Genomic DNA, 115343 nt, shown 5'->3' on the forward strand with positions numbered 1-115343 from the left:
TAAGTCACGGATTCAGGTTAATATTAACCGCGCTTAGAGCGTCGTCATTATTTCTGGTTGCTCAGCAATTCGCCAGTTACGGCTTGTTAAGCGGCCTGAGTAACGGCCCGGTTAAATGGCTTCTGGCTTTCGCTTTTTTCGACTTGGCCATTTTCATTTGGCATTACGCCAGCCACAAGTATGAATATTTATGGCGATTCCACAAAGTGCATCATAGCGATAAATGCTTTAGTGTCTCCACCGGATTTCGCTTCCATGTTTTCGATTTATTCCTGGAAATAATATACAAATGCGTATTTGTTGTGGTGATTGGCGTGGACGCCTACTTGGTACTTTCCATCGAAATTATCGAGTTATTTTTCATATTTTTCCATCACGCTAATATCCGGGTTCCAAACGAAGCCGCTATTTCCCAAATTATTATCACCCCTTCTCTGCACCGCACTCACCATTCAACCTTGCGCTCGGAACATGACAGCAATTACGGCATAGTGTTGGCTATTTGGGATCGGATGTTTGGTACCCGAAAAGAGCTGGTGCCCGCCAATATAGGATTGGATTTGATTGAAGCGGAGAATTTTATTCAACTGTTTTCTCTGGCATTTATTACCGAGCGGAAAATCCGGCAGTTAATGGGCTGGATTCCGAAAGGGAAAAAGTAAGTAATGGAACTTCTTTTATAAGCTACCGGTAATCAAGCCATGATTATAAAAACAATAAAAAATATTCCCGGCAGTGAAATTACCGATCCCTTGGTTTTTCAGCAACGCCGCACTCTGATCAAAGCGATGGCGGCGATGATGCTGACCGGCACCAGCATCCGAACCGGCTGGGCCGACAGTTCAAAACCGATATGGAGCGCAGTGCCCAAAAGCCGGTTATCGGCGCATGAGTTAGTGGTTACGCCGGCGGACGCCACAGAAAATTACAATAACTACTACGAATTTGCCTTCAACAAAGAAGACCCCAGAAGCCTGGCCCAAAGCCTGCGCGTAGATCCCTGGTCTGTCGAGATCGGCGGTGAAGTGGAAAAACCCGGCACATATCAATTGGAAGATATTCTCAGCCAGCACCCGCTACAAGAATATATCTATCGTTTCCGGTGCGTCGAAGCCTGGTCTATGGTGGTGCCCTGGGTGGGCTTTTCGCTGGGCGATTTGCTGAAAACCGCAAAGCCTCTATCAAGTGCCAAGTTCGTAAAACTCACTTCGGTTCATCAGCCTGACAGCATGCCCAAGCAACGCAATAACGGGATGCTGGACTGGCCCTATGTCGAGGGTTTACGTATCGACGAAGCCATGCATCCCTTGACCATACTAGCGGCCGGTATGTACGGCAACATTTTGCCTAAGCAAAACGGTGCGCCCTTGCGTTTGGTAGTACCCTGGAAATACGGCTTTAAAAGCATCAAGGCCGTCGTCAAAATAGAACTGCTGAAAAGGCCGCCGATTAGCAGTTGGAACAAGTTTGCGCCCAACGAATACGGCTTTTACGCCAACGTCAATCCGGACGTGCCGCATCCGCGCTGGAGCCAAAATAGCGAGCGGCTATTGGGCAGCGGCTTTTTTACCCCCCGCCGGCAAACCGAGTTATTTAACGGTTATGGCGAGCAGGTCGCTCACCTGTATCGTGATATGGATTTGAGGCATTTTTTCTAATGATTATGCAAATTAATAATTTGCGGTCTTTAACCATCGCGGTGTGTTTTATCCCGCTGCTTTGGGTAGTTTTCGATATTGCCTTTGATAATCTGGGTTCAAATCAAATGCAAGCCCTACATATTCGTTTAGGTGATTGGGCCTTGCGGTTTTTATGGATAACCCTGGCGATTACTCCCGTACAAACCGTCACAAAATGGCGCGGCATGACCGAGTATCGGCAATTATTCGGTTTATATGCTTTTTTTTACGCCAGCCTGCACGTCCTGGTTTATTTAGCGGTTGACCAGGTTTTTGCCTGGCGAATAATTGGTATCGATATTCTCGAAAGCTCGTATATCTGGTTCGGATTGATTGCCTACATTATTGTTTTTTCGTTGGGCATTACCTCCTCTAAAGCGTCCAAAAAGCTCTTGGGCAAAAGTTGGAAAAAACTGCATCGATTTATTTACATAGCAGCCGGCGCGGCAATGATTCATTATTTCTGGCAACTTAAAGGGAATCTGGCAGAGCCTTTATTTTATTTGCTGCTGATATTTATGCTGTTGGGTTTTCGCGCTGTAATCTGGTTTAAAAATAAGCAGTTAAGTCAAATGATGATTCCGAAAGGCCGCGCATCCACCGATACAGAATCCGATTAACCCACCAAGCCCTGAATCGACGGTAGGGTTTAGTCCTAGTAGTTTCCGGAGCAGAATTTATGAACACTAACTCGATTTTAATTAGCGGCGGCACCGGCTTTCTGGGCAGCGCGCTTACTAAACAACTAATCCAAAAAAACTATTCGGTGACGGTGCTGAGCCGTAGTGCCGAAAAAGTGGTCGCCACATTCGGCAACAGCGTTCAAGCGGTTAGCTCGATCACCGACTTACCGGATGCCGGCAGCTTTAAAGCGGTGGTCAACCTGGCCGGCGCAGGCATTTTCGATCAACGCTGGACCGAGCCACGCAAACAGCTATTGCATGATAGCCGCATCAAACTGACCGAACAATTGGTGGCCTGGATAGCATCAACCACCCAGCCCGCACCAGTACTGGTAAGCGGCTCGGCTATCGGCGTTTACGGCGATCAAGGCGACAAGTTTCTCACTGAAAGTAGCGCGAGCATTGCCGATTTCTCCCAACAGCTGTGCGCCGATTGGGAATCAGCCGCCTTGCAAGCGGAAAAATTCGGCAGCCGGGTCTGCCTGATACGCACCGGCTTGGTGCTGGGTGATAATGGTGGCATACTGAAACGCATGTTGCTGCCGTTTCGTTTAGGGTTAGGCGGACGCCTGGGGAATGGCAAGCAATGGATGTCCTGGATACATTTGCACGACTGGCTGGCTATCGTCGAAGCGATGATAGAAACTCCGGACATGCGCGGCGCATACAACGCCACGGCGCCCGACCCGGTCAACAACCAGCAATTCAGCGCCAGTCTGGCCGGCGTGCTGAATAGGCCGCTGCTGCTGCCCATGCCGGAAATAGCCCTTAAATTATTGCTGGGCGAGATGGCGGCGCTGGTCTTGGGCAGCCAACGCGTGCTGCCGGAGCGTTTATTGGCACAGGGCTTTGCATTTAAATATTCACAGTTGGATACCGCATTGCGCGATATTCTGAATAAACCCTAGGGGAACCTCTAAAAAAATCCCCTCTCCCTCTGGGAGAGGGCTAGGGTGAGGGGGATTTAAACAATTGATTTTAATTCCCTCATCCCAACCTTCTCCCTTTACCCCCTGTGGGCTAAGGGGGAAGGAGATTTTTTATTTTTAGAGGTCCCTTAGATAAACTACGGTCACATTTATGTTAATCGACAGTCTTTCCTTGCTATTTGCCTTTACCTCGTTCGTCACCTGGTACGAAACGCTGTTGATAGCCCTGGCCCTGGGCGTACTGGTATTTTATCTGACCCCCTCCCCCGCCCAGGAATGGGAAGAACGTACACCGGCCACGCTGTATTTTTACCTGCAATGGAGCTGGCTAGGTTATCTGCGGTTGAAAGACGCGTTCTATCCGTTTTTCATCCTGTACAACGCTGTACTGTTTTTCGCCGACTACCGGATCAACGAAGGCAACTTCACCGTAGCCAGCTGGGTGACTATCCATATCATCATGGCGATGCCCTTAATCTATTGGACCGGTGCGGTTTGGCGCTGCTCCGACAAGGGCACCAGCAGAATCTGGGCCGCCGTTGCCCGCCTGCTGACGGTGGCGGCATATTTCGACTTACTGCTGCGCTGGGTGATTTATCAGTACTACCCCAACATCATGTTCAGTTGTCAGCAAATGATCATTCATTGGGGCGACTGCTGAGCCGATGGCAAAAAAACGCTACAAAACCTCGCTGTTTATTTTCCGCCGCGATTTACGGCTGGAAGATAACACCGCACTCAACGCCGCCCTAAGCGATTCCGAGCATGTCATCGCCTGTTTTATCTTCGATCCTCGGCAAATCGAAACTCATCCTTACCAAAGTACGCCGGGCCTGCAATTCATGCTGGAATCACTGAGCGATTTGCAGCAGCAACTGCAACAGCAAGGTGCCGTGCTGTATATTTTCAACGATCAGCCCACTCACCTCATCGAGCCGCTGAAGCAGGAATTAGGCATCGAAGCGGTATTTGTCAATCGCGACTACAGCCCGTTCAGCCGGCAACGAGACAACGAACTGCGCAAACAGTGCGAAAAACTGCATCTGGCTTTTCACAGCCAAGCCGATTTGCTGCTGACCGAACCGGAGCAAGGTTTAAAAAGTAACGGCAAACCGTATCAAGTATTCACCGCGTTTCATCGGCAAGCCAGGCTCCAGCCGGTGTCGGCTCCTCAGCGCTTGGCGCCGGGTAAACTATCGGCAAAAGCCTATGCCGGCCACAAACCCGAGCTGCTACACCAACTGCAACAGCCGCACCACAACGCGCTGCCCGGTGGCCGGCAAGCGGCGCTGGAGCGCTTAGCCATCATCGGCAACTGCAAAAACTACCTTGCAGTCCGCGATTTTCCGGCCATGGCCGCCACCAGCCAACTGTCGGCCTATTTAAAATTCGGCTGCGTCTCGGTGCGCGAAGCTTTTTACAGCATCCAAGCCGAACTCGACCCCGACCATCCCTTGCTCCGCCAACTGTATTGGCGCGACTTTTTCACCCATATCGGCTTTCATTTTCCGCATGTGTTCGGTCATACCTTTGATAGACGTTACGACGGCTTGCTGTGGCGCAACGGCCAGGAGGACTTTTGGGCCTGGGCCAACGGCCAAACCGGCTTCCCGATTGTGGACGCCGCCATGCGCGAATTGAACCAAACCGGCTGGATGCATAACCGCTTACGGATGATCGTTGCCTCGTTTTTGGTCAAAGATTTACACGTCTCCTGGCGCTGGGGCGAACGTTATTTTGCGCAACGCTTGTTGGATTACGACCCGTGCGTCAACAACGGCAACTGGCAATGGGCAGCCTCCACCGGCTGCGATGCGCAACCGTATTTCCGGATCTTCAATCCGTGGTTACAACAGAAAAAATTCGATCCGCAATGCCTGTATATCAAGACCTGGATTCCGGAATTACAACGCTATCCGGCTGAGGTGATTCACAAGTGGGAAAAGCACCCGCTAGCCGGCGACTACCCTGCACCGCGCGTCGATCACGCGGTACAAAGCCATGCTATCAAAGCCCAATTCAAAGCCCTAGCCAATACAGCGGCTACACCGGAGTAAACCATGCGTTATGTATCGATAGTCTTATTAAGCTTGCTGTGCGCCTGTACCGGTATCCCGGAAGGCGTAAAAGTGATAGACGGCTTTGAGCTGGAACGCTATCTGGGCACCTGGTACGAAATCGCCCGCCTGGATCACAGCTTCGAGCGCGGCCTGACCGACATCAGCGCCGAATACAGCCTGCGCGATGACGGCGGCGTGAAGGTGTTAAACAGCGGCTACGATGCCGAACAAGGCCAACGAAAAATCGCCGAAGGCAAAGCATACTTTATCGACAAACCGGACATCGGCCGCCTGAAAGTGTCTTTCTTCGGGCCGTTTTACGGCGCCTATAACATTATTGCGCTGGATAAAACCGGCTACCGTTATGTGATGATTGCCGGCCCGGATCGAGACTATTTGTGGATACTGGCGCGCAGCCCGGAATTGGATCCGAACATCCGCCAGGAGCTGATTCAGCAGGCAAAAGCGCTCGGTTTTGCCACCGAGAAACTGATTTTTGACCAACACCCCAAGCAGTAAGCAGGATTAAGCATGCAGAAAATTTCGGTTGGCATCAGTGCCTGCCTATTAGGCCAGGAAGTGCGTTACGACGGCGCGCATAAGTATCACAGCTATATAGAGCGCACGCTGGGACAATATTTAGAATTTAGAGCCTTCTGCCCGGAAGTCGAAGCTGGCTTGGGCATCCCGCGTCCCTGCGTACAATTGCGGGAAACCGCCGACGGCATCCGTTGCGTCGGCGTCAAGGATCATAGTCTGGACGTGACTGAACGCTTGGAAGACGCTTCCGCCCGGCAACACGACTGGCTGGGCGGCTTATGCGGCTACATCCTTAAAAAGGACTCGCCCAGCTGCGGCATGACCCGCGTGAAAGTCTATAAAAACGACATTCCCGCCCGCCAAGGCACCGGCATATTCGCCGACTATTTACAGCGCACCTTCCCTAGTCTGCCGGTGGAAGAAGAAGGCCGGCTGGGCGATCCCGGCCTGCGGGAAAATTTTATCCAACGGGTGTTTGTGATGCGCCGCTGGCAGGATCTATGCGAACAAGGTTTGACCGCGCACGGTTTGATCACCTTTCACAGCCGGCATAAATTGATCGCGATGAGCCACGAGCAAAACCAGGCCCGCGAGCTGGGACGGATTATTGCCGGCGTCACAAACGCGGATATTGAAAGCATCGCCGGTGCTTACATCGCTGCGTTGATGACCTGCCTAAAAATCGTCGCCAACCGCGGCAACCATGTCAACGTGTTGCAACATATCCAAGGTTATCTGAAACACAAACTGGACAGCGACGACAAACAGGAACTGGTGGAAACCATCGAAAATTATCGCATCGGTTTATTGCCGCTGATCGTGCCGCTCACCCTGCTCCGCCATCATTTCCGTAGAGAGCCGGATGACTTTATCGACAACTCTTTTTATATGTTGCCGCATCCGGCGGAATTGTCCTTGTTGAACAGTATTTAACCGCTATTGCATCTGCTCACGTTCGCGCTGATAAGCATCGTAACTCTGCCGCCGTTCGCAATCGTTAGACATGGCTTTTTGACACTGCAATTGCCCGGCGTTCTGTAACGCATGATAGCCCAGGCGTTGCGGCCAATCCGCGCTGCAAGCAGCCATCCCCAGCGCAGCGGATACGGCCAAAATACTATTTAATCCTCGCATCCCAAATCTCCTAAAAAATGTCCGAACCGCTAATGGCTGCAATATACAACATGCGGCAGGCTGGGCCGGCAATAAATCAAGCCCGGATTATTCGGAAAATCGCTACAATGCAGCCCTATTCCGCAAGTTGACTGGCTGAAAATATGGACATGGAAATCGCTGAAAAATCCGAAAAATACGCCGCTTTTCTAAGCCTACTAAAACGCAAAGGCAAGCTCTCGGACAGCGACCTGGGCAAGGTGCGACGTATGCAAAAGTCGTCTTTGGACGATTCCTTACCGCAAATGCTGATCAAATTGGGTTTGTGTTCCGACAGCGACATCGCCGGCAGCTTCGCCGAAGCCAGCGGCATTACCCGCGTCACACCGGCACAGTATCCGCCGCAATCGCCGCTACCGGACAGTGTTTCCCAGCGTTTTTTAAAGCAATATCACGCGGTGGGCCTGGCGGCCGACGATGAACAAGTCCAAGTCGCGGTGATGGACCCAGAAGACGACTACGTCATGCAAGCCTTGCAACTGGCTCTCGGCAAGCCTGTTAAACTGCACATCGGCCAGCTCTCGGAAATCGACGCCGCGCTGGAATTGCAATACGGCGAAGGCAAGTCGCAAATGGACAAGCTGATGGACAACCTCAATGTCGAGGAGGAAGGCAGCGAAGACCTGGAACATTTAAAAGACCTGGCCAGCGAAGCGCCCATCATCAAAATGGTGAACTTCATTCTGCAAAAAGCCGTGGAAAGTCGGGCGTCCGACGTGCATATTGAGCCATTCGAGCAAAGCCTGAAAGTGCGCCTGCGCATCGACGGGGTGCTACAAGACATCGACTCGCCCCCCGTCGCCTCCACCGCTGCGGTGCTATCGCGGATCAAGATCATGGCCAAGCTGAACATCGCCGAGCGCCGCCTGCCGCAGGACGGCCGCATCAAATTGCAAATGATAGGCAAGGAGCTGGATTTGCGGGTTTCGACCATCCCTACCCTACACGGCGAAAGCGTGGTGATTCGCTTGCTCGACAAGGAAAACGCCGTATTGGACTTCGAAACCCTGGGCTTCGTCGGCAAACAAGCCGAGCGCTTCATGGAAGTGCTGGCGCAACCGCACGGTATCTTGCTCATTACCGGCCCGACCGGTAGCGGTAAATCGACATCGCTTTACGCCGCGTTAAAAACCCTGAACACTTCCGAACGCAAAATCATCACCGTCGAAGATCCGGTGGAATATCAGCTGGAAGGCATCAACCAGATCCAAGCCAAACCGCAAATCGGCCTGACTTTCGCCTCTGCCTTACGCTCCATTGTTCGGCAAGACCCGGACGTGATTATGATCGGCGAGATGCGCGACCTTGAAACCGCCAAGATCGCGGTGCAATCCGCGTTAACCGGCCACTTGGTATTGTCCACCCTGCATACCAACGATGCCGCCGCCGGCGTCACCCGCTTGCAGGACATGGGCCTGGAAGAATACCTGCTCAGCTCGACGATCAACGGCATCCTGGCCCAGCGTCTGGTGCGCCGCCTGTGTCCGCATTGCAAACAAGCCCATCCGGCTTCGGAGACACTGATCGAGGAAATGAAACTACGGAACTGGCAACCCACCGGCGAAATTCTGCTGCACAAACCGGTCGGTTGCCCCACCTGCAACGGCATTGGCTACAAAGGCCGACTGGCGATCATCGAATTTCTGACGATGACCGACACCATCCGCAAACAAATCATGAAACACGAAGAAGCTTTCGTGATCCAGCAAACCGCTATCCAGGAAGGCATGCAAACCATGTACGAAGACGGCGTGGGCAAGGCCTTGCAAGGCATTACCACGCTGGAAGAAGTGTTGCGGGTGACGACCGAGGCTTAACGGAAATAGCGATGCCGGTAATCTCGCGGTTTTATGGGATCATGATCAGAATGTACCTGATTGACCGGGAACATCCGCCCCGCCACATCCATATAAAATACGCCGAATACGAAGCAGTGATGGAACTGGATAATTTGAACATTATTGATGGCCGGATACCCAAAACTTTCATCCCATAGCACCTTTGGAGTAAGTGATATGAAACTGCAACAGTTCGAACAATTGGATGGCTACCGTTTTAAACTGGTTTTTGAAAACGGCGAAACTAGACAAACCGACCTGAAAGAATTGGTAGGCGACCATGTAGCTATCGATGCACTCTGCTCCGCCCGATTGGACCCTGAGTGGGGTTGTCTGGAATTCAACGGCGGATTGGTCGATATCGAACCAAAAACCCTCTACAAATTTGCCTGCACGGAACAATTTGAGCGGGCTGCTTAACTTAAAGGCTTAGTGGAATTAGCGAAGAAATGTAGGGTGGGCAACGCTTTTTTGCCCACCGTTTGATACCGCGTGGGCACAAAAACCGTGCCCACCCTACGTGGCTGACCGTTATGCGCTTGCTTGACCAACAAGATAGTTATAACATTGTTATTATCATCTTTGTCAGGAGCGTCCCATGCGCACCAATATTAGAAAAGTAGGCAACTCACGCGGCGTCATCATTCCCGCTGCCCTGCTGGCGGCTTGTGAGCTGGGCGAAGAAGTGGAACTAACGGTGCAAGGCAAAACCCTGGTCATCGAAGCGCTGAAAACCCCGCGCCAAAACTGGTTTACCGCCTTCAAGCCCGAGCGAGCGGACGACGATGTTTGGTCCGAACTGCCCTCAGACGAAGGTGATGAAGAATGGAGCTGGTAAAGCGCGGCGAAGTGTATTGGGTCAATCTTGACCCCACCATTGGTACTGAGATTAAGAAAACTCGCCCGGGCTTAATCGTTTCGCCTGACGACATGAATGCCGCCCTGCCGCGAGTGATCATCGCCCCCTTGACCAGTAAGGGCCAAGCGCTGGGATGCCGGCCGAAAGTGGTATTTGACGGCAAACCCGGAAAAATCCTGCTGGATCAAATCCGTAGCGTCGACAAGCGGCGCTTGGGCGCCAAAATGGGCGAAATACAAACTCAGGTATGGCATGCATGCTTGTTGGAAATGCTGTCGTAATATTTATCAAAAATCGTAGCTTGGGATAGCCGACGTGTTGGGTTACGCCTATCTGCTACCCCAACCTACAATGGATTGCAGCAAACTTAACTACCGAACGCCATGACCGCCACCCACCACAGCGACCTGCTGTCGCAGCTCAACGGATTGAACGAACAACAATTGCGCCGCTTGCTGGTCGAGCATCTCACCAAACAAAAACTCGGGCTGTACTGGGAAGCCAACGCCATCGAGCGCGATGCGGCGCTGAATGCCAATCTGGTGTTGCCGCGCCTGGTGCCTGCACATTCTCTGTGGCCGGAAAACCAAATCACCTGCCCCAACCTGATCATCGAAGGCGACAACTTTGACGCGCTGCGCCTGCTCAACGCCACCCATCGCGGCAAGATTCGAGTGATTTACATCGACCCGCCCTACAACACCGGCAACAAAGACTGGGTGTACAACGACCACTATGTCGGCGCCAACGACCGTTGGCGGCATTCGCAATGGCTGGAGTTTTTATACCGGCGGCTGACGCTGGCCCGCGACCTGTTGACCGCCGACGGTGTGATATTGGTATCGATCAACGACGAAAACCGGGCTCGGCTGGAATTGTTGCTGGATGAGGTGTTTCCGGGGAGGCGAGTAGGGAGTTTTGTATGGAAAACTCGGTCGGGATCGAATGATCAGTCTGGACATCGTTTCTCTGTTGACCACGAATACGTTCTTGTCTATGCCAACGGCAATTTCAAATTTTCTGGCGAAGTTAAAGATTTCTCGCAGTACAAAAATCCAGACGGTGATCCAAGAGGACCTTGGAAAACCGGCGATTTATCCAAGTCTCATACTTACCTTGATCGCCCAAATGGCTATTACCCCATTCAAAATCCGCTAACTGGCGTTTGGTATCCTTGTAACCCAAGCCGGGTATGGGCTTTCGCCAGTGAAAACATCGTTGACGATGTTGAGAAGTTACAAGCGAAAACTATGGAGCAGTATATCCGGGAAGGGAAAGTTATCTTTCCATCACAAGAAAACGAACGCGTTGAAATTTGGGAGACAAAAGAAGCTCTGCTAAATGCAATTGCATTAAGTGATGTGCCGGTACGCCCAAAAAACAAGACTCCGCTTATCACTCCTGAATTACCTGATATCGATTTTTGGATTGGCAAGCCTGTCGGTTTTGGAAGACCCTGGTTCAAGCGGCATCAAATAGATTTACAAAGTGAAGTTAGACCGATTTCAAGCTGGATAAGGGGGGCATCAGAGGAAGATTCTCTCGATGAATTTATAGTAGGCATCGTTGCGCAGCGTAGTGGTACAGGTGAGCATTCAGTAAACGAGATATTGGGGTTCAACGCATTCCCGTTCCCTAAGCCATTGTCACTTATAAAAGGATTGCTACGCCAAGCCACTCAGCCCGGCGACATTGTCCTGGATTTCTTCGCCGGCTCCGGCACCACCGGGCAAGCGGTATTGGAACTGAATGCCGAAGACGATGGGCAGCGCCGCTTCATTCTGTGTTCCAGCAGCGAAGCCACCCATAAGGAACCGGACAAGAACCTGTGCCGCGACGTCTGCGCCGAACGTATCAAGCGAGTGATGCAAGGTTACGGCGACAAGCCCGGCCTGGGCGGCGGCTTTGCCTATCTGCAACTGGATTTGCTGGAAGCCGCCGATGTCGGGTTCGAAGCCACTGCCGATCATGCCCAGCAGTTGTTGGCTTTGCGTGAGCAGCAGGCGACGGTTAAACCGTTCGTTTCGACTCCGCTCAGCGGGCAGACCTATGCTATAGGGACTACTTTTCCGGCTGGAAAAGAAAAGCCCCTTCTCCCTCAGCACTCTCAAGGGCATAAAGGAGAAGGCTGGGATGAGGGGATTAAAACCAGCCATCTTTTAAATTCCCCTCACCCTCACCCTAACCCTGGGCACCCAAATGGGCATAAAGGAGAGGGGATAAACCCGGCAGCTCCGGGACAGATAGCGCATGAAGGAGCTACTGTTGCTGGAGCAATCCGCTGGATAGCCGGCGACAATCAGCTGGCGGTATTGCTGTGCAGCGAAGTTACTCCCGATACCTTGGCGCAATTGGCGGCGTGGCCGGCCGAGCGGCTGGCGGTGTATTCACCAAGGCCCGACAGCGTGCGCGATTATTTGCTGAGCCTAGGCCGCGACATCAACAGTTATAGCCTGCTGGATGCCTTGCTGCGCGGGCAAACCAGCTGGCAAGGACGATGAACATGGATGTCAATATCAATTTAATGGCCACCACCGGCCAAGGCCCTCTGCTGGAACCCGAAGCCTTTCAAGCACGCTTGATCGACAGCCTGACCACCACCCTGCTGCGCGCCAATCAGCCGCCCTGTTTGCTGCGCGCCCCCACCGGCGCCGGCAAGACCTTTATATTGGCGCGGGTGCTGGCTAACGTCAGCGCCGAAACCGGCGTGGCGTGGTTCTGGTTCGTGCCCTTTGTCAATCTGGTGGCACAAACCCTGGACGCCTTAGCCTGCAATGCGGCGGATTTGACGCCGCTATTACTCAATCACGGCCGCAATCAGGACACTGCCGCCGGCCAGGTGTTGGTTTCCACGGTGCAGGCAGTAGCCAGGGCCCAGTGGCGCAATCAAGGCTATAACGCCGATGGCGACGACGACACCCGCACCATCGCCGAATGGGTGGCGCGCGCCAGAGCCAAGGGTTTGCGGATTGGTCTGGTGGTGGACGAGGCGCATATTGCCTTGAAATCAACTACGGAATTTGGCAAGTTTGCCCAGTGGATGCAGCCGGACTTTTTGATCATGGCCACCGCCACACCCAAAGATCAGCATTTACTGGGGTTTCTGGCTAGTGCGGGCAGATCGGAATTCGAGGCCTTCGCGGTCAGTCGCGATGATGTGGTGCAAGCGCGTCTGAACAAAAAATATATCGAGGCGGTGGTCTACGACTTGCGGCAAAGCGTGCAAACGGTTGCCGACTTGAAAAGCACGGTTTTGCGCCAGGCCTGGAAACGCAATCAAAAACTGAAACGCGACTTAGCGGCAGCCGGCATCGCCTTGACGCCCTTGCTGTTGGTGCAAGTTGCCAACGGCGACCAGGCGGTGGACGACGCCGAGCATGATTTGCTGCACTTGTGCAAAGTGCCGCCGCAGGCGATTGGCAAGCATTCCGCGAATGAACCCGACCCGGTATTGATGGCGGCGATTGCTAACGATGCCAGCAAAGAGGTGCTGATCTTCAAGCAGTCGGCCGGCACGGGTTTCGATGCACCCAGGGCGTTTATATTAGCCTCCACCAAACTGGTCAACGATCCGGATTTTGCGATGCAGTTTATCGGCCGGGTGATGCGGGTATCGCAAGCCATTCGTGCCGCTTATCCGCGCAGCCAGCCGATTCCGGAGGACTTCGATACGGCCTATGTGTATCTGGCAAATGCCGAAGCGCAAAAAGGTTTTGAGCAGGCGGTGCAGGCCACCAGCCAGGTAAAAAGCCAACTGGAAGGGCAAACCGAGAAAATGACGCTGCGGCAAACGGTATCCGGCGCGACGGTGATTACCAATAAAACCAGTCAGCAAACGCCGCTGGTTTACGACACACCGCTGCCATTAAAGGACGGACCCGAAACCATCAAAGAACCGGAGAGCATCCAAAAACCGCCAGCGGGACCACAGACCGACTTGTTTAGCGGTGATGGTGATAACGACCTGGACCAGTTGGTTCCGACGAGTAAGGGCCAGCCCAAAACACCTCCAAGTTTGCCGAAAGACCTGCCGAGTTTGCATGAACAACTGGCCGAACGAGAGATTCGCTGTTATGCGCTACGGGCCGATCTAGCTAATCTGCCCAAGGCCTTGAAACGCGAGCAGCGGCCACAGTTTCTGGGTATGACAGCGCTGTCCAAATCGGTAGCGGCGAAGCTGGATATTCCGGATAAATTAGCTGGCGATGCCATCAAGGTCGCGCAAAACCGGATGCGCGAAATTGAACGGCACACCGAATTGACCACCCACCACAGCCATGACGAAAACGTCTTGATCGTTACTGACCGGAGCGAGTTGGCGAAACAAGCCATGCAAGCGCTGCGGGCGCTGCCGCAAGCCGAGGAAGAAGACATCCGCACCATTTTGGCGGTGTTGGCGCAACGGTTACTGCCATTGCTGCAAGCCGCGCTGGACGAATGGGATGACGAGCAACGCCCGGACGCCAAGGCCGAACAACGCATGGCCCGCGACGCCGCCCACTGGATCGCCAAACAGCAAGCCGATAAACTGGCGGAAGCCATGCACGAAGCGATAGCTCAACAGGCCGAAACCCTGGATGCCGCGCCGTTGCCGGATGCGCTGCTGTTTCCGGCGGCCCTGCCGCTGAGCCCGTCGCGGAAAAATATCTATGGGGTATTTCCCCCCAACAGCGACGAGCTGGCGCAAGTGGAGCAAAGTATATTTCTGGATGATAGAGTCTGGTTAAAAGATCGCGACTGGCCGTTTGGTTTTTTCACCGGCCAATTTGACGCCGGCACGGCGTTGAACGGCGAGGAACTGGCTTTTGCCAAGGCTTTGGATCGCAGTGAGTTTGTGGTCTGGTGGCATCGCAACCCGGATCGCAAACCGTATTCGGTGAGGCTGGTGCGCGGCGAGCATCGCAATTTTTTCTATCCGGATTTTATTGTTTGCCTGGAGCATTTTCCAGGCGACGAACCCTTGCTGCGCTTGATCGAAACCAAAGAAAACGTCAAAGACGCCGCCCGCAAAGCCAAGCATATCCCCCATTTTTATGGCAAAGTGCTGTTCCTGACCAAGGATCAAAAACGCCTGAAATGGGTCAAGGAAGACGGCAGCTTGGGCGATGATGTGGATTTGGACGATTTAGGCGAGATTAGGGAATGGTTGCGGCGGACCAGACCGGATTGAGAAACCAGCTATTCGCAAGTCTTCATCGCTGCCGCTCCCGCACAAAAAAACAGACAATCGTGCAAAAGTATTTACAGGAGGAAACCATGCAAGCCATCGAATTTGATGCTCACATCGAAAATGGGCTAATTCATTTGCCGAAAAAATTGCAGAGTTGGCAGGCCGGTAAGCACGTCAAGGTTATTTTGCTGGCCGACGACGGCGCCGACGAAAAACAGATTCATCCAGATATAAAATCGATTAATAGTCACGCCGGAAAATTGAAATTATCTAAGGAGCCTTTGAGTTTCCAAGACGCCATCAGAAACGAATGGTCATGAACATTGTTCTGGACACCAACGCCGTACTATATTTGCTGGGTGGACGCCTAGCCGATGATTTTAACGAGCCGCTTGATGAACTTAAGGATTACATGTGGTGAGTTACCTTATCGACACACAGATTTTAATCTGGACATTGGTGACGCCGAACAAATTAGCTCAACAAGCAAAAGATACCTTAGACAAGGAAACAATTTTTGTCAGCCAGATTAGCTTCTTCGAGATCGCCATTAAACAAAAGCTTGGGAAATTAACTGAACTAATTTTCACAATCAGTCAGCTAACGAACTTTGTCGAACGAGATGGCTTTAATCTTCTTGGTATTGAAAACAGACATATCGATGCCTACGCCGAAATACCATTGTTAGCGAACCACTGTGATCCCTTCGACAGATTATTGCTCGCCACGGCTTTTAGCGAAAACATGCCAATTATTTCCGCCGACGAAAACTTTGCTTAATATCAACCGCAAATCCAGCTAATCGCCAACCGTTAATCATTCCATGCCATTATTTTCCTACAAAGCCGTCAACAATCAGGGTGTCGCCGAAGACGGGGTGCGTAATGCGGCCGACGAGCAGGCTTTGCTGCTGGAACTGCAAAGTCAGGGGCTGATTCCAATCCGCATCGAGCTGGCTAAAGATAAAACTTTCCTGGGTTTCAAACTGAAGTCAGCCACTGTCAAACTGTCGCAAAAGGAAATCGGTATGCTGACCGGTGAATTGGCGACTTTGCTGGAGTCCGGCTTGCCACTTGACCGCTCGTTGACGATTCTGATGCAGTTGACCGAAGAAAACCCGAAACTGAATAAGCTGGTCGGCGAAGTGCTGGAAAAGGTCAAAGGCGGCAAGGCGCTGGCCGATGCCTTGGAAAGCCAGAGCGGGGTGTTTTCCAAGTTTTACCTGAACATGATCCGCGCCGGGGAAATGGGCGGCAATCTCGGCGGCGTATTGATGCGTTTATCCGAGTATATGGAGCGGTCGCAAGAACTGAAAGATACGGTCAGCACCGCGCTGATTTATCCGGCGATTTTGTTGGTGATGTCGCTGGCATCGCTGTTCGTGATGCTGACCTTCGTGGTACCGCAATTTAAGGAAATGTTCGATAGCGCCGGCCAAGCCTTGCCGGTGCCGACTCAGATCGTAATCGGCCTGGCCGAGTTTCTGCAAAGTTATTGGTGGGTGCTGCTGATTGTTATTCTTGGCAGCGTGCAAACTATAAAATCGCAGTTGGCCGATCCGGCCGGCAAGAAAGCCTGGGACGGCCGGCTTTTGAAATTTCCGCTGTTCGGCGACATCATCCTGACCATGGAAATAGCAAATTTCAGCCGCACCTTCGGCACTTTATTAGGCAACGGCGTGTCGATTTTAAAATCGCTGGGCATAGTCCGGGAAACCGTCGGCAACATGGTTTTGGCGGATCTGTTGGAAAATGCCGAAGCGCAGCTCAAGCAAGGCCGGACGATGTCGGACGCATTGGCCCAGCAAAACCTGTTTCCCAAACTGGCGGTGCAAATGATTAAAATGGGCGAGGAAACCGGCAAGTTGGAGGAAATGCTGATGCGGGTAGCCACCATTTACGACAAGCAACTAAAGACCACCATCCAGCGGATGCTGGCGCTGCTGGAACCGGCTTTGATTATTTCGTTGGGCTTGATGATAGGCGGGATTATCGTCTCGATTTTACTGGCGATTTTGAGCGTGAACGATCTGGCCATGTAAGTAAAATCACCAATTGATTCTAGGACTGTAAAAGCAAAGCATTTGCCCGCTAGATATTTAATTTAAAAAGGAAGGAGTGAATAACATGAAACACGCATTACGCGGCCACCGCGGTTTTACCTTACTGGAACTGTTGGTGGTGTTGGGCATTATCGCCATGCTGGCCGGGATTGTCGGCCCGCAGGTGATGAAACACATGGGCGCCTCCAAAACCAAGGCCGCCAGGGTGCAAATCGAGGATCTGGCGGCATCGCTGGACATGTACAAACTCGACGAAGGCCGTTATCCCACGGCACAACAAGGTTTGGCGGCCTTAGTGGAAAGACCCGCCGAGGCCAAACGCTGGAACGGCCCTTACTTGCGCAAGGATAAGATTCCGCAAGACCCTTGGAATCAGGATTATCACTACGTCTTCCCCGGACAGCACGGCAAGTTCGATTTGTTCAGCTATGGCGCCGATGAAAAAGAAGGCGGCGAAGGCGAAGATCAGGACATCAACAGCTGGGAATAAATGACTTCCCTGCCCGCCTCCAAACCTGTCCGTGGCTTTACCCTGATCGAGCTAATCATCGTGCTGCTGATTAGCGTGCTGGCTTTTGCGGTAATCGGCAGCAATATCGGCTCCGGCAATCGCAGTACCAAGCTGCACGCGCTGGCCAGGGATATGGCCTCGGCCCTGCGTTACGCCCACGGCCAGGCCCTGATGACGCAAAAGCCGGTCAGCGTGGCAATCGATTTGCAAGACAATAGCTACAGCATCAGCAACCGCGACAAAACGTACCCGTTTGCCGAAGACATCGACGTGTCGCTAGTGGTTGCGGAGGAAGAGTTTAGCGAAGGCGAACAAGGGCATATTCGTTTCTTTGGCGACGGTTCCTCCACCGGCGGCAGAATCACGTTGGAATGGGGCAATCAACTGCGTCGCATCGACGTGAACTGGATTACCGGCCAGGTCAGTATTTCCGATGCAGCGGCATAAAGGCTTTTCCCTGCTGGAAATTCTGGTCGCCTTTTCCATTATGGCGATTGCGCTGACCGTGCTGCTGCGCATCTTCGGCACCGGCGTTAACAATGCGGTTATTTCCGAGGAATACACTATCGCGGTACAAATCGCCGAATCGCTGATGGCTCGCACCGGTGTGGAATCCGAGCTGACAGCCGGCGAAAGCCAGGGTACGGAAGGCGATAAATACGACTGGCAAATCATCGTCAGCCCTTCGGCGCAATCGCTGGCGCGTCCCAGCCTGAGAGACACGAACCCGGATCTGCAACAGTCAGCGCCGGAACTGATGTCCGTGCGCGTAATAGTTGCCTGGGGCGAGGCAGAACAACCGCGTTCCGTGGAATTGCATACGTTAAAGCTACAGCAAAAAGGTCCGGGCTAGTGCTGAACCGTTCGCCCGTAAAAGGATTTACGCTGATCGAAATGCTGATAGCCATCAGCCTGCTGGGCATCATGGTGGTCTTGCTATTCGCCAGTTTGCGGATTGCCGCGGAAAGCTGGAACAGCGGCGAAGCCAAAATCAGCGAAGTGAATAAAAAAGCTGTGGTTTACCAATTCTTCAAACGGCATTTGAGCAATACCAAACCCTTCCCCGTCATCCAGGACAACCAACAACAGAACGATCAACAACTGGGATCGCAAGAAGTGCCGAAACTGGCTTTTACAGGCTTGCCGCAAAGCATCAGTTTTGTCTCTGCGCTGCCGGCCGCGTCAGCACGCAAGGGCTTACAGGTGTTTCATGTCGGCTTGGACCCGCAGCAGCCGTCTACCCTTAAAGTAGCATTGACCCCTTACCGGCAAACCGAAACGATACCCGCCGACGCCGAACCGGTCGTGTTATTGGAAAATTTACGGCATCTCAAAATCAGCTACTTCGGCTCCTCAACTGACAACGGTGACGGCACTAGCGGCTGGCTGGACGAATGGCAGGGACAAGCAACCGGTCAGTTACCCAAACTGGTAAAAATCAGCATCGCGCTAAACGACGACAGTTTTTGGCCGGACATGATATTTGCATTAAAAATCAACGGTCAACCGAATGCAGAAGCGCTGCTCGGCGAGCAATCCCAGCCCGGCATTGCCAATGAATAGTATGCCTCGTGCACAGACAGTCACTCGGCAACGCGGTCTGGCGCTGGTGATCGTGATTTGGATATTAACGTTGCTGAGCCTGATGGCCGGCAGTTTTGCGCTGAGTATGCGCCGGGAAAGCAGCGTCGCCGGCGCGCTGAAAAACAATGCCCAAGCGCAGGCCCTGGCGGAAACCGGTTTAAGCATTGCCCAATTCATGCTGCAACAGGCCGATCCCGACCAGCGCTGGCACGCGGATGGCAGCATCTATCGGATACCGGGCAACGATAGCGAAATTCGTATCAGAATTCTCGCCGAATCCGGCAAAGTCGATATCAACGCCGCCGAGGAACCGTTGCTAAAGGCCTTGATTCATTCGGTAAGCGACGATGAAAAACTACAGCTGAACTTACTGGACGCCCTGCTGGATTGGCGGGATGCCGACGATGAACCACGACCGCAAGGCGCCGAGAAAAAACAATATCGGCAGGCCGGACTGGCTTATCAGCCCAGCAATCAACCTTTTCAATCCCTGGAAGAGTTACAACTAGTACTGGGTTTCAACAGCGATATTTTCGAGCAGTTGCAACCGTGGATTACCATTTATTCCGGACAAGCGGAATTAAATTTGCGACTCGCGCCGCCGGAGTTGCTGCAAATGGTTGGCGACAGCCTCAAGGAACAGAATATCCATGATGTATACTTGGATAAACGTTTGTCTGAATCGGCTACGGCGGATGATAACAATACCGAGCAGACCGATCCGGCATTGGCGGATGAAGAGCAAACGTATACTATTATGGTGCAAACCCTGTTGGAAGATCAGGCGACGGCCGCTATCGAAGCAGTGGTAAGAATCCAGAACCAAGACCCCAGCCAAGCGCCCTACCAAATCCTGGATTGGAAGCAAGGTCAGCAAGTGTTGGCCTTATTCGACTCGGCAATGGAATCCCAGCTAATTACCGTTCAAGATGAATTTACAAACGAGCATTGATTTCGATCTGAAACGTTTCTTCCAGTGGTGGGGGCGAGAATTAGCGTTTTTGGTACCGAATCGTCTTAGATCCTTGCTCACAGACCGCAGTGGCGCACTCGTATTCAGCGCCGCCGATGCGGATTTTCAAATCAATTTTTATCGCGACACCGAACAGCAAACCCCCATGACCTGGCGGCTGGACAGCAACATCGCGGACAGTTATCAAAGCTTAAAAGCCCAAAATCCGGACTTTGAAAAAGCCGAATGTATCTTGCGCCTGGACCATACACAGGCACTAAAAAAGATCGTCTATTTACCCGCTGCCGCGCAAGAAAATCTGCAACAAGTCGTCGGCTTTGAATTAGACCGTTATACGCCGTTCAAGGCCGAGCAGGTCTATTTTGCCGCAATCCCGCTCGGCAAAACCGAGCATGGTCAAATTGAAGTATTGCTGGTATTTACGCCCAAATCCTTGCTGGATGAACAACTAGGCAAACTCCAGGCTTTAGGGATACAACCGCTACGGGTGGATTATGGCCATGCCAGCACCGTCTGCCCTGCCGATGCGCCTGCCTACAATTTACTCCCGGAACGCTACCGGCCGCGCGGCAACGCCTTAGCCCAAGCCATGCACTGGCTGCTGAACGGCTTGCTGTTGCTGTTGTTTTTGGCGGTATTGATCTGGCCGGTGTGGCAGGAAGGCCAAGCGGTCGATGTATTGAAGAATCACATCAAAACGCTGGAAAAAGAAACTCGGGTGATAGAAGAACAACAGCATGAAATCGATGCCTTACGCCAGCAAACCCAGCGTTTGATAGACATCAAAACCCAGTCTCCCGCTCTGGTTGCGGTATTGAACGAGCTAAGCACCCTATTAAAAGATGACAGCTGGTTGACGCATTTTCAATTTGCGGACAAACGTCTGCAAATCCAGGGGCAATCACCAGCTGCGTCTTCCTTGATCGGTTTGCTGGAAAGTTCCGGATTTTTCAGTAATGTCAGTTTCGTCTCGCCATTGACCCAGGATAAAGCCACCGGGCGAGAGCGCTTTCAAATTAGTATGGATGTTAGCCCGCCACCGGCTGAGCCCGGTTCGGATACCGATGCGACGACCGCTAGCGATCCAGACCCATCTGAACCTGAGGCAAACGGAGAATCCGAGCAATGAATGACGCGCGTTATCAACGCTGGCTGGCGCTATCACTGCTGGGATTGGTGTTATTTACCGTAATATTTCTGGTATTGTTGCCTTTATTCAGCAGTTGGCTGGATTATCGCGAGCAAAAAAACGACCTACTGTTTCGTTTGCAACGTCAACAAGCTATTGTCGCCCGCCGCGACAGCGTTGCACAAAACCTGGAATCATTAAATCAGCAATACCAGCAGCAAGGCTATCTGAGCGATAGCGATACTGAAGCGCTAGCCTCGGCCGAGCTGCAAAACATCGTCAAAACCGCGGTAACGGAAGCCGGCGGCCAACTGACCAGCACGCAGGGTTTACCGGGTAAGGCCGAAGAGGACTTTGTCCGGATCGCCGTCAAAGTGCGGATGAGCGGCAGCATCGAAGCCTTGCGCGCGGTATTGCACAGCCTGGATACCAATATGCCCTTGTTGCTGGTGGATCAATTGGACATTTCGCCGGTACGCGGCGCGCGCAACCGCAGCACTAACAAAATGGATCCCAGTTCGCAGTTGAATGTGAGTTTTGAAGTAATCAGTTTTATGCGAGCCAAAACCTCATGAATCAAAAGCTGATCAGATTGCAATTAGTGAGTTGCGGCGCGCTTAGCCTGCTGCTGGCGGCGGAATGGACTTATAGTCAATTTACCTTAAAACAATTGCAAACGCTGCTTGAGCCGCGCCCGCAAACCGACTCCCCGGCCGAGCAACTGCCCAATATCGCCGATAGTAGCGGCTCTGCGGAAACGTACAGCGATATTGTCGATAGACCTTTGTTTGTCGAAGGCCGAAAGCCTATCGCCGAAACCAGTCCAACCGATAACTTGCAAACCCAAGATTCCGGACAAATCGACGATTGGGAATTAATCGGCGTTTACGACAAAGACAACAAGCCGACCGCCTTGTTCAGAAAACGCAACGAAGCCAAGAAGTTTTTAAAAATTACCGCAGAACAAAGCATATCCGGTTGGCTGTTGAAGCAAATACAGGCCGACCGTGTTCTGCTTCAGCAAGCCGGCCAGGAAAAATCGGTGGTATTGAGAAAGCCGCGTGCGCAAGTCAAGCCTCCCGTGCCCGGCAAGCCGCCAGTACCACCCAGACTGCCGCAGCCCAACGCCGTTGCCAAACCTATAGAACCAGTACCCAATGAAAATCCCGAGAACATCAATGACAACTAAAAAAATCAACATTCCTCCAATGTTGGCGTTGGCGCTGTCCATGACCGGCTGTGAATTTATCGGCCCGCAATTGCATGAAAAACTGGCCCTTGTCGATAACAAACCGGCTCAAGAAGACACATTGTTGATTCCGGAGCTGGCTAACGATGTCAATAAAAACGCCGAAAATAGAATCACCAAAGTCGAAATGTACCCTAGCGGCGAAGCGAGTATCGCCCCACAAGCCAGCCACCATAGCGGCGGCAAAAGTAGCGGCAAGGGCGAATACAGTTTGAACTTCGATGACGCCGATCTGGGCGAAGTGGCTAAAGTGATACTCAGCGACATTCTGGGCCGGAACTACACCATCAGTCCGCAAGTGGTCGGCAAGGTCACCTTGCAAACCTCCAAACCGTTAAACAAGGACGAACTGATCCCAACGCTGGATATGCTGCTGAGCTTGAATAATGCCGCGCTCACAGAGCAAGCCGGCATGTATTTAATCAAGCCTTCCAACGAAGCCTTGTACAGCAGCTCAATCAGCTCTCTGTCCGGCGCCAAAATGCCCAACGGTTATCAAGTGCGGGTAATTCCGGTAAAAAATGTCGCGGCCTCGGAACTGGCGGACATATTGAAACCGCTATTGCCGGAAAAGTCGTTGCTACACGTCGATCCGAACCGCAATCTGATATTGATCGCCGGTTCCGGCGCGGATATCTCCAGGGCACTGGATGTTGTCAATACCTTTGACGTCGATATATTGAAAGGCCGTTCCTTTGCGTTGTTCACCCCGGCAAACGTCAGCGCCGGCAAAATCATTGAAGAGCTGGAACAAATCTTCAACACTAAAAAATCCAAAGACGACGAAGCCAGCTTTTTCCGGTTTATCGAGATAGAAAGACTCAACGCGGTATTAGCCGTCACTCATCAAGCCAGCTACTTGAAGGATATTGAAAACTGGGTATTTCGGCTGGACCGCATCAACACAGCGGCAGCCGGCGGCGTGAATGTCTACCGAGCGCAACATGTCAGCGCTACGGATTTGGCCGATACCTTAAGCAATATTTTCGGTAGCGGCGGTTCCGGTAAATCCAGCAAGGCTTCCATCGCTTCCGGCCGCAAATCATTATCGGCCACCAATAAAAAGTCCGACAGTTCATCGAGTAGCAGTGCGGGCGGCGCGAATCGGCAGCAGGATTCGATGAGCGATAGAACGCTTAGCGACCGAACTAAAGACAAAAACAGCAGCGGTAGCGGCGCACTCGGCGGCAGCTTAAGCAGCAGTTCGGGCAGCAACAATAACAACGACATGCCGAATGTGAAAATCATCGCCGATGAAGGCAATAACGCCCTAATCGTTGTGGCGACCGCCCAGGAGTACGCTGTGATCGAACGCGTACTAAAACAACTGGATGTGCTGCCTTTACAGGTTTTGATTGATGCAACTATTGTTGAAGTATCACTAGTCGATGAGCTTAAGTATGGTATTCAGTGGTATTTTAGTCATAACAACGCAGGAATAAACCAAATAAACGGTGGCGGGGCAAATCAAGGCCTGAACCTGATTGATTTCACTAAAGACGCCGCATCAGCGGTATCAACTGGCGGATTTTCGTATGCGTTTAGCAGTGGCTCAAAAGATATCCAGGCCATACTAAATGCCAGTGCCACAAATAATAACTTCAACGTAATTTCTTCACCTTCTTTAATGGTGCTTAACAATCAAGAAGCCACTATCAAGATCGGCGACTCAGTGCCGATTCGATCTTCAGTCTCAAGTAATTTAAGCGGCAATACCAATAATGGAATTGTGCAAACAAGCTCAATTCAAATGATCGATACCGGCGTAAATCTTTCTGTAAGGCCAAGAGTGAATTCGGGTGGATTGGTATTAATGGACATTCTTCAAAGTGTAAATGAGGCAAAAACTACTGACACTAGTAAAGATATTGACTCACCCACAATTCAGAAAAGGGAGATAGAAACCAGCGTTGCCGTTCAAAGCGGAGAAACAATAGTACTGGGAGGCCTAATAGATGACAAAAATACTTACAATCGAGGAGGTGTGCCTTTGCTCCATGAGTTACCGTTGATCGGCCCACTATTCGGAAGCACTACGCGTAACAACAATAAAAAAGAACTAGTGGTTTTAATCACTCCTCGTGTTATGAAAAGTCGCCAGGATGCCAAAGAGATCACAGAAGAATTCAAACGGAAACTATCGGGCATCTATTATCAAAAGCCTATCGAAATCAATGTTGATGTGGAAACGGTGCAATAGGCTCAAGTCTGTAGCCCTTATCCGCCAAAAAACCGGACGGTAAAACATGAATCCAATCTCGCCGGACAGGCTGATTTCGTTTTGGTCGATTGCCCAATTGGAAGCCAGCGTAGTGATTCTGATGAATATCGTCGGTGCGCTGTTTTTGGGCATGGTGGTGGGCTACGAACGTTCCTATCACGGCCGGGCCGCCGGCATGCGTACCTATGGACTGGTGTGCATGGCTTCCGCGGCGGTAACGGTTATCGTCGGTTATCCGCAGTTCTGGTTTGGCGGCTTATTGCCGCTCACGGCTACCGCCGACCCCACTCGTGTCATTCAGGGCATCGTGACGGGTATCGGTTTCTTGGGTGCCGGCGTGATCATGAAGGAAGGTCTGAACATCAGCGGCCTGACCACCGCCGCATCGATTTGGGCGTCTTCGGCCATCGGTATTTTATGCGGCGCCGGGTTTTATTTTGCGGCCATTGTGTTGGCTTTAATCGCGTCGGCAACCATGATATGGGGCGGACAAATTGAAGCAGCCTTGCCTTCTCGTCACGCAGTGTCGGTGGTTTTGCGCTTTCATAAGGGTTATAGATCCAACCAGACCGATATAGACGATTTGGCTAAAGCTTCAGGCTATCGCTTGGCCGAAGGATCGATCAGCGTAATCAGCGAGAATGGGCAAGAAGAATGGCACTTGGTTTTTATTGCGACTGGCAATCATAAAATATCGATACCTGCCATTGCTGATAGCCTGGAACGCTGCGAATTTATTAGCGGCTACCAAGTCGCTTTTGCGAGAAACTAGCCTTAGTGAAACTGTTAGGAAGCAGGGAATTAATAACATGCCCCTACTTCCAAAGCCGTTTAATTGATTCAATTGCCCGGAACAATTACATAACGTTTTTGACGCATTGCCTGGCAAAAGTATTAATCGATAGGGTATCGCTTAAATATTCGTTGAATAATCCATTGATATCAACCGGGTTAAGATAGACATAAACTCCACAACCGGTTAGCGCAATAAACTGCTGACTCAGCGTTTCAAAGAACAGGGTACGTGTTTGACTAAGTTGTGTGTTTTCATTGCTTGACGTGTTCATGACATCCACCTAATTTGTTGGTTAAACCCAACTTTTAAGCAGCATAATCCAAGCCAACGATTACTGTGCCTGATGTGCATTAGCCTGAATACGCCCGGTAAACAGGCCAAAGACCTCGAAAGCCCGTTATCACTGTGTCGCAGGAAAAGCAGACCTTATCTTTTCCTGGGTTAACGCTTTCGCGGGGAACTCGAAACAACTTCCCCCAGTTATGACTGTCTTTGAATTGCGAACCGACATGGCAAATTTGTCGCAAAAACTGTCAGAGTTGTCACAAAACTGGCATTTCAGCTAAACCCGCCAGAGTTTTATGCAGGGGATTACTCAACGGCCATACAAGCTTCCACCAATCTCACCCAATACGTCGCCCCCAAGGGCAAAATATCATCGTTAAAATCGTAACTGGTGTTATGCAGGGTACAAGGACCGGCGCCATGACCTTTACTGCGATGATCGCCGGAGCCGTTGCCGATGAAGCAATAGCTGCCGGGTAATTTTTGCAGCATAAACGCAAAATCTTCGGCACCCATCGTGGGCTTTTGCTCCAGAACACGCCGCTCGCCGACCATACGGGTCATTACGCTGCGGGACACGGCAACAGCCTGACCATGATTAACCGTCGGCGGATAGCTACGCTTAAATTCAAAATCACATTCCATCCCGTGTGCCAGGCAAATATGCCGGGCTACCTCCCGCATACGGGTTTCGATCAAATCCAGCAGTTGATTGGAGAATGTGCGTACCGTGCCCGCCAGTTTGCAGGTATCGGCGATGATATTGGTTGCCTCACCCGCGTGCACCATGGTTACTGAAATCAAGCCGTTATCCAGAGGATTGGCGCTGCGAGTCAAGATTGTTTGAAACGCCATAATCATTTGCGCCGCCACCGGCACCGGGTCCAATCCTAAATGCGGCAATGCCGCATGACAGCCCTTGCCGCGGATGACGATGCTAAAGGTATTCAAGGATGCCATCACCGGTCCAGGACTGACGGCAAATTGTCCGGCCGGCAATTCAGGCCAATTATGCATGCCGTAAACCGCCTGCATCGGAAACAATTCGAACAGGCCGTCCTTGATCATCTCATCGGCGCCGCCACCGCCCTCTTCCGCCGGTTGAAATATCAGATAGACGGTACCGTCAAAATGACGCTGGATTGCCAAATATTGCGCCGCAGCCAAGAGCATGGCGGTATGACCGTCATGCCCACAGCCATGCATTTTGCCTGGGTACCGTGATGCATGCGCAAAGCTGTTGGTCTCGTGCATAGGTAAGGCGTCCATATCAGCACGCAAGCCGATAGCCTTATCGGAACTCCCTGCTTTGATAATTCCCACTACGCCGGTTTTACCCAAGCCGCGATGAATAGGAATCCCCCATTCAGTCAACTTTGCCGCGACCAGCTCGGCGGTACGCACTTCTTCGAAGCACAACTCCGGGTGGGCGTGTATATCGCGGCGCAATTCGCGGATACCGGCAATATTGGCGACAATTTCCGGTATCAGAACGGCTGGCGACGATTCAGCATCGATTGTATTCATTGTGGAGTCATTAGGCGGTCTAAGCCGCATCGGTTTTGCGCAGCTTTTCCACAAGAGTGGTTCTGCGCATATTCAGCAGTTTGGCAGCATGAGCGACAACACCATTGCATTCTTCCAGAGCCTGACGTATCAATTCGTTTTCGAGATCGGTCAAATATTCCTTAAGATCGATACCTTGTTCCGGTAAATGTACTGCCGCACCAGGTGTCGGCATCGCCAGAGCCTCCCTCTCGGCCGGACGCACGATGTGAATATCTTGCTCCGGCAGTGAAATCTGCACGCCTTCCGGCACCTCATAAGCCTGAAATTTTTCCGGCAAATCGCCGACATCGACACTAGCATCCGGACTAATGATAGCTAAACGCTCGATCAAATTAGACAGCTCTCGGACGTTACCGGGCCAACTATGCTGCATCAAGGTGGCGATTGCACGTGGCAATAAACTGACGGTTCCCCTGTTGGCGGCTTCCATGCGCGCCACCAAATCGTTGATTAAATAAGGAATGTCTTCCGCTCTTTCCCGCAAGGCAGGCACTTCGATCGGAAACACGTTCAGACGGTAAAATAAATCTTCACGAAAGCGCTTTTCGGCGATTTCCTGTTCCAAGTGACGATGCGTCGCAGCAATAATACGCACATCGCAATGGATGGTTTTATTGCTACCGACCCGCTCGAAGGTGCGTTCCTGCAACACTCTTAACAACTTAACCTGCATCGGCATCGGCATGTCGCCAATTTCATCCAAAAACAGCGTACCGCCTTCCGCCATTTCAAAACGACCTTGCCGCGAAGTCAAGGCGCCGGTGAATGCGCCCTTCTCGTGACCGAATAATTCGCTTTCCAGCAGTTCGCCCGGAATGGCGCCGCAATTGACCGGCACGAACGGCCTGTCTCTGCGCGAGGAAGCACGATGTAGCGCTTGCGCCACCACTTCCTTACCCGTACCGGATTCACCCAATATCAACACTGTGGCGTCGGATTTGGCGACTTGATCAATTTGGGCGCGGGTTTTTTGAATGGCTTTGCTTTTACCCGCCAGACCCTTATCCGGTAGCGATTTTTTAGTTGCTTGAGCGGGCTGCGGCAAGCTGTCCAGTAATTGAATCAATTGTGGGTAAACAGTCGGCCACTCCAAGGTTTTGTTGGCCATTTGTTGAATGGCGCTAACCACTTGCGGCCCACCCGCGTCCACCAGCAACACCACCGGTATATCGCCAACACTTTCGGTGACCGTTTTGATCAAGCTGGCTTGCTTGTCGCCGCCGCAGCCGACAAATACCGCATCGAAACCGCCGTGCTCTCTGAGCAGCGCTTCGAAATCGCTACTGGCAACCGTCTCCACCCGATATTCCAGAAACCGGAGTATACCTTCCACTTGCTGACTGCGGTGGGTGTTGTCATCAATGAGCAAAATTTCTGGCAAAGCCATGCGTATAATCTCTGCAAACTACGTTATTTTAAGGCGGAAGGGTGTTGCTGATTTTAAGTTAAGCATCGAATCCGGTTATTGTCAAAATGGCCCCATTTCAATCTATTGCATAGTTTAGTTCATGTTGTTTACATCGATTGACTAATCAGCAATCCAATTTTGCGGCTTGACAAATTTTCCACAACATAGAAACTAGCTCAATGTTTAACAGCCAAGAGCCCTGTTGCCTTGAACGAAATATCCTTGAGTATACTGTTCGGTATACTGGCAGCCCTACTGATCATTTCAGCTTTTTTTTCCGGCTCTGAAACCGCCCTGATGACGCTGAACCGTTATCGGTTGCAGCATTTGGTGAAAAAAAATCATAAGGGCGCTATTAAAGCCCATCAACTCCTGAAAAGGCCGGACCGTTTGCTAGGCCTTATTCTGCTGGGCAACAATTTTGTCAATATCCTGGCATCGTCCTTAACAACTTTGATCGCCATCCGCGTTAGCGGAGACAACGCTATAGCCCCAGCTATTGGCCTGCTGACTTTCGGCATGCTGGTATTTTCCGAAGTGACTCCAAAAACCTTGGGCGCACTCAAGCCTGAGTTACTGGCGCTACTGTCCTCCTGGATTTACATTCCATTATTAAAAATATTTTATCCCTTGGTATGGGTGATTAACTCTATATCCAGCCTGTTATTATGGCCATTCGGCATTAAAAGCACGAGTAATACGGCTATCGAATCGCTTAATAAAGACGAGTTAAAAAGTATCGTTTCGGATGCCAATCATTTGCCGACGCGCTATCAAAATATGCTGTTGAGTATTTTAGATCTGGAATCTGCCAGCGTTACCGACATCATGACCCATCGCAACGAAATTGTCGGCATTGATCTGGAAGAATCGGTTGAAGATATTATCGAACAACTACAAAATAGTCCGCATACTCGCCTACCGGTATACAAAAAAAATATAGACCGGGTGATAGGTTTTCTACATTTACGTACGATTTTGGCACAAATTAGTGACCCTGATTTTGACAAACACAATATCACCAATAGCCTATCCAAGCCTTTCTTCATACCGGCCAGCACCTCGATTCATAAACAAATGCAAATCTTTAAGGCCGAAAAATTACGCATCGGCTTAGTTGTGGACGAATATGGCGACGTGCAAGGATTGGTGACACTCGACGACTTATTGCAAGAGATTGTCGGTGAATTGGTCTCGGAAGAACCCGATATAAAAATGCAAAAAGACGGTAGTTATCTGGTGGATGCCGGCGTAACCATCCGCGAACTCAACCGCATCACGCATTGGGATTTACCCACCGAAGGGCCGAAAACCTTGAATGGCCTGGTGATCGAATATATGGAAACCATTCCGGAACCGGGCACCAGCGTCAAGTTACATGGGCACATCATTGAAATAATTAAGCGCGATGAAAACGCAATCAAGCTGATTAAATTCAATCCCAAACGCTAATCAAAATTTATTTTAGGCAAAAAAAAGGCGGTTATTTTAATAACCGCCTTGGAAGCAATAGGAAGAAATATAACGCAACTTTTAACTATCAAACCGAACGAAAAAGCTAGGCTAATGATAGTTGCGAAAATTTCAAATTCAAATGTGGCATATTGTCGCAGGCTGCATTTGAGCTTTAAATAGGCCAGAGGTATTGCCAATCGCTCATCTCAACCAACCCTTCCTTTTAAAGAAAATAAACGGCAGCAATACCGAGACAGTCATCAATCCGAGCGCAAAAGGATAGCCAAGCATCCACTGCAATTCCGGCATATTCTCAAAATTCATACCGTAAATACTGGCAATCAAAGTGGGCGGCAACATAGCCACCGAAGCCACCGAGAAAATTTTGATCACTTTATTCTGATTGATATTGATAAAACCGACCGTGGCATCCATCAGGAAGTTGATCTTGTCGAACAAAAACGCAGTGTGACTATTAAGCGATTCTATATCCCGCAGAATTTGCTGCGCATCCTCCAGCTGCGTGGTATTCAGCAGTTTGCGGCGAATCAGAAACGACACGGCGCGCTGAGTATCGAGCATATTTCGGCGGATTCGGCCATTCAAATCCTCTTCTTCGGCAATATCGGTCAAAATATCCGCAGCTTCTTCGTCGCTAATATCCTGGCTTAATACTTTTTTACTGACAATTTCCAGCTGTTCGTAAATATTCTCCAGCGCATCCGCGGAATACTCGGCTTCGGCACCGTATAAATCCAGCAACATATCCTTGCAATCCGAGACAAAGCCCGGCTGCGTGCGTGCGCGTAAGCGCTGTAAGCGAAATACGGGCAATTCTTCACTACGTACCGAAAACAGCATATCGCCGCGCAATATGAATGCGACCGGTACACTACGTGACTTACCTTCGCGATCCAGTAAAAAGTCCGAATGGATATGAATCTCGTGCTGATCCTCGACGTAAAACCGGGCGCTGGCTTCCAGATCGGTCAAATCCAGGGGGTCGGGTAACTCCAGGCCATAATGTTGCCCGATAAGCAGCCTTTGCGCCTTGCTAGGCGCCAACAAATCGATCCAGATCGGTTTGATGGCGTACAAATCGTGTCGGCAGGTAATCGCCACCTTGGCCAGGCGACCTTCGACCAACTCGAATGCGCTCATCTGCCCCACGCCACAATGCGGTTCTCGGTCGCCGACCAAATCCTCGCGCAAGCTATCCGACAATTCCCAAAGCACATCGTCCTGTCTGGATTCCTCGACCTGCTGCCAGACCAAGTTCGCATCCTCCAGGTCCAGAGCATGCAGAATTTGACCTATTTCGATAGCAGACAGTCGCCCCAACAGACTACGCAGTTCCACCATGTGCTGCTTTTGTACCAAAGCGGTGATCAGCTTGCGGCGCGGCATGGGCTGATTGTTCAGCATGCCTTCGACAAGCTTATGTTTTTTCAACAAATCGTTGATTGTTTGTAACGACAAGAGCAACTCCGGAATAAAGCAAGCACCAAATTTTTTATTCGGCGGGTATAAAACGGCTAACTTTAAACCAAAACGCTGACAAAAAATCCGTCGCCGCTCTTCGGTGAACGGCGAACTTCAGTAAATTTAGACAAAAGCACTTAATTTTGATGACAGATCAAACGATGGATTGATGCAAACCATCTGCTTAAAGTAGTCGCTGACAGATAATTTACACAATATGCAAGTCACCACGCCGGGCAAACAGACACGGCGATAGCAAGCAATTCCGAGTTAAATGCGGCCGTATTGATCTTCGTAACGGACGATGTCGTCTTCGCCGAGATAGCTGCCGGATTGGACTTCCACCATTTCCAAAGGAATCACTCCTGGGTTCTCCAGACTGTGAATAACACCCAAGGGGATATAAATCGATTCATTTTCGGTGACCAAAATTTTCTCACCGTTTTTATCGACCCAGGCAGTGCCTTTGACGACAACCCAATGCTCGGCGCGGTGATGATGCTTTTGGACCGATAATTTTGCACCGGGCTTCACCACGATACGCTTGGTTTGATGGCGCTCACCGGCATCGACCAAATCATAATGCCCCCATGGCCTATAAACTTTACGATGCACGCTGGCCTCGCTACGTTTCAATTTTTTCAGTTGATCGACCACTTCCTTGACGTCTTGCACCCTATCTTTAGCCGCAATCATTACCGCATCGTCAGTTTCAACCACCACCAAATTCTCTACACCGATCACCGCTACCAATTTGTTAGCCGAGTGAATATAGGAGTTACAAGTATCCACCGTTAACACATCGCCTTTGATGGCGTTGCCGGCAGCGTCTTTCTCGGTTACATCCCATAGTGCGGACCAGGAACCGACATCGTTCCATTCCGCATCCAACGGGATCACCACTGCCCGGTCGGTTTTTTCCATCACTGCGTAATCGATGGAGTCGGACGGGCAAGTCGAAAAAATCTGCTTATCCAATCGCACAAAATCCAGATCCGGTTTTGCCGCCCGCAAGGCTTCCCTGCAAACCTCCAGCATTTCCGGATTATATTTTTCCAACTCACGCAAAAAACAACCGGCTTTAAAAGCGAACATACCGCTGTTCCAAAAATATTCGCCACTTTCCAGATAGCGCTGCGCGGTTTGCAAATCGGGCTTTTCAACAAACGCGGCAACTTTATAAGCCTCGCCATAACGGGTATCGCCGCGTTTGATGTAGCCGTAACCGGTTTCCGGCTCGGTCGCAACGATTCCAAAAGTCACCAATAGATCCTGTTTCGCCAACAGTTCGGCTTGGACCACCGCGCGATGGAAAGCAGGGCGATTGCCGACCACATGGTCAGCTGGCAAAATCAACAATACATCGTCTTCTGAGCGTGCACTCAATGCGGCCATCGCCACGGCAGGAGCGGTATTTTTGCCGACCGGCTCCAAAATAATAGCGGCAGGTTTGATCCCAATTTCCCGCATTTGCTCTGCTAGCATAAACCGATGATCTTCATTACAAACCGCTATCGGCGCTTGTAAGCCGGCGATGCCATCAAGCCTTAAAATGGTTTCCTGAAGCATGGTGTTGCCGGACACCAAGGGTAAAAATTGCTTGGGATACTGACCACGAGACAAAGGCCATAGCCGTGTTCCTGAACCACCTGATAAAACTACCGGGATCATAATGTCGTTTTCCTTACGGGCTGAATGAAAATGGGTTGGGCTAGTCTAACATTTAGACGACTGCTGGGGTCAAGCCTTGGTTTACGCGATTTAAGCCCAAAATGTGCACCTTCGTTTTCATCAAATTGCCACAATAACGTCGGCCTAAGCTTCTAATTGCAACAAGCTACCGCGAGCTGTTTCAATTTTTGCCTGGCCAGCTCGTAATCGCCATCCGGCGTTTCGGTATACAACACCACAAGCAACTCAGCGGATGCGTCACCCGACAAACGTTTCAGCAATTGCCACCATTTAGCCTGATAGGCGTTGGCGGTATTTTTGTCACCAACCCGATACCAACGCTCAACCAACAAACTCCGATGCGTACTGTTTAGTACCGCTTCTTCAATATCGCCGTTTTTATCGGCTGCCCACTGCATGGCAATAACGTCATCATGCAGTATCCGCCATACCGGATGTTTTTGCGGCACCAGATAATTTTGCGAATTGACCAATTCACCGCCTTGGGTTTCATCGCCGAAATTGGCAAAATACATACCGGCTATCGTTTGACCATCGCTTAAATACACTTTGGCATCCGCCACCACGCCCTTAAAACTAGGTTCCCAACCCCAATCGGGCGCTACAACCGGCTGCCAATTAGGCAAAGCGGGCCGACTAAAACGCTCGGGCACCTCTACGTGCGCGGCTTGTAGCGCCGATAAGCCTTGCGAAGCAACGGGCCAAATGAAAATGCATAAAGCAGTTATCGTTAGGGCCGGCCAATAATATTTGTAAATCGTTGCGGAATCAGTAAGGGTGGAGTCGCTCGCCGAATCAATGGCAGATGAGGCCGGCCCACCAGCATCCTTGTCGTGCCAAAAAGAGCCAAAATAAAACAACGCAAACATGACAATCCCAAAAAACACCCAGCCATAAACGATATGATCAACGCCGGCAGCGAGTTTCATATCGCTGAAATGGCCTATCATCACAATCAGATAGGCTCGCAATCCGTTAGCCAGAATCGGGACCAAGAAAGAGAGCGCGATGAAGATGCTGCGCTTCTTATAACTGCTGTAATTGAGGTAAGCGTATACCGACCCTAGTGTTAGCGATGAAATCAAATAACGTAAACCGCTGCACCCTTCTACTACCGACCAGTTACCCGATGTTAGCGTAAAAAACAAGCCTTCCCGGTAAACACTCATTCCCGTCAGCCGTATCAGCGTAACGACAAAGGTGGCGGTGTATTCCATTAGCGGCGGAATAAAAGCTTCCCCGAATGGCACCATCAAAAATAAAAACACCATCGGAAATAACATTTGCGCGATGACATGACTGCCAAGCGCGGCCCAAAAGCCACCCACTAAAATCCCGACCACGGCCCATTGCTGAATCACCGCCACATGCACCAAATCGGCAATTAACCAGCCAAATCCGCTCACCACAATAAACAGCAAACCTAATGTACTAAAAGCGGGCCGTAAATCTCGATAGTGATCCCGACGCAACCAAATCAACCAAAGACTAACGGGCGCCACTAAATAGCCATGCGTGAAAGTTTCCGACCGTGACCAAATAGCAACAATTGACTGCCAAGTCTCAAAAAAAACCGCTAGCGAAACCAGTGTGACCAACATGACGCCCAATAACGGTTTACGCCAGTGATCAGGTAGTGCCAACACTTTTAACATTCTATTTCCTCTGCTGCTTAGAGTTTTATACGGGTACTCGAGTATGAAGACCCGCGTGGTCTGGATGCTATTGAGCCTAGACTCATTCCAAATTTTAGCGAATTGCTATTTACCGCTGCTATCATAAGCCTGCTGATATATCGACCACGTCTAAAGTTTGCGGCGTGGTTTTCAGCTAGTTCGCTAATCTCTGCTACGATGAAAGTTCACTGCGTTGGTCGACACAATATTCAGGCTTTTTAATTATTAAACAAAATCTATGGCAATTCTGTTTTTTTTGGGTTTCTGGTTGGCGTGCCTCGCGGGGTTATGGCTATGGAAGAAATCCTTATTTATCGCCACATGGCGTGAACCGTATTTTGCCGATACGCCGGTTTTAATCGAAAGCGACGACTGGGGGCCTGGCGGCGACTTTCACGCGGAGCGCTTGACGCAACTGCTCTCCATGCTCGCTCAACACAAAGACTCTGAGAACCGATCTGCGATACTCACTGCGGATATGGTCTTAGCCGTACCGGATGTCGCGAAGATCGAGGCCACGGGCCAGTATCACAGACGGATGCTGGACAAAGACTTCCCAGCCATTTTTCAAGCTCTACAACAAGGCATACAGCAAGACACTTTGGTACCGCAGCTGCACGGCATGGAACATCTAAACGGCAAGGCTTTCGCCGAATTATGCCAGCAGCGAGACCCCCGGCTCGCAATAGCCCGTGCGAGCGAGAATTGGTGGGACTGGGAAAAACTCGATTCGCCGCTACAAGGTCATTACGTTGACGGACGCAACTTACCCACCCAAGCCATTAGCGCGGCAGATGCCAGGTCATTGGTGGCAGATGCTATGCACTACTTCACCAACATGTTCGGCTATCCCAGCCTCAGCACGGTTGCCCCTTGCTATCTATGGAACGATGAGATCGAACAAAGTTGGCAACAGCAAAATATCATCGCCATTCAAACTGCCGGATACCGCTGTACTAGGCGCGATGAAACCGGGCATTATTTTCAGGATCCGCCGTTGATTCGGGTTGGAAATACCAATCGTTTTGCACAACTGTATCTGGTCCGCAACGTGATGTACGAGCCTGTCGACGGCAAAAACACCCCGGCTAGCGCATTTTCCGAAGCCGAAATTGCTTATCGCCAAGCCCTGCCTGTCAGTATTTCCACGCATCGCTACAATTACACCCGCTCTCAAGAAGAATGCCAACAGGCAATTGCCGGACTCGATCAACTTTTACGGCAAATCAGAGAAAAATTGCCCAATATTCGCTTCTTGGCGTCCCCAGAACTTGGCGAATGTTTGCAAAATAAAACCGACAACATCGTCAATCGCTTCAACCAGCATCAATGGCCAAAAATTAAGTTAGCCGCCACTTATCGTAAAACCGGCGCTTTTCTATACCGTCTATACTATCGACATAGAAAATTAGCGCTGATCGGTTACTGCACCGGTTTGATTATTCCGGCCTGGCTGATTTGCAAAACCAGTGTATAAAAACATTGAAAGTATCGAAAACTTTACGCAGCCAAATATGAAAATCAGCGCCGTCATTCCAGCGTATAACAGTGCGAAATTCATTCGCGCCGCAATCAACAGCATTCAGGCGCAAACCAGTAAAGTAGATGAAATTATAGTGGTGGACGATGGTTCGACCGACGACACCGAACAAGTCGTCAAGGAGATTTCCAGTGCCATCATTTATCACAGGCAAAGCAATCAAGGCCCGTCCGCCGCACGGAATAAAGGCATAGAGTTGGCGAATGGCGACTGGATTGCATTTCTGGATGCGGATGATCAATGGACAACGGACAAAATCGCCAAGCAAATACAGACCCTGCAAGCTAACCCGGAACTCCACCTGATTGCCGGAGACATGACCGAAATCGACAATGACGACCACCTAATAACCCAGTCGGTATTAGCCAAACATCAAATGCTGGAAAATTTCCAACATCTGGCTGGCAAACCAATTCCCAACGCCCTTGCAGCGCTGGTTAAGAAAAACTTCATTCCCACCGGTACGGTTTTGGTGAAACGCCAAACGCTGCTTGAAGCAGGCATGTTCAATGCCGAGATTCGTTTCGGCGAGGATTTGGAACTGTGGGCAAAAATCGCTACTCATCATCCAATCACTTGCCTACCTGACATTTTGATGTTTCGCCGCCAACACGGCAATAATGCTACTCAAGCAAACGAGCGAATCTTGATCGATCTGGTCAAAGTCATGGATTCTATTCGCTGCTACGCAAAACAACAATTGGTAGAACAAAGCGTAAACCCCGATCAATTGGTTGCCGAAGCATATTGGACTTTGGGATATTGGCATTTTAATTTTGGCAAACGCCGTGAAGCCGCACAAGCTTTTGCCGCCAGCCTAAATCAGAAATTCACACTAAATAGCTTGGTGTTTTTTTTAAGTAGTTTCTTACCCAATACTTTGATCTCGACCATTAGAGCAATTAAGCAACAATTGGCAAAGTCCTTATGATTTAGAGAGCATTCTTAAAATGTTTCCCTATAAACTTCACGAACCTGATTCGCATGACTAACAACAGTAAAATAAAAAAAATAATTTTTGTGGAAAATGGTATCGGTTACGGTGGAGCAATAATATGCTTGCGGCACCTAGTCAGAAATATTGATCGCAGCCGCTTTTTGCCTATGGTGGTGACAGGCCGAACCGGCCCGCAATACCAAGAGATAGCCCACGAATCACTGTGGAAACACATACCGGACCGGCACATCGACATTGTGTCGTTAAAAACGAAAGCAGCGTCTATTCAATGGTTAAAAAACCTAACCCCGCTGAGCTTTTTCGTAAATCAACTACTCGCAAGGGCAGACGACATTTTTAATTTTGTACCTTTTTTCGTTCAGCTACTCTGGACTGCTTGGCGTTTCGATGCTGACTTGATCCACGCTAACAATGAACCAGTTTGCAATCGAGCAGCGCTTTTGGTCGCCAAAATTCTAAGAATTCCAAGCATATGCCATGTCCGCGGAGATCCGGTTGATTCCAGAATAGGCCGGTGGACCTACGCCCTACCCGACCATTTCGTTTCCGTATCCAATTGGGTTGCTGAAGCGATGCAAAAAAATCTGGACGTTCCTCAGCAAAAAATCAGTGTTGTTTACGATGGCATTGCACTAGAAAATCTGGACATCAACATCAACGGAAATGCATTTAGACAGCAATACAATATCCCGCAAAACGCTTTCGTTGTAGGCTTAGTAGGATTGCTCATTCCCTGGAAAGGACAGGAAATATTTTTGACCGCAGCCTCAAAATTAATCGGCAAAATTCCAAACCTGAAGATGTTAATAATTGGCGGAACACCAAACGATTACGTTAATTACGAAACTGATTTGAAGAAACGAGTAATAGAAGAAAGTTTGACTGAGATAGTAATATTTACAGGCCATATTTCCAATATGGAAACCGTTTATAATGGCCTCGATATTGTGGTCTCTGCTTCGACAAGTCCGGAGCCGTTAGGTACCGTTGTAATTGAATCGATGGCGATGGGGCGGCCTTTAATCGGCCCATCTCATGGCGGAGCTGCCGAGATGATCAGTACAGGAGAATCCGGACTATTGTTCAGCCCCGGTAACGCCGACTCACTAGCCGAGGCAATACTCACTTTTTATGAGTCACCCGAAATGAGAAAAAAGCTTGGCACCACCGCCAGGGTAATAGCGTTGCAGAATTTTTCGGTTGAGACCCACACCAACAAAATACAAGCGCTTTATGAAAATCTATGGACTGATAGGCGCCAAATAAACTAATAAAACCACAATCCAATATACTTTGAAATTAACTTCAAGGACCTTATTGGTATTTGCGAAAAACAAAAATTTATTTATTTAGCATTGACAAAATAGAACAATATGCAACTCAAGAGCCATATTTTATGGTAAAAATTATTTTAATCATCACTTAATATAATGAGCCACATTAAGTTTATACTAACTCTCACATTAGTCTTAGCAATGGATTCATCCTTCGCAAAAGAACGATGGCAAGACGCCCTTGCCAAGCCGTCTGATCCGATGCTGGCCGCAACTCTTGTACCTCCCTTTTGCCAAGGTTTTGTTGGCATACCTAAGCTACCACCTTACCAGAATAAAGACTGGCGAAAAGAGTACGGTGACGACTACGTATTTGTTAATCACTATTGCGAAGCAAAACCAAAGCAATTTATTTGTTATAGTTATTCTGGAACAGAAAAGAATGACTGCTTGGCGAGTATGATACAACACATCGATTATGCTTTAAAAAGAGATAACACATCTTACGCACTCTATCCTTTCTTGACTAAAGAGCGAGGGGATGTTTTTTTAGCAATTGGAAAATATTCCGATGCAATCTCCAACTATCAAAAAGCTATTAAGGTAAACAGCAAATTCGTTCCGGCCTACATTGGGCTGGCAAATACTTATATAAAACAAAACAAATATGATGAAGCTGAAGACGCGATAAATGAAGGATTAACACAAAATCCGCAAAAAAAATCACTATTAAAAAAACTTGAAAAAATTCAGAAGTTGAAAGCCAAAAAATAAATTTTCAATCCGGAATATGCATAATATATTTATAAATCTCTACAAATACCGCGAATTAATTGCCGCGCTTACCTGGAAAAATATTGTAATCCGTTACAAACAAGCTTACCTAGGTATCTTGTGGGCAGTGTTAAAACCGATCATGCTGATGCTGGTATTTACCTTGGTCAAAAGCTTCGTCGGCATAGAAACAGGTGGCTTACCATATCCGCTTATTACTTTTGCAGCACTGATACCGTGGGTGTTCTTTCAAGAATCGGTGTCAGAGGGTGTTAACAGCGTGACATCCAATGCAAGTTTAATTAAGAAAATCTATTTCCCTCGCGAAGTATTTCCATTAACGGCAATGGTGACCAAACTGGTGGAGTTACTTATCAGCTTTGCGATTTTGGCGGGGATGATGATTTATTACCAAGTTATGCCAACAGTTCAGGCTGTGTGGATACCTGCTTTCGTGCTGTACACCATGATAGTTGCGTTAACAATCAGTTTTTTTGGTGCAGCCATGAATGTTTACTACCGCGACATCGGGCAAGCGATACCCATAGCGTTGTCTTTATTAATGTACGGCTCCCCAGTCATCTACCCGCTAAGCTTGGTACAAAAGAAATTAGTTATCGAACAGGCTGCGGGCGCATGGTCAAATGACCTTTATTTTCTATACACCCTTAACCCATTAGTAGGAATTATAGACGGGTTTCAAAGCGCCTTAATTAGGGCCACCCAACCCGATTTCGATGTAATTTATCCCGGGCTGATTTTGATTCTGACGATACTACCGTTCAGCTACTGGTTTTTTAAACGTGCTGAGAATTGGTTCGCCGATGTCATATAGTCTTCAGCAAAAATTTTCAAAATTACATCTTAGTTAAAATATATGGCCATCATAGAAGTCAACCATCTCACCAAGGAATACCAGCTCGGCCACCTCACCAGTTTGAAGGAAACGGCTTTAAACACCTTAAGAAGACTGGCCTTTCAACCGGTTCACGAACGTGAACTTTTCAAAGCACTTGACGACGTCAATTTTCATATTGACGAAGGAGAAGTCGTTGGCATTATCGGCCACAACGGTGCCGGCAAAAGCACTTTGCTCAAACACTTGGCCAATATTAGTAAACCCACTAAAGGCGAGGTCATTGTGCGTGGCAGTGTCGCCCCTCTAATCGAAGTTGGCGCCGGCGTCAATCCGGAACTGACAGGAAGGGAAAATATTTATCTTAACGGTGCGATTCTGGGTATCCCCAAAAAAATCATTCAACGGAAACTGGATGAAATTATCGATTTCTCGGAATTAGAGCAGTTTATCGATACACCAGTAAAACGTTATAGTTCAGGGATGACGGTAAAGCTTGGATTTTCCATTGCCACTACAATGGATGCAGATGTATTAATTGTTGACGAAGTGCTGGCAGTTGGCGATTTGGCTTTTCAGCGAAAATGCTTTGACAGAATGGAAGAACTGATAAAAAGACAAGGTAAAACGGTCCTTTTAGTAAGTCACAATATACGCCAGATTCAGCGGATATGTAATCGTGTTATTTTGCTTGATCATGGAAAAGTTAATATGGATGATGACCCTCAAATGGTCTGTAATGCCTATTATGAGCAGAGCGATAAAAAAATTAATGCTAATGCCTCTAAATCACAGACTGTATTTGAGGGAAGCGGTGAACTAGAATTAATAGAAATATATTTTAAAAATCATGACGGGCAAAAAGTAGACAGCATTTCATACTCCGGAGACTGTTCACTTCATTTCAAAATTCATTCCCTTAGAGAGCTAGAAGACGTTACATTTGGTTTTGGCTTTCATACAACTGACTTTTTATATCTAACCACGCACAATAGCGAAGAACAACTAAATATAAACTTACTGCCTATCGGCAATCATGAAATATGTTGCGACATTAAAAATCTACCTCTTCTTCCTGGAATATATTCGCTACGCTTTGGTATAACAGCCGGCCAAACTGCTCGAACAGTATTATATGGCGAAAACTTAAAACACTTTCAGATAGTTGGAGACATTCCAATTACCATTCGAGAGGGTTTCTTCGCATTGGATGCAATGTGGACCCAACAAACTTCAAAACAAGCCCCCGTAACCTCAACTAGTAAAGCCTAAGCCCATGACTGTATCTAGATACACTTGTCGTATTTGTAACTCGGATGATAATCATCCCACTTTCATTGCGCGTGAAATGATGTTTGGAACTCGTGAAACATTTGAATATTTTCAATGCAATACTTGCGGGTGCCTTCAAATTTCTGAAATTCCAAAAGATCTCGCTAAATACTACCCATCAGACTATGCACCACATACTCAACCAGAGACCTATAAAGTTCACACAAACTGGTTTATAGGCGCGATGCAGAAACAACGCTGTAGAACCGCTCTTTTTGATAAACATCATAAATTGAATAGCTTTTTGAAACGGTTTGTTGACCTTCCTAAAGCTATTCATGAAAAGCCTAGTTCTATTTCTTCTGTTGGAGAGATAATACGTACCGCTGGCATTAGTAGCTTTGGACAACCTATTCTTGATGTCGGATGTGGAATTTACCCCTATTGGCTATCTTGTTTGGAAAAACTCGGCTTTACCGAGCTTTCAGGGGTTGACCCCCTGATTTCCTGTGATCAAGCGTATGATCGAATCAAGGTTTTTAAGTCTGAATTGCGTGATATACCTGGTAAATTTTCTTTAATTACGTTACACCATTCATTGGAGCATATTTTTGATCAAAACGAAATGTTTACTGAGATAGAGAAACATTTATTACCTGATGGCGTTTGCTTAGTTCGTATTCCCATTTTTCCATCAAAAGTATGGGAAGAATATGGAACCAATTGGGTTGAATTGGACGCCCCTAGACATTTTTATCTTCATTCCCTGAAAAGCATTAAGATGCTAGCAAACAAAGCAGGATTAGAAATATTCGATACGCAATACGACACCACTGCTTTTGAGTTTTATGGAAGCGAAATGTATACTAGAGACATTCCTTTGACCGAAAAGTGCTCGCCATTTTTCAATGAAAACAGCTCACTATTTACTGAAGAACAAATGAATAAGTTTAAAGCTAGAGCAAATGAAGTCAACGAATCAAAACAAGCCGGAAGAGCAGCATTTTTTATACGAAAAAAAAACTAAAATATGTGCAAGGATAATCAGCTTCTATTATCCGTAAAATAATAGATAATATATATTTATACAGGATCAACGAGAAGAACCCTAAAAAGTTAATGGCGCGACCATCCATCGAATGAGACAGTCAAACCATGAGTGAAATATTTTAGCCAATTTTTAATATATTTTACGCCAGTTATTCAGTTTAAGGCAGGTATTAAATATCATTCTTGCCATTTTTGACATATTACATATATTGAAATTAATGACAAACATCCGCGCCATTGCCTTCTATCTTCCTCAATTCCACCCAATTCCCGAAAACGATGACTGGTGGGGCAAAGGTTTTACCGAGTGGACTAATGCCGCAAAGGCAAAACCGCTTTTTCCAGGACATTACCAACCGCATGTCCCCGCTGATTTAGGTTTTTATGACTTACGTGTTCCGGAAACCCGTAATGCTCAGGCAGAAATGGCGAGAGAATACGGCATAGAAGCTTTTTGTTATTATCATTACTGGTTTGGCGGCAAACGTTTGATTGAGCGCCCTTTTAACGAAGTTCTGGAATCCGGGCAGCCAGACTTCCCATTCTGCTTATGTTGGGCCAACCAAACCTGGACAGGTATTTGGCATGGCGAGCCAAATCGAATTTTGATAGAACAGACATATCCCGGAATGGATGATCACTCTAACCATTTTGATTATCTACAGTCGGCTTTCAAGGATAAACGCTACCTGTGCGTGGACGGCAAACCAGTATTTGTGGTGTATGACCCAGAAGCCCTGCCTGATTCGATTAATGTCACCAATTTCTGGCGAGAGAGAGCCATCCAAATAGGCTTACCCGGCCTTTTCCTCATGGCAGTTCATAATTCTCCAGATTGGGACCCCAAATCAGCTGGATTTGATGCGGTGGTAATTTCACGCTTACCCCCAAGAAGAAAATATTTGAAAGAATGGACCACCTGGAAAAATCCGCTTCGCAAGCTAAAATATTGGCACGCTGATTGGCGCAAACTACCTACAATCCATCAACATTTATTTATCAGCGACAACTTAGTACCTGACCCAGTCTCAGGTATTGAGAGTTATCCATGTGTCATTCCGAATTGGGACAATACTCCCCGAAGCGGACAGAACGGGTTAGTCTTAACCGGATCGACACCTGAATTGTTTGGTTCAAATTTACGAAAAGCATGCGAAAGAGTGAAAAACCTACCTGCTGAAAGACGTTTTGTATTTATAAAATCATGGAATGAATGGGCGGAAGGCAATCATTTGGAACCAGATTTACGTTTTGGCCATCAATACCTTGAATCTATGCAAGAGGTACTTAAGGATTACTAATCTTTAGCTCAGTTTGTTCTAAAGAATCCCTATACCCAAAAATATTAAAATTCAGATTTCTCGTTTACCTTACTATAGTTTGAGTTTAATCAATTGGTTTTTTGTTAAAAATTTATAGTTTCAGCGCATAAACACTGAGACTAGATACTGATAATGATAATAGACAAAATAAACCCAGCATCTGTCAGTGTCATCATGACCGTTTATAATAGCGACAGATTCATAAAGGAAGCAATAGTAAGCATACTGAAACAGACATTTAGAAATCTTGAATTAATCATTGTCAATGATGGAAGTGCCGATAACAGCTTAGAGTTAGCTCGTGATTTTGCCACACACGATAATCGGATAAAACTAATTACTCAAACCAATCAAGGAATCGGTTCTGCAACTCAACGAGGAATTAACGAAAGCCGAGGCGAATATATCGCCATTATGGACTCGGACGATATTTCCCTCCCTGAACGACTGGCGCTGCAAAAACAGTTTCTGGATCTGCACCCGGATATCGACGCGGTCGGCAGTCAATGGCGTATGCTGCATGCAGACGGGCGGGATATGGGCATAGACACACATCCGCTCAACCCGGCTACGGTATCGGTATTAATGTATGCGTTTTTTTCGCTGCATCATCCAACCACGATGATTCGACGGCGCGCATTGGAAAAAGTGGGCGGATATTCTCTTGATCGTAGTTGCCTGGTTCCCGACTACGACGTATTTATGCGCATGCAACTGGCTGGATGCAAGTTTGCCAATCTGCCGGAGATTTTGTTTATCTGGCGTTTAAACCCGGCCAGCACCACGCACCACAAGGCGCGCGCCCAAGCAGCCTCGGTTGCCGATGTTCGTGATACAGGGTTTAAACAACTGCTATTGAAAGATCCTCAGCGGGCTGAGGCCATAGCAAAATCGATTGTTCACTCTTTTCCCACCGGCACATGGCAAGACGAGAGAATCAGACAACTACTGCCCGAGCGGGAACCGTCTTTGTTGTATCGCACTTGGCTAGCTCTGCCTGACGATACACCCGAAGATCGTTTCAACAAGGCACTGGTCTTGTGGTTGAAAATGCCTGATCAATATTGCGAAACCTTGCGGGAACAACTGATCACCAATAATCAGCAGTGGCTGGCGGCATTGATCGATGGGTATCGAGGCATTGGAACGCTAGACCCCACCCTGTATAGCGATGTGCTTACCATCAATCCCAACAATCAGATTGGAGTAAGTATTTTTGTCACTTATAGCGGCGCTAGCGAAGATTTTAGTCAACGCCTACAACAAGCGTTCGCTTTAAAAGCTCAAGCCGCGTTTTCGATAGAAATTATTGTTGTTTCGATCAAGCCCGATCTTAGCCTGAAGCCCTTTTCTCAGTTACTTTCAACGCATGCTTGTATTTTCGACGAAGAAGATGGGCTTGCTTGGAATACAGCATTTCATAAGGCTAGCGGTCAGTACTTTGCGTACTTGGAAGATAACTTTAGATTCAATACCGATGTAATACTGGAAATCCTGGAGAGCCAAATTCAGCATAAAACCCGTATCTCATTTATGCCGGATACCCGCTATTTTGCCGACGCATTGGATGAAAATGGCCGGCCGGCCTTGGATAATTCAGTTGATCCGGTTTGGACACGAAGCACTCTGTTGGGAAAAGATCGTGTACACCTTAGTAACTTTATTCATCAACGCGCTCTACTACGCGACTTCAAAGGTAATATACCGGAATTGGGTATAGCGGCCAGTAGATACCTAGGCAGATATTTGGCGATTAAAAACGACTTTAATATTATCGAAGCAGGTGTTAATTATTTTATCCCGGCAATAGGTTTAAATGAAAACCCCTTGCCTTTGTTTCAGAAAACCATAGGCGACTGGTATCTGGATTATGGTATGACTAATTTTCCCGCTCCTGTATTCCATGAAAACTTGCCTGTACCGCAAATAGAATATTATGCTAAGGCCCTCTCAACAGCCTGGTTAAACAATACTTTATATGTTCACCCCGGCAATGTATCAGTTCTGGAAAATTTCTATATTAATCGTGTCAATCTAGTCATCAGGATGCCATTGTTTAGATACTTACTGACCCACAACAAGAAGAACTATTTAATCATCTTTTGGCGTAACAAAGCTTATCTAAACGCAGCGACATCTTTGCTTTATTGCATTTATCAGACTGTAACTGTTCGCTTGTTCACCCCGCTCAAAAAATGAAGACATTACATATTTTCCATAATAGCGATTTGAAAAACGGGGTTGACAAAACCACCTGTACTTTGATGGTTGCTTTGAAAAAACTAGGCGTCGAACCAATCGCGGTGGTACCTAAAAGCGGTGATGTTACCGACTATTTGCAATCTCAAGCGATTCGTTACTGGCTGATCCCGTATTCCTGCTGCGCCAGCCGAACAGAACGCGCGCAATTTAAGTTTTACGGAGATTCTTTCGCGCAATTGGACAGTTTAATTACGCTGATCCACCAAGAATCGCCGGACATTATTCACATCAACACGGGCCACTTGTTACACGCCGGGATTGCTGCCGCACGCCAAAAAGTACCGGCCATTTGGCATATTCATGCACCGTTTGCGGAAGATTTGTGCCGCTATGAACCTACCGTTGGCGCTGGTGGTTACATCCATCTTTTAAAACAATTGAGCAGCCAAATCATCGGCGTATCCGCAGACGTCAGTAAATCGCTATCGAAGTATTTACCGCCGGACCGCATAAAAACCCTCTATAACGGCATCGACACCGAAGAGTTGGTTCAATCCGCCAAGTCGTCTTCAACCGATATTCGTGCCGAATTGGGTCTTTCCGCGGATGCCAATCTGGTGATCGGTGTCGGCCGCGTCTCAGCTCAAAAAGATTTTGCAGCTTTTGCCAGGATTGCCGCCAAGGTCAGCAAGCTTAAGCCCGATTGCTATTTCATTATCGCCGGCCCCAGGCAAGAGCCGGAGGCTATCCGCTTGTTGGAAGATGAAATCGCGCGAGGCCAATTAAGTAACAGATTATTTGTACTCGGACCGCGAGATGACATTGCCGCCTTGGCGGCACAAAGCACTATTTTTCTCTCCACGGCAATTTTCGAAGGTCAAGGCATTGCCGCGTTGGAGGCAATGGCTTTGGATACGCCTCCTGTGGCAATGGCGTGTTCCGGACTGCGCGAGTGCATCGTTCACGAACATGACGGAATTCTGGTCGATCCGGGCGATGAAGATTCTGCCGCCATTGCTATAGTACGTCTGCTGGAGGATTCGGAGTTGGCGCGAAAACTCACTACTAACGCTCGCATATCGGTGGCTGAAAAGTTTTCCAGCCGCGAATATGCCAAGCAGTTTTTGAAAATTGCCGACGCAGCAATAGCATACGGTCCGGCTGCAATGTCGGATCAAGAGCTCGATTTACTGTCAGGATTATTAGGCCAAATTAACAACGCCCATCTGCGTTTATTAAATTTTGAACAACAAACCTTAGGTCAGCGTATAAAACGGATACTCTGGGAATTGCGTCAAAAGTTAAAAGTAAGAATCTGACAAAATCTCTAATTGCCGTCATTACATTTAAGAAAACTCTGCACAAGTTAATTCATCTCATACCAGTTTTGATGAAAAGTGGTATGACGAGCTCACTGCGAACGAAATCAATAACATATCGTTCGTCTTTATGCCCTTGTGGGTACTGAGCCGGTCAAAGGAATTAATCAGAACGTCCTTAAAATAAATTCCACGCAATTAATTGTTTAATTTATGCGAGCATAGCGTGCAACAAGATACTGATATATCTCAATCAAAACCGCTTATTTCCGTGATCATGCCTTGTTATAACTCGGCACATGTCATTGAAACAACCATCGGTAATCTATATCAGCAAACTTTCATGAGTTTTGAATTGATAGTGGTCGACGATGGTTCATCGGATAACTCTCTCGATATTTTGCAGAAATTAGCCACGCAATATCAAAACCTGCAAATTATTTCCCAACAGAATAAGGGTCCCGGTCCGGCCCGTAATAGCGGATTAAAAGCTGCAACTGCGGAATTTATAGCGTTCCTGGATTCTGACGATAGCTGGCATCCTGAGTTTTTAGCAAAGCTTTATCAAAAACTTACGAAAAACCCTGATTGTGTAATAGCCTACTGCGGCTGGCAAAATCTGGGCTTGAGCGCCGAACAATGTCAGCCTTATATTCCGCCCGATTATCAGGAAAATGATAAATTTGCGGTCTTATTGCGCAGCTGCCCTTGGCCGATTCATGCTGCGTTGACGCGAAAATCCGCCATCGATCAAGTTATGGGTTTTAACGAAAACTGGCTAACCGCAGAAGATTTCGATATGTGGGCTAGGATTGCAATGTTCGCCAATATTGTTCGCGTTCCTGAAGTATTGGCTTATTATCATCATCAACAAGGCGAACAAATTTCCGGAAACAGGCTTAGGGCAATACTCAATCATTGGGGCGTGCAAAATGGCTTGCTGCGAGACTTTCCCGTAATAACAAAAACGCTGGGTAAAGCTAAAACTGATCTTTTGACAAAAGGCCAGTTATTGCAAAGAGCTTATGAGTTTTATTGGAAAAACGATTTACCTAGCGCCCATCATTTATTCAGAAAATCCTTGGGGATAGGCTATTTTGGCCTAAAAGATTTAAAATATATTCTACCCAGTTTACTGCCGCTAACGCTTTACCAGACTCTGGTCAAACATATGCGGGGCTAATTTCCCTTCCATCACCCATTCACACCTTCCCAGCCGAACAAGTCAAGACCGTCTTGAGCCAAAGCCATCAACTCTTATTTCGCATCCCATTCCACGCCATGGGCACCCAATGCGAGATCCAGTTGTTTGTCGCCGAAAACGAGCAGGCCAAAGGCATTGCCGAACTAGTAATCGCCGATGTTCAACGCCTGGAAGGCTTATATTCACGGTATAGGTGCGACAGTTTACTATCGAGGATTAATAAGGTTGCAGCCAAAGGCGGCCGTATTACAGTCGATGAGGAAACAGCTGGATTACTGGATTATGCGGCGACTTGCTATCAACAAAGCGACGGCCTGTTCGATATAACTTCCGGAATTTTGCGGCAGGCTTGGCGTTTCGAATCCGGCCAGTTGCCTGATGACCAACTAATTAAAGCGTTATTGAAAAAAGTCGGGTGGCACAAGCTGCACTGGCGAGCGCCGGTATTGGAGTTTCGGCTGGCCGGCATGGAGCTGGATTTTGGCGGCATCGTCAAAGAATATGCCGTAGACCGAGCTGCGGCGATTGCGTGGAATGCCGGAGCTCGCCACGGCTTTATCAATCTTGGCGGCGACCTCCGGCTGATAGGTCCACGACCGGACGGCACCCCTTGGCAAGTGGGCATCCATCATCCCCGCCAAAAACAGGCATTGGCAACTACTTTGGCACTGCATAACGGTGCAGTCGCCAGCAGCGGCGACTACGAACGCTGCATTATCGTCAACGGCCAGCGCTACGGACACATCCTTAATCCTAAAACCGGCTGGCCGGTTCGGCATTTGGCATCCGTCAGCGTCGTCGGCGAATTCTGCGTAGTGGCCGGCAGCGCGTCAACAATCGCCATGCTCAAGGAAGAACAAGGCCCGGACTGGCTGGAGCAGTTGGCATTACCCTATTTGTGGATAGACGTGCACGGCAATTCCGGAGGCTCCCTAGCCGTTTCAGACTCAACAACACGCTAAGCTTTTATCCATTCCCGATGCGGCACAAACTCAATGCGCCTAAACATACGGCATATCCCCTAGCACTACGGCATAAGCCTTAAAACCGGCATATCAGCATAACTCATACCCTCGGCAGGCCCCGTCGAATGCGAATTTATAATTGGCACATCTATTGCTATATCTACACAAAATAATAAAACACTATTTTGTTGCCCGCCTCGCCCAAGCGATCTCCGGCGTATCCACTAAAGACCCCGACCGATTCAAGATTTTAATGAGCTACTCTAACCCTTTCTGGAAGAGAGGCTAGAGTGCTTTTTACCAGTCGTTAACAAGCTGCCACGGATGGCGGCGCCTTATTAATCGGCCGGCCGCAATGCGGTCCGGCGACTCAAGAGCAGGAAAACATCAGAAAAAGATAATGGCGCGGTAGTTGTTAAGCTATACCGCAAGATGGGGGATGTACGATACGCCCAGCCGTGCTGAATAGCCGCCGAGCTTCGCCACTCGGGCAATTAGAGCAAATGCTTGATCGCTTGCCGCTCTTCTTTTAACTCTACTTCGTTTTGACGCAATCTTGCCAAACCGAATTCGTTAAGGTCCAAGCCCTTAACAATATTGATCTGCCCATCGACGACGGTAACCGGGAAAGAGTAGACCAATCCTTCCTCAATCCCGTAGCTGCCGTCGGATGCTACCGCCATACTCACCCAGTCACCAGGGTCGGTGCCGAACACCCATACCCGCATATGTTCAATTGCCGCATGCGCAGCAGACGCCGCGCTGGACTGGCCACGTACTTTGATAATTTCCGTACCGCGGTACTGCACGGTGGGAATAAATTCATCGACAAACCACGATTGCTCGACCAAGGACAACACATCCATACCCTTGACTTTGGCATGATGTAAATCAGGATATTGTGTACAGGAATGGTTACCCCAAATTGCAACGTTTTTCACGTCTCTACTCAAAACGCCACATTTCTCGGCAACTTGGCTAATCGCGCGTTTATGATCCAGCATGGTCATCGCCGTAAAACATTCCGGCGCCAAATCCGGTGCGTTATTAATCGCGATTAGGGCGTTGGTGTTAGCCGGATTGCCAGTCACCAATACCTTGACATTGCGGCTGGCTACTTCATTCAGCGCCCGGCCTTGGGTGATAAAAATCTGCGCGTTATCCAATAACAAATCGCTGCGCAACATCCCCGGTCCGCGCGGCTTAGCGCCCACCAAAAAAGCATAATCGACGTTATCGAATGCCACTTTCGGATCATCGGTAATGATGATTTTGTTGATCAGCGGAAACGCGCAATCATTCAACTCCATCACCACGCCTTGTAACTGCTTCATAGCTGGCGGAATTTCCAATAGACGCAACACGATAGGCTGATCTAGCCCCAGCAGCTCGCCGGACGCCAAATGGAATAACAAGGAATAACTAATCTGACCAGCTGCACCTGTTACAGCAATATCGACGGGCGTTTTCATCTGCGTTCCTCTTTAATAATTGGATTCATCCACACCCGACTCAACGGCAGGCTTTTCCAATATGACATAAAGTTTTTGAGCAAACAATCTCTAATTCCAGCTTTCCAAAACCGGTTTGGATTCTGCGGCGAGGTAAATATTATTCTGTATAATGCCCGCGGCTAACCTTCTCCCACCGGGCCACCATTTTTTATATCAGGTAGCTTAATGAAAAAATTGTTATTCCAGTTCGACACCGACACCCACCCTTCGGCTTTCGACACCGTAGTCGCTTACGACGGCGGGGCGGACCATGTCATCGGTTACGGCAACATCACCCCCGACAACGTTGGCAGCTTGGTAGACGGTACGATCTTCACCCGCGCCCCCAAAGACAAAAAAAACACCGCGATTTTTATCGGCGGCAGCAATATCGAAGCCGGGCAGAGTTTACTTATTGCGGTGCAGAAGCATTTTTTTCCCGGCTTCCAAGTCTCGGTGATGCTGGACAGTAACGGCAGCAATACTACAGCCGCCGCCGCCGTTGCCAAATTGGGCAGCAGCGCTAACCTGGCCGGCAAAAAGGCCGTGGTGTTGGCCGGCACCGGTCCGGTCGGACAACGCGCAGCAGCGATGATGGCACTGGAGGGCGCGCAAGTCAGCATCACTTCTCGGCATATTTTTAACGCGGAGAAGGCTTGTTACGCGATGAAAAAGCGTTTTGGTGTTGACCTGACGCCCATGGAAGCAGCGGACTATGACAGTCGCGCCGCCGCGATTCAAGACGCCAATATCGTTTTAGCTACCGGCGCCGCCGGCGTCGAACTCTTAAAACCGGAACACTGGCAAAACAATCCGCACCTGCAATTGTTGGCAGATGCCAACGCCACTCCGCCGGTGGGGATTGGCGGTACCGACGTGCTGGATCGTGGCGAAGAACGACACGGCAAAATAGTGTGGGGAGCTATCGGCTTTGGTGCGTTAAAGCTGGCATTGCACCGCGCCTGCATCGCCAAACTGTTCGAAAGCAACAAGCAGGTGTTCGACGCGGAAATTATCTTCGCACTCGCTAAAGCCATGGCCTAAGGCGCTGCAGAATCGTTATGTCCGCCGTCCAGCCAAGTGCGCGCGAACATGCAGCCGCCATTTTTCAAGCGGGTGTCGCTGCCGCAGATCCGCATCTTGCCGTCAGGCACTTTCTTAAAGCCGATAGCGAACTTTTACATATTGGTTCTCCGCAAACCGGCTATCGCAGCGGCGATTGGCGGCGCATTCATCTGATCGCCTTCGGTAAGGCGGCCTGCGCCATGGCCGATGCAGCGCAAGCCAGCATCCCGGAGGCTTGGTTTGCCGGCAAAGGCATGGTCGTGACCAACTACGACAACATTGATGTCGTCGAGAATTGCCAAGTGTTCGGCGCCGGCCATCCGCTGCCGGACGCGGCCGGCTTGCACGCGGCAAAAACCCTTGCCACCCGCTTGAGCGACGCCAACCCCGGCGAACTGGTGTTGGTACTGATTTCCGGCGGCGGCTCGGCACTGCTGCCCTACCCGGCCGCAGGCATCAATCTGGCGGAAAAAATCCTCACCACCCAGTTATTGCTGGCCTCGGGCGCTACCATCAATCAAATCAATTGCGTCCGTAAGCATCTATCGCAACTTAAAGGCGGTGGCCTGGCCCGATTTGCCGCACCCGCCGACTTGCATGCACTGATTCTATCGGACGTCCTTGATAACGATTTGAGCGCTATCGCCAGCGGTCCCACCGTCGCCGACGACACCACCTTCGCTGACGCTGTCGCCGTTCTGGAATCATTCGGTATCTGGCAGAAAACACCGCCCAGCGTGCAAAACCATCTTCAACAAGGTGTCCAAGGCTTACACATCGAAACGCCGAAAAGCGGTGACCCGATCTTCCACCACACCAGCCACACCTTGGTGGGCAGCAATGCCACCAGCGTTGATGCCGCAATGGATAAGGCAATCAACTTGGGTTATCAAACCCGGCTTTACAGCAAACAATTATGCGGCGAAGCGCGTTTGGTAGCCGAGCAACTGGCTCTTCATGCACTTACATTGGCAACCGACACAACACAACCCTTAGCCCTGATCGCCGGCGGCGAAACCACCGTCACCTTAACAGGCACAGGCAAAGGTGGCCGCAATCAGGAAATGGCGCTAGCCTTCGCGCTGGCTGCGGAAAAATATGGCCTGAATAACGCGTGGACGTTTTTAAGCGGCGGCACTGACGGCCGCGACGGCCCTACCGATGCTGCCGGCGGCATCGTGGATAACGACACTTTGCAGCGCATGCGCGACGCGGCTCTCGACCCGGACGCCATGCTGAACGATAATAACGCCTATCCGGCCCTCAAAGCCGCCAACGATTTACTACGCTGCGGCGCAACCGGCACCAATGTCGCCGATCTGCAAATTCTGCTGCTGCACCCCGACGCATAACCCGACCCCTATTGAGGAGACCACATGTTTAGCACATCGATGACCATTGAAGGTTTTGATAACGAATTATTCCAGGCCATGGAACAGGAACGGCAACGTCAGGAAGACCATATCGAACTAATCGCCTCTGAAAACTACGCCAGCCCCCGCGTTTTGGAAGCACAAGGATCGCTGTTGACCAACAAATACGCGGAAGGTTATCCGGAAAAGCGCTATTACGGCGGCTGCGAATATGTGGACATCGTCGAACAGTTGGCGATCGATCGCGCCAAAGAACTGTTCGGCGCCGACTATGCCAATGTGCAGCCACACTCCGGTTCGCAAGCGAATATGGCCGTGTTCATGTCGCTAATCCAACCCGGCGACACCATTCTGGGTTTGAGCCTGGCAGATGGCGGCCATTTAACCCACGGCGCCAAACCCAATTTCTCCGGCAAAATCTACAACGCCATCCAATACGGCTTAAATAAAGACACCGGCGAAATCGATTACGAGCAAGTCGAAGCGCTGGCTTTGGAACACAAACCTAAACTCATCATCGCGGGCTTCTCAGCGTATTCGCGCATTTGGGACTGGCAACGCTTCCGCGACATCGCCGATAAAGTCGGCGCTTATCTGGTGGTGGACATGGCCCATGTCGCCGGCTTGGTTGCGGCCGGTTTGTACCCCAATCCCGTGCCTATCGCCGACGTGGTCACCAGCACCACCCACAAATCCCTGCGCGGCCCGCGCGGCGGCTTGATTTTGTGCAAGAGCAATCCGGATCTGGAAAAAAAGATCAACTCCAACATCTTCCCTGGCATACAGGGCGGCCCGCTGATGCACGTTATCGCCGCCAAAGCCGTAGCCTTTAAAGAGGCCATGACCCCGGAATTTAAAACCTACCAACAACAAGTAGTCAAAAACGCCCAAGCTATGGCGGAAGTGTTTATTCAACGCGGTTTTGACGTGGTCTCCGGCGGCACCGACAACCATTTGATGTTGGTGTCTTTAATCCCCAAAGGCATCACCGGCAAAGCCGCCGACGCCGCCTTGGGCCGCGCGCACATCACCGTCAACAAAAACGCCGTCCCCAACGACCCGCAATCGCCATTCGTCACCAGCGGCATTCGCGTCGGCACACCGGCCCCTACCTCTCGCGGCTTCAAGGAAGATGAAGTTCGCCAAGTCGCGCATTTAATGTGCGATGTGATGGATAACATTGAAGATGAGAGCGTGATTGATGCGGTTAGGGAAAAAGTGCATTTGTTGTGCGCGCGGTTTCCGGTTTATGCAGCGGCTTAGCATTCCGACATAGACTCAAGGTATCCATTTATTCATCCCATAGCCAGATGTCGTTTTTTGGAATTTTGACTATTCTTTGCCCGTTGGCTTAAAAGAACCCATACCTTAGTCTAAAACCTAGCCTTTCAGATCATAGTAATCATGTTTTATTCAATTAAAGATAAGTTAAACAGATACCGGTTTTCTTACACGTGTAGACAGGTGTTCAATACGGCCCCGGTTACTGCCGGCACAGACCAACCGGTAGCAGTATTGACCCAGTTACAGCACAAAGATCTGACTATGTTTCTGGTGGCTATTAAAACTTTCGCAAACAAAGTGCCGTTAGCCAAAATATTTATCATCAACGATGGTAGCCTGACAGCGGCCGATCAGGCATTGCTTCGCAGTCACTTGCCGATAGCTGACATTCACGACCGTACGCAATTTTCCGCAGCCGGTTGCCCATCGGGTGGCTGCTGGGAAAGGCTATTGGCCATTGCTGATTTTGTTAAAGACTATTTTGTCATCCAACTCGACAGCGACACTCTGACATTGGCGGATATGCCCGAAGTAAACGAGTGCATAGCCACAAATACCGGCTTCGTAATTGGCACTTGGGACAATCAAGAAATAGAAAGCATGACGGTTTCCTCCGAAAGAGTACAAAAAAATAACGCGCCGACTATGGATTCGCACGTGCAGATGCTTGCGGAGTCGCGATTTATAAACCTTGATGATTGTGAAAACTTACGGTACGTCAGAGGCTGTGCTGGTTTTTCAGGCTTTCCGAAGGCATCTTTCGATAAACAATTTATCGTCGACTTCTCGCAGAAAATTGAAAAAGAAATTGGCGCCAAATGGCACCAATGGGGTAGCGAGCAAGTAATGTCCAATGTGGTGGTGGCAAATCTTGATAAATCCATAGTTTTACCGCACCCCAAATATACTGACTGCGGCAAAATGAAAATCCCCGGAACTTGCTTTGTACACTTTATCGGCGAATGCCGGTTTAAAACATCTCGCTACGCCGATTTGGCAAAAAATGCGATCCAGGCGTTATTGGGATGAGGTTGTCCGATTGAATGCCAGATCAAAAGTTTACGCTAGAGCGAGTAAAAAATGCACCAGTAACTGACGAAGAGTTAATAAGTGATTTGAAGCGAGTCGCTAATCAAACAAATTCTTCCAAAGTCACCCAGAAGCTCTACCAAGAACACGGACAATATGACACCTCAAATGTTGGACGTAGGTTTGGCTCTTGGAACAAAGCGTTAGAAGCGGCAGGGTTGTCTATATCTAACCAATGCTATATTTCTGACGAAGCACTATTTGAGAATATTCTGTTACTGTGGAAACACTACGGAAGACAGCCACGCCGATCAGAATTAGCAAATCCCCCATCAAAAATTTCACAAAGCGCATATAACCGAAGATTCAAATCTTGGGTTACTTCGCTTGAGCATTTCATAGAATACGCAAACTCAGCTGACGTGACGGTCCCTGCGAAACAAGAAGCAAAATCCAATTTCCGCACAACTGGCCGTGATCCTTCTTTGAGGCTGCGATTCAAAGTCTTAGTTAGAGACAACTTTACTTGCCAACATTGCGGTGCTAGCCCAGCAAAAACTGCGGGAGTGGAATTACATTTAGATCACATCCTTGCTTGGAGCAAAGGCGGCGAAACCACTCTGGATAACCTCAAGACCCTTTGCTCAAAATGTAACCTGGGAAAAAGCAATCTCGAATTCTAAGGTGGTGTGCTGGCCCCTCCCGTATGCCGGCCCGAACACCGGAGCTTTTATCGAGAATAAGACCATAAGTTGAAATTCGTAGGGCGTCAATAGGCGTAGCCGTATTGCGCCGTATGTTGGCCTTAAGTCATTCGGCGCATTACGCTATCGCTAATGCGCCCTACCAAGCTTCGTAAATAATAAGCTGTCGGATTTGGCATGGGGTTTCTCCCGTATGCCGCGCAGAGCACCGGGGCTTTTATCGAGAATAGTCCGAAGGGGCGCCGCATGGATGCGGCGCGTCGGCGGAGGGGCTGGGAAGCCCCTTCTGCCGACCCTCGATAAAAGCTTCGACGCGCAGGAACCAAGCGGCATCCGGGTTGCCTTTTCTTTGGATACTTTCTTTTGGCCACGCAAAAGAAAGTATCGCGCTTGTCGGTCCGCGAACCGACATTTAAACCAGCCGTCGCGATAGCGACACATAATCAATCCCGACGACTTGCATTATCAAGAATGATGAACCCGTTCCGGCACAATCACCCCATCCTCCATATACAACACCCTATCCATCCTTGCCGCCAGATCCGGATCATGCGTCACCACCAAAAAACTCACCTGCAATTCCTGGTTTAGCTCCAGCATCAGTTGATAAATCTGCTCGGCAGTTTTGCTGTCCAGATTACCGGTCGGCTCGTCGGCCAGGACGCATTTGGGCTGATTGATCAAAGCCCTGGCCACAGCAGCACGCTGCCTTTCGCCGCCGGACAATTCGCCGGGTTTATGCAGCATGCGGTGCCCCAAACCGACGCGCTTGAGCAATTCGGCGGCTTGTTGTTGGGCTTGCTTGATGGATCGGTTGCCGATCAACAACGGCATCGCCACGTTTTCCAGGATGGTAAATTCACCCAGCAAGTGATGGAACTGGTAGATAAAGCCGAGCGAACGGTTACGCAATTGACTGAGTTTGCCAGCGCTAATCTTATTCAAATCGGCGCCATCCAGCATCACCGAGCCGGAGCTGGGCTTTTCCAGGCCGCCCAATAAATGCAGCAAGGTACTTTTGCCGGAACCGGATGCGCCCATAATGGCGACGCGTTGACCGGCTTCAATCGCCAAATCGACACCACGCAACACTGCGACGTTCAGATCGCCCTGTTCGTAACGCTTGGTTAACTGCTGGCATTGCAACACGATGGTATTATTCATAACGTAACACCTCGGCCGGATTGATACGCGCCGCCTGCCAAGCTGGGTACAACGTCGCCAGCAAAGACAGTAAAAACGCCACGCAGGCTATCCAGTACACATCGGTCCAGATCAGTTTTGACGGCACTTCGCTGATGTAATACACGTCGGCAGCCATGAACTGCACACCAAAGGCTTTTTCGATAGCCGGCACGATGGTTTCCACGTTTAGAGCCAGCAAAACACCGCCGACGGTTCCCAGTAAGGTGCCTATGCTGCCGATGATGCAACCCAAGACGATAAAAATACCCATCACCGAACCGTTGGATAAACCCTGGGTTTTCAGAATGGCAATGTCGCCGCGTTTATCTGTGACCACCATCACCAGCGTGGAGACGATGTTAAACGCCGCGACCGCGACGATCAGCAACAAGATGATGAACATCGCCCGCTTTTCGGTTTGTACGGCGCGGAAAAAATTGCTGTGGGCCTTGGTCCAATCGCTGACCCGAAACTCGTCGCCTAAGGTATCGGCCAGGCCTTGCGTGATGCGTGGCGCGTTGAATAAGTCGTCCAGTTTCAAACGCAAACCGGATACGGCCTGCTCCAAGCGGAACAATTTGCCGGCATCGTCGAGATGCATCAGCGCCATGTTGCGGTCGTATTCGTACATGCCCACTTTGAACACGCCCACCACGGTGAAGCGTTTCATACGAGGCAGAATACCGGCGGGCGTAGAGTTGATTTGCGGGGTGATGATGGTGACTTTATCGCCCATCATGACGCCCAAGTAACTGGCCAGCTCAGCGCCAAGCACGATGCCAAACTCGCCGGGGACCAAATCGTTCAGGCTACCGAACATCATTTTGTTGGCTACTTCGGAGACCTTTGCTTCGTATTCTGGCAACACGCCTTGTAGCAAGGTACCGCTGACCTGGCGGTCGGCGTTGACCATCACTTGACCATGGATAAACGGCGCTGCGCCTTCGACATGCGCCATATTGCGCGTCCGTTCCTCCAAGGCTTGCCAATCGTCCAACTGACCGAAGCGGCCGGTGATTGTACTGTGGGCGGTCATACCGAGAATGCGTTCGCGCAATTCGGCTTCAAACCCATTCATCACGGATAACACGGCGATCAAGGCTGTTACGCCCAGGGCGATACCAAGCACGGATGTTAAGGTAATAAACGAGATAAATTGTGTGCGTTTTTTGGCGCGGGTATAGCGTAACCCGATATACAGGATGAGAGGTTTAAACATGCTTAAGCTTTTTGGGGTTTACAAGCGGCGCAATAACCGTAAAGGTAGAGGCTGTGATCGGTAAGGGTGTAACCCAGTCTCAGGGCAATTTCCGATTGGCGTTTTTCAATGACTTCATCGGTAAATTCGTCGACTTTCCCGCATTTCATGCAGACTACATGATCGTGGTGACCGCCGCTATTCAGTTCGAATATGGAGTTGCCGCCCTCGAAATGATGACGATTAACCAGACCGGCGGCTTCGAACTGTGTTAACACGCGGTAAACAGTGGCCAGGCCAATTTCCTCGCCTTCGGCCAACAAGATTTTGTAGACCTTCTCGGCCGACAAATGTCTGTCGTCCTGCTGTTTTTCCAGAATCTCCAGAATTTTGATTCTGGGCAAGGTCACCTTTAAGCCCGCATTACGCAAATCCTGAGTTTCCACAAGCCCGCCTCCTTTAAACCGATAATCCGCAACATTGTATCGTTTTTTGCGCCAAGCCGCTGACAGAATTATGGGATAATGGCCCATCGTTTGTCGTCAGACTCCATTCACTCCTCATGAAAAAATCGACTTTTTTGCTAGCGGCCGCCACCAGTTTATCGATTAGCGCTTGCAGTACCATCCTCACTAACTTGCCCGGCGTGTACACGCTGGATATTGAGCAAGGCAATATCATCGATCAAAGCATGATCAACCAACTCCGGCCGAATATGACCAAACGTCAAGTCTTGTATATCATGGGCTCGCCGATGCTGTCGGATGCCTTTCACGAAAAACGCTGGGACTATTTATATTCGGAACAACCGGGCGGCGAAGACCGGGTGCAAAAACGGGTGTCTTTATTTTTCAACGGCGACAATTTGATGGGCGTGCAAGGCGACTTTAGACCCAGCTCGATGCCGGTCGTCAAAGAATCCACGGAAACCAGCGTCGATGTACCAAAACGCGATCTGGAACGCTCGATGTGGGAAAAAATCAGCGGTTTGTTCGGCAGCGACGAACCCGATACCTTTGCCCGCAAAAACAATCAAAATGCTCCCGAACCCAAAGAAGCCGCCAGCTCCGCGGAGAAAGGCAAAGAATTGGTGGAAGAAGACCCCGACAAAAAATAGGCAAAACACCCAAACGTCTTACAGCAGTAGTGCGCCGGCAATGGCAATAAAATTGTCGGCTGCCTGAATCAAGGCCGGTGCGGTTAAACTATGAATCCCGTAAACATCGCTGGAAGTGCCAAAATCGTTGCGCACCTTTTGCAACAGCAACTCGAAATCGCCGTCGCCGGACAATAGAATAATGCGATCTGCCCGCGCGGCATAATCCATTACATCCAACGTGATCCCCACATCCCAATCACCCTTGCTGGTGCCGTCGCGGCGCTGGATATAGGGCTTTAGTTTGACGGTAAAACCGATGTTTTTCAGGATTTGCTGAAAACCCTGCTGCTTGCTGTCACCGCGATCGGTGGCATAAGCAATGGCAGCGACAACCTGTTTACCCGCGGTTGCCTGCTGCCAAAACGCGCTGTAATTGAAATGTTTCTGGTAGCGTTGCCGGGTGGTGTAGTAAATATTCTGGACGTCGACAAAAATCGCTACTTTTTCCATCCGGCGCTTACTTCAAAAAAGAACAGCAGTAATCGCTGGCAATACTCACCTTCATGGTAAATGCCGCATTCCCAGGCACATTGAAAGACTCGCCGCCTTTCACGGTTTGCCATTCATCACTACCCGGCAACAGCACCTGCAATTCCCCAGCCAGAATTTCCATCAACTCGGGCTCAGCCGTGTTGAAGGTATATTCGCCGGGCTGCATGAATCCCAAGGTTTTTGAAGAACCGTCGGCAAAACGTATCGTGCGGCTGTTCACTTTGCCGTCGAAATATACATTGGCTTGCTTGACGATGGTGACGTTATTGAATTCTGACATGATGCACATCTGTTACTAGTAAAAAAAGGAGCGCAATCATAGCAGATCGGCTTGTTTGCGAATAACAAAAAGCCGGGGCGCGCTGGGCTTGTCGTGACTGCTAAGCACAACTTCCGAAGTGAAACACGTCCTATCCAACTGCCGGCACCATGCCGCCAACTGCTCGGTTTCCAGATCTCCGCCGGCGTGACCCGGATAGGCTAATACCGTGATCACGGCACGCGGCGCCAGCAAAACGCACGCGCTATCCAAGGCAGCTAGCGTCGAATCGATTTGGGTAATCACGGCTTTATCGGCGCCGGGCAAATAACCCAAATTGAACATCACCGCCCTCACCCGGCCATACCATTGCTTGGGAATATGCGACAGCATATCGGCATGGCTGGCGAGACGCAGTGTCACCCGGCGCTGCAAATCATGCTGAAGTAAACGCTGAAAACTTTTGATTAGCGCTTGCGGTTGGATATCGAAGCCAAACACATGACCATCGGTTCCGACGCTCCGCGCCAGAAACACCGTATCGTGACCGTTGCCCAGCGTCGCGTCCAGCGCAATATCCGCCGGCTCAATATATGAGCCGACAATGTCGTGAGCAATTTCAAGCAGGGAAATGCGTTTCATCATAGCGGCGGATATTACAGGCTGACGGCAAGCCGGCTTGCTGTTGCAGGTAATCGGCAAATCGGGCGGCATACCAGGGAATCGCTAAACTGCCTTTGGCGCCAAAACCATTGAAAATATGCAGTTGCGAATGTCGAGGATGAGTGCCGATAAACGGCTGCTTATCCAGCGTGGCCGGCCGGATGCCAGCCCGATGCTGATACACATCAAGGGTTCGCTGTTGAGGACAAACCGCACGCAAGCTCGCCAATAAAGCGGTTTGCGCTTGTTGGGTCGGCAAATTGTCGAGTTGATTGGTATCGAAAGTGGCGCCGGTTTTAAAGCGCCTGGACTCAAGTGGAATCAGCCAATGCCCGTAATTCAAAATGTGTTTCGGAATATCTTGCCCGCTTTCACACCCCAATATTTCTCCTTTTGCCAATTGAAACGGCAAATACTTGAACCATGGATTGTTAACCGCCTGATAGCCTTCGCAGAACACGATGTGTCGGGGGTATATGTCATGCCAACGCAATGCCGGCCCCAGGTTAATTTCACCGTATTGCAGAGTATTGCGCCGATAACAGTTTTTGCTCCGTAAAACATCGCGCAACTGGCTCAACAATGCTTCGGTCCGCAAATAGCCGGTTTTCCCTTGCTGTAACACACCGTAAGCCGCATCGAGCTCTGCGGGAGCGGGCGCCAAACCCAATAAATAGTCGCGATAATCCGGCTGACTTAAGCGGCGCTCGGCAATTTCAAGCTCTTTTTCCGTACGCAGAATTTTCAGCATCGGCATTTGCACATAAAAAGATTGCCCAAACTGCATCCCGAGTTGCCGATAAACATGCATCGCGGCCGGTAGCAATGTTTCGACATCCACCTGCTTTACCAAGCGTTGGCCGGTAACCGGATTGATTAAACCGGCCGCGACTTGTGAGGCGTTTTCGGTGCCATCATCCACCACCAATATACGCAATTGCCGTTGCAATAATTCCCAGGCCAGTAAACTGCCTGCCAAGCCCTGGCCGATCAGCAATACATCGATTTGCACGGCAATTATTTGGCCTGCAAGACCTCGCCTTTAAACACAATACCGTCCCAACCATCACGCATAAAGTTTCTGATATTTTGATGATCTTTGCCGGCCGGATTCCCGAGCACATCCTGCCGATAATAATCACCGAATAGCGCCAGAGTTTGCTCGACAGTCAGTTGATGCAATTTGGCGAACGCAAAAATCTTGCAAGAGCCCTCGTTACGACCCGCTTCGTTTACCAAAGGTTGTTGCAAGCCGTTACTGAATTCAGTAGGTTGGTAGTCATAATGCTCGGCAATAAGCGCTATGGTTTCCTGAAATTCGACCGGCTGTCCGGACTTAACACGTTGTAGAAAATCGTTCACCATCATTGGCTTACTCCCAAAGCTTCATTAATATTTGGTTAAATTACAGTCTAATTCGAACAAAACACAGTCATTCCCGGTTATAATCTCATGAAATGTCTAGGTGTTTCGCACCTAGGACTGCGTTTGGGATCGTCTTATTATTGTTATATTCCGTTATTAAAATCCGGCCCTACTTTGGCGTTTGGTTCGGAACGTACGGATTGCAACCTCAATAACATCATAAAGGAATACATTTTGAAACAGATAATTACTCTTTTCTCGTTTTGTCTGCTTTGCTCCACCACTGCCTTAGCGGAATCGGAAACCCAGATCCCACCCGCGCCGCCCATAGAACCTGTAAACGCTACCATCAGCCCGGCACCGACGGTGACTATTGAGCAGACTAACTATGCGGCTTACCAGCTGTCACCAGGTGATGCATTGGAAATCACTGTCTGGAAAGAAGAAGGCTTGCAACAATTGCAAATTCTGATTTCCCCCGACGGCACCATTATTTTCCCCTTGATTGGTACGGTAGGCGCCGCCGGTAAAACCATTACCGAGCTGAAAGACAATTTAACCAGCAGGCTGGCCGACTATATTTCCGACCCATCCATTTCGGTTAAATTACTCAACAACCAGGGCAACTCGGTCTTCGTTATCGGTAAAGTCAATAAGCCCGGTCAAGTGTTTTCCGGCAGACGCATGGACGTGCTGCAAGCGCTCAGCCTGGCTGGAGGCCTGACTGTATTCGCCAAGGAAGGTTCGATCAGCATTATTCGCCGCACCGGCGATCAAGTTAAAGTGTTTCCTTTCGACTATAGCGATGTGATTGATGGCGAGGATCTGGAACAAAACATCCTGCTGGAACCGGGAGACACGGTCACCGTACCCTAAGCGGAATTAGATAGAAGCACTATCTATGAAGATAAAAACGGATTTTTTGCTACCCGCGCTGGTTTTGTTCAGCGGGGACGGCTATGCGCTAGATTTGTTGTTCAAACCTGAATTCAGCTTCAGGGAGCGGTATGACAATAATGTACGCATGCAGATCAATCCAAGACATAGCAACCTGATCAGCACCATTTCTCCAGGTGTGATGTTCGGTTATCTTGCCGACGACAACGAATTGAATACTCGCTTCAGGTGGAACGAGTTAATTTACAGTAGCGATTCGGCTCTGGATTTTTCCGAGAAACTCGTCAACCTCAGCCATAAATACCAAGGCGAACGTTTCAAAACCGATCTGGCGGCAAGCTACGCGGAAGAATCCTCGATCAATAACCAACTTGATCCTACCGTAATAGATCCGACCCAAATCAATGAAGCGGGTGGCGTGCAACTTCTCGTACCTCGCAACACCAAATCAGTGTCCCCAACTGTCACTTATAATCTGACTGAAAAAAGCTCTCTACAATTGGGTTATAGCTACCAGGATGTCGCATTTGACAGAGCGCAAAACCTGATCAACAACCTCAATTACTCGGATTATAGTTTCCAGCAATATTCGGCAACGGCCAGCCATGCTTACACCGAACGTCTGTCGTTTAACCTGACAGGGGCGTACTCTGAGTATGAATCGGCAAACCAGAATCCGGGATTAGCGTTTGGAGTTATCCCCATAACAACGGGCTTTAGCCAAAAATCGACAACCTTTACCTATCAGGCCGGCCTGCAATATCTATTTGACGAGCAAACTCAACTAACGTTTTCAGCCGGTATCCGGGATACCGACACCCAAAGCACACAATTTACTTATTTCAGAAACACGACAATTCCGTTTCCGCTTAGCCAACAGTCTTCCTTATCAAGAAACACGGTAGGCAACGTGTTTTCTGCAAGTCTAGCTCGTAAAAGCGATTGGGGTGACTTTAGTTTAAGTGCCGGACAACAGCTCAACCCAGCCAGCACTGGTAACCAGCAAACCTCAACTACCTTTTCAGCTCGAGGTCGTTACAATCTCACCGAACGATTGTCCACCGGTATCAACGCGAATTACTTGTTATCTGAATCGATATCCACTTTTAGTAACGATACCAGTAGAAGTAATAACCGTACGTTCATTACCCTATCACCGAATGTTCAATGGCGCTGGACGCCGGAAATCAATTTGGATCTGTCTTATAGCTATCGCCAGCAGGTGTATGAATCAAACAACCAGACCATAACCGGCGATAGCGTACAACTGCAATTCTCTTATCAACCTCAAATCAATCGTCAGGTGAAATAGCGTGGAAAATCAAGCCATCGACATCAAGGACTACCTAAAAACCATCAAACGACGTAGAAAGTTTTTGATTATTCCGTTTCTAATCATCGCGCTAATCAGCATCGTTTTGGCAGTGCTGTTACCGGCTGTGTACCGTTCTACGTCCACCATTTTGATCGAAGCGCAGGAAATCCCCGCCGAACTGGTGCATTCCACCGTTACCACGTTCGCGGACCAACGGATTCAGATGATCAGCCAAAGGATCATGACCCGACCGAATTTGACGGAAATCATCAAGAAATACGATCTGTACGCAGAGGAACGGCAAAAAAAGCCGGAAGAAGTCATTCTGGAAAAAATGCGTAAAAGTATAAAAGTGGAAACCATCAGTGCGGACGTTGCCAATAATAAAAGCGGCCCGGCCCAACAAGCCACCATCGCTTTCACACTGACATTCGACGACAAATCGCCAACGCTTGCGCAAAAAGTAGCCAACGAATTAACTTCCTTATTCTTGAAGGAAAACATCAAATCGCGCACCGAATCCGCCGAAAATGCGGCATTGTTTTTGAGCGAGGAATCCAAACGCCTTAAAGCCAAGATCCAGGAAATTCAACAAAACCTTGCTAATTTCAAAGAGAAAAACCTGAACCAGCTGCCGCAAATCAGTGCGTTGAATCAGCAAGAACTGACATCCTTGAGCAATCAGTTGCTGCAAATGGACAGCCAAGAACGCTCATTGCAGGACCGGCGTTTCTATCTGGAAGGCGAGTTGGCGCAAATCGACCCGAATGCGATGGCTACCAATGCCGTGGGTAACCGGGTGTTTGATATGAAAGACCGCTTGAAGGAACTGCAATCGCAATATCCATCCGTGTTATCCAGCCACTCCGCCAGTCATCCCGATGTGATTAAAATCAAACGGGAAATCGACTCATTGCAGAAAGAAATCGGCTCCAATACCGATCTAAACGCGATGAACGGCGAACTAACCGACAGAAAAGCGGAACTGGCCTTGTTGTTGAAACAGTATTCCGACAAACATCCGGACGTGGTGAAACTACAAAAACAAATCAGCGCATTGCAACAAAGCCTGGCTACAGCGAAACAGAGCGACTACAGCAACACCGACATTCAACCGGATAACCCAGCCTATATCACCTTGAAATCCCAGCTGGCTTCAGTCAATACCGAAATCGAGTCTTTGAATTTCACCCGCGGCCGCGTGCAAAGCAAAATGGAAGAATTGCGCCAGAGCTTGCGTCAATCGCCGCTGGTTGAAAAAGAATACATGGACTTGATCCAGGATCTGGACAATACCAATCTGCGCTATCGGGAAGTGAGCACGCGCGAGATGGAAGCGCAAATCTCGCAACAATTGGAGATGGAAAGAAAAGGCGAGCGTTTCACCTTAATCGACCCGCCGCAAGAGCCGCTACAACCGGTTAGCCCTAATCGGATTGCGATTATGGTACTGGGCATGGTGCTGGCTTTGGCTAGCGGTTTTGGCGCAGTCGCGTTGACCGAAATGCTGGATTCGACCATCAATAGCCCAAAAGCGGTCGCTGCGATTCTCGGTGTGGAACCTTTGGCTTCGATACCTTATTTTGAAAGTCAGAAGGAACATCAAGCTCATAAAAACGAACGGCGGATGTTGTTGATAGGCATGGCAATCGCCGGCATTCTGGCTGTCGTTGCATTTCATTTTATCGTCATGCCGCTAGATGTATTTTGGTACAAATTACTACGTGTCGTGGGCAATTAATCAGTTAAGGGAAAATTTATGAACCCCATTGAAAACCTCGTGGAAAAAAACAGTCCGACGGCCGCTTCATTAGCGAATCAACCCGGCGACAAAGTCAGCATCGCTTATACCCAAACGCGGGTGCATAGTCCGGATCAAAACTTACTGAAGCAAAACCGGATTATTTCCGCAGCACTACCTGGTAAATGGCTGGAATCCTACCGAATGTTGCGCACCCGCTGTTTACAACAAATGGATGCTATGGAATGGAAGACGATGGCTATCACCAGCCCCAGCGACGGCACCGGCAATAGCTTAACGGCTGCGAATTTAGCCATCAGCATGGCGATGGAACTCGACCGTACCGCCCTGTTCGTCGATGCCAACTTCCAGAATCCCAGCATCAACCAATTATTCGGCATTCAGCCGGGCGCTGGTCTTAGCGACTATTTGCTGCATGACACTGAATTAAGCTCCATGCTGATTAATCCGGGCATAGAACGACTGGTAGTGTTGCCGGCCGGCAAACCCTTGTTTAACTCCACGGAAATGCTGCGCTCGCCGAAGATGGTACGACTGGTTAACGAACTGAAAAGCCGTTACCCCTCGCGTATCATTATTTTCGATATGCCGCCGATTTTGTCGCACGACGATACGCTGGGTTTCTCGCCTTATGTGGATTGCGTGTTGCTGGTGATCGACGAGGGTCATACCAAGACCGAACAGTTGAAGCACGCCGCTTCTTTGTTAAAAGACACCAACGTACTGGGGACAGTATTCAATAAAGCTACCGATAATAAAATCGGCTATACCGGGATTTAAACCGGTGTGACGTGGCTACTTGCGGTAGCCACGTCCCTGCATTTCCTATCAGAGTTTACTCAAAACATCCTTCGCTTCATTCAAGCCATCGAATTCCACTTTTTTATCGACCGCTTTTTGCAAATACTCGCGGGCTTTAACCGGATCGTTTTGCTTGAAATAAACCATCCCCAAGTGATAATTGCTGATCGGTGATTGCGGATCACGTTCGATCACTTTCAACATGATTTCTTTGGCTTTGTCGTAATTGCCTTGTTTATAGGCAACCCAAGCAGCCGTATCCATCATGTTGGGATTATTAGTCTGCAACAAAGGCTCGGCCAACTTAGCCGCACGCTCCAGGCTATCCGGGCTGGACGAAAAATCCGACAAGTAACTGGCCAGATTATTAACCGCAACCACCGAATCCGGATGCAGTTTGTAAGACTCTTCGTAAAGCGCCAGAACCTGCTCATGTTGACCATCGCGATGATACAAACGCGCCAAGTCGTCAACCAGTTCCAACGCGCCTTTAGTCTTCTCAATACCTTTTTTATAAATATCGATGGCTTCAGCTTTGTTTTTTTGCGCCAGTTCGATCAAGGCCAAATTCCGATAAGGACTATACCAGTCCGGTTTAATACTCAAAGCTTTTGTATAAGCTGTTTTTGCGTCCGCAAATTTTTGTTCGTTCAGATAAGCGCCGCCCATCAAATTGTAAGCAATGAAATGATCCGGTTGCTGTTTGATGACTTGCTGTAATTTGCCGATAGCCTTGTCCGACTGCTTCAATACCAGATAGCTTTTTACCATCTCGGTCAAAGGCTCAATTGCATCCGGCTTACGCGCCAAGGCCTGTTGAAAGGCTTCGGTGCTTGCTTCCAGCTTACCTTCCGCCTGATACCCCAAACCGGACATGTAAAAACCGGTGGCATCCTTATCCGATAGTTGCTGCACCTGCTTGGCAATATCCTGCGCCTTATCCCAATGCTTTTGCGACAACTCCATTTTAAACATCGCCTCCAAGCCTTTCAGACTTTTCGGATTGGCTTTCATCAGTGCTTCAAGCTGCTGTTTTGCTTGATCTTGGTGACCGGCTTTCATATGTAAGCTGACCAAATCCAGCCGGGCAGTCTCGTCACCCGGTGCGGCAGCGACCACTTTTTCCATGTTCTCTCTGGCCAGTTCTTCCTCGTTATTACGAAGATGGGCCGCGGCCAGCATTTTCAGCACCCCGATATTATTGGGTTGATCAACCAATACCGAACGAAAATCGGCAATCGCGTCGGGAATTTTATTTTCGCCCAAGGCAAATTGACCGCGTAACGTTAAGGCCTCGGCATCGCGCGGATTGTTATCCAACACTTCCTTGATCAACGCTTTAGCCTCGTCGCCACGCTTGGTCATGGCATACAAGGCAGCCAATTTATTCCGCGCGGTGATGCCGCTGGGACCTAACTTATCCTGTTCGACGACTTCTTTCATAGTCGCTTCGGCCTTATCGATTTCTTTTTTGGAAAGCTGGATATTGGCCAGTTTGAATTTCAACTCATACGCTTGCGGCTTTTGCTCTATCATCGGCAGCAGCTCGGCGATGGCCACTTCCGGACTACGTTTTTCCAACAGGAAATCGACTAAATAAGTCTTGGCCGTATCGTTGTCCGGCAATTTGCTTACCGCATCACGCAAAGTCGCTTCGGCTTTATCGACTTGTTTGGTACCGACCTGGAACAAAGCTAAAGTACGATAATGTTGTAACTGCTGCGGGTCCAGTTTGACGATTTCCACCAACATCGCCTCGGACTCGGCAATTTGATTGTTTTTAGCGTACAAGCCGGCCAGCATGCTGCGCAACGCAACGTTATCGGGCTTCTTTTCAATCGTTTGCTTCAATAAGGCAATGGCTTGATCGACTTTATCCAAGCGCGCCTGAATTGAAGCCATCATCAAAGTAGCCGGCACATCGTCCGGGCTGTTTTTCAAGGCGCGCTCCACCGTCATAATCGCGCCGTCGCTGTTATTTTTGGCTGCTTGTACGCCGGCAAACAAAACCAAAGCCTCGACATTATCCGGTTCCTTGGCCAGCGCTTCACCGACCATTTTTTCCGCGTCGTCTACCGCTCGATTCAACAATAACAACTGACCGACCCGAACCCGCGCCATCACGTGATTTTCGTTGCCGGCAACGACGGTACTGTATTCCTTGAAGGCATTTTCGATTTTGCCTTGTTTACTCAACGCTTCCGCAATCTGGAAGTGAGTTTCCCAATCCTTGGGATCGATTTGCAGCACGTTTTTATAGGCAAGCAATGCTTTCTCATAATCTCCCGCTTGATATAGCTGTTTGCCTTCTTCCATGTATTTCGCTTTCCGTTCATCGGCGCCGTTACAGGCCACCAAGCCGGTCGATAACACAACAATGCCTAGATTTTTTAAAAAATTTTGTTTCGTTGTCATTAGTCTCTCGATAATTCGTGCGTTTGATTATGTAGCTGCCATGATGGAGCGCCGCTTTTTAGGATTTTAACTTATTTACGCGACCAAGCCTTAAGGCTTTCGGTAAAACGGTGAGGGTCGAGGTGCGGCATGTTGCCGCACCTGAGTGGAGAAACTATTGAACGCCAGCTGGCGCCGCGCCGCTATCCGCAGCGGATTGTTTTTGATATTTACTGGCGTTCAACTTGTCTTCATACTCCTGAACAATGGTTTCCATCTCGACACTGTTGAATTGCAACAAGGCTTCACGCTGCAGCACGCTAGCCAATGCACCCTTGTTTTCGTAGCGCTCCAGCAATTCCTTCGCGGCCTCGTAAAGTTTGACATTATGAGTATCGCACACACCCAATTGCTGTTCGGTTGCTTGCTGCTTGGCGTTTGTTGCCGATAATTGCGCCTGCAAATCGGCTTTAGCCTGACTGACTTCCCTATGTTTTTCAATAAGCTCCAGTAGCCTGGCATTGGTTTTCTCCAAACGCTCGCGTACTTCGCCGTTGGAATTTCGCTGCGCGGACAACTCACTGCTGATTTGCTCCTTGGCTGCAACCGCCGCCGAATGCGCTTTTTTCAACTGCTCAAGTTCCTGCAACTCCTCGGCCAACTTGGCCGATTCGGCCTTTGCCGCATCGCGCTCGGCCGTCAGGCTTTTGACCATGGCTTGCAGCTTTAACACGGCTCCGTCATTCTTCGCGGCCTCACGCGGCGCGGCCTGACTGGCAGACCAGCCGCCGGCGAGAAGCATAAACAGTACTGCAACTATCGGAAATTTATTCATCACAAACCTACCTAGAATTGCGTATTGACGTCGATCTGCAACACATCGATACCCTGCGGCGCACCGGTAATAATATCGGCACTCAACCAGCGGCCGGTTAACCAGACATTTTTCATCAAGCCGTAGTTACCGCCGATAAACCAGCCTTTGCTGTTGGTGCCGCCGAGGTGGAAGTCAGAATCGGTGAAAGCGTCCAATACCGCATCGCGCTCAACATACTTATACGCGGCAAACACATTCCAATGCCCGGCCACTTCGGCACGTGGCCAGCCGAAATCCGCTCTGAACTGCCAGGCATTGGTTTTACCCTCCACCACAGTGCCATTAAGCATCCGGCTGACTGCGGCTTTATTAAAGCCGACGTTTTTGGCGTAGTCGCCGCTCAAGCGCAGACGATAAGGGGCAAACATGGCCATTTCGTAGGAAATATTGGCATTGACGATATTGTAATCGGACGCCAAGCCGACCATCCCCGGATTGGAAGCCAAGGCGCCGGTGCCTTCTCGGCAGATCGACGCCAACGTATTGCCGCCCTGCATGAATTCGGGCCGCGAAGCAGTATTACCGCGCGTATTAAGATCGCAGGTGCCTAAAACACTGGTATTTTGTTTTGCTTCAACGTTGACATAATCGAAATAAGCCAGAGCTGCCTTTAAATTGTCTTGATTGATAAAGCCCCAATCTACCCCGACCTGACCACCGAACAACCATTTATCGCTGCTCAGTGCTGATTCTTGTAGTGGAAACGCCCCGGCTGTCGCATAAACGGAATGAGTATGGTCGTCGTTAGCCATCAAGCTGTCGGAACCGCCCAAACGGTGGCGAAAAGTGCCGGCAAAACCTTCGAAAGACAAATCCACGTCCCACACCAATTCGCTACCGCCGGTAAACTCGCCGCCGCCGGTATACCAAGGATTCTTGATCCGGCCGCCCGACAAGGACAGCCATTTGAATTTGTTATCGTCGACAGCATCGTATTGCAAATAAGCCCGGTCCACGGTGAAATCGTATTTCTGTCCGGTAAACCCCAAAGACTGGTTGGTGGATACCGGATCACGTTGATTACCCGTCGCCAAACGCACACCGGCTTTCATACCATCGGTAATCGCCGCGTCAATGCCTAAACGAAAGCGTTCGCGAAAATGTTGTCTGTCGGTAGTCGTATTCAAGAATTGATCAACACCCGCTGCGTTAAGACCGCCTCTTTCGTTAACCGCCTGCCAATCGATATAAGAATTGGCGATGTTTTCCTTGGCCATTAACTCATGCTGCGAACGCAAACGAATATCACCAGACAGCTTGAAACGCTTGGTCCATTCAGGCAACGCATTCGGCATACCCCATTGCTCGTTCTTGGCCTTTTGCATCACATCGCCGACCACTTCTTCGCGTAACTCACTGCGCACCTGCTGACGAATCTCGTCTTTGACAAAATCCGGCACATAAGCCACGCGCACTTCATCGGCCGGCACCGCTTCCTTGGCACCGGAGGCCTTGGCTTCAGCCACCTGCTGGCCCGCTTCAACTTCGGCTTGTTTGATCATCTCGTTGGCAGCCTTATCGGTAATCACCCCTTGTTTGACCAATTGTTTGATCAAATTAGTGGTGGTGTTGCGCAGTTTCAGCAACTCTTCCTTTTCTCCGGCCTGCACCGCACCGATCAGCCCGGATAGCGCCAGGGCCATCAGCTGTTTCTTATTCGCCATTGTTCTACCTGTTTATATTAAATACGTGATGAAATCTTCAGCTTGATCGGCTGCTGCATGCCTGGCGGCGGCGCCTCGGCTACTCGGTCGAACTTGTTCAATAAGCGGCCAAGCAATTCATCGATATCGGCATCGTTACTGCCTTTGGCTAATTCGACCCGTTCCACCGAGCCGTCGGCTTTCAGCCAGACTTTGACGATGGCGGTATAGCCTTTGCGGCGCAGTTCTTCGTGGCTGCTTAATAAATTGAGAATGCCGTTTTTCACCAAGCCGCCGTACCAGGCGTAAGGATTGCCGGTACCGCCGCCAAATAGACCCGTGCCACCTTTACGGGCAGCCAATCCGAAACCGTCCGAACCCGCCGTGCCTTCGGCATCCAAACCCAAATCGCGGGGCGGGGCTTCATCCGGAGGCGTTTCCGGCATCGGTTCCGGCTCGGGTTCAGGCTGTTCGATTTTTTCCTTGATTTCCGGCTCGGGTGGCTTTTCCACTTTCGGTGGCGGGGGTGGTGGAGGCGGTGGTTTCATCAACGTAATCGGTTGAATTTTTTTCTCGCTTTTCGCCGGTTTTTTATCGATGAAATCCATGATGATTTTCACCACGTAAAAAATCGCTAACGCAGCCAGCAAGCCACCGATAATTCTCGGGATATACACCCGTAAGTGTTTCTTTTCGGACATGGTTGAATGGCGCTATTTGACAAGACTTTGCGTCACCAAACCAACCTGGGTAATTTCCAGCTTGCCCAGCAACGCTAAAATATCCACCACGCTTTGATACTGCACCGTGGCATCACCTTTCACCACTACCGGCAGCTCCGGGTTAGCCGCCTTGTATTGCAGCAAAGTCGATTCCAGTTGTTCCATCGTTACCGGAAAAGTATCCAGAAAAATGGTGCCGTCGGCGGTGACGGTAATGGCTTTGGTTTGTGGCTTGGCCAAGCTGGGCGTATTGCTGGCCTTGGGTAGATTGACTTGCACACCCTGCACGGCCGCCGTGGTCATTAAAATAAACACCACCAACAGCACGTACGCCAAATCCAGCATCGGCGTGACGTTGATTTCGTCATACGCGGCGTTTTCTTCTTGAACTTTCATTGAATATTCTCTTGACCTACAGATCAGGTTTCGTAGGTCGGGTTCGCTCGATCGAGCGCTAACCGACACCTCGAAGCCAACATGTCGGGTTACGGCTGACGCCTAACCAACCCGACCTACATTTTTTTCAAATTAGCTATGCTGCTCTGCCAATTTGGCAACGAACTCGTCGACGAACACGTGCATATCGGCGGTCACCATCTTGATCTGGCTACCCAGATAGTTGTAACCAAACAATGCCGGAATCGCCACGGCCAGACCAGCCACCGTCGCCACCAAGGCCGCCGCGATACCCGGCGCAATGGCGTTGACGTTCACCTCACCACTGGCAGCGATAGCCGCAAACGTGATCATTACCCCGACCACGGTACCCAGCAAACCCAGGAAAGGACCGCCGGAAATCGCGATAGTCAGCAACACCATTTGCGAATTCAGTTTTTGCAACTCCCTTACCAGCACGCCATCCATGGAGGCCTTAACCGCATTCAAGCCTTGCGCAGACAACAAATGATCAGCAGCATCAGCGCCCACCCCTTTGGGCAGACGTTTGTTCATTTCCTGCACGCCGACGTGATAAATCCGGTAGATGGATGAGCCGGCAAAGGCGGCATGATTACCGGTCAAAGACAATAACAACGGCGATGCGTCGAAATCTTCCTGACCTTCCTCGTCCTGATGATCCAAATTGGTAATATTTGCAGCCCCTAAACGGCTGAAGGCTTCTTCAAACTTTTTGTTTTCACTGCGGGTACGGCTTAACACAACACCCTTGCTGATCATTACCAGGGTACTGATCACAAACATCACGCCCAGGATACCGATGATGACCCAACCGTCGATGGTGACGTTGTTCAGCGTCGATACCAAATACGATTCGCCGCCGCCTTCGCTGTCCGGCGTACTGTCTTCGCCGTAGTTCAACAAGGCCGAAGATTGGCCCTGCATCATGGCCGAAAATTGCAGATAGTTCTGATCGCGGGCGACCTTGGCGATGCCGAATTCGTCTATCGCGCCGACAAAACCGCGCGAACCGTCCACCGCCGCGCCGATACTAATATCGCCCAGTAATGCCGGGACGCTGGCAGGCAAGATGCCGACCGCTTTGCCATCGACATACAAGGTAAAACCGTCTTTGCTACCGGCCACCGCCAAGTGTTGCCAAGCCGCCAAATTCAGATCGACCGGGCTCACCAATTCCTTACGATTAACCTCCAAAACCGGCGTTTGTCCTCTAACAGATAAAATCAGGCTATCGCGTTGAAACACCACGCCATTGCTTTGCGCCTGATCGATTTTCACCCAGCCGGAAACCGTCCAACCAAACTCGACCGCCATTTGAATCGCCGGCGTTGCGGTGATACGTATGGATTGACTGCCGTCGAAGCCGCCCGCCGCGCCAGCCGCGCCGCCTTCCACCACCGTTTGCGTCGCAGTAGCCGGTTGATTGGCATACGCGGTGGCATCCTTAACCGGACCGGCTTCAAAGTGATAGGCAAGCGCTTGCGCCACATCAAAAATGCCGGGCGCATCCTGGCCGTCCAAAGCCTTGGGATTGCCGTAATACATCCAGAACATCGGCTCGTCGGCCGTCACAATATCCTTGGGCAGTTTCACCCAAATCAAAGCCATTTCATTAAGCGTGTCGATTTTCTCGATATAAAACTTCAACGGGGTTTTGTCGTCGCCGGCCATGAAGCGCAAATCCTTGCCGTTCTCGCCCAAATCGGCGAAAAAACTGAAATTACCGGTATGCAGACGCACCAACACCAAACCTTCCGCCACCGGCTTGACGCCGGCTTGCTGCAACTGCTGGGCGTCGATGGTTATTTTCTTTCTATATCCCCATTCATCGTTCCACCAGGCTTGTGCCAGGCCGGGCATCATCAACAGGGTGATCACTAAAAAACCGATTCGTATCATGCTTACTCTCAGATCAAAATTTATACGGCAATTATCACAAGGGTTTTTTACATGATTATGACGACGATACACTGATCGAAAAATTCGTATCAATTGCTCAGCGACACTGAGTTTGCCGGCCTTGCGACACTCGTTGAGCACACCGAAATTTATGAATTTCGGTGCCCAGGTCTTGACCTAAAAACAACAATAGAAAAGTCCCGTTCTTCCTGAACCTGTCGAAGGACGAGCGCGATTCTTGAATCGCCTTTTGAATAGGTGTGTTGAAGGCCGTTCATACTTCGACCCTGCTCAGCACGAACGACCTTCAACACCGGCCAACTGTTATTTTTAGAATTAAAGATCCACAGCCTAATTTGCTTGGCACATAGCCAAGCAAATTAGAAACAGCGAATTGGATTCACGAAGTTTTAACGACTATTCACCAAAACCCAAAATATCCACGCTCAAGATACCCAAGGTGTTGGTCGCGGCCTTGGCCATTTTTTCCGCGGCTTCCTTGCCGACGCTGCCGGTGCTATCCAGCGATTTACCGACCGCCGCCGCCACGTTGCTGACCCCGGTCAAACCGGCCGCGACACTGCCGGTCGCAGCCACCGGCACACCCACGGCAGAACCGCCGATATCGATATTATCGGCGCCGACGATGGCGGTTGCCGCCAGCGTGATGTTATTGCCTTTAATGCCCGCTTCACCGGCGTCGATGATGCCGCGCGGCGCGAATAACAACACATCGCCTGCTCCCACCGTTCTGATACCGCCACCCTGTAACACCGGCGAAACTTCCAGCACCGGCATACCCGCCGCATCGTAACTGACTTTAAGCGGCGGAGCCGCCAACGCGGTTTGCGCGCTACGACCGGCATCGACATCACCCTCGAAGGAGCCGCCCATAATATCGTCGTTACCCAAGGTGACCACCCGCTGGATGTTTACGTCGATGTCGTTGCGGGCCAGCAGATTGGCGTCGCCCTGCTTTTTCACGATCACGCCCAACTCATCGTCCCCCTTCGCCAAGCCAATATCGGCGGTCGCCAAGCCCACGGTGATGCCGCCGTTGGGGGCAAACAGATTGGCATCGCCGCCGTCCTTGGTTTGTATCGAACTCAAAAACAGCGAAATATTGCCCAGCTTGGGCCTGACCAGTTCGCGGGCGTCATCTTTCTCGCGGTCGCTAGCACTGGCAAAGGTTTTACCCTGCCGCGCCAACTCCGCGTCGATTTTTTGCTGTAACGCGGCATTCAGACTGTTCAAGATATCGCTGGCGCTGGTATCGGCGTTGACCACTATACCGTTCGCAGCATCAACGCTGTAATCGCTATTACCCGCCAATAAGGTGGTACCGGGGAATAGCGACTCGATGGTAACCAGCAATTTTAGCTCGGCCAAATCCTGAGCCTGTTTGGTTGTAGCTTTGGCCAGCGTAGTGGCATTGGCTTTCACTTCCTGCAAAAACACACCTTGCACCGTACTCAACAGCTTGCGGTCCAGCCGGGCCTTATCCACGGTGGATAGCCCGCTAAATGCCAGTTTGGCCGAGTCGACGTTTAACGACGAGTCGCCGGTAATGCCGCGCATTTCCTGCACGAACAGATTGAGGTAACGCTGATTTTCAAGGGCGTATTTGCCCGAATTGGTCATAAACCCTTCGGCAAAGCCATTGCTGTTCAGCGCACCGCCAGCCAATCCGGCAATCACGGTAATGTTGGCACCGTCATCCGCCAGCGCGGCGTTGGATTGATCGCCCGAAGAAGTAATGCCGATAGACGATCCCAAATTCACATCCCGGCCCGCCAGCGCGGTTAGTTGTCCGGGACCGGCCACGTCTATGCCTTGATCGGCTTCGATAATATTGCCGGTGTCTGGGTGAATATTGATGGTGTAACGAATATCCCGGCCGGCATTAAAGATACTAACCGCGTCTGCGTTGTTATGTTGAATGTTGAACGTGGCGCGGACAATATCCTTACCGGCGCTAACTTCGGCCGGCTTGGCCAATACAAACACCATGTCGTCGTCGATACGGCCGATATTGCCGGTGCCGGTGCTAATCAACACCGGATTTGGATCATTGGCGTGCAGCGGCGTGCTGGCATGTATCGCGGTAGGCGACTGCGGTTGTTGAATATCCAAAACCTTCAACACATTGTCCAAGTCGGTTAAAGAGGTCCCGACGAAGGGCAGGGCCGCGCTCGGTAGTGCAGTGGGTTCCGCATCGCTCAATATAATCCGGGGGTTACCCTTGCCGGTTAAATTCTTAGCGGCGAATAACTCCAAACCACCTTGCGCCGAGGGATACAAGGTGAAGCTCTTGTCCACGGCAATATTGCCGTTCAGTGCGTAGGCTTGTAGGCCGGCGGGATAAACCAAAAAGCCTTCGGAAATATTGGTATTGGTAGCCTTCTTCAAACTGGCGATGTCGTTTTCCAAGGTAAGATCGCCGGAGAGCGTGGTCAATGTCACATTGCTGTCGGTACTGTAGCGGAAAAACCGATTCGATGAAGCATTGATCAAATCCACTGAATCCGGCAAGGTCACGAACATCGGGTCGACAATCGCTTCCAGGGCCATGGACTTGCCGGCGACTACATTGAACTGCGCATCACCCAAGGCCAATATCGGATTCAGCCCTTTGTTGGTACCGGCTTTCAGCGATCCGTGCGCATAAATATCCGCCGCACCGCCGTCCACATAAAACACCCCGCCGGCGATATCGCCACCCGCCTGCAATTGCAGATTACCGCCGCCGTTCAATTCGACCACATTGGTCTTAAACGTGATAACAGTGGCATCCGCCACCGGCGTATCCCTTTCGCCTACCTGTTTACCGGTAGTGGGGATCATCACCGACAGGTCTTCGACATTTCCGCCCGCGCTGATGCTGACATTACCGCCGCCGAAGGCTGTTACGCTTTGCTGATGCTGACGGGAAAAGCCGCTTGAGTCGCTGATACCCAAGGCCACGCCCCAGGCTGTCGGACGTTCCGAGTTGAATTCCGTACTGTGCTGATTGCTATTGGACCAGTCACCGGTGCGCACCAACGCATCGCTGAGTAATTGCGAGCTAGGTTTGGCATCGATATCGCGTCCGACCTGAATGCTGATATCGCCGCCATCCAAGGGATATTCGGCGTAGAACAGCGCGGCCAAATCCGGTCCGCCGCTACCCCAGCGTTTGGCGTCATCGGCATCCGCCCGGCCCGCTGTATAGATCGCAGAGTTTTGATTGCCGTAAACCAGATCGCGCGCCGCGCGAATCTCAATATCGCCGGTACCGGTCCGCACGCTGACATCGTTGGCTAAACTGACGTCGCCGCTACCGGCACTCGTCAACAGACTGGCAGAGGCCAGCACCGCCATCGCATTCGCGGAATTCAAATCAGCGCCGCCGATCAGTTGGTAACTCCAAGAAGCACCGGTTTGCAAATAGTCGCTGACGTTGATCGGCCCAAAACTTGCGGAATTCAAAACGCCGGTGGAAAAGCCGTCGCTCAAATTGCCATTGATCAACAAATTACCTTTAGCTCTAAGCGTTAACACCCCAACCAGATCGCTATTCGCGCCATAACGCCAGGCTTCTCCGCTATCGAGTTTTCCCAAGTCCCAGGTCTCGGCGACGGTCAAATTGCCGCTGCTGCGAACTTCGACGCCGGGGATGATGGTAAAACCCGCGCCAAAGCGGCTGTTAGCAACATTGGCCGCCGCCAAGTCGGCCATATAGGCCAGATTGTCGTTATGCATCGCCTGCTGTTCGGCGGCGGCGATACGGTTGTGGTTATAAATACGCGCGCCTTCAACAGTGACGTCGGTATCGCCAACGATAGTACCGGCGGCAATGGCTTTGACGTTAATGTCCGCCAGACCGTCGCCATCGGTATCCTCGCGATCAGCGCGTAAATACACCTCGCCTGCCGCGCCGGCCCCAGCCGCTGCGACGTTGATGCGCGCGCCGGGCTGGATCTCAATGCCCGCGCCATCTGCCGTCACCCCATCGATAGACGACAAACTGACCTTGCCGCCGTTGCCATTCGCCGCTTGCGCGTTCGCCAGAATCAATGCCGAGCTATTCAGCGTCAGCAAATCTTCAGCTGCCAGCGTCACTGAACCGCCATTCGCTCCCGAGGCATCCAAAGTGCCGGCAATCCTGATATTGCCGGTATCGGCGCTCAGATTAATCGCATTGGCATTCACGGTTTGCGCCGCATCGACAACGATATCGCCGCTACGCGTTCTCAGTTCGACGGCACCGCTAAACCCAGAGGCGGTAAACACCGCATTCAAAGCACTAAAGCCGCCGGCGCTCAAACTGCCGGTATCGATGGCGACCCGGCCACCGTTTGCCTTGCCAACGCCATGAGCATCGATAAAACCGTTGAATTGCACCTGACCGGCGCCGGCTTGCGCGGACAGTAAACCGGCAAGCATCTCGGCGTTAGCGGCGTTTAACAACAGCTTGCTGCCGGCTTCGGTGCTGACATTGCCAAGCTGAGAACTCAGACTGATTTTGCCGCCGGACAGATTCACCGGCTTGCTCAGACCGGCATAAGCCACCGCGCCGGAGACATCGATCAGCGCATTACCGCCCAAGGTCACATTACCCTGCAAGGCATTCAAGGACACGTTACCGGTTTGATACAACAAGGCCGTGTTCAAACCAATGCTATCGGCTTCCAACACTAATTGCGCAGCTATGCCTTGGGTGCCGGCGGTTAGGGTCTGGCTACCGCCCGTGAGAGACAAGCCATGACCGCTGGCATTAATGATGGTTTTGGCGCCGTTCTCGGCACTGACAAACGGCGTATTCACGCTGAGGTCGGCCAATGAATTTAAAGTGCTGTCGCCCTTGCCCAACATGCGCTCACTGGCATTAACATTGACCGCGGCAAAACCCGACAGCTGGAATTTACCTTGATCCAGCAGCAACTGTTGCACATTGATATTCAATACCCCGCTGCCGTCACCCGCCAAAGCACTACCCGTAGACTTGCTATTGGCAATACTCAGGGTTTTCGCGTTCAAAGACAGGGTTTTTCCGGCATTGGCTTTACCGGCCAGACCCAAGGCATCAATGCGTAAATCGCCGAATTGAAAAGGTTGACCCAGCGCATCAGTTTGCAACAATTCCCCAAACAAATTAACCATACCCCGGCTGCTCAACACCAACTCGTCAACGGCCAAGTGCGAGAGCTGATTATTATCCAGCGACAGGCCGTTCGTTACGCCGGCGGTCTCTCCGAGGTTGATGGTTTCCGCGCCCAGATATAAGGAACCGCCGGCCAGATTCAATTCGCCGGCCATTTTGGTCTGCCGTGTCGAGTCCAGCGCCACCGAACCCGCGCCGGCCGAAATTACCGCGCCGGCACTTATGTTTAGATCGCCTTTCAAGCCTTTAGCGCCGGTACGGTTGATCGTTGCCTGTTTGCCCGCCGACGCGCGCAGCAACGCCCCGTCGCCGTTCAGCTCAAGCACCGTATCGCTGTCGGTATCCGCGACCGCGCCGCTGGCTTCGATTTTGGCGCCCTGTTCAATGGTGACATTTTCGCTGGCGGCCAGCAAGGCCTCCGGCGCTTTCAAGGTAGTGTTTTCGGCTACCGTCACCGACTTGGCGATGACATCCAGCTTGGTGTGGCCGGTCGCTGCGTCAAAGCTTCTCACCGCACCCAGCAACAAGCTATCCACTCTAAATTTATCCAGGTCGCTAACTGACAATTCGACATCGTCGGTCGCAGCGGTAGCGCCCAAGGCCAATTTATCCGCCACGATATCAACCAAGCCGCCACGTCCGCCCTCGACCACATCAGCCACCACGGTGGGTAGCTCCAGACGGGTTTTGGCGTTTAGCACCAATTGTCCGGCATCTTGCGGCAGACGCGGAATCGCCAGTTCTTTGTTTACCGCCCTATCCGCGAAAAATTGGTTGGCCGAGCTGATGTTGTATTCGCTGCGGGTTTTCGCAATGCTGCCGGCTTCGACCACATACTCGGACCAATATTGGTCGCGGATGTCTGTTCCCGCGATAGTCCGGTAACCGCTGACGACAGACGCACCATCGACTCGGGTTCTACTGGTGCCGGGAATTGCATTGGCGCTGCCGGCGACCGGCGACACCAAAAATGCATTCGGCAGCAAGGCGTACCGAGCCGGCAGTAAGGCATAGTAGCCGGCGGCAAGTCCGCTACCGGCACCGATGTAAATACTGTCGCCGGTTTTCAAACCGGATTCGGGAAACGATTTGGGGTCGAACGGCGAATAATCGGATACACCCGGTACCACCGCAAACCGTTGATCCGAATCCAGCACATCCAGCGAACCGCCGTCGCCTGGAATGAACTCAAAACCCAATAAATCGCCGCCACCGGATAAATCCACTAAAGCACCGTCTTCCCGGCGGATTTGCGCGGCCTTGACGGTTATTTTTTTCTCGGGGCTTTCAAACACCCGTTTTTTATCGGTGTCGGCCGGTTTCAAATCAGGGTTGACCACGTTCAGGTTGTTGCCGGTGCCGGCCAAAGGCAAAAGCCATTCCAAACCGCCCTGCGTCACACCCAATGGGATGATTTGCCCCTTGGCAGAAACCGACGTAATGCTGTCGGCACCGAAGGTCACCGTTTTTGTCGCTTCCAACACGATCTCGCCCAATGGTGCGGTCAGCACGCCGTTTTGGACGATATTCGGTCCTTGCACTGTCAAACTACCCAAGGCGGACAACACCGGCGCGGCGGCGTTAGCGCTTTTGTTGAAAGTCACGGTGCCATCCGGATCGCCGGCGACAGCCAAGGTAAACTCGGTCAACGAGGTGGGATAAACCTGTGCCGCGGTCAGATTGAGCTTGGAAAAGGTTTTAAATTCACCGACAAAATCCAGTTCCCGGCTGTCGATCCGAATGCCTTTCAGGCGAATATCGCCGTCAGCGGCAAGATCAACAGTATTAAAACCGGTTGTTACCGAGCCACCGACCAAATCGATCAAATCGGCATTAACCGCCAGCCGGCCATCGCCGTTGCTGGCTTTCAATATTGGTGCTCGATAGGTGTCCGAACCCAAGGTGGCGGTGGTGGCGGTGATTTGCACATTACCGGTATCGGCGGCGGTTTTCCGCTCCCAACCGAAATTAACCGCATCCAAAGCAATAGCATTATTCAGTTGTAGATCGACATCGCCTGTAAAGCGAATCTCGCCTTTCTCGCCGGATACGGCCAAATCCAGAGAGCTAAAACCGGCCTCGCTAATTTGCTCGGCGGCCAGATAGCCGATGCCGGTCAACTGGTCGCCGGGGGCGTCCTTCGCAGGCAAAGAATCGCCGGGCTTAGAAAAGGCTGCGGAAAACGCTACATTGCGTTCCTGGGAGATTTTCAAAATGCGCGGCGCGCGCGGGAAGATAGAGTTTTCTATATCCGAATCGCGGCGATTGTCCACGTTCAGAAACACCGACAGTTTGCCGCCGGAGGTGCCGGGCGCTGCGCCGCCTCTGGCTTGCATATCGCCGTCCAGAAACGCGCCTTCGGCGGCGGACACATTAATGCTGCCGGCATGCGAACCTACCAAGGTGGCCGCATAAGCCGCACCGATCGCGGCAGGATTATTAACCGGTAAATCCAGAGTGGCTTGACTACCGGAAACATCAATCAAGGAACCGGCCTGGGAGGCAAAAAAGCCGCGCTGAGCATTGACGATCACCTTGCCGCCGTCGAAGACCTTACCGATACGCCGGCCCAAGCCGTCCACGGTGATTTGGCTGCCTCCCGACACATCAATACCGGCAGTGCTCCCCAGCCAGATGCCTTGATCCTGCCGGTATTGCGGATCGACGTCACTTTGATCGGGAATGATATTCAGCGCCACAGTACCGCCGGGCGCAACGATGCGGCCATCCAGCACCAGTGAGGAGTCGGATTCCAGCGTGACGCTGCTTAAATCGTCGGCGTTAATCGTTGCGGTAGCAGCCACAAGCAAATTGCTGTTGGCATTAATCCCGGCGGCATGATCGGCTCGCAAGGTCAATTTGCTGGGTGCGCGCAGTTCCGGCAACAAGGTCGTCAAATCCGAGAATGCTTCGATACCGTCGGCGTTGGCCTGTTCCAGATAGGTGTTATTTAGTACTCTGTTCTGTTGGCGCAACTCGATATTGGCGCCGTCTTCCACCGTCAATCCGTTCAGGTTTGCGCCGATATCGAACTCGGCAAACCCGCCTTCGCCGAAAAACGTAGTGGCAATTTGCAAAGGCTGCACGCTGCCATCGTTTCTGCTCGGGGTTTCTTCCCGGCGGATAGCCACCGCGTTGGCTTTTACGGTAAAACCGCCGCCTTGTTGCATGGCATAGGCGTGCATAACGCCTTCCATCAACACGTTGGCGCCGGCGTTGTCTATGGCAGGTTCCGCGACCAACACAATGCCGCCCTCTTGCAAGGTGTCGCCCTTGCCCGTGGTTCTTTGCGCCTTACCGGCTTCCAGTCTGCGGTCTTCGTGCAACCAGGCGCCGGCGCTGATGTCGATCAAGCTGCCGGCCCGCAAATTCACACCGCCACCGTTACCCTTGGCCTTGGCGATAAAGGTACCGCCGTCTATCGCCACCGTCTTGCCGTCAAGATTCTCCGGCTGGGCGAAATCGTTAATCCATTCCCCGCGCAAATCGATTGTCGCACCGGAAGCCAGGTTAATCTCGCCTTGCAGCCCCGGCGCATTGGTCTCGGCGGTTTCCAGTTTTACCGTCGCCCCGGCACCAACGATATTGCCGCGCACGTCAACCGCGCCGCCTTGTAACGTCAGATTGCCGCCGGCGGCCAAGCGCAAGGTCGCATTATCGGCGACGCTGATTTTGCCATTGGTTTTAAACACTGCATTGCGCACGCCGCCGTCGATGAGCTTGTTGGCATCCAAGGCCAGAGCCATGGCCAAACCGTCATTTCCGACCGGCAACACCTCGTCGATATCGACATCGATGCTGTTTTGCACGCCGGCGGAGAAAATCAATGCCTGCGCATTATTCAGCGTAAACGCGGTATCTACCGTCAGACGGCTGCCCTTGGCTTGCTCGGCCAGCGTCCGCTGCCGCCTGCCGTTGGTGGTTTTACCCAGCAGCTCGCCGTCTAAAATAGCGCTGTTAGCTCTAACCATTAAGCTGCCGGCGTCCTGGCCTTCGACATAACCCGGTTCGAAACGCGCCAGCGTAAACGGACCGTCGATTTTCCAGACTTTGGTGATGCCCCATTTTTGGTATTTTTTCACCACCTCGCCGTAAATCGCCTCGTAAGGCACTAGAGGATCGGCTTCGCTAATATCCACCAAGCGGCCATTAGCTAGCAGTTTACTGGTAGTAATAAAGCCATCCAGATAGGTAATCTCGCCACCGGAAAAGTCCAAAACAGCGCCTTTTTCAAGGATCACATCGCCTTCCGAGTTCAGCGTAATCTCGCCGCCTTTCACCATCCGTTCGGCGACCGTGCGGCCAATCCCTGCCACGGTAGGCGCAATATCGGTCAGCGGCGTGCCTTCGCGGATGTCCACCAGGACGGTCTTACCTTTTAAAATGCCGGTCTTTTGCAGCGGCGCGTCTTTCAATTCGAAGTTGCGCAATTCCACTTCCAGGACATTGCTTTCCATGGTTCGAACCACTTTGTCGGTACCGGACACATCGATTTTCGCGCCGGCATCAATCAGGATCCGGCTGTCGTTTTTAATACTGTTGTCGGCAACCGGGTTTAACGGCGATTTGGTCGCGGTAATTGATACCTTGCCAAAGGGTGCGTTGATTTCCGCGCCGGACTGCAAATGCACTTTATCGGCCATAATCTCAACACGAGATGGCGGTTGGTCCTGATCTTTGACAGCGGTTTTCTCTACCAACACCTTGACGGTTTCGCCGGATTCCAGGGTTTGGGTTTCCTCGATGTATTCCACCTCAGGCAGAATCTCGGTGGTACTGCCCTCGCCCAGAGTCACTTGCGCCGAACGGCCCAAGCCATCGCCTTTATCCACGGTGCGGGTGGTGGCCTTCGCGGCGATAACAGTCTCACCGCCTTCGGTTTTGGTAGTAAAACCTTCCCGCGCCAACAGGCGGATAGTGCCGTTAACATTGGTGGAGGTGGTTGCGGATACCTTGCCGCTTTGTTTGACGGCAAAGCCCATCAAAGTGACATTGCCGCGATTGGCAGCGATGTTGCCCAAGTTCTCCACCTTGCCGCCGGTCTCGACTTCCACCAGCAAGCCACGCACATCGTTATTGGTTCTGTCATCGGCGGTGGGGGCTTCCTGCAAGTACACCTTGTCGGTGGCCGCCGCCATAATCACCTGACCGCCGGGCGATTCCACATCGCCTTTGTTCATGATGCTCGGGGCAATCACCAGGATGCGGCCACCCTCGCTGGACTTGATCCTCGCCCCGCTTTCTACTTTGATCTCAATCGGCACTTTTTGACCGTCGGCATCCAGCTTGAAACTACCGTCACCGTTTTTTTGATAAAAATCGCCCGAGCCTTGAAAAGCGGCGCGACCATCCTTGGAAACAGTGCCTATGGTTTCTTTATCAAAGGTTTTTTCGAAACTGACATCCATGGTCGAAGCTACCAAACCACGGGCATTGACCACCGAATCCCTACCAAATACGAAGCCGTTTTTATTGACTAAATAGATTTGTCCGTTGGCGGTTACCGAGCCCAAAATCTGACTGGGATTCTTGCTGGGATCGACGATTTTGTTTAGGGCGATGGCGCTGGCGCTGGGCTGTTTGAACTCGACAGAACTGTCGGCACTGACGTTGAATTTATCCCAATTCAGAATAACCCGGTCGGTCTCCTGATTAATGGTCATATTATTACCGACTACGGAACGGTTGGCGCCGCCCATACTGGCCCAGACCGCGCTGGGCACCGGTAATTCGGCGCAGACCGGCGAGACAAAAGCGATCAGCATACTGCCGGCGACTGCCGACTTTACACAAGCCGCAATGGGATTTAATCTGAAAAATACCGCGTCGTCATGCTGGTGCTTTTGTCTGTTAGTCATAATATCGCCTGTGCCAATCGAAGAAACAACCGCATAAAAAATCGGTTGGCAACCCGGCTGTCTTGACTAACAAGACCCGCGGCTTTCCGCCCCCGCCTCGCAACGGGTTTAGCAATATTTAAATAAAACGGTAAAACGCCTTGTTTTCCACCCCTCACCCTGCCCTCTCCCGCTGGAGAGGGATTGTTGTGCTTCGCGGCGAATAACTACAAATAACTTTTAACCACCTTAATAACCATTAAATTCAGAATAAATACTAATTTAAAATAGCCATATAATAACTGTACAAAAGTAGTATTAAGGCAATATAAAATATTACATATTTATTACAGTAAATAGATTTGTAATAAATATGTAATATTCATAAAAAATTATTATTAAGCGGAACTTCTAATCTTATTACCCTCAAGAGCGGCTGCCCAGGGAAACCCACAAACTGAGTTCCCGTATACGCGGGAATGACGAGTCTTTAGAGATTCTCTAAGGGAGCCAATGATAATTCCATTTCCCTCAGCAGGCTGTCGTAAACACGCCCTCTCCCGGCAATGCCGTTAAGTTAAGCGCTGGCTATGTAAGGTCGAATTTATTCGACCTTTAGCGCCCATAGTGCGAATAGATTCGCACCTACCAATTCTTGACTTAACGGCGCTGTCCCGGAGGAAGACGGTTTTGTTTTGACTTTTACGTCAGCCTCCGCAGTGAGTAGGGAATTCCGTTAATTCTTAACGGTCCGTGTAGGGTGGATAAGCCGTGCGCATCCACCACGATTGCCGGATGCGCTGCGCTTATCCGGCCTACGATCCTGGATTCCCGCCTTCGCGGGAATGACGAATCCAGGGAGCTTAAGGGCCGGGTTAATAATTCGACCCCGTCTTCCGCAACCATTCAGCCGCCGCACGCTAAAATTGTGTAGCAATCCTGAAGTCCACTCGGTTCTCGCCGCGCCTGACGGTGCCTTGGTCCAGCAGCGGAATGCCAAAATCAAACTCGCCTTGCACGTGCTTAAACATATCGAAACGTAAACCCACCCCGGTACTGGCCAGCGCCATTTCGTTCGCATTGCCCGGTAAGGCGTCAACAATCCAGCCTTTACCGGCATCGACAAACACCAGCGCCCGCATTTTGTCGAACTCGTCCCATTCGTCCGGCACCAGCCGGGGGCTATACCATTCCAGCGAGGCGGTCACGCCGTCATCGGATAGCGCATTGGTTTCCAAATAGCCGCGCACGGTTTGAAAACCGCCCATCGAAAATTGCTCGTTACTGATCAGCGGCGAATCGGTGATCTGTCCGGACATCCGTGCCGCCACTTCCATACCCCATGGCAAGTTATGCCGGTAGTCCATGCCGCCGCTCAGATAGATAAAATTGGATCTGGCTAAAAAGCGCTTGTCGGCAAACTGCTGCTCATCGCTGCCCAAACCGCGTATCGCAAAATTGACACCCACATTGAAAGACAATAAAGACTCTGCATCGCGCAAATTGCCGCTGTACTGCGCCATGAATGGCAGATAACTGATGGGTGTTTTTAAGGTATCCGAACCCAATAAATTCAAATCTTCCTTAAAGTCCTTGTAATCGACGCCTAGCGTCGCGGTATGCGTATAATTGTTTAGCGTCTTCAGCGGCGATACAAAACGCGCGCCGTAAATATCACCGGTACCGATCACCGATAAAGCACCGGCGCTGGCGATTTGCGACGTGGAGGACGAACTGACCGCGTATAGAGCAAGACGCTTGTCATCGTCGATGATGGGCATTACATAACTACCGACCAACACCTCCACCTCTTCCGGATTTTCCGGCGAGGTTTGATACATGAACGACGCACTATGAAATTTTTGCCAGAGATTGTCGTAACGCAGCGATACCAAAGTCCGCAAGCGGCTGGTGTTTTGCGTATTGCGGGAATTGACTTCCACTTTGCCGTGCAAGGGCAATTCGTCTTTAACTTTGAGATCCACTTCCAGCGTACCCGGCGTTTCACCGGCCCGCAGCACCGGCACCACGCTCCTGTCCTCGCTTTCGCCGGCCAGTGCGGTCAGTTGTTCCTGCATTTTCGGCAGATTGGGAACATTGCCTTCCGCCAGCTCCGGCACTTTGGCTTTGATGGCGCCCAGCGAGAAATAACGGGAATCGGTAACTCGCAAACGCGATACCTTGCCTTCCGTCACCTGTAAATACACGACGCCGCCCACCACGTTTTGCTCGGGAATATCGACGGAGACGGTTTGATAACCTTTACTGCGATACAGCTCTTCCAGCGCGCTGCGCGCCTCTTCCACGGTATCGATGGATTTTTTCGGGCCTAAAAACCGGTAGACGCATCGTTCAACCAGTTTCCGGTCCAATAAAGAGCTACCCTTCAGGCGCAGCTCCAGTAAATCGAATTGATTGCCGGCTTCTTCCGCGCTGACCAGCGCACTAGCCGTCAATAACACAGCCGCCAACCCAAAACGGACCGAGCCTAAAAACAAATGTTGTTTCATTTCACCCATCACAAAAAAAGACAGCCTCCGCAAGCGAAGGCTGTTTGTATTCAATGCGCATCCTTGCGCGAACCTCCAGCTATTACACTAAAGGTTTGTTACATGCTGATTACATCGGTTTGCTGGTGTTGGTAGAGTTTTTGATAACCGGCACTTGGCAGTTGCTCAAAGAACCTGCGACAGCATGCGAGTAAGGCATAACAGGGGCATTGACATTCAAGGTGTCGGTAAAGTTGTTGCCGTTGCCGATAGCCAAATAACCTGATTGACCGAATGGGTGAACGAAACCAATGTTCAACTCGGTAGCCAGAATGGTTGGCGATGCAGCGTCGGCAGCGATTTTAGCGATGATGGTGGATTTATCAGCGCTGATAGCTTTACGCCATTGGAAAGTTTGTTCAACCCAATCCATATATTTGCCTCTGAACGCTTGCTCCAGAGTAGGCGCTACGCCGTCAACTTTGATAAAGCGGTAATGCTTGGCATGTGTGGCATTGTTTTCCAAGCTTTGTTGACCGATAGCCCACGCTCTATTGCCAGCAGTGTTAACTGCGGTGTTGAACACGTCAGGGTTAGTTGTGGTGATTTGTTTAGCAACCGCTTCACCGTCGGCAAAGTCTTCCAGACACAGTTCCATATCGCCGGAACCACTGATTTCATGCTTCACAGGGCCTGCCAATGGAGAACCCGGCCAATCAGGTGACAAACCGGCAGAACTGCAAGGGTTGTTCAAGAATTTGACGTATTGTTGCGCGCCGGTACCGGAACCGTCGATACGTTTGCAGTAATGCACTTTAGTATCGTTAGGAGTAACGTTTCTGACCGTACCGTCGGAATCGGTGTAAGTCAAACCCGCTGTCAAGGCGGTCAAGGCGACGCCGCCTACTTTAAACTCCGACCATCTTTTGATTTGACCGGAGATCAATTCAGCCACTTGTTGTTTGCTCAAGCTAGGCATACACGCTTCGGTGTAAGCGCCCGGTGCGCAGCTGCCGCCAAAACCGGTCAACAGGTTTTGCGCTCTTTGCAAAGCCACATATAAGTTATCGGAAACCGGCACACCAAATACCAAAGCAGCGGCAGGAACCACGTTCAGAACCGCGTCGGCGGCTACTGGGTCAACTTCAGAAGCGTTTGAAGGTTTGTTTGGACCGACGAACAATTTTGGTTCGACATCGGAAATACCGGCGTCGGACACTACGTTAGTCAGGTTAGCGCCGCTGGCGTTGCAAAACCAGGTGTTAGTTACGCCTTGTTGGGTGCAGTTACCGTTGTCGATACGCATCGCAGCAATCGCTACGCCATCGATCAATGGGTTAACGCCTTGAGCGGAACCGCCGGCGGAACGTTTGTGGAACAGTACTTTAGCTGTCGTTGCCGCAGCGCCGTTAACGGTCAAGCCGGGTACGTTGGTAGAGTTCAGTGTGCAGAAATAGGCACTGTGGCTTTTACCTTCGGAACCCACTGTACCGTTATCTTTAAATACATCCAAAGTACCGGCGTCGCACAAGTTTACGAACAGCGCAGCCAGAGCTTTGTCTTGCGCGGTAGCGCCGGACATGAAGATTTCGATATCCGGCGTAACGCTTGGCGCATGTGCCAATGCACCTTGCGAGAAACCTGCCAGAGAAGCCACTGCGATAGCAGCAGACAATAATTGCTTTTTCATTGTATATCTCTCAATTGATTAAATTTAAAGTTTGAGCCGACCCGTTCATGAAGGGGGAACCAGCAAAACAGAATCCGGCCGGCTCAAGACATTTACGGGATTAAACCGCCAATGATTTACGACGCGTTGCGCGCAGCACACCCATCAAACCAGCGCCGAACATCCAAACCGCAGCAGGCAGTGGCACAGCCGCAGGTGCAGCGGTGTAAGTCAATGAACCCACGTTACCGCTGAATGAAAAATTCCATGTACCTGGGAAAGTTTCCAATTCGCCGGTATCGAAATCATCGGCATTGACTTTTTCATGAACGAACGCCAAAGCAGTGCCCAATTGGCCTTGCGCGGTAAAAGGCAAGGCAGTTTGGAAATCGTTGCCGTAAACAGCGGTGTAACCGTTTTGGCCGACAGTTTTGAATGTGCTCAAGTTGTTAGCATTGGCATCTTGAGTTTGAACAGAACCAACCATAACGTTCCATTTACTCATGGTATTACCAATGTCGCCGGCGTTGCTGTCGATGACAGCAGGAGAAGGAACTACTGACGTAGTGTAGAAACCAAATTTAGGTAAGTCAGTCAGGTCAGCCAGGATTCCATGACCACCAGAAACACCCCAAGCCACGTTGTTGCCGGCGGTGTAAGCAGCAGCGAAAGATTGGAAGTTATTGTCAGTCATTGAAAACGACAATGATTGGCTAGGGTTAGCCAGGAATTGCTCAACAGTGATACCCAAATCCAGTGTAAATGAAGTTTTCGCTGTGTAGTCAACCAGGTTGAACAAAAACTCACTACCGTCTGCTGTCGCATCACCGATAGCTTGGATACGCGCTTCCGCGGCGCCTGAAGCGGCCGCCGCCAATACTGCAACTGCTAACAATTTTTTAGACAATTTCATTTTTTAAAACCTCATGTTTAAATTTCGATTAATGACATAAGGTGACAGCCCAGCCGTCTTGACCTGCAAGACCCGTGACTTTCCGTCCCCGCTTCGCAACGAGTTTGGCTTTTACACGCTTTAGATCGTACTCGACGCCATCTAACATCCTGACAGCGCCGCTTTGTTGCCCCCGCTACCATTTCCCCCCAAGCCTCCTCCCTATCCTCTTCCGTAGCCGCTCCCTGTCCGTGCCGTCCGTGCTCCCTAGTTGCTCCCGAATCCTTGTTAAACTGCCTTATCCCGGCACCTCAACTTGGTGCGGATTATTCCAGAGCAATAGCGGCGTTTCGGTTACAGCATTGTTAAATTCACGTGACATGTAATACATCTGTATTACAAAGCCGGCCGCTAACACGAAAATTCAGCGGATGATTGGGCGCGGGCGGTAGCTATGAAACTTAAGATTCTTTTTGCGGGCATTGCCTCACTGCCATTGAGCGAAGGAAGAAGCCCCTTCTCCCTCCGGGAGAAGGTTGGGATGAGGGAATCTAAATAAAGCTATTTTCATGAATTGCCGTGAGCTCTCGATATCAAGGTCCTTTCTGACTATTGAGTTAGTCCGGCCAAACCCAAAAAGTCAGTCATGCCTCCCGGAATGCAGACATCCAGTGCCATGGATGGCAAACTTCGAGCTATACGTGCAATCTCGATTCGGCATTCAAGCGAACGCAGACGCCTCGCGACCGCGCAGCGAATCAGCGGCGGCAAATAGGCTCGCGCCTGCGCGGGAGCGACGATACCCGAGGGCAGGCTAAACCACGCCCAGCAAGACTTTGGCATTAACGATACCCTCAGCATCGGCCGGTTTTTCGACATCGATTTGCAGCACTTGTAAGCGGTGCTTGCTTTCCAGAATCGCCAGCCAGGACATGAGTTGGTCGAAAGGCAGCTGCTCCAGCCAGACGCTGACTTTGTCCTCGCCTTCCGGCGACAGGTGTTTGATCGCCGGCTTTATCTCCAACTGTTGACTACTGAAATCGACTACGGCCATCGGCGATTGATTAGCGCCATCCAGCGCCGGCGCGTCAACCGTAGCCTGCTGCCGCAAAGCCGCCGCTTCGTTGCCAACTTGTTGTAAGTAGGTATAGATTTGCCTTTGCGACTGGATTTTTTGCGTCAGCAAGCGGCTCTGTTCGGCGATTGGTTGGTAAAACAACAGGTAAGCGCCATACACCAACACGACCAACAAACCGCCCAGCGCCAGCACTCGCTCTCTGGGCGTCAAGTCGGCAAAACGTTGCGATATGTCATTTTTCGCGAATCTCAAGTTGCGCCTCCACGCCGTTTGCGCCGCTGTCGGCCGATTGAATTTTCACCTGCACCGTGCTTTGCAAGTGCTGTTTGAATTGCTCCAGCTGGCCGATATCGTCGGCAAGCAGATGCAACTGCAAACCGCCGTTCAGGAAATTGAGCTTTTTCAAGTGCACGGCCGGCGCGTCTTTCAACACCAAGCCGGAACGGTAAATCAGCCGCATAAAGCTGCTGCCGGCAAAACCCTGTTGTTTTCTGAGTTGCGCCAGTTGTTGATCGGCTTGAGCCTTGACATTGACGATGCGTTTGACCTCCGGAAAGGTCTGTTTGAACAGGTCTTGGGTTTTAGCTTCCAACGCGCTCAATTCGGCTTGTTGTTGCCAATAACTATGCAATAAGGCGTAGCTCTGCACCGCCAAGGCCACAGCCAAAATAATTGCCGCTGGCAGCCACTGTTGCCAGCGGCCTATTTGGCGGCTGCTGACGGCATAGGCACCGCTCAACAAATTCAGCTCGGCCGGCAATAACTCGGCGGCGCTCGCCATGAAGTGCAAAGGCTGGTCGATGGCTATTTCCAAACCAGTACTAGGCAAACCATCCGGCAGCGCGGTGTCTTCACTACCTTTGCATATCCGCAAAGTCTCGAAATCGGCGCCTTCGGCACGGGCATTTTCCAGCAGCTGCGGCAGAAACTCCGCATCCACACCACCGCCCAGATAGGCAGCGCTGCGCAGCATGGCATTGCTGCCCTCGATCAATAAAGTACCTTGTCCAGGCTTATACGGCAGGCACAAGGTTTCCGGATACGCAGCTTCCACCGCTAAACCGGCCTCGCGGAACGGCGCAAGCCACGCCGCTAAAGCCTCGTGAGCAATCGCCGCCACGGCGAGTTTATCGCGCTCTTGCCTTAGCCAAACCAGATGATAATTTTCCACGTCCTCGGCCAGCAGGTCTTCCAGCGCAAACGGCAAGGCTTTTTTTAGTTGCGCTGCGTTTTTAACCGCCAGCTCAATCTCCAGCAATAGCACCGAAGCGGCCGGCACCAGCAGCAATAAAGACTTACCCTGCGCTGCCATTGCCAACTCGGCCATCGGGCCTGATGCCGGCTGACCATCTGGATCGGCAAGACTCAACCATTCCAGATTATCGGCGGACCCGGCGCCGAATCTGACCAGTAGTTTTTCAGCCATGCGCTAAGCCCTGGCGCTGCCGCTTCACCACTCGCGCGCCACCACTATCGCGCTGCAATTGCGACTCAAACAGCAGATGGGTTTTGCCCATATCGATTTGCCCTTGTAATAAAAAGTTTTGCGAACTGACGCCCAAGCCGTATTTACCGATGCCGGCGTCGGCAACCGTTTCATCCTTTAAAAATTCCGCGACTTTTGCGAAAGGCTTACCTCGGGCTCTGAATATGGACTCCGCCTGATCGGCGCTGATGTCGTCGGCCAAACAGCGCAACACGGTGGCACTGGCGGTGTTGATATTCAGCGGCGCGTAGCCGTCCACTGCGTAGACATAAGGCAGCAATTTCAGATAGGTCTCGCGCGTCATGCCTTGCACCAGTAACAACTCGCTGACATCGGCAAATTGCCGGTTCGCGGCACGGTAGCCGGGCTTAAATCGGGTATAGGTTTCGTCTTCCGCGCCATGCGGATAGCTGACATCCATATCCGCATCGACCCAATCGGTTATCGCCTGCGCCAGCTCGGTTTTCAGTTTTAGAATTGCCAGCAAGCGTTCCAGGCGCTTGATATCGTCCTTGGAAATTTTGCCCTCGACCAATACGTTGTTCAGATTGATCCGGCCCTGTAAATCCTCAATCTGTGCTTGCATAGTGCCGCCGACGACGATTGTCCTTGCCAGCGGTATAGACCAATCTTCAGCCAAACCATCTACTTTTCCGGCCGTGGTGTCGGCAGCCAGCCGGCCGATAGCCCAACTTTCCAAACCGTACACATACTCCCAGGCTTGCGCGCTGCGCAGCTGATTTTCGGTGCGGCGAATATCCAACTGCCGCGCACTGGACATCGACACGACGGCAACGGTAGCGATAGCCAGTATCAACATCACCGTAATCAACGCGATCCCGCGCTGCCGCTGATCCACTGACCTCATTCCCGCACCAAAAACAGCCGGCGGATTTCACCCAAACCGGTCAGGCTAAAACTCGCTTCCACCGCTCTGGGCAATCCGCTGCCATCAGCCGGCCAATGCATGGTCCAGTCGCTGCCGTAAAAACGCAAATCAAGCGCCGCGACGTTCAGCAATTTTTTCCGGCGAAATTGCGTCTGTTGGGTACGATCCAATACAGTCCAGACTTGCCGGTACAAGCTGCCGTTTTCCAGACGATAACTGACACGTTGCAACTGGCTGTGCATCTCCAATTCCGACCATGCCGGCACGCTACGCGTCAAGGTCAGCAAATCCTCGCCATTGCCGCCGGAAAACGCCGGCTGTTCGCTGCCGAACTCGTCCCGAATAGAGCGCGGCAAGGCTTGTGCCAGATCTTCGTTCAGCAAATATAAGGTTTGCTGCAACTCGGCGATAGTGTCCGAGCGTTTTTCGGTGCCCGCTCTGGCATCCAGCACCGCACTCAAACCGGCGTAAGCCATGGCCGCCATGATGGCAAACACCGCCATCGCTATCAGTATTTCCAGCAAGGTGAAGCCGCGACTTGTGACTGCCTTATTGTTCATGACCGACCGGGATATAACTAAGCAAACCGGTGTAAGGCGACTTATCACCTTCCAAAAACACTTCTATCCGGTAATCCCAAACAGAACCGCCGATACTCGGCGTCACGCCGCGCTTGGCCTGCCAATACCAACGCCGACCGGCCATCTCTTCCCAGCCATCCTGGTTCTCCGGCTTTTCGGTAGCCAGGCGCAATTGCACCGCATGGTTCGCGGCTATCGTCGCGGCTATCATTTTGTTTTCCAGGTACCAAAGGTTCTTGGTGTTGTCGGCGGTAATTTTGATCAAGCCGGCCATCAGGATGGCTAACAGGGCCAAGGCAATCAGCACTTCCAATAGAGTAAAGCCGCCGTTGCGGGAGTATTTCATGGCTTGATGGCGACGCTGGAAACCGCTAAGCCGTCGTCTACCGTATTGCTAACAAAAAACCGGAGCTCACTTTTTGGTAAATCCAAGGCAATTTGAAATACCTCGGCGGCCCCGTCCGGCGTAAATACTATCTGCGGCTGCGAATGCACGTTGCTGCCGAAACGCTTAGCCAAATACACCGGCTTTTCGTCCAAGGTTAATGCCAAGCTCATACCGGCCGGCAAGTCCCGTTGCCTGAAGATCGCATCAGTATTCTCCGGCTGCCACTTGCCTTGTACCGGCGACAGAAATCTATATCCTTGACCCACCAATTCCAAACCGATACTGTCACCGCGTATCATCGCTTCCTGCTCGGCCAGCTCAATCAGTTTTGCCAGGCGCTGAATTTCCAGTTGCTGCTGTTTGCTGTGATCGGCGTTGCCCATCGCCAGCATCGCCATGCTGCTCATCAAGCCGATCAGGACCATCGCAATCAATAGCTCGATAAGCGTAAAACCGCGAACGGTCAAGCGCTCAAGCTGACTTACTTTTGCGCCCAATTGGTGATGTCCGCGCCGGCTTCGCTGCCGCCTTCCACACCGTCGGCACCGAAGGAATACAAATCAAATTCGCCGTGCGCGCCGGGCTGCATGTAAAAATACGGCTTGCCCCAAGCATCGGCCGGCAGTTGATCCAGATAACCGCCCTGCTTCCAATGCGCGCCTTGCGGCAAATTGGCCGGCTTGTGTACCAAGGCTTCCAGGCCTTGATCGGTGGTGGGATAGCTGAAATTATCCAGGCGATATAGATCCAGGGCGGCGCTGATGGCTCTGATGTCTTGCAAGGTACGGGTGGCGCGGGCTTCATCGGGTCTGCCCATGATTTTCGGTACGACGATGGACGCCAGAATGCCCAAAATTACGACCACGATCATCACTTCGATCAGGGTAAAGCCTTGCTGTTTTTTATTGCTCATAACGCTAAAAAGTAAGTGGAGTTAAAGCACGCCCCGCCAAGTGGAGCTTGTCGTAAAACGTAGGTTGGGCTGAATACAATGAAGCCCAACATTTTGATTTTGTTGGGCTTCGCGCTGCTCTGCCCAACCTACATTTGACTTTTACGACAGCCTCAAGTGTGGGGCAACGGCGAGAAGATTAGAAAGCCAACGTGACAGGCGTATGACAAAGACGCTATCTAATCAACTGGTTCATTTCAAAAATCGGTAACAGAATCGCCAGCACGATGGTCAGCACCACCAAGCCCATGAACAAAATCAAGGCCGGTTCGAATAAACCCATGGTTAGTTCGGTCAGCGCCTGAATATCGCGCTCCTGATCATCAGCAGCGCTTTCCAGCATGCGCGGCAATTGACCGCTGGCTTCGCCGCTGGCGACCAAATGTATCGTCACCGGCGGGAAGAAACCGCTGGCTTCCAGCGCCTTGTTCAAACTCTGCCCTTCCCGCACCCGAATCGCGGTATGAGCGACCGCCTGCTGCATCGCGTTGTTGGACAATACCTGACTGGAGATTTTTAAGGCTTCCAGCAACTCGACGCCGCTATTGGTCAAAATCGCCAGCGTGCGGGTAAAACGGGCGGTGTTCAAGCCCTTGGAAAAGCGAGCAGTAATCGGCATGGTCAACAGCCAACGGTGAAACAGCATGCGCGGTCGCTCCCGGCGCAAAACTAGCTTTGCTGCCACGGACAGAGCCACCGCGATGATCAACAGCAGTAAGCCATTGCTCTGTAAAAAATCGCTACAAGTAATCAACGCTTGAGTAATAGCCGGCAGCTCGTGGCCCATTTTGTCGAACACGCCGGTGATTTCCGGTACCACATACGCCAACAGGCCGATGACCACCAATATCGACACCGACGACAGCAACACCGGATAAATCATCGCCATCTGCAACTTGCGATGCAGTTGGCCCTTGTCGCTGAGATAGTCGGCCAGCTTTTCCAGCACTTGGTCGAGCTTGCCCGAGGATTCGCCGGCTTCGATAGTGGCGCGGTACAAAGGCGGAAAGGTACTGGGAAATGCCTGACAGGCCACGGCCAGACTTTGCCCTTCCAGAACTCGGCTTCTGATCGCCAGCAAAATCCGCCTAGCCCGCGCCGATTCCAGTTGCCGGGCAATAATGCCCAAGGCTTCATCTATCGCCAAGCCGGACTTCAACAAAGCAGCCAATTGCCGGGTGATGTGCGCCAGCGCACGCATGCCGATGTTTTGCGCCAACAAGGGCGACTGACCGCTGCGTTCTTTTTTATGAACTTCCTGAATATCCAGCAGGGTTAAATCATTGGCCTTCAATTGCTGGCGGGCGGATTTGATGGTGTCGCTCTCAAGCGTGCCTTTAACCGACTTGCCCTTATTGTTTAAAGCTTGATATTCGAAGACCGCCATGGCCGTTCCTCAATCCTTTAAGGTAATGCGAATGGCTTCGTCGACGCTGGTGTCGCCGTTCAGCACTTTTTCCAGTGCGCTTTGTTGAATGCTGCGCGAGGTCAGTCTGGCATGCCGTTCCAGTTCCAAATCGCCGGCGCCATCGTGTATCAACTGTTGCATCGCGCCATCCAGCATGATCATTTCAAAGATACCGGCCCTGCCCTTGTAACCGTGGTTATGGCACTGCGGGCAGCCTTGGGCTTGATAAACGGTCACAGTCTCGTCAGCTTGGTTGCGATAACCCAGCTTGGCTAAATCCTGTACCGGCACCTGCTCCGGTTTTTTGCAATGCGGGCAAAGTTTACGCACCAGCCGTTGGGCGATCACGCCAACCAAGCTGGAGGCCAACAAGAAAGGCTCTATGCCCATGTCGCGCAGCCGGGTTATAGCGCCCACGGCAGTATTGGTATGCAGTGTCGATAGCACCAAGTGGCCGGTCAAGCTGGCTTGCACTGCAATCTCGGCGGTTTCGCGGTCGCGAATCTCGCCGACCATCACGATGTCCGGATCCTGCCGTAAAATCGCCCGCAAGCCCTTGGCAAAGGTCATATCCACCTTGGCATTAACCTGGGTTTGGCCAACGCCGTCCAGGTAATATTCGATAGGATCTTCGACGGTGAGAATATTGCGGCTGCGCTGATTCAATTGATTGACCACCGCGTACAAGCTGGTGGTTTTCCCGGAACCGGTAGGCCCGGTCACCAGAACGATGCCGTGCGGCCGAGCGATCATCTGCTGAATACTGTTCAACTCGTAATCCGACATACCGACCTGTTTCAAGCTCAATTGGTTGGCCTGCTTGTCCAGCAAACGCAATACTACCCGCTCGCCGTGGCCGGAGGGCAAAGTCGATACCCGCACATCAACGGTGCGGCCGCCGATGTTCAACGATATACGGCCGTCCTGCGGCAGCCGTTTTTCGGCGATGTCCAGCTTGGCCATTACTTTAAGGCGAGAAATCACCATCGGCGCAAATTCACGTTGCGGCTCGATAATTTCCCGCAAGGTGCCGTCCACCCGAAACCGCACCACCATGCGCTTTTCGTAAGACTCGATATGAATGTCCGAGGCGTTTTCCTTGATGGCTTCGGTGAGTAGCGCGTTGATCAAACGGATGATCGGCGCTTCGTCTTCGCTTTCCAGTAAGTCTTCAGGCTTGGGCAAATGCTGGGCCATCTCGGACAAATCCAGATTGTCCTGCATATCGTCGACCATCTGCTGGGCATGGCCGGTTTTGTGCTCGTAAACCGCTTGCAACAGACGTTCAAACTCTTCCGCACCCACCGCTTCGAAACTGGCCGGCCTATCCACGAAGCGCCGGGTTTCCAGTAAAGCCGTTACCGAGGCTTTGGGCTGATAAACGATGCGCGCCTGCTGCGCGGAACATTCAGCAACGATCACGCCGTGACGTTTGGCAAAACCGTAAGACGGTAGCCTGATTTCGGTCGGCGCTGGCGCTGTCGGTTCAGCGCTTGTCATTGCCGCCAGCCTCGCCGCTGTCATCTTGCACAGCCGAATTGTCGTCCGGTAAGTTGTCCAGCAGAGGCTGTTTCTGCTCCGGCATCAACAGCACGCCGTCCTCGTTAAACTCTTGCTGCTTGTCGCGGATATAGTTGTATTTGTCGTGGGTTAAGCCGCTGGATTTACCCGCATCCCTGATGATTTGCGGGCGCAAAAACACCATCAGATTTTTTTTGGTGATGGTCGTCGAATTGGTTTGGAACAAGTAGCCCAGAAAAGGAATATCCCCCAACAATGGCACCTTATCCACCGTTTCGGTGATGTCGTCTTCAATCAAGCCACCCAATACCAATACCTTGCCGTCATCGACCAATACGCTGGTTTCGATCTTGCGTTTATTGGTTTGTAAGTCCGCGCCGGTGGTGCCTTGCACGACGCTGGAGACCTCTTGCGCGACTTTTAATTTGACCGCGTTGCCTTCGCTGATCTGCGGTAAGACCTTGAGTTTGATACCGATGTCTTCACGCTGGATGGTTTGAAACGGTGTGCTCAGGCTGCCGCCGACGGACGGCGTGTACTGGCCGGTGGTTAACGGAATGTTACGACCAACTATCATGCTGGCTTCTTCGTTATCCATCGTCACCAGCGACGGCGTGGATAACACGTTGACGTCGGTATCGTTGGCAAAGGCGGTCAACAAGGCTTTTAATTCGCTGCCGGCCAGATAGCCGATGCTTAAGCCCTTGCCCGCCGAGGTAATAAATTGCGATAGATTCAAAGAGTTGCCCTCCCCTTTTCTGTTCGCGGCAAACACGCTACCGTCTTCCTTGGTTTGCCATTCGACACCGATATTCTGCGATTTGTCGTAACTGACTTCGGCAATAATCGCTTCAATATGCACTTGGGCGCGACGCACGTCCAATTGTCTGACCACCGATTTCAAAGTCAGCATCAAATCGTGCGGCGCGGTGATAATCAGCGCGTTAGCCGCTTCGTCCGCCCGAACATCGAAATCCTTACTGGTCGTGGTTTTGGTTTTAGGCTGGTCGGCTTTTTCGTCCTTTAAAGACCCCACCCCGGTCAGCGTTTCCACCAATTCCTTGGCTACCGCATAACGCATGTAAATCACTTCGGTATTGCCGGATTTTTCCATCGGCGTATCCAGATTGGCGATCAAGGCCCGCATCTGCAAGCGCATTTCCGGGTCGCCGCCGAGGATAATGGAATTTGAGCGTTCGTCGGCCACCATCGGCGGTGCGACCTGCGCGGTTTTGCCGGCATTGCTACCGGTGATTAATGTGTTTAATGGTTGAATCAAATCGGCGGCATTGGCATGCCGCAAGTTGATGATTTCTATATTTTGCAAATTGCTTTTATCGATTTGCTTGATCATCGCCGCCAGGCGTTTAACGTTGGCGGCGGTATCGGACAGGATCACGGTGTTACTTTCCGGCACCGCACCGATAAACGCATATTGCGGCATCAAAGGCAACAAGGTCTGTACCAGTTGCGTCGCATCGACGTGATGCACCTGTAAGACTCGGGTCAGTTGCTCGTCGCCGTTCTGCGGATTGCCGCGCAATTCGCTTTCCTCGCCGTCCTGCTTGGCGGTGACGTTGGGAATAATCTTCACCACGTTGCCGTTCGGAATCGCCGAGTAACCGTGCACCTTTAAAATGGACAGGAATACATCGTAAACCTGGGCGGATTTCATCGGCGTGGAAGTCACCACCGAGATATTACCGGTGATGCGCGGATCGATAATAAAGTTTTTACCGGTGACATCGGCAACCGTTTCGATCAGCGCGCGAATATCGACATCTTTCAGATTCAGCGAAAATTCGTCTTTTTCCGCCAGCAGCATCGGGCAGAAAATGGCCAGCAGAAAGCCGAGCAACAAGCGTGTTTTCATTTGCAGTGTTTACAAGGGAGGGGGATTATTCGGTGGCGCTTGGCGCGCGGACGCTATCTTTTTTTAATAACAAGGATTCCTGGCGTTCGCCATGCTTGAGCAAGACCCGGTCTGCTTCGACAGACTGCAACACCGCGCCGCCGGGCAGCTCGTCGCCCAGCCTATATTTCTTTTGCTGCCCGTCGTCGGCTTGAATGATGCCGCTGGCATTTTCCGGGTTCTTGGATAAAAACATGATACCCAGCAGTTTGAGCTGTAATTGAGTCTCCGCAACGGCGCCCTTATCCGACACGCTCTCCGGGCTTTGCCCGAACAAATGCCAGGTGCCGATTTCCGACAAATCCATGGGCGGATTTTGCGCAGCTGTTTCAGTTGAGGCAGGTGCCGCAGTTTCTGCCGGATTCTGACCTACGTCCACCAACGCGGTGGACAGATTTACATACAACACCCCAAGCAAATAAACCGCAGCCAGGGCTGTGGCAAGCCATTGCAGATAGGCGCCACCGGCCACTCCTCGCTCTGCTGCTTTCAAATCGAAAGCCAATCTTGAAAAACCGGCAAATTTCATCATGATTCGATTATGCTGGAAAAACATGACTGTTTTATGACAAACCCGGCCTGGCCGAGAGCTCCCAATCCGGCCTAGCGGCTGACTTGCCGGCAGCCCCCAAGCGCTGTTAGAGTTGACCGGAAGACATGAACCCACTCACATCAAATACGCCCATGAATGGATTATCAACCCTGGAACAGGCCTTTGGCGGCGCAGCGAGCCGCATCGAGGGAATCGATAGATTAGCCGGCGATTTAAATCGCTGGTATCTGCAACAGCCTCTAGAATGCAACTTCCTGCACCCCTGCTTAATAGGCGGCAAACCGGCCCTGGTTTGTCAAGCCGGCCTGAGCCGCGATGCCGAAGCTGCTTTTGCCGAATTGGCAGCCATCGCCCGGCGTTACGGTGTTTATCTAAAAGAAGACAGCCGGCAGCGCGACGATAGCTCTATCCTGCATAACCGCCGCCGTGAAGTCAGCCTGGTGTTGAGTTTTTGCATAGGCATGATGGGCTCTTCGCGCATGGTAACCGCCAATGATTTGCAGCCGGTCAATGCCGTGCAGTCGGTTGCCAGCCAACTGGCCGAGCCGGCCAACACTATGCAGGTCAAGCTGTCGGTCGATAAGGACGGCGCATCGACGATTCGTTTGCGTCTGCGCAAACCGCCCAGCGCCGCGGAAGTGATGGCTGCATACAGCCAAAAGCAAGCCACGCTAAGCCGCGACCCCCTTGCAAAAACGGAAATCTTTAATTTTCTCAGCGACATCTATCAGGCCGAGTCCGCCGATCCGGCCAATATCGGCGCCGACTTAGCGCTAATGGCCGACTATTTTTCGCACTACCCGCAAGCCGTGAATTTGCTCAGCGAACTGCGCGGTCAAAAACTCATACTGAAATACAAGCAAAATACCTGGCAAACTCAGGCCTTTGGCAATCAATTTGGGGTGGATAGCGTGACGATTTATTTCGACACCCGCTTGGGTGCGCAATTGCTGAACGATCCCGGTTGCGACAGCACGCCGGCATGCAGCATCTCGCCCGCCGACGCCTTACTGCATGAATTGCTGCATGCCAAATTGATGTTGCTGGACAGCCAACATTTTATCGATGGCGGCGGCATGGCCCAAAATCTTTACCCATTCGAGCACGAACGCGAGGTGATCAATCACGAAAACCGTTTGTACCAAGACATGAACCAATTGGACGGTCGTGCCCGCCCTTTAAGGCATAGACATAGCGGCGAGTTATTGCAAGTCTCCTGCCCGGCCTGCAACCCAATAAAGCAAGTTGCGTCAAGCGACCCAAGCCTGTAAAACTAGCGAAATTTCGTGATAAGCATAACAAAAACCACTCAACTCAGGAGACACAAAATGACGCCCATATCCAGCCGTAACGTTGCCGAAAAATGGCGGTTTGCCAGACTCGGCGGTTTCGATCAGGTTGAATTGAAACGCGGTAGCGATTTAATCGGACTGCCGGAACTGGATCAGAAATTATGGGCGGCACTGAGTTGCCCGACGCACGGATTGTTCTTCGACAACCAAACCCTGGCACTGCTGGATACCGATAACGATGGCCGCATCAGAGCCAACGAAGTGATCGAAGCAGTACGTTGGGTGAGTAAAGTGCTGAAAAACCCGGCCGATTTGATTCAACAAAACACCACCCTGCCGCTGGCGGCGATTAACGATCAAGATGAGGAAGGTCAACAACTGCTGGCCTCCGCCGTCGAGATCTTAAAAAACCTGGGCAAGGCGGATGCAACGGCAATCACCACCGACGATCTGGCCGATATGACCAAGATTTTCGCCAACACCCAATTCAACGGCGACGGCATTATTCCGGTTAAAGCCGCCAGCGACGAGGACGGCCAGCAAGCCATCACCGACATCATCGCCTGCTTAGGGGAGATTGAGGATCGTTGCGGCGAGCCGGGCATCAACCTGGAAAAAATCGAGCAATTTTTTAAGGATGCCGGCGCTTATTTCGATTGGTGGCAACAGAGCGACGCCGAAGCCGTGCGGATTCGTAATCAAATCGCCGACACCGAAGCGGCGGCAGCGTTACTGGCCCAATTAAAACCGAAAATCGACGACTTTTTTACCCGCTGCCAACTGGCTGAGTTCGACACCGGCGCGACCGAGTTGTTGAACCCGGCCGACAGCCGCTACGAAGAACTGGCCGGCGTCGATCTTTCGGCAAGCAACGAAGAACTGGCTAAATTGCCGCTGGCCGCTATCGTCGCCGGCGCTAACTTGCCATTGAATGCCGGCTTGAATCCGGCGTGGCGGTCCACACTAGATCAGTTAAAAACCCTGGTGCTGGCTCCATTACTGGGCGCAGCGGACAGCTTGTCTTATGCGGAATGGCAAAGCGTGATCGGTCAATTCGCCGATTATCAAGCCTGGTTACAGAAAAAACCGGCCAACGCCGTGGAAGGCTTAGGCCTGGACCGCATCAAAACCCTGTTGCAAAGCGATGCACAAGCCAAATTGACCGGCTTAATCGAACAGGATTTAGCGTTGGAACCGCAAGCCACCGCCATCGACTCGGTCGTGCGCTTGCTGCATTACTACCGCGATCTTTACACCTTATTAAATAACTTCGTGTCGTTTCGCGATTTTTACAGTGCCGAGCCGCACGCTATTTTCCAGGCCGGCACCTTGTATCTGGACGGCAGAAGCTGTCAATTGTGCGTAAAAGTGGATGATGTGGACAGCCACAGCAAACTGGCCGAACTGAGCAAAATCTTTCTGGCCTATTGCGTATGCCGTCGGCAAGGCACTAACGAAACGCTGACCATTGCCGCAGCGTTTACCGGTGGCGACAGCGACAATTTGCGCGTCGGCCGCAACGGCGTGTTTTACGACCGCAACGGCGTGGATTGGGACGCGACCATCGTCAAAATTATCGAAAATCCAATCAGCGTCAGGGAAGCATTCTGGTCGCCGTACAAACGCGTCGCCCGGATGATTAACGAACAACTGGAAAAAAGCGCGGCGGCCCGCGACAAAGCGGCTAACGAAAATACCTTTAAAGGGATTTCCGAAGCAGGCGCTCACGCCGGACAAGGCAAGGAACCGCCGGCACCGTTCGATGTTGGCAAATTTGCCGGTATTTTCGCCGCCATCGGTTTGGCAATCGGCGCGATCGGCACTGCACTGGCCGCCGTACTGGGCAGCTTCATGGGCTTACAATGGTGGCAAATGCCGCTGGCCATCATCGGCGTGATGCTGGCAATTTCCGGCCCCTCCATGTTTATCGCGTATTTGAAACTGCGCCAACGCAATCTGGCGCCGGTACTGGATGCTTGTGGTTGGGCGGTGAATGCCAAGGCCTTTATCAACATCCCCTTCGGCGGCTTGTTGACCGGCGTCGCCAAATTACCGAAAGACGCGGAAATGCAAATGGTCGATCCGTTCGGAGAAAAGAAAAGCCATTGGCAAAGCTATGTGTTTTTGCTGATCCTGCTAGCCGGAGCGGCCTACGCCTGGCAAAAAGGCTATATCGGGCCTAAACAAGAACCGGAAAAAGCTGCGCAAGTTGAGGAAAAAGCGGCGGTGGCTAAAGCTGAAGCAGCTGCTCCGGCAGCGGTTCCGGCTAAACCTGCGGAACCGACCAAGTAAACCTTTCGTTGCAAACCACCGGAGCAACGGCTATTACAGGCTGTTGCTCCGGTCACATCGTATGGACTAGATTTTTAAAGTGGTTGCTACCAGTAAAAAAATATCTTGTAGTTGACTGGCACTTTCTAAATTTCAGGACTTACTGCTCTTAAAATAAGTTAAGCCATATTCATGAGAAAATAGTTTCCTGAAATGTAAAAGAGATTCCGACGGCCGAGAAATTGATCACCAGACGCTACAAGTAATGCGGCAGCAGGCGGTCAAAGCGGTGAAAAATGGGCAGACGGCGGCCAGCGTGGCGGCGGCGATGGGTGTCAACATTCGCACGGTGTTTCGTTGGTTGTCCGACTTTGCAACCGGCGGTCAAAATGCGTTGCTGGCCAAAAAGATTACCGGACGCCCGCCGCTGGTGACGCCCGACGAAATGCGCTGGATCGCCGAGACCGTGCGGGACAAAACGCCGTGGCAAATGAAGCTGGAGTTCGGCTTGTGGACCTTGTCGTTGATAGGCGAAATCATTCACCGCCAGTTTGGCAAACGCCTGACCGCGCCGAGTGTGGGACGGATCATGCGGTTGCTGGGTTTTACGCCGCAAAAGCCCTTGTATCGGCCGTGGCAGCAGGACCCGGTCTTGGTGGAAAAATGGCAGTCGGAGGAATTTCCGGCGCTGAAGGCAGACGCCAAACGCACCGGTGCGGTCATCTATTTTGCCGATGAAGCCGGCGTACGTTCTGACTTTCATGCCGGCACCACCTGGGCGCCGGTCGGGCGGACGCCGACTGTAAAGACGACCGGACGAAGATATGGTTTGAATCTGATCTCAGCCGTCAGCGCACGGGGCGACTTTCGCTTCATGATGCAGGAAGGCAACGTCACCGCCGAGGTGTTTGTCGAATTCCTGAAACGTCTGCTACGCGGTGCCGAACAGCCGATCATTTTGGTCGTCGACGGCCATCCGATTCATAAGGCTAAGATCGTTAAAACCTTTGTGGAGCAACAGCAAGGTCGGTTGCACTTGGTGTTTCTGCCACCGTACGCGACACAACTCAATCCGGACAAACAAGTGTGAGGCTATATCAAACCGCGCGTCGCCAAGCAAATGCCGGAAAATAAAATCGAATTAAAGAAACTCGTCCAATCCGCCATGCATCGCTTACAGAAACTCCCGGATGTCGTGAAATCTTTCTTCAGGCATCCAGAATGTCAATATGCTGGCGAGTGACAATACTTTCTTTATGAGTAGTATCAAGGAGGTATATACTTTCCTCGAGCAGGAGCTATAAACGCAATCGTTAGCACTTTTGAGAAAGCCGCGATGAAATTTGATCAAAAATAAAAACCAGATGCTGGATGCTTATCAAAAATGATATTTTTATTGACGGTGAAACAAAAGAATTTTTAATGCATTGAATATTGATATGTCTTTTTTATAATTAATTACAACGGCTATAAAAATGGAACAAAACTCAGAATACTTTCGAATTTCACGGCCTGAAATAGTCAAGTTTCTCCCTAGCCATTATAAAAAGGTATTAGAAATAGGTTGTGGTGAAGGATGCTTCAGGAAAAATTTAACTGATTCATCTGAGGTTTGGGGTATAGAACCAACTATAGCAGGAAATGTTGCTGCAAGAAGTTTTTTTAAAGTTCTTAACGGCTTTTATCATGACGTTTATAACGACTTACCTGACAATTATTTTGATTTAGTAATATGCAACGATGTTATTGAACATATGCCTGATCATAATCAGTTTCTAGTTTCAATAAAAAATAAAATGACAACTGACGGGTGCATTGTCGGATCGATACCCAATGTAAGATATATTGGCAATCTATATGATTTTCTTATAAAAAAAGATTGGTTTTATGACACTTCAGGAATTTTAGATTATACTCATTTGCGCTTTTTTACAGAAAAAAGCTTACAAAGAACCTTTCTTCAAAATGAATATTTAATCGAAGATCTGCGCGGCATCAATAGTGAATTTAAGAAGCCTTTGCCAGTTTATTCAAAAAAACATGCGAAAGACATTGTGAAAAGACTTTTGCTATTATCAATATTGCTTATAACTTTAGGAACATGGAAAGACGTTCAATTTTTCCAATTTGCATTTCGTATAAAAAAGTTTAAAAAAATATAACATATTTACAAGGAAAGACCGTAAAGCCTATCCCTAGCGCACCGACAGACTTAGCGGTATTGCGCGGCATTTTTAAGCCAATCAAACTCATAAATATCCACCAATATCCGCCCGATTTAAAGCAATGGCTCCAATTAGTGGGCAGAGAAACTTTGGCCACCCTAAATTGGATATGGCTTATTCAATTGAAACAAAATACCTGTTGGGTTTGGTGCAAATCGGCATTCATCACCCTAACCCTCGAGTTCCTCACGGCGCAATCATGCCATTGTGCAAATAGCTTTCTTCGTAATTAAATACGATATTCGCATCCGGCAAGACCAGTGCTTCGTCCTTGCCCTTGTAATCCAGACGAAACAATAAATCCTTGATGATGTTGATCCGGGCGGATTGTTTATCGTCCGATCTGACGATGGTCCAGGGCGCAGATAGATGGTGGGTTCTGGCAAACATGATGTTGCGGGCTTCGCTGTATTGCTGCCAGTGTTTCTGGGCTTCCTTGTCGATGGGGCTGATTTTCCATTGCTTGAGCGGATCTTTTTGCCGCTGCTTTAAGCGTTCTTTTTGCTCGGCTTTACTGATGTCCAGATAGTATTTCAGCAACTTGATGCCGGAGCGCACCAGCAGTTGTTCGTAATGGGCGACGGTTTCGATGAACTCGTGATATTCGTCATCGGTGCAAAAGCCCATCACCCGCTCGACGCCGGCCCGGTTATACCAACTGCGATTGAATAACACCATTTCCTGGGCGGCCGGCAAATGGTGGGTGTAGCGTTGAAAATACCAGGTACTCAGGTCGCGGTCGGACGGCTTGCCTAGTGCCACCACCCGAATTTCTCTAGGGCTAAGATGTTGAATGATGCGTTTGATGGTGCCGTCCTTGCCCCCGGCATCGCGGCCTTCCAGAATAATCAGGATTTTGTCGCCATGTTTGATAATGTGGTTCTGCAACTTGACCAATTCCACCTGCAATTGCTGCAAAGTGTCCTTGTAGACTTGTTTATCGGCTTTTGGTGGGTGCTTTTTGCTCATATTTACCTGCCTGTCTAAAATGGTTTCCGCTGTTCCGGCCAAATCAACCGCTTTGATGATCACTGCCCATTCTTACCCGCAAAATCAGGTTTTTCTTGTGCTTCCTGAGTTCCAGAATATCCTCGACATTTTTTTCGTTGAGAATCTGGTTCTTCAAATACAGGACCTCGTTACAAATAATCTCGGCGGCTTCCATGCCCGCTTGCAGTTGGGTCCAGGAAATTTCGATAATCGGCCGTTCATCGACGGTTTCTGATTCGGCGAGCAAAGCCAGGAAGGTATCGACCACCAGCGGATCGTAGTCTTTGGCTTTTTTACTCAGCAGGCGCACTTTCACTTGCTCGGTCGTCATCGCGGTGCCGGTGATCGAGCCGTCCAGATAATTGATATAGTCGCGCACCAAGGTCAGTATCCTCGCACCCAAGGGTATTTCCGAACCAGCCCAACCCAAAGGTTGACCGGAACCGTCGAAATGCTCGTATTGCGCGGCGATTAGTTCGGCGGCGTTATGCAGGGGTTCCAGGCCTTTTAATAGCGATTGCCCTTCCAAGGCATGGTTTAAATAACGTTTACGTTGCTGGCTGTTCATGCTCAATAAGCACTGGGTCAGCAAACTATCCGGCAAGCTCATTTTGCCGATTTGCAGCAACAACCCTGCGTATACTAAATCCTTCAGCGCGGCGGCATCCATCCCCAGCCGCCGCCCGACTTCCCTGGCATTTTCCGCCACATATTTGGCATGACCGCTTTTGATACCCGGCCGCATTTCGATGGTTTTCGCGAACACCTTAACCGAATCGGCATACTGTTTTTTCAAGGCATCATGGGCTTGATCGATCAGTTGCAAGGACTTTCGCAGCTGTTCGGTGCGTTTTTCGACCTTGTCTTCCAAACCAGCGTTCAGCTCTTTCAACTCCTGATTTTGCCGGTTGATAATTTCAAACAGTTGCCGGCGCTCGTCGCGCAAGCGCTTTTGTTCCAGCGCGTTGTTCACCAGAATTTTTAGCTCGTTGTCTTCCCAAGGCTTGCTGCAATAACTGTAGATTTTGCCTTTGTTGACGGCGGCGATGGTCGATTCAATGTCGGCATAGCCGGTCAATAAAATCCGCACGATATTTGGCCAGCGTTCGGCCGCTCTGGTCAGAAACTCGGCACCATCCATCTGCGGCATGCGCATGTCGGAGATAATCAGATCGATAGGATGTTGCGCCAAAATTTCCAGGCCGTCGGCGCCGCCCTCCGCCATATAGACTTGATATTCCGCACCGCGAAACAAGCGGCGCAAGGCCTTCAACACATTAGGCTCGTCATCGACGAATAATAAATTGGCAACGGTTTGCGGGTCTTGGGAAAGCTCGGTCATGGCGCGGCTGCGATATTCGTTAACTGGCAGGGGTACAGGTCGGCAAATAAATCCGGAACCGAGTTCCTCGCCCGATTTCCGAATCTATCTCGATGCGACCATGATGATCCTGGATGATTTTATACGACAACGACAAACCCAGGCCGGTACCTTTACCAACCGGTTTAGTGGTAAAAAACGGATCGAATATCCGCGCTTGGGTAGCTTCGTTCATACCCTGGCCGTTATCCTCCACTTCGACCCACAGCCAATCGGCATCCTGATAACCGGTACGCACCGTAATTTTGCCGAAGTCCTCAATGGCTTGCGAGGCGTTGACCAACAGGTTCATGAATACCTGATTCAGTTGCGCGCCAACACATTCGAAGGGTTTAATGCCGCCATATTCCTTGACGACTTCGGCTTTGTATTTGAGCTCGTTGTTGATGATGTTCAAGGTAGCATCGATGCCGGCTTCCAGATCGAATATTTCCCTGCCCTGCTTATCGATCCGGGAAAAATCGCGTAGATCCTGGACGATTTTCTTGGCGCGGTTGGCGCCTTCCAGAGACTCTTCCACCAAATCGGCGGCATCACCTTTCAGAAAATCCAAATCGACCGCTGTTTTAAACTGTTTAAACGCTTGCACATCCGGGTGGTTATCCGCCAATTGCCCGGCCAGAAGCTCAGCCAGCTCCGCGGCTCTGGTGAGTTCTTGTATATATTGTTTAAGGCTATTCAGGTTGGAATAAATATAACCCAGCGGATTATTGATCTCGTGCGCCACGCCAGCCGCCAATTGGCCTATCGAGGCCATCTTTTCGGACTGCACCAAATGAGCCTGGGTTTCCTGGAGTTGCTGATTAAGCAGGGTTTGCTGGTTTTTCTCGAGCTCCAGGGTCTGATTAGCCTCTGTCAACGCCTGGGTGCGCTCCCTGACCCGCTCTTCCAGTTGCTGATTGATTTTCAGCAAAGCGCTTTCCGCCTGCTTTTGCGTGCTGATATCCATGCCGCAGCCCATCAAGCCGGCGAATTCGCCACTTTTGCGCACCCTGGGCACCGCAGTTTCCAAAATCCACACCACCGCTCCGTCCGGTGCGTATAAGCGGTATTGGATTTTGAACTTGGTTAACTCGGCCGCAGCTTGCTGATAAGCCTGCACCACTTTGTCTCTGTCCTCGGCGTGTATGGTATTTAACCACTGGCGCCGGTCAACAAAGCCGCGCTGGATATTGAACGTTTTAAACCAGAAGCGATTACAAAAAATCGGCAGGTTTTTAGCATTGGTTATCCAGATCAGAGCCGGCAGATGATCGGCAAGCTCCTTGAAACGCTCTTCACTTTCCCGCAAAGCTGAATATAGATTGCTGTGTAAAATATCGACATGTTCATCCTTATCGATACTAACTTGCTCGGCGTCGATGCCTTGAATAAGACTGATCGCCATCAACTTGTCGGTTTTTAAAATATGGTGGCAAAGCCAGTCCACCAAAAAATCCAACAGATCCTTGGAAATGACCGAAACATCGGATTGCGCCTCGACATGCACTTGTTGCATTTTATCGATAAATTCTTGATGCTGCTGGCAATGCTGGGCCTGCATCCGCAGATTGAAGCCTGCCTCCATCATCAGTTGCTCTTCGTGTTGGAAATGATCTACGGTGTAATCGACTAACTGCTTGACGGTCTCCAGCACGGTTTGCAGGTCGGCACCCAAGGCGTTTAATTCATCCAGGCGATTAATCAGCGCGACCAGATGCCGATGCTGATTATCCACACTGTCTATACCGACCAGCAGTTGGTCGTTCCACGTTAAAATACTCATCCGCGATCCATTCTTAGCAGGGTCAAGTCTGATTACCGACCTCTGGCATTATGGCACAATGCATTTACTCTGCCGGTTTTTTCAAGACTCAGGTTTATTGGTATGGATATTCAAGATTTCGACGGTTTACGCGCTTTGCTGGACTCAACGTTTCCGAAAACCTGCCGCAGTTGCGGTTACGTATATATCTCGGCCGAGCAGTTTTTTATCGAAACCCAAGACATGCCCCATGGTCGTTCATCGTTACGGTCGGCCATCGAGGACGATGGCTTAATTCTAGTGGAAGTATTCAGAAACTGCCGCTGTGGCTCCACGCTGATGGACGAGTTCGGCTGTCGGCGCGATCAAAGCGCAGCCGGTCTAAAACGGCGCCAGGCTTTCGACAATATGTTGCGTGCCATGCAAGCCCGAAACATCGCCACAGACGCTGCCCGCATGGAGATCATCAAGTTTTTACAAGGTCAACCCAATACGCTGGTGGCAATGCTGAATATCGAACTGCTCCCCTAGCGATGCATTACCGGCCGGAAACTCTTAGCCTTGCATGGCTTCCAACTCATCCCAGCGCTGATAAGCCTGGCTCAGATCGGCCTCGGCAGTCTGCAATTGCGTCAGCTTGGCGGCTACGGCATCAGGGCTTTGTTTATAAAAATTGGCTTCGTTCATTTCCGCCGTCAGCTGGACTTGCAGGGTTTCCAGTTGCTCAATCAGCGCCGGCAGTTGCTCGAGTTCCCGCTGTTCCTTAAAGCTGAGTTTCTTGGCCGGACCGGTTTTGGGTTTTTCTTTTTTTACGGCTTGCTCGGCGATTTTTACCGCTTCGGCTTTTTTGTTCTGCTCCATCAATGCAAACCAGTCGGCATAACCGCCGATGTATTCCTCCACCCGGCCCTCGCCTTCGAACACCAGTACGCTGGTAACGACGTTATCCAGAAACTCCCGGTCATGGCTCACCAATAATAAGGTGCCTTGGTACTCGACCAATTTTTCTTCCAGGATCTCCAGGGTTTCCAAATCCAGATCGTTGGTGGGTTCGTCCATCACGATCAGGTTGGCGGTCTTGGTAAACAAGCGCGCCAACAGTAGCCGATTTTTCTCGCCGCCGGACAAGCTTTTCACCGGCGACCGGGCGCGGGCCGGAGCGAATAGAAAGTCGGCCAGATAGGACATCACATGCCGCTTGCCATCCGGGGTGTCGACAAACTCGCCGCCGTCCAGCACGCTGTCGGCCACCGAGATTTCCGGGTCGAGTTGTTCGCGCAATTGATCGAAATACGCGATTTGCAGATTGGTGCCCAGCTCTATGGTGCCGGTGGTGGGCTGCAATTGGCCGAGCAGCAGTTTCAATAAGGTGGACTTGCCAGCGCCGTTGTTGCCGATCAAACCAATCTTGTCGCCGCGTTCGATGCGTAGCGAAAAATCCTTGATGATGGCTCTATCGCCATAATTAAAATTCACGTCGATGGCCTCGACGACTTTCTTGCCGGAGGCCTCGCCTTTGTTCAGGCTCAGTTTGGCGGTGCCTTGGGTATTGCGGCGTTCGGAGCGCTCGGCGCGCAAGCGTTTCAATGCCCTGACCCGACCTTCGTTACGCGTGCGCCGGGCCTTGACGCCTTGTCTGATCCAGACTTCTTCCTTGGCCAGTTTTTTATCAAACTCGGCGTTTTGATTGGCTTCGTCCTCCAGCGCTGCGGCCTTGCGCGCCAGATAATCTTGATAGTTACCGGCCCAGGACGTCAATTGGCCGCGATCCAAATCGATGATGCGCGTCGCCAGTTTTTGCAAAAACGCCCGGTCGTGGGTGACAAACATTACCGCGCCCTGAAAGGCCAGGATTTGTTCTTCCAGCCAGGCGATGCTTTCGAAATCCAGATGGTTGGTCGGCTCGTCCAGCAACAGCACTTCCGGGTCTATCACCAAGGCCCGCGCCAAGGCCACCCGGCGCTTCCAACCGCCGGACAGACTGCCGACCAGCACATCCGCCGGCAATTGCAATTTGCTTAACACCGCTTCGACGCGGGTTTGAAACTCCCAACCATTGTCGGCTTCCAGCTTGTGCTGCACATCACCCAAGGCTTGCAGCGACTGCTCGCTGCCGTCCATGTGGTGTAACAATTCGTGATAACGGGCGATTACCCGACCCAATTCGCCCAGTCCACCGGCGACGGCTTCGTAAATAGTTTCGTTTTCGTCCAAATTGGGCGACTGCTCCAGCCAAGCCAAACGCAGCTCCGGCTGTTTCCAGATTTCACCGTGATCGGCATGAATATCGCCGGCGATGATTTTCATCAAAGTCGATTTGCCCTCGCCGTTGCGGCCCAGCAGGCCAACCCGTTCGCCGGCATCGAGTTGAAAAGCAGCATTATCGAGCAGCGCATGGGTGCCGAAGGCGATAGAAACATTGGTTAAGCGGATTAATGGCATTTGTTTTGTAGGTAACGTCTAAGTAAGTCCAGGGCCAGTAAGGCGGCCTGGTTTTGTTTGTGTTTAAGGGGGCCGTGCGCATTGAGCTGGGTAGAGACCACGCCGCCGGGTGTCGCTAAGGCATTGTAAAGGACAATGGCTTTATCTTTATCCCGATAGTCTGCGGCGCTGCCGCTATACAGCTGCACCAATGCGAAATCGGTTTTCTCGCGGGCTTTGAGCTGTTCGGCCCAGACTTGGGCGATGGGCTGTAAATCGCCGGCACCCGCTTGGCCTGCGCCTGTGTTGCGCCCCCAATCGAGATTAACTTCAACGCGAGTCAACCACCCGCGCCCCAAACATTTGCTGGCTAGCAAGCCCTGACTGGCGGTTTCCAGCAAGGCCAGGGAGTAGCGCTTTTCGCGCATCGCGGTAGCTACCACCTCCAACAGATCGCCTTGCTGTT

97 protein-coding genes, 1 pseudogene and 2 riboswitches (1 of these 100 running past the window's edge) are annotated in these 115343 nt (G+C 50.8%); of the genes and pseudogenes, 56 read left to right on the forward strand and 42 right to left on the reverse strand.

What is annotated here, in order from left to right; genetic code table 11:
• The 8 genes from A1332_RS16815 to A1332_RS16850 form a co-directional block, all read left to right on the forward strand.
• On the forward strand, positions 1 to 662 hold a 662-nt coding region (locus tag A1332_RS16815), incomplete at its 5' end, for a sterol desaturase family protein (RefSeq protein ID WP_064009597.1).
• Between the two features lie 39 nt (positions 663 to 701).
• Positions 702 to 1658: a protein-methionine-sulfoxide reductase catalytic subunit MsrP gene (gene msrP, locus A1332_RS16820; protein WP_064009598.1), complete on the forward strand. Its 957-nt coding sequence runs from the start codon at positions 702 to 704 to the stop codon at positions 1656 to 1658.
• On the forward strand, positions 1658 to 2299 hold the full coding sequence (locus tag A1332_RS16825) for a sulfite oxidase heme-binding subunit YedZ (RefSeq protein WP_064009599.1): 642 nt from the start codon (positions 1658 to 1660) through the stop codon (positions 2297 to 2299). Before msrP ends, A1332_RS16825 begins: the two co-directional genes overlap by 1 nt.
• 59 nt (positions 2300 to 2358) lie before the next feature.
• Positions 2359 to 3270, forward strand: a complete 912-nt coding sequence (locus A1332_RS16830) for a TIGR01777 family oxidoreductase (RefSeq protein WP_064009600.1) — start codon at positions 2359 to 2361, stop codon at positions 3268 to 3270.
• Between the two features lie 172 nt (positions 3271 to 3442).
• The gene (locus A1332_RS16835; protein ID WP_064009601.1) at positions 3443 to 3952 is read left to right on the forward strand and encodes a hypothetical protein; all 510 of its coding nucleotides are present in this window, start codon (positions 3443 to 3445) and stop codon (positions 3950 to 3952) included.
• Positions 3953 to 3956: 4 nt separating this feature from the next.
• A complete protein-coding gene (locus tag A1332_RS16840) occupies positions 3957 to 5348 on the forward strand; it encodes a cryptochrome/photolyase family protein (RefSeq protein ID WP_064009602.1) in 1392 nt (463 codons plus the stop codon).
• A gap of 3 nt (positions 5349 to 5351) precedes the next feature.
• Entirely contained in the window at positions 5352 to 5870 is a 519-nt protein-coding gene (locus A1332_RS16845) for a lipocalin family protein (RefSeq protein ID WP_064009603.1), read from the forward strand.
• Between the two features lie 12 nt (positions 5871 to 5882).
• Positions 5883 to 6824 (forward strand): YbgA family protein, encoded by a 942-nt coding sequence (locus A1332_RS16850; RefSeq protein ID WP_064009604.1) that lies wholly within the window; start codon positions 5883 to 5885, stop codon positions 6822 to 6824.
• A 3-nt stretch (positions 6825 to 6827) separates the two neighbouring features.
• On the opposite strand, the gene A1332_RS16855 is transcribed toward A1332_RS16850, so the two are convergent.
• Positions 6828 to 7025 carry a hypothetical protein gene (locus A1332_RS16855; RefSeq protein WP_064009605.1) on the reverse strand — a complete coding sequence of 66 codons (198 nt, stop codon included), beginning with the start codon at positions 7023 to 7025 and terminating at the stop codon, positions 6828 to 6830.
• 143 nt (positions 7026 to 7168) lie between these two features.
• On the opposite strand from A1332_RS16855, the gene gspE (A1332_RS16860) reads away from it, so the two are divergent.
• The 20 genes from gspE (A1332_RS16860) (at position 7169) to A1332_RS16950 (ending at position 25432) form a co-directional block, all read left to right on the forward strand.
• The gene (gene gspE / locus A1332_RS16860; RefSeq protein ID WP_064009606.1) at positions 7169 to 8881 is read left to right on the forward strand and encodes a type II secretion system ATPase GspE; all 1713 of its coding nucleotides are present in this window, start codon (positions 7169 to 7171) and stop codon (positions 8879 to 8881) included.
• A gap of 11 nt (positions 8882 to 8892) precedes the next feature.
• On the forward strand, positions 8893 to 9060 hold the full coding sequence (locus tag A1332_RS24940; RefSeq protein ID WP_082879746.1) for a DUF4160 domain-containing protein: 168 nt from the start codon (positions 8893 to 8895) through the stop codon (positions 9058 to 9060).
• Between the two features lie 19 nt (positions 9061 to 9079).
• The gene (locus tag A1332_RS16865; RefSeq protein ID WP_064009607.1) at positions 9080 to 9322 is read left to right on the forward strand and encodes a DUF2442 domain-containing protein; all 243 of its coding nucleotides are present in this window, start codon (positions 9080 to 9082) and stop codon (positions 9320 to 9322) included.
• Positions 9323 to 9500: 178 nt separating this feature from the next.
• The gene (locus A1332_RS16870; RefSeq protein WP_064009608.1) at positions 9501 to 9740 is read left to right on the forward strand and encodes an AbrB/MazE/SpoVT family DNA-binding domain-containing protein; all 240 of its coding nucleotides are present in this window, start codon (positions 9501 to 9503) and stop codon (positions 9738 to 9740) included.
• Complete coding sequence (locus A1332_RS16875) at positions 9728 to 10042, forward strand: type II toxin-antitoxin system PemK/MazF family toxin (protein ID WP_064009609.1); 315 nt, start codon at positions 9728 to 9730, stop codon at positions 10040 to 10042. The genes A1332_RS16870 and A1332_RS16875 overlap by 13 nt, the downstream gene beginning before the upstream one ends.
• A 102-nt stretch (positions 10043 to 10144) precedes the next feature.
• Positions 10145 to 12262, forward strand: a complete 2118-nt coding sequence (locus A1332_RS16880; RefSeq protein ID WP_064009610.1) for a site-specific DNA-methyltransferase — start codon at positions 10145 to 10147, stop codon at positions 12260 to 12262.
• The gene (locus tag A1332_RS16885; protein WP_197491491.1) at positions 12259 to 14931 is read left to right on the forward strand and encodes a DEAD/DEAH box helicase; all 2673 of its coding nucleotides are present in this window, start codon (positions 12259 to 12261) and stop codon (positions 14929 to 14931) included. Before A1332_RS16880 ends, A1332_RS16885 begins: the two co-directional genes overlap by 4 nt.
• Positions 14932 to 14990: 59 nt before the next feature.
• Positions 14991 to 15251 carry a hypothetical protein gene (locus tag A1332_RS16890; protein ID WP_197491492.1) on the forward strand — a complete coding sequence of 87 codons (261 nt, stop codon included), beginning with the start codon at positions 14991 to 14993 and terminating at the stop codon, positions 15249 to 15251.
• 97 nt (positions 15252 to 15348) lie between these two features.
• Positions 15349 to 15711: a type II toxin-antitoxin system VapC family toxin gene (locus tag A1332_RS16895; protein ID WP_064009612.1), complete on the forward strand. Its 363-nt coding sequence runs from the start codon at positions 15349 to 15351 to the stop codon at positions 15709 to 15711.
• 43 nt (positions 15712 to 15754) lie between these two features.
• Positions 15755 to 16972, forward strand: a complete 1218-nt coding sequence (locus A1332_RS16900; protein ID WP_064009613.1) for a type II secretion system F family protein — start codon at positions 15755 to 15757, stop codon at positions 16970 to 16972.
• An 85-nt stretch (positions 16973 to 17057) separates the two neighbouring features.
• Positions 17058 to 17483, forward strand: coding sequence for a type II secretion system major pseudopilin GspG (gene gspG, locus A1332_RS16905; protein ID WP_064009614.1), 426 nt, complete (start codon positions 17058 to 17060; stop codon positions 17481 to 17483).
• Positions 17484 to 17951: a GspH/FimT family protein gene (locus A1332_RS16910; RefSeq protein ID WP_064009615.1), complete on the forward strand. Its 468-nt coding sequence runs from the start codon at positions 17484 to 17486 to the stop codon at positions 17949 to 17951.
• Positions 17938 to 18357, forward strand: coding sequence for a type IV pilus modification PilV family protein (locus tag A1332_RS16915; RefSeq protein ID WP_064009616.1), 420 nt, complete (start codon positions 17938 to 17940; stop codon positions 18355 to 18357). Before A1332_RS16910 ends, A1332_RS16915 begins: the two co-directional genes overlap by 14 nt.
• Positions 18357 to 19067, forward strand: a complete 711-nt coding sequence (locus tag A1332_RS16920; RefSeq protein WP_064009617.1) for a prepilin-type N-terminal cleavage/methylation domain-containing protein — start codon at positions 18357 to 18359, stop codon at positions 19065 to 19067. Before A1332_RS16915 ends, A1332_RS16920 begins: the two co-directional genes overlap by 1 nt.
• Complete coding sequence (locus A1332_RS16925) at positions 19060 to 20040, forward strand: general secretion pathway protein GspK (RefSeq protein WP_064009618.1); 981 nt, start codon at positions 19060 to 19062, stop codon at positions 20038 to 20040. Before A1332_RS16920 ends, A1332_RS16925 begins: the two co-directional genes overlap by 8 nt.
• On the forward strand, positions 20018 to 21190 hold the full coding sequence (locus A1332_RS16930) for a PilN domain-containing protein (RefSeq protein WP_064009619.1): 1173 nt from the start codon (positions 20018 to 20020) through the stop codon (positions 21188 to 21190). The genes A1332_RS16925 and A1332_RS16930 overlap by 23 nt, the downstream gene beginning before the upstream one ends.
• Positions 21187 to 21765 carry a type II secretion system protein GspM gene (gene gspM, locus A1332_RS16935; RefSeq protein WP_064009620.1) on the forward strand — a complete coding sequence of 193 codons (579 nt, stop codon included), beginning with the start codon at positions 21187 to 21189 and terminating at the stop codon, positions 21763 to 21765. The genes A1332_RS16930 and gspM (A1332_RS16935) overlap by 4 nt, the downstream gene beginning before the upstream one ends.
• Complete coding sequence (locus A1332_RS16940) at positions 21762 to 22379, forward strand: hypothetical protein (RefSeq protein WP_064009621.1); 618 nt, start codon at positions 21762 to 21764, stop codon at positions 22377 to 22379. Before gspM (A1332_RS16935) ends, A1332_RS16940 begins: the two co-directional genes overlap by 4 nt.
• A complete protein-coding gene (gspD, locus tag A1332_RS16945) occupies positions 22369 to 24639 on the forward strand; it encodes a type II secretion system secretin GspD (RefSeq protein WP_064009622.1) in 2271 nt (756 codons plus the stop codon). The genes A1332_RS16940 and gspD (A1332_RS16945) overlap by 11 nt, the downstream gene beginning before the upstream one ends.
• Before the next feature lie 46 nt (positions 24640 to 24685).
• On the forward strand, positions 24686 to 25432 hold the full coding sequence (locus tag A1332_RS16950; RefSeq protein ID WP_064009623.1) for an MgtC/SapB family protein: 747 nt from the start codon (positions 24686 to 24688) through the stop codon (positions 25430 to 25432).
• A gap of 85 nt (positions 25433 to 25517) precedes the next feature.
• Here the strand turns inward: A1332_RS16950 and A1332_RS24945 are convergent, their stop codons facing one another.
• The 3 genes from A1332_RS24945 to A1332_RS16960 form a co-directional block, all read right to left on the reverse strand.
• The gene (locus A1332_RS24945; protein WP_082879748.1) at positions 25518 to 25727 is read right to left on the reverse strand and encodes a hypothetical protein; all 210 of its coding nucleotides are present in this window, start codon (positions 25725 to 25727) and stop codon (positions 25518 to 25520) included.
• A 320-nt stretch (positions 25728 to 26047) separates the two neighbouring features.
• Complete coding sequence (locus A1332_RS16955; RefSeq protein ID WP_064009624.1) at positions 26048 to 27268, reverse strand: M20 aminoacylase family protein; 1221 nt, start codon at positions 27266 to 27268, stop codon at positions 26048 to 26050.
• 19 nt (positions 27269 to 27287) lie between these two features.
• A complete protein-coding gene (locus tag A1332_RS16960) occupies positions 27288 to 28697 on the reverse strand; it encodes a sigma-54 dependent transcriptional regulator (protein ID WP_064009625.1) in 1410 nt (469 codons plus the stop codon).
• Positions 28698 to 28925: 228 nt separating this feature from the next.
• Here A1332_RS16960 and A1332_RS16965 point away from each other — a divergent pair, with 228 nt between their 5' ends.
• Positions 28926 to 30170: an HlyC/CorC family transporter gene (locus A1332_RS16965; protein WP_064009626.1), complete on the forward strand. Its 1245-nt coding sequence runs from the start codon at positions 28926 to 28928 to the stop codon at positions 30168 to 30170.
• Between the two features lie 204 nt (positions 30171 to 30374).
• Here A1332_RS16965 and corA read toward each other — a convergent pair whose 3' ends face one another.
• The 3 genes from corA to xrtA form a co-directional block, all read right to left on the reverse strand.
• The gene (gene corA / locus A1332_RS16975; protein ID WP_064009709.1) at positions 30375 to 31652 is read right to left on the reverse strand and encodes a magnesium/cobalt transporter CorA; all 1278 of its coding nucleotides are present in this window, start codon (positions 31650 to 31652) and stop codon (positions 30375 to 30377) included.
• A 273-nt stretch (positions 31653 to 31925) separates the two neighbouring features.
• A complete protein-coding gene (locus A1332_RS16980) occupies positions 31926 to 33326 on the reverse strand; it encodes a mannose-1-phosphate guanylyltransferase/mannose-6-phosphate isomerase (protein ID WP_197491493.1) in 1401 nt (466 codons plus the stop codon).
• A gap of 152 nt (positions 33327 to 33478) precedes the next feature.
• Positions 33479 to 35002: an exosortase A gene (gene xrtA / locus A1332_RS16985; RefSeq protein WP_064009629.1), complete on the reverse strand. Its 1524-nt coding sequence runs from the start codon at positions 35000 to 35002 to the stop codon at positions 33479 to 33481.
• Positions 35003 to 35261: 259 nt separating this feature from the next.
• Between xrtA and A1332_RS16990 the strand changes: the two genes are divergently transcribed.
• The 12 genes from A1332_RS16990 (at position 35262) to A1332_RS17045 (ending at position 49756) form a co-directional block, all read left to right on the forward strand.
• On the forward strand, positions 35262 to 36500 hold the full coding sequence (locus A1332_RS16990; RefSeq protein ID WP_064009630.1) for a hypothetical protein: 1239 nt from the start codon (positions 35262 to 35264) through the stop codon (positions 36498 to 36500).
• Between the two features lie 37 nt (positions 36501 to 36537).
• The gene (locus A1332_RS16995; protein WP_064009710.1) at positions 36538 to 37494 is read left to right on the forward strand and encodes a glycosyltransferase family 2 protein; all 957 of its coding nucleotides are present in this window, start codon (positions 36538 to 36540) and stop codon (positions 37492 to 37494) included.
• A gap of 53 nt (positions 37495 to 37547) precedes the next feature.
• The gene (locus A1332_RS17000; RefSeq protein ID WP_064009631.1) at positions 37548 to 38792 is read left to right on the forward strand and encodes a glycosyltransferase family 4 protein; all 1245 of its coding nucleotides are present in this window, start codon (positions 37548 to 37550) and stop codon (positions 38790 to 38792) included.
• Positions 38793 to 38951: 159 nt separating this feature from the next.
• Positions 38952 to 39569 (forward strand): tetratricopeptide repeat protein, encoded by a 618-nt coding sequence (locus A1332_RS17005; RefSeq protein WP_064009632.1) that lies wholly within the window; start codon positions 38952 to 38954, stop codon positions 39567 to 39569.
• A gap of 16 nt (positions 39570 to 39585) precedes the next feature.
• Complete coding sequence (locus A1332_RS17010) at positions 39586 to 40404, forward strand: ABC transporter permease (protein ID WP_064009633.1); 819 nt, start codon at positions 39586 to 39588, stop codon at positions 40402 to 40404.
• A gap of 42 nt (positions 40405 to 40446) precedes the next feature.
• Positions 40447 to 41697, forward strand: coding sequence for an ABC transporter ATP-binding protein (locus A1332_RS17015; protein WP_064009634.1), 1251 nt, complete (start codon positions 40447 to 40449; stop codon positions 41695 to 41697).
• 4 nt (positions 41698 to 41701) lie between these two features.
• Positions 41702 to 42724 (forward strand): class I SAM-dependent methyltransferase, encoded by a 1023-nt coding sequence (locus A1332_RS17020; RefSeq protein WP_082879749.1) that lies wholly within the window; start codon positions 41702 to 41704, stop codon positions 42722 to 42724.
• A 241-nt stretch (positions 42725 to 42965) separates the two neighbouring features.
• The gene (locus A1332_RS17025) at positions 42966 to 44048 is read left to right on the forward strand and encodes a glycoside hydrolase family 99-like domain-containing protein (protein ID WP_064009636.1); all 1083 of its coding nucleotides are present in this window, start codon (positions 42966 to 42968) and stop codon (positions 44046 to 44048) included.
• A 153-nt stretch (positions 44049 to 44201) separates the two neighbouring features.
• Positions 44202 to 46268, forward strand: coding sequence for a glycosyltransferase family 2 protein (locus A1332_RS17030; RefSeq protein WP_082879750.1), 2067 nt, complete (start codon positions 44202 to 44204; stop codon positions 46266 to 46268).
• Complete coding sequence (locus A1332_RS17035; protein ID WP_064009638.1) at positions 46265 to 47590, forward strand: glycosyltransferase family 4 protein; 1326 nt, start codon at positions 46265 to 46267, stop codon at positions 47588 to 47590. The genes A1332_RS17030 and A1332_RS17035 overlap by 4 nt, the downstream gene beginning before the upstream one ends.
• A 277-nt stretch (positions 47591 to 47867) precedes the next feature.
• Positions 47868 to 48773: a glycosyltransferase family 2 protein gene (locus A1332_RS17040; protein ID WP_064009711.1), complete on the forward strand. Its 906-nt coding sequence runs from the start codon at positions 47868 to 47870 to the stop codon at positions 48771 to 48773.
• 98 nt (positions 48774 to 48871) lie between these two features.
• Complete coding sequence (locus tag A1332_RS17045) at positions 48872 to 49756, forward strand: FAD:protein FMN transferase (protein ID WP_064009639.1); 885 nt, start codon at positions 48872 to 48874, stop codon at positions 49754 to 49756.
• Positions 49757 to 50253: 497 nt separating this feature from the next.
• On the opposite strand, the gene A1332_RS17050 is transcribed toward A1332_RS17045, so the two are convergent.
• Positions 50254 to 51231, reverse strand: a complete 978-nt coding sequence (locus tag A1332_RS17050; protein WP_064009640.1) for a malate dehydrogenase — start codon at positions 51229 to 51231, stop codon at positions 50254 to 50256.
• A 207-nt stretch (positions 51232 to 51438) separates the two neighbouring features.
• Here A1332_RS17050 and A1332_RS17055 point away from each other — a divergent pair, with 207 nt between their 5' ends.
• The 5 genes from A1332_RS17055 to A1332_RS17075 all read left to right on the forward strand — a co-directional run bounded on the left by A1332_RS17055 (position 51439) and on the right by A1332_RS17075 (position 56686).
• Positions 51439 to 52296 carry an NADP-dependent methylenetetrahydromethanopterin/methylenetetrahydrofolate dehydrogenase gene (locus tag A1332_RS17055; protein ID WP_064009641.1) on the forward strand — a complete coding sequence of 286 codons (858 nt, stop codon included), beginning with the start codon at positions 51439 to 51441 and terminating at the stop codon, positions 52294 to 52296.
• A gap of 17 nt (positions 52297 to 52313) precedes the next feature.
• Positions 52314 to 53669 (forward strand): glycerate kinase type-2 family protein, encoded by a 1356-nt coding sequence (locus tag A1332_RS17060; protein WP_064009642.1) that lies wholly within the window; start codon positions 52314 to 52316, stop codon positions 53667 to 53669.
• A 24-nt stretch (positions 53670 to 53693) separates the two neighbouring features.
• Positions 53694 to 54953 carry a serine hydroxymethyltransferase gene (gene glyA / locus A1332_RS17065; RefSeq protein WP_064009643.1) on the forward strand — a complete coding sequence of 420 codons (1260 nt, stop codon included), beginning with the start codon at positions 53694 to 53696 and terminating at the stop codon, positions 54951 to 54953.
• Positions 54954 to 55154: 201 nt separating this feature from the next.
• Positions 55155 to 56003: a hypothetical protein gene (locus A1332_RS17070; RefSeq protein WP_064009644.1), complete on the forward strand. Its 849-nt coding sequence runs from the start codon at positions 55155 to 55157 to the stop codon at positions 56001 to 56003.
• Between the two features lie 14 nt (positions 56004 to 56017).
• On the forward strand, positions 56018 to 56686 hold the full coding sequence (locus A1332_RS17075) for a homing endonuclease associated repeat-containing protein (RefSeq protein WP_064009645.1): 669 nt from the start codon (positions 56018 to 56020) through the stop codon (positions 56684 to 56686).
• 486 nt (positions 56687 to 57172) lie between these two features.
• Here the strand turns inward: A1332_RS17075 and lolD are convergent, their stop codons facing one another.
• The 3 genes from lolD to fur are packed head-to-tail and all read right to left on the reverse strand — an operon-like array spanning position 57173 to position 59536.
• Positions 57173 to 57871, reverse strand: a complete 699-nt coding sequence (gene lolD, locus A1332_RS17080) for a lipoprotein-releasing ABC transporter ATP-binding protein LolD (protein ID WP_064009646.1) — start codon at positions 57869 to 57871, stop codon at positions 57173 to 57175.
• A complete protein-coding gene (locus A1332_RS17085; RefSeq protein WP_064009647.1) occupies positions 57864 to 59111 on the reverse strand; it encodes a lipoprotein-releasing ABC transporter permease subunit in 1248 nt (415 codons plus the stop codon). The genes lolD and A1332_RS17085 overlap by 8 nt, the downstream gene beginning before the upstream one ends.
• 2 nt (positions 59112 to 59113) lie before the next feature.
• Positions 59114 to 59536, reverse strand: a complete 423-nt coding sequence (fur, locus tag A1332_RS17090) for a ferric iron uptake transcriptional regulator (protein ID WP_064009712.1) — start codon at positions 59534 to 59536, stop codon at positions 59114 to 59116.
• Between the two features lie 116 nt (positions 59537 to 59652).
• Here fur and A1332_RS17095 point away from each other — a divergent pair, with 116 nt between their 5' ends.
• Complete coding sequence (locus A1332_RS17095; protein ID WP_064009648.1) at positions 59653 to 60207, forward strand: outer membrane protein assembly factor BamE; 555 nt, start codon at positions 59653 to 59655, stop codon at positions 60205 to 60207.
• Between the two features lie 18 nt (positions 60208 to 60225).
• On the opposite strand, the gene A1332_RS17100 is transcribed toward A1332_RS17095, so the two are convergent.
• From A1332_RS17100 to A1332_RS17120, 5 genes are read right to left on the reverse strand one after another with little or no spacing between them, the layout of a single operon-like run.
• Complete coding sequence (locus A1332_RS17100; RefSeq protein ID WP_064009649.1) at positions 60226 to 60699, reverse strand: NYN domain-containing protein; 474 nt, start codon at positions 60697 to 60699, stop codon at positions 60226 to 60228.
• A 7-nt stretch (positions 60700 to 60706) separates the two neighbouring features.
• Entirely contained in the window at positions 60707 to 61021 is a 315-nt protein-coding gene (locus A1332_RS17105; RefSeq protein WP_064009650.1) for a pyrimidine/purine nucleoside phosphorylase, read from the reverse strand.
• 36 nt (positions 61022 to 61057) lie between these two features.
• Positions 61058 to 61645, reverse strand: a complete 588-nt coding sequence (locus tag A1332_RS17110) for a tRNA (mnm(5)s(2)U34)-methyltransferase (protein WP_082879752.1) — start codon at positions 61643 to 61645, stop codon at positions 61058 to 61060.
• The gene (locus tag A1332_RS17115; protein WP_064009652.1) at positions 61620 to 62675 is read right to left on the reverse strand and encodes an NAD(P)/FAD-dependent oxidoreductase; all 1056 of its coding nucleotides are present in this window, start codon (positions 62673 to 62675) and stop codon (positions 61620 to 61622) included. The genes A1332_RS17110 and A1332_RS17115 overlap by 26 nt, the downstream gene beginning before the upstream one ends.
• Positions 62676 to 62680: 5 nt before the next feature.
• The gene (locus A1332_RS17120) at positions 62681 to 63031 is read right to left on the reverse strand and encodes a HopJ type III effector protein (RefSeq protein WP_064009653.1); all 351 of its coding nucleotides are present in this window, start codon (positions 63029 to 63031) and stop codon (positions 62681 to 62683) included.
• Positions 63032 to 63262: 231 nt separating this feature from the next.
• On the opposite strand from A1332_RS17120, the gene A1332_RS17125 reads away from it, so the two are divergent.
• The 4 genes from A1332_RS17125 (at position 63263) to A1332_RS17140 (ending at position 67782) form a co-directional block, all read left to right on the forward strand.
• A complete protein-coding gene (locus tag A1332_RS17125; RefSeq protein WP_231890342.1) occupies positions 63263 to 63904 on the forward strand; it encodes a polysaccharide biosynthesis/export family protein in 642 nt (213 codons plus the stop codon).
• A 97-nt stretch (positions 63905 to 64001) separates the two neighbouring features.
• Positions 64002 to 65237: a TonB-dependent receptor domain-containing protein gene (locus A1332_RS17130; RefSeq protein ID WP_231890343.1), complete on the forward strand. Its 1236-nt coding sequence runs from the start codon at positions 64002 to 64004 to the stop codon at positions 65235 to 65237.
• A 1-nt stretch (position 65238) separates the two neighbouring features.
• Positions 65239 to 66981 (forward strand): lipopolysaccharide biosynthesis protein, encoded by a 1743-nt coding sequence (locus A1332_RS17135; RefSeq protein WP_064009655.1) that lies wholly within the window; start codon positions 65239 to 65241, stop codon positions 66979 to 66981.
• A gap of 18 nt (positions 66982 to 66999) precedes the next feature.
• Positions 67000 to 67782, forward strand: a complete 783-nt coding sequence (locus tag A1332_RS17140) for a CpsD/CapB family tyrosine-protein kinase (RefSeq protein ID WP_064009656.1) — start codon at positions 67000 to 67002, stop codon at positions 67780 to 67782.
• A gap of 48 nt (positions 67783 to 67830) precedes the next feature.
• On the opposite strand, the gene A1332_RS17145 is transcribed toward A1332_RS17140, so the two are convergent.
• The 21 genes from A1332_RS17145 to A1332_RS17245 all read right to left on the reverse strand — a co-directional run bounded on the left by A1332_RS17145 (position 67831) and on the right by A1332_RS17245 (position 102532).
• Positions 67831 to 70218 (reverse strand): tetratricopeptide repeat protein, encoded by a 2388-nt coding sequence (locus tag A1332_RS17145; RefSeq protein ID WP_064009657.1) that lies wholly within the window; start codon positions 70216 to 70218, stop codon positions 67831 to 67833.
• A 154-nt stretch (positions 70219 to 70372) separates the two neighbouring features.
• On the reverse strand, positions 70373 to 71032 hold the full coding sequence (locus tag A1332_RS17150) for a hypothetical protein (RefSeq protein WP_064009658.1): 660 nt from the start codon (positions 71030 to 71032) through the stop codon (positions 70373 to 70375).
• An 11-nt stretch (positions 71033 to 71043) separates the two neighbouring features.
• Complete coding sequence (locus A1332_RS17155) at positions 71044 to 72738, reverse strand: putative porin (protein WP_064009659.1); 1695 nt, start codon at positions 72736 to 72738, stop codon at positions 71044 to 71046.
• 17 nt (positions 72739 to 72755) lie between these two features.
• Complete coding sequence (locus A1332_RS17160; protein WP_064009660.1) at positions 72756 to 73418, reverse strand: energy transducer TonB; 663 nt, start codon at positions 73416 to 73418, stop codon at positions 72756 to 72758.
• Between the two features lie 12 nt (positions 73419 to 73430).
• Positions 73431 to 73835, reverse strand: coding sequence for an ExbD/TolR family protein (locus A1332_RS17165; RefSeq protein WP_036276642.1), 405 nt, complete (start codon positions 73833 to 73835; stop codon positions 73431 to 73433).
• Positions 73836 to 73967: 132 nt separating this feature from the next.
• Positions 73968 to 75755 (reverse strand): DUF2341 domain-containing protein, encoded by a 1788-nt coding sequence (locus A1332_RS17170; protein ID WP_064009661.1) that lies wholly within the window; start codon positions 75753 to 75755, stop codon positions 73968 to 73970.
• Between the two features lie 417 nt (positions 75756 to 76172).
• On the reverse strand, positions 76173 to 86756 hold the full coding sequence (locus A1332_RS17175; RefSeq protein ID WP_064009714.1) for a filamentous haemagglutinin family protein: 10584 nt from the start codon (positions 86754 to 86756) through the stop codon (positions 76173 to 76175).
• A gap of 44 nt (positions 86757 to 86800) precedes the next feature.
• A riboswitch (cyclic di-GMP riboswitch) is annotated at positions 86801 to 86879 on the reverse strand.
• Between the two features lie 776 nt (positions 86880 to 87655).
• Positions 87656 to 89245: a ShlB/FhaC/HecB family hemolysin secretion/activation protein gene (locus A1332_RS17180; RefSeq protein ID WP_231890344.1), complete on the reverse strand. Its 1590-nt coding sequence runs from the start codon at positions 89243 to 89245 to the stop codon at positions 87656 to 87658.
• A 109-nt stretch (positions 89246 to 89354) separates the two neighbouring features.
• The gene (locus tag A1332_RS17185) at positions 89355 to 90914 is read right to left on the reverse strand and encodes a hypothetical protein (RefSeq protein ID WP_064009663.1); all 1560 of its coding nucleotides are present in this window, start codon (positions 90912 to 90914) and stop codon (positions 89355 to 89357) included.
• A gap of 100 nt (positions 90915 to 91014) precedes the next feature.
• Positions 91015 to 91806: a hypothetical protein gene (locus A1332_RS17190; protein ID WP_064009664.1), complete on the reverse strand. Its 792-nt coding sequence runs from the start codon at positions 91804 to 91806 to the stop codon at positions 91015 to 91017.
• Between the two features lie 40 nt (positions 91807 to 91846).
• A riboswitch (cyclic di-GMP riboswitch) is annotated at positions 91847 to 91925 on the reverse strand.
• A 674-nt stretch (positions 91926 to 92599) separates the two neighbouring features.
• A complete protein-coding gene (gene gspM / locus A1332_RS17195; RefSeq protein WP_064009665.1) occupies positions 92600 to 93115 on the reverse strand; it encodes a type II secretion system protein GspM in 516 nt (171 codons plus the stop codon).
• Positions 93096 to 94289, reverse strand: coding sequence for a type II secretion system protein GspL (gene gspL / locus A1332_RS17200; RefSeq protein WP_064009666.1), 1194 nt, complete (start codon positions 94287 to 94289; stop codon positions 93096 to 93098). The genes gspM (A1332_RS17195) and gspL overlap by 20 nt, the downstream gene beginning before the upstream one ends.
• Positions 94282 to 95217, reverse strand: coding sequence for a type II secretion system minor pseudopilin GspK (gene gspK, locus A1332_RS17205; RefSeq protein WP_064009667.1), 936 nt, complete (start codon positions 95215 to 95217; stop codon positions 94282 to 94284). The genes gspL and gspK overlap by 8 nt, the downstream gene beginning before the upstream one ends.
• Positions 95214 to 95798 (reverse strand): type II secretion system minor pseudopilin GspJ, encoded by a 585-nt coding sequence (gene gspJ, locus A1332_RS17210; RefSeq protein ID WP_064009668.1) that lies wholly within the window; start codon positions 95796 to 95798, stop codon positions 95214 to 95216. The genes gspK and gspJ overlap by 4 nt, the downstream gene beginning before the upstream one ends.
• Entirely contained in the window at positions 95788 to 96165 is a 378-nt protein-coding gene (gene gspI / locus A1332_RS17215) for a type II secretion system minor pseudopilin GspI (protein WP_064009669.1), read from the reverse strand. The genes gspJ and gspI overlap by 11 nt, the downstream gene beginning before the upstream one ends.
• Positions 96162 to 96704, reverse strand: coding sequence for a type II secretion system minor pseudopilin GspH (gspH, locus tag A1332_RS17220; protein WP_064009670.1), 543 nt, complete (start codon positions 96702 to 96704; stop codon positions 96162 to 96164). The genes gspI and gspH overlap by 4 nt, the downstream gene beginning before the upstream one ends.
• Positions 96689 to 97120 (reverse strand): type II secretion system major pseudopilin GspG, encoded by a 432-nt coding sequence (gene gspG / locus A1332_RS17225; RefSeq protein ID WP_020482315.1) that lies wholly within the window; start codon positions 97118 to 97120, stop codon positions 96689 to 96691. Before gspG (A1332_RS17225) ends, gspH begins: the two co-directional genes overlap by 16 nt.
• A 214-nt stretch (positions 97121 to 97334) precedes the next feature.
• A complete protein-coding gene (gene gspF / locus A1332_RS17230; protein WP_064009671.1) occupies positions 97335 to 98546 on the reverse strand; it encodes a type II secretion system inner membrane protein GspF in 1212 nt (403 codons plus the stop codon).
• A gap of 9 nt (positions 98547 to 98555) precedes the next feature.
• Positions 98556 to 100067 carry a type II secretion system ATPase GspE gene (gspE, locus tag A1332_RS17235; protein ID WP_064009672.1) on the reverse strand — a complete coding sequence of 504 codons (1512 nt, stop codon included), beginning with the start codon at positions 100065 to 100067 and terminating at the stop codon, positions 98556 to 98558.
• Positions 100054 to 101961 carry a type II secretion system secretin GspD gene (gene gspD / locus A1332_RS17240; protein ID WP_064009673.1) on the reverse strand — a complete coding sequence of 636 codons (1908 nt, stop codon included), beginning with the start codon at positions 101959 to 101961 and terminating at the stop codon, positions 100054 to 100056. The genes gspE (A1332_RS17235) and gspD (A1332_RS17240) overlap by 14 nt, the downstream gene beginning before the upstream one ends.
• Positions 101962 to 101986: 25 nt before the next feature.
• Entirely contained in the window at positions 101987 to 102532 is a 546-nt protein-coding gene (locus A1332_RS17245; protein WP_197491494.1) for a type II secretion system protein N, read from the reverse strand.
• Positions 102533 to 102684: 152 nt separating this feature from the next.
• Between A1332_RS17245 and A1332_RS17250 the strand changes: the two genes are divergently transcribed.
• The 4 genes and pseudogenes from A1332_RS17250 (at position 102685) to A1332_RS17265 (ending at position 108278) form a co-directional block, all read left to right on the forward strand.
• A complete protein-coding gene (locus tag A1332_RS17250) occupies positions 102685 to 103824 on the forward strand; it encodes a hypothetical protein (protein ID WP_064009675.1) in 1140 nt (379 codons plus the stop codon).
• Positions 103825 to 103881: 57 nt separating this feature from the next.
• Positions 103882 to 106137, forward strand: a complete 2256-nt coding sequence (locus tag A1332_RS17255; RefSeq protein ID WP_064009676.1) for a hypothetical protein — start codon at positions 103882 to 103884, stop codon at positions 106135 to 106137.
• A 187-nt stretch (positions 106138 to 106324) separates the two neighbouring features.
• Positions 106325 to 107359: pseudogene (locus tag A1332_RS17260) on the forward strand (IS630 family transposase).
• 232 nt (positions 107360 to 107591) lie between these two features.
• Positions 107592 to 108278, forward strand: coding sequence for a class I SAM-dependent methyltransferase (locus tag A1332_RS17265; RefSeq protein ID WP_064009677.1), 687 nt, complete (start codon positions 107592 to 107594; stop codon positions 108276 to 108278).
• A 249-nt stretch (positions 108279 to 108527) separates the two neighbouring features.
• Here the strand turns inward: A1332_RS17265 and ppk2 are convergent, their stop codons facing one another.
• Genes ppk2 through A1332_RS17280 form a run of 3 tightly spaced genes read right to left on the reverse strand, consistent with a single transcriptional unit; the run spans position 108528 to position 112477 of the window.
• Entirely contained in the window at positions 108528 to 109310 is a 783-nt protein-coding gene (gene ppk2 / locus A1332_RS17270) for a polyphosphate kinase 2 (RefSeq protein ID WP_064009715.1), read from the reverse strand.
• A gap of 43 nt (positions 109311 to 109353) precedes the next feature.
• Complete coding sequence (locus tag A1332_RS17275; protein ID WP_064009678.1) at positions 109354 to 110673, reverse strand: HD domain-containing phosphohydrolase; 1320 nt, start codon at positions 110671 to 110673, stop codon at positions 109354 to 109356.
• Between the two features lie 19 nt (positions 110674 to 110692).
• Positions 110693 to 112477 carry a bacteriohemerythrin gene (locus A1332_RS17280; protein WP_064009679.1) on the reverse strand — a complete coding sequence of 595 codons (1785 nt, stop codon included), beginning with the start codon at positions 112475 to 112477 and terminating at the stop codon, positions 110693 to 110695.
• A gap of 102 nt (positions 112478 to 112579) precedes the next feature.
• Here A1332_RS17280 and A1332_RS17285 point away from each other — a divergent pair, with 102 nt between their 5' ends.
• Positions 112580 to 112987: a hypothetical protein gene (locus A1332_RS17285; protein ID WP_064009680.1), complete on the forward strand. Its 408-nt coding sequence runs from the start codon at positions 112580 to 112582 to the stop codon at positions 112985 to 112987.
• Between the two features lie 24 nt (positions 112988 to 113011).
• Here the strand turns inward: A1332_RS17285 and A1332_RS17290 are convergent, their stop codons facing one another.
• Positions 113012 to 114898 (reverse strand): ATP-binding cassette domain-containing protein, encoded by a 1887-nt coding sequence (locus A1332_RS17290; protein WP_064009681.1) that lies wholly within the window; start codon positions 114896 to 114898, stop codon positions 113012 to 113014.
• Positions 114889 to 115343, reverse strand: the final stretch of a protein-coding gene (locus A1332_RS17295) for a competence/damage-inducible protein A (RefSeq protein WP_064009682.1). Its footprint extends 766 nt past the window's final position; only the last 455 of its 1221 coding nucleotides appear in the window; its start codon lies beyond the right edge, outside the window; it ends in the stop codon at positions 114889 to 114891. The genes A1332_RS17290 and A1332_RS17295 overlap by 10 nt, the downstream gene beginning before the upstream one ends.

This window comes from Methylomonas methanica, from assembly GCF_001644035.1.
Lineage (GTDB): Bacteria > Pseudomonadota > Gammaproteobacteria > Methylococcales > Methylomonadaceae > Methylomonas > Methylomonas methanica_A.

Excerpts from the sequence above, each read along its gene's own strand:
- msrP (WP_064009598.1), top strand. The coding sequence starts at position 702 with ATGATTATAAAAACAATAAAAAATATTCCCGGCAGTGAAATTACCGAT.
- A1332_RS16825 (WP_064009599.1), top strand. The coding sequence starts at position 1,658 with ATGATTATGCAAATTAATAATTTGCGGTCTTTAACCATCGCGGTGTGT.
- A1332_RS16830 (WP_064009600.1), top strand. The coding sequence starts at position 2,359 with ATGAACACTAACTCGATTTTAATTAGCGGCGGCACCGGCTTTCTGGGC.
- A1332_RS16835 (WP_064009601.1), top strand. The coding sequence starts at position 3,443 with ATGTTAATCGACAGTCTTTCCTTGCTATTTGCCTTTACCTCGTTCGTC.
- A1332_RS16840 (WP_064009602.1), top strand. The coding sequence starts at position 3,957 with ATGGCAAAAAAACGCTACAAAACCTCGCTGTTTATTTTCCGCCGCGAT.
- A1332_RS16845 (WP_064009603.1), top strand. The coding sequence starts at position 5,352 with ATGCGTTATGTATCGATAGTCTTATTAAGCTTGCTGTGCGCCTGTACC.
- A1332_RS16850 (WP_064009604.1), top strand. The coding sequence starts at position 5,883 with ATGCAGAAAATTTCGGTTGGCATCAGTGCCTGCCTATTAGGCCAGGAA.
- A1332_RS16855 (WP_064009605.1), bottom strand. The coding sequence starts at position 7,025 with ATGCGAGGATTAAATAGTATTTTGGCCGTATCCGCTGCGCTGGGGATG.
- gspE (WP_064009606.1), top strand. The coding sequence starts at position 7,169 with ATGGACATGGAAATCGCTGAAAAATCCGAAAAATACGCCGCTTTTCTA.
- A1332_RS24940 (WP_082879746.1), top strand. The coding sequence starts at position 8,893 with ATGCCGGTAATCTCGCGGTTTTATGGGATCATGATCAGAATGTACCTG.
- A1332_RS16865 (WP_064009607.1), top strand. The coding sequence starts at position 9,080 with ATGAAACTGCAACAGTTCGAACAATTGGATGGCTACCGTTTTAAACTG.
- A1332_RS16870 (WP_064009608.1), top strand. The coding sequence starts at position 9,501 with ATGCGCACCAATATTAGAAAAGTAGGCAACTCACGCGGCGTCATCATT.
- A1332_RS16875 (WP_064009609.1), top strand. The coding sequence starts at position 9,728 with ATGGAGCTGGTAAAGCGCGGCGAAGTGTATTGGGTCAATCTTGACCCC.
- A1332_RS16880 (WP_064009610.1), top strand. The coding sequence starts at position 10,145 with ATGACCGCCACCCACCACAGCGACCTGCTGTCGCAGCTCAACGGATTG.
- A1332_RS16885 (WP_197491491.1), top strand. The coding sequence starts at position 12,259 with ATGAACATGGATGTCAATATCAATTTAATGGCCACCACCGGCCAAGGC.
- A1332_RS16900 (WP_064009613.1), top strand. The coding sequence starts at position 15,755 with ATGCCATTATTTTCCTACAAAGCCGTCAACAATCAGGGTGTCGCCGAA.
- gspG (WP_064009614.1), top strand. The coding sequence starts at position 17,058 with ATGAAACACGCATTACGCGGCCACCGCGGTTTTACCTTACTGGAACTG.
- A1332_RS16910 (WP_064009615.1), top strand. The coding sequence starts at position 17,484 with ATGACTTCCCTGCCCGCCTCCAAACCTGTCCGTGGCTTTACCCTGATC.
- A1332_RS16915 (WP_064009616.1), top strand. The coding sequence starts at position 17,938 with ATGCAGCGGCATAAAGGCTTTTCCCTGCTGGAAATTCTGGTCGCCTTT.
- A1332_RS16925 (WP_064009618.1), top strand. The coding sequence starts at position 19,060 with ATGAATAGTATGCCTCGTGCACAGACAGTCACTCGGCAACGCGGTCTG.
- A1332_RS16930 (WP_064009619.1), top strand. The coding sequence starts at position 20,018 with ATGAATTTACAAACGAGCATTGATTTCGATCTGAAACGTTTCTTCCAG.
- gspM (WP_064009620.1), top strand. The coding sequence starts at position 21,187 with ATGAATGACGCGCGTTATCAACGCTGGCTGGCGCTATCACTGCTGGGA.
- A1332_RS16940 (WP_064009621.1), top strand. The coding sequence starts at position 21,762 with ATGAATCAAAAGCTGATCAGATTGCAATTAGTGAGTTGCGGCGCGCTT.
- gspD (WP_064009622.1), top strand. The coding sequence starts at position 22,369 with ATGACAACTAAAAAAATCAACATTCCTCCAATGTTGGCGTTGGCGCTG.
- A1332_RS16950 (WP_064009623.1), top strand. The coding sequence starts at position 24,686 with ATGAATCCAATCTCGCCGGACAGGCTGATTTCGTTTTGGTCGATTGCC.
- A1332_RS24945 (WP_082879748.1), bottom strand. The coding sequence starts at position 25,727 with ATGAACACGTCAAGCAATGAAAACACACAACTTAGTCAAACACGTACC.
- A1332_RS16955 (WP_064009624.1), bottom strand. The coding sequence starts at position 27,268 with ATGAATACAATCGATGCTGAATCGTCGCCAGCCGTTCTGATACCGGAA.
- A1332_RS16960 (WP_064009625.1), bottom strand. The coding sequence starts at position 28,697 with ATGGCTTTGCCAGAAATTTTGCTCATTGATGACAACACCCACCGCAGT.
- A1332_RS16980 (WP_197491493.1), bottom strand. The coding sequence starts at position 33,326 with ATGATCCCGGTAGTTTTATCAGGTGGTTCAGGAACACGGCTATGGCCT.
- xrtA (WP_064009629.1), bottom strand. The coding sequence starts at position 35,002 with ATGTTAAAAGTGTTGGCACTACCTGATCACTGGCGTAAACCGTTATTG.
- A1332_RS16990 (WP_064009630.1), top strand. The coding sequence starts at position 35,262 with ATGGCAATTCTGTTTTTTTTGGGTTTCTGGTTGGCGTGCCTCGCGGGG.
- A1332_RS16995 (WP_064009710.1), top strand. The coding sequence starts at position 36,538 with ATGAAAATCAGCGCCGTCATTCCAGCGTATAACAGTGCGAAATTCATT.
- A1332_RS17000 (WP_064009631.1), top strand. The coding sequence starts at position 37,548 with ATGACTAACAACAGTAAAATAAAAAAAATAATTTTTGTGGAAAATGGT.
- A1332_RS17005 (WP_064009632.1), top strand. The coding sequence starts at position 38,952 with ATGAGCCACATTAAGTTTATACTAACTCTCACATTAGTCTTAGCAATG.
- A1332_RS17010 (WP_064009633.1), top strand. The coding sequence starts at position 39,586 with ATGCATAATATATTTATAAATCTCTACAAATACCGCGAATTAATTGCC.
- A1332_RS17015 (WP_064009634.1), top strand. The coding sequence starts at position 40,447 with ATGGCCATCATAGAAGTCAACCATCTCACCAAGGAATACCAGCTCGGC.
- A1332_RS17020 (WP_082879749.1), top strand. The coding sequence starts at position 41,702 with ATGACTGTATCTAGATACACTTGTCGTATTTGTAACTCGGATGATAAT.
- A1332_RS17025 (WP_064009636.1), top strand. The coding sequence starts at position 42,966 with ATGACAAACATCCGCGCCATTGCCTTCTATCTTCCTCAATTCCACCCA.
- A1332_RS17030 (WP_082879750.1), top strand. The coding sequence starts at position 44,202 with ATGATAATAGACAAAATAAACCCAGCATCTGTCAGTGTCATCATGACC.
- A1332_RS17035 (WP_064009638.1), top strand. The coding sequence starts at position 46,265 with ATGAAGACATTACATATTTTCCATAATAGCGATTTGAAAAACGGGGTT.
- A1332_RS17040 (WP_064009711.1), top strand. The coding sequence starts at position 47,868 with ATGCCTTGTTATAACTCGGCACATGTCATTGAAACAACCATCGGTAAT.
- A1332_RS17045 (WP_064009639.1), top strand. The coding sequence starts at position 48,872 with ATGGGCACCCAATGCGAGATCCAGTTGTTTGTCGCCGAAAACGAGCAG.
- A1332_RS17050 (WP_064009640.1), bottom strand. The coding sequence starts at position 51,231 with ATGAAAACGCCCGTCGATATTGCTGTAACAGGTGCAGCTGGTCAGATT.
- A1332_RS17055 (WP_064009641.1), top strand. The coding sequence starts at position 51,439 with ATGAAAAAATTGTTATTCCAGTTCGACACCGACACCCACCCTTCGGCT.
- A1332_RS17060 (WP_064009642.1), top strand. The coding sequence starts at position 52,314 with ATGTCCGCCGTCCAGCCAAGTGCGCGCGAACATGCAGCCGCCATTTTT.
- glyA (WP_064009643.1), top strand. The coding sequence starts at position 53,694 with ATGTTTAGCACATCGATGACCATTGAAGGTTTTGATAACGAATTATTC.
- A1332_RS17075 (WP_064009645.1), top strand. The coding sequence starts at position 56,018 with ATGCCAGATCAAAAGTTTACGCTAGAGCGAGTAAAAAATGCACCAGTA.
- lolD (WP_064009646.1), bottom strand. The coding sequence starts at position 57,871 with ATGAATAATACCATCGTGTTGCAATGCCAGCAGTTAACCAAGCGTTAC.
- A1332_RS17085 (WP_064009647.1), bottom strand. The coding sequence starts at position 59,111 with ATGTTTAAACCTCTCATCCTGTATATCGGGTTACGCTATACCCGCGCC.
- A1332_RS17095 (WP_064009648.1), top strand. The coding sequence starts at position 59,653 with ATGAAAAAATCGACTTTTTTGCTAGCGGCCGCCACCAGTTTATCGATT.
- A1332_RS17100 (WP_064009649.1), bottom strand. The coding sequence starts at position 60,699 with ATGGAAAAAGTAGCGATTTTTGTCGACGTCCAGAATATTTACTACACC.
- A1332_RS17105 (WP_064009650.1), bottom strand. The coding sequence starts at position 61,021 with ATGTCAGAATTCAATAACGTCACCATCGTCAAGCAAGCCAATGTATAT.
- A1332_RS17110 (WP_082879752.1), bottom strand. The coding sequence starts at position 61,645 with ATGATGAAACGCATTTCCCTGCTTGAAATTGCTCACGACATTGTCGGC.
- A1332_RS17120 (WP_064009653.1), bottom strand. The coding sequence starts at position 63,031 with ATGATGGTGAACGATTTTCTACAACGTGTTAAGTCCGGACAGCCGGTC.
- A1332_RS17140 (WP_064009656.1), top strand. The coding sequence starts at position 67,000 with ATGAACCCCATTGAAAACCTCGTGGAAAAAAACAGTCCGACGGCCGCT.
- A1332_RS17145 (WP_064009657.1), bottom strand. The coding sequence starts at position 70,218 with ATGACAACGAAACAAAATTTTTTAAAAAATCTAGGCATTGTTGTGTTA.
- A1332_RS17150 (WP_064009658.1), bottom strand. The coding sequence starts at position 71,032 with ATGAATAAATTTCCGATAGTTGCAGTACTGTTTATGCTTCTCGCCGGC.
- A1332_RS17155 (WP_064009659.1), bottom strand. The coding sequence starts at position 72,738 with ATGGCGAATAAGAAACAGCTGATGGCCCTGGCGCTATCCGGGCTGATC.
- A1332_RS17160 (WP_064009660.1), bottom strand. The coding sequence starts at position 73,418 with ATGTCCGAAAAGAAACACTTACGGGTGTATATCCCGAGAATTATCGGT.
- A1332_RS17165 (WP_036276642.1), bottom strand. The coding sequence starts at position 73,835 with ATGAAAGTTCAAGAAGAAAACGCCGCGTATGACGAAATCAACGTCACG.
- A1332_RS17170 (WP_064009661.1), bottom strand. The coding sequence starts at position 75,755 with ATGATACGAATCGGTTTTTTAGTGATCACCCTGTTGATGATGCCCGGC.
- A1332_RS17175 (WP_064009714.1), bottom strand. The coding sequence starts at position 86,756 with ATGACTAACAGACAAAAGCACCAGCATGACGACGCGGTATTTTTCAGA.
- A1332_RS17180 (WP_231890344.1), bottom strand. The coding sequence starts at position 89,245 with ATGAAACAACATTTGTTTTTAGGCTCGGTCCGTTTTGGGTTGGCGGCT.
- A1332_RS17185 (WP_064009663.1), bottom strand. The coding sequence starts at position 90,914 with ATGAAAAAGCAATTATTGTCTGCTGCTATCGCAGTGGCTTCTCTGGCA.
- A1332_RS17190 (WP_064009664.1), bottom strand. The coding sequence starts at position 91,806 with ATGAAATTGTCTAAAAAATTGTTAGCAGTTGCAGTATTGGCGGCGGCC.
- gspL (WP_064009666.1), bottom strand. The coding sequence starts at position 94,289 with ATGGCTGAAAAACTACTGGTCAGATTCGGCGCCGGGTCCGCCGATAAT.
- gspK (WP_064009667.1), bottom strand. The coding sequence starts at position 95,217 with ATGAGGTCAGTGGATCAGCGGCAGCGCGGGATCGCGTTGATTACGGTG.
- gspJ (WP_064009668.1), bottom strand. The coding sequence starts at position 95,798 with ATGAACAATAAGGCAGTCACAAGTCGCGGCTTCACCTTGCTGGAAATA.
- gspI (WP_064009669.1), bottom strand. The coding sequence starts at position 96,165 with ATGAAATACTCCCGCAACGGCGGCTTTACTCTATTGGAAGTGCTGATT.
- gspG (WP_020482315.1), bottom strand. The coding sequence starts at position 97,120 with ATGAGCAATAAAAAACAGCAAGGCTTTACCCTGATCGAAGTGATGATC.
- gspF (WP_064009671.1), bottom strand. The coding sequence starts at position 98,546 with ATGGCGGTCTTCGAATATCAAGCTTTAAACAATAAGGGCAAGTCGGTT.
- gspE (WP_064009672.1), bottom strand. The coding sequence starts at position 100,067 with ATGACAAGCGCTGAACCGACAGCGCCAGCGCCGACCGAAATCAGGCTA.
- gspD (WP_064009673.1), bottom strand. The coding sequence starts at position 101,961 with ATGAAAACACGCTTGTTGCTCGGCTTTCTGCTGGCCATTTTCTGCCCG.
- A1332_RS17245 (WP_197491494.1), bottom strand. The coding sequence starts at position 102,532 with ATGATGAAATTTGCCGGTTTTTCAAGATTGGCTTTCGATTTGAAAGCA.
- A1332_RS17250 (WP_064009675.1), top strand. The coding sequence starts at position 102,685 with ATGAATGGATTATCAACCCTGGAACAGGCCTTTGGCGGCGCAGCGAGC.
- A1332_RS17255 (WP_064009676.1), top strand. The coding sequence starts at position 103,882 with ATGACGCCCATATCCAGCCGTAACGTTGCCGAAAAATGGCGGTTTGCC.
- A1332_RS17265 (WP_064009677.1), top strand. The coding sequence starts at position 107,592 with ATGGAACAAAACTCAGAATACTTTCGAATTTCACGGCCTGAAATAGTC.
- ppk2 (WP_064009715.1), bottom strand. The coding sequence starts at position 109,310 with ATGAGCAAAAAGCACCCACCAAAAGCCGATAAACAAGTCTACAAGGAC.
- A1332_RS17275 (WP_064009678.1), bottom strand. The coding sequence starts at position 110,673 with ATGACCGAGCTTTCCCAAGACCCGCAAACCGTTGCCAATTTATTATTC.
- A1332_RS17280 (WP_064009679.1), bottom strand. The coding sequence starts at position 112,477 with ATGAGTATTTTAACGTGGAACGACCAACTGCTGGTCGGTATAGACAGT.
- A1332_RS17285 (WP_064009680.1), top strand. The coding sequence starts at position 112,580 with ATGGATATTCAAGATTTCGACGGTTTACGCGCTTTGCTGGACTCAACG.
- A1332_RS17290 (WP_064009681.1), bottom strand. The coding sequence starts at position 114,898 with ATGCCATTAATCCGCTTAACCAATGTTTCTATCGCCTTCGGCACCCAT.